Source organism: Micrococcus sp. HMSC067E09, from assembly GCF_001812555.1.
In the GTDB taxonomy this organism is placed as follows: domain Bacteria; phylum Actinomycetota; class Actinomycetes; order Actinomycetales; family Micrococcaceae; genus Micrococcus; species Micrococcus lylae.
Genome location: NZ_KV809417.1, coordinates 54,319 through 140,766, shown reverse-complemented (window position 1 = coordinate 140,766; position 86,448 = coordinate 54,319). Strand labels below are relative to the sequence as shown.

General features: G+C 71.9%; 80 protein-coding genes and 1 riboswitch (1 of these 81 only partly in view). Of the genes, 31 read left to right on the top strand and 49 right to left on the bottom strand.

The annotated features are described in order from the left end of the window. The coding region (locus HMPREF2863_RS02400) for an aminotransferase class I/II-fold pyridoxal phosphate-dependent enzyme (protein ID WP_141756347.1) at positions 1-635 on the bottom strand (635 nt) is incomplete at its 3' end. 1 nt (position 636) lies between these two features. Then, on the bottom strand, positions 637-1,986 hold the full coding sequence (locus HMPREF2863_RS02395) for an O-acetylhomoserine aminocarboxypropyltransferase/cysteine synthase family protein (protein ID WP_070637643.1): 1,350 nt from the start codon (positions 1,984-1,986) through the stop codon (positions 637-639). A 7-nt stretch (positions 1,987-1,993) separates the two neighbouring features. Then, positions 1,994-2,106: riboswitch (SAM riboswitch) on the bottom strand. A 287-nt stretch (positions 2,107-2,393) separates the two neighbouring features. Here HMPREF2863_RS02395 and HMPREF2863_RS02390 point away from each other — a divergent pair. Together HMPREF2863_RS02390 and HMPREF2863_RS12000 are read left to right on the top strand one after the other, a co-directional pair. After that, a complete protein-coding gene (locus HMPREF2863_RS02390) occupies positions 2,394-3,692 on the top strand; it encodes an acyl-CoA dehydrogenase family protein (protein WP_070637641.1) in 1,299 nt (432 codons plus the stop codon). Between the two features lie 64 nt (positions 3,693-3,756). After that, positions 3,757-3,903, top strand: a complete 147-nt coding sequence (locus HMPREF2863_RS12000) for a hypothetical protein (protein WP_168165749.1) — start codon at positions 3,757-3,759, stop codon at positions 3,901-3,903. Between the two features lie 47 nt (positions 3,904-3,950). Here HMPREF2863_RS12000 and galE (HMPREF2863_RS02385) read toward each other — a convergent pair whose 3' ends face one another. Beyond that, positions 3,951-5,000, bottom strand: coding sequence for a UDP-glucose 4-epimerase GalE (galE, locus tag HMPREF2863_RS02385; RefSeq protein ID WP_070637639.1), 1,050 nt, complete (start codon positions 4,998-5,000; stop codon positions 3,951-3,953). Between the two features lie 64 nt (positions 5,001-5,064). On the opposite strand from galE (HMPREF2863_RS02385), the gene HMPREF2863_RS02380 reads away from it, so the two are divergent. Continuing rightward, complete coding sequence (locus HMPREF2863_RS02380) at positions 5,065-5,208, top strand: ribbon-helix-helix domain-containing protein (RefSeq protein WP_067189397.1); 144 nt, start codon at positions 5,065-5,067, stop codon at positions 5,206-5,208. After that, positions 5,205-5,777: a hypothetical protein gene (locus tag HMPREF2863_RS02375; RefSeq protein WP_067189399.1), complete on the top strand. Its 573-nt coding sequence runs from the start codon at positions 5,205-5,207 to the stop codon at positions 5,775-5,777. Before HMPREF2863_RS02380 ends, HMPREF2863_RS02375 begins: the two co-directional genes overlap by 4 nt. A gap of 168 nt (positions 5,778-5,945) precedes the next feature. On the opposite strand, the gene HMPREF2863_RS02370 is transcribed toward HMPREF2863_RS02375, so the two are convergent. Together HMPREF2863_RS02370 and HMPREF2863_RS02365 are read right to left on the bottom strand one after the other, a co-directional pair. Next, a complete protein-coding gene (locus HMPREF2863_RS02370) occupies positions 5,946-6,830 on the bottom strand; it encodes a trypsin-like serine protease (protein ID WP_067189401.1) in 885 nt (294 codons plus the stop codon). After that, on the bottom strand, positions 6,811-7,698 hold the full coding sequence (locus HMPREF2863_RS02365) for a DUF418 domain-containing protein (RefSeq protein WP_067189415.1): 888 nt from the start codon (positions 7,696-7,698) through the stop codon (positions 6,811-6,813). The genes HMPREF2863_RS02370 and HMPREF2863_RS02365 overlap by 20 nt, the downstream gene beginning before the upstream one ends. 94 nt (positions 7,699-7,792) lie before the next feature. On the opposite strand from HMPREF2863_RS02365, the gene HMPREF2863_RS02360 reads away from it, so the two are divergent. Continuing rightward, positions 7,793-8,461 carry a response regulator transcription factor gene (locus HMPREF2863_RS02360; RefSeq protein ID WP_067189416.1) on the top strand — a complete coding sequence of 223 codons (669 nt, stop codon included), beginning with the start codon at positions 7,793-7,795 and terminating at the stop codon, positions 8,459-8,461. Continuing rightward, positions 8,458-9,519, top strand: coding sequence for a HAMP domain-containing sensor histidine kinase (locus tag HMPREF2863_RS02355; protein WP_067189403.1), 1,062 nt, complete (start codon positions 8,458-8,460; stop codon positions 9,517-9,519). The genes HMPREF2863_RS02360 and HMPREF2863_RS02355 overlap by 4 nt, the downstream gene beginning before the upstream one ends. Positions 9,520-9,835: 316 nt before the next feature. Here the strand turns inward: HMPREF2863_RS02355 and HMPREF2863_RS11380 are convergent, their stop codons facing one another. From HMPREF2863_RS11380 to ychF, 3 genes are read right to left on the bottom strand one after another with little or no spacing between them, the layout of a single operon-like run. Further along, on the bottom strand, positions 9,836-10,240 hold the full coding sequence (locus HMPREF2863_RS11380) for a type II toxin-antitoxin system VapC family toxin (protein WP_082739628.1): 405 nt from the start codon (positions 10,238-10,240) through the stop codon (positions 9,836-9,838). After that, complete coding sequence (locus HMPREF2863_RS11375) at positions 10,237-10,518, bottom strand: type II toxin-antitoxin system Phd/YefM family antitoxin (RefSeq protein WP_082739630.1); 282 nt, start codon at positions 10,516-10,518, stop codon at positions 10,237-10,239. The genes HMPREF2863_RS11380 and HMPREF2863_RS11375 overlap by 4 nt, the downstream gene beginning before the upstream one ends. A 21-nt stretch (positions 10,519-10,539) precedes the next feature. Beyond that, positions 10,540-11,625, bottom strand: a complete 1,086-nt coding sequence (gene ychF / locus HMPREF2863_RS02350) for a redox-regulated ATPase YchF (protein ID WP_067189405.1) — start codon at positions 11,623-11,625, stop codon at positions 10,540-10,542. A 45-nt stretch (positions 11,626-11,670) separates the two neighbouring features. On the opposite strand from ychF, the gene HMPREF2863_RS02345 reads away from it, so the two are divergent. The 7 genes from HMPREF2863_RS02345 to HMPREF2863_RS02315 all read left to right on the top strand — a co-directional run bounded on the left by HMPREF2863_RS02345 (position 11,671) and on the right by HMPREF2863_RS02315 (position 19,236). Continuing rightward, positions 11,671-12,174, top strand: a complete 504-nt coding sequence (locus tag HMPREF2863_RS02345; RefSeq protein WP_246828803.1) for a hypothetical protein — start codon at positions 11,671-11,673, stop codon at positions 12,172-12,174. Positions 12,175-12,284: 110 nt separating this feature from the next. Beyond that, positions 12,285-13,253, top strand: a complete 969-nt coding sequence (locus HMPREF2863_RS02340) for an ABC transporter ATP-binding protein (RefSeq protein ID WP_082739632.1) — start codon at positions 12,285-12,287, stop codon at positions 13,251-13,253. A gap of 32 nt (positions 13,254-13,285) precedes the next feature. Further along, the gene (locus HMPREF2863_RS02335; protein WP_246828802.1) at positions 13,286-14,101 is read left to right on the top strand and encodes an ABC transporter permease; all 816 of its coding nucleotides are present in this window, start codon (positions 13,286-13,288) and stop codon (positions 14,099-14,101) included. Next, positions 14,098-15,297, top strand: coding sequence for a histidine kinase (locus HMPREF2863_RS02330; RefSeq protein WP_083315167.1), 1,200 nt, complete (start codon positions 14,098-14,100; stop codon positions 15,295-15,297). The genes HMPREF2863_RS02335 and HMPREF2863_RS02330 overlap by 4 nt, the downstream gene beginning before the upstream one ends. Beyond that, positions 15,294-15,914, top strand: a complete 621-nt coding sequence (locus HMPREF2863_RS02325; RefSeq protein ID WP_067189409.1) for a response regulator transcription factor — start codon at positions 15,294-15,296, stop codon at positions 15,912-15,914. The genes HMPREF2863_RS02330 and HMPREF2863_RS02325 overlap by 4 nt, the downstream gene beginning before the upstream one ends. A 211-nt stretch (positions 15,915-16,125) precedes the next feature. Beyond that, positions 16,126-17,382 (top strand): DNA recombination protein RmuC, encoded by a 1,257-nt coding sequence (locus HMPREF2863_RS02320; protein ID WP_067189410.1) that lies wholly within the window; start codon positions 16,126-16,128, stop codon positions 17,380-17,382. A 156-nt stretch (positions 17,383-17,538) separates the two neighbouring features. Then, complete coding sequence (locus HMPREF2863_RS02315) at positions 17,539-19,236, top strand: SLC13 family permease (RefSeq protein ID WP_070637637.1); 1,698 nt, start codon at positions 17,539-17,541, stop codon at positions 19,234-19,236. A gap of 256 nt (positions 19,237-19,492) precedes the next feature. On the opposite strand, the gene HMPREF2863_RS02310 is transcribed toward HMPREF2863_RS02315, so the two are convergent. Next, positions 19,493-20,590 (bottom strand): 4-hydroxy-3-methylbut-2-enyl diphosphate reductase, encoded by a 1,098-nt coding sequence (locus HMPREF2863_RS02310; RefSeq protein ID WP_067191767.1) that lies wholly within the window; start codon positions 20,588-20,590, stop codon positions 19,493-19,495. Between the two features lie 54 nt (positions 20,591-20,644). Next, the gene (locus HMPREF2863_RS02305; RefSeq protein ID WP_070637635.1) at positions 20,645-21,685 is read right to left on the bottom strand and encodes a hypothetical protein; all 1,041 of its coding nucleotides are present in this window, start codon (positions 21,683-21,685) and stop codon (positions 20,645-20,647) included. A 102-nt stretch (positions 21,686-21,787) separates the two neighbouring features. Between HMPREF2863_RS02305 and xseA the strand changes: the two genes are divergently transcribed. Both xseA and HMPREF2863_RS02295 read left to right on the top strand, forming a co-directional pair. Then, complete coding sequence (gene xseA / locus HMPREF2863_RS02300; protein WP_070637632.1) at positions 21,788-23,089, top strand: exodeoxyribonuclease VII large subunit; 1,302 nt, start codon at positions 21,788-21,790, stop codon at positions 23,087-23,089. Continuing rightward, positions 23,086-23,373, top strand: a complete 288-nt coding sequence (locus HMPREF2863_RS02295; protein WP_067191757.1) for an exodeoxyribonuclease VII small subunit — start codon at positions 23,086-23,088, stop codon at positions 23,371-23,373. Before xseA ends, HMPREF2863_RS02295 begins: the two co-directional genes overlap by 4 nt. A 114-nt stretch (positions 23,374-23,487) precedes the next feature. On the opposite strand, the gene HMPREF2863_RS02290 is transcribed toward HMPREF2863_RS02295, so the two are convergent. From HMPREF2863_RS02290 to HMPREF2863_RS02270, 5 genes are all read right to left on the bottom strand, one after another. After that, positions 23,488-24,072: a type 1 glutamine amidotransferase domain-containing protein gene (locus tag HMPREF2863_RS02290; protein ID WP_067191755.1), complete on the bottom strand. Its 585-nt coding sequence runs from the start codon at positions 24,070-24,072 to the stop codon at positions 23,488-23,490. Positions 24,073-24,197: 125 nt separating this feature from the next. Further along, entirely contained in the window at positions 24,198-25,133 is a 936-nt protein-coding gene (locus HMPREF2863_RS02285; RefSeq protein WP_070637789.1) for a PPK2 family polyphosphate kinase, read from the bottom strand. Between the two features lie 16 nt (positions 25,134-25,149). Further along, positions 25,150-26,391: a pyridoxal phosphate-dependent aminotransferase gene (locus HMPREF2863_RS02280; protein ID WP_070637630.1), complete on the bottom strand. Its 1,242-nt coding sequence runs from the start codon at positions 26,389-26,391 to the stop codon at positions 25,150-25,152. Between the two features lie 80 nt (positions 26,392-26,471). Next, positions 26,472-27,719 carry a type 2 periplasmic-binding domain-containing protein gene (locus tag HMPREF2863_RS02275; RefSeq protein ID WP_070637627.1) on the bottom strand — a complete coding sequence of 416 codons (1,248 nt, stop codon included), beginning with the start codon at positions 27,717-27,719 and terminating at the stop codon, positions 26,472-26,474. After that, entirely contained in the window at positions 27,716-28,198 is a 483-nt protein-coding gene (locus HMPREF2863_RS02270; protein WP_070637625.1) for an NUDIX hydrolase, read from the bottom strand. The genes HMPREF2863_RS02275 and HMPREF2863_RS02270 overlap by 4 nt, the downstream gene beginning before the upstream one ends. A gap of 176 nt (positions 28,199-28,374) precedes the next feature. Between HMPREF2863_RS02270 and HMPREF2863_RS11725 the strand changes: the two genes are divergently transcribed. Genes HMPREF2863_RS11725 through HMPREF2863_RS02250 form a run of 4 tightly spaced genes read left to right on the top strand, consistent with a single transcriptional unit; the run spans position 28,375 to position 33,166 of the window. Then, positions 28,375-30,303: a hypothetical protein gene (locus HMPREF2863_RS11725; protein ID WP_070637623.1), complete on the top strand. Its 1,929-nt coding sequence runs from the start codon at positions 28,375-28,377 to the stop codon at positions 30,301-30,303. A 49-nt stretch (positions 30,304-30,352) separates the two neighbouring features. Next, complete coding sequence (locus HMPREF2863_RS11995; protein WP_070637621.1) at positions 30,353-31,012, top strand: hypothetical protein; 660 nt, start codon at positions 30,353-30,355, stop codon at positions 31,010-31,012. Beyond that, complete coding sequence (locus HMPREF2863_RS02255) at positions 30,987-32,471, top strand: sensor histidine kinase (RefSeq protein WP_083315164.1); 1,485 nt, start codon at positions 30,987-30,989, stop codon at positions 32,469-32,471. The genes HMPREF2863_RS11995 and HMPREF2863_RS02255 overlap by 26 nt, the downstream gene beginning before the upstream one ends. After that, positions 32,468-33,166, top strand: coding sequence for a response regulator transcription factor (locus HMPREF2863_RS02250; RefSeq protein ID WP_070637619.1), 699 nt, complete (start codon positions 32,468-32,470; stop codon positions 33,164-33,166). The genes HMPREF2863_RS02255 and HMPREF2863_RS02250 overlap by 4 nt, the downstream gene beginning before the upstream one ends. 116 nt (positions 33,167-33,282) lie before the next feature. Here the strand turns inward: HMPREF2863_RS02250 and HMPREF2863_RS02245 are convergent, their stop codons facing one another. Beyond that, the gene (locus HMPREF2863_RS02245; protein WP_070637617.1) at positions 33,283-34,302 is read right to left on the bottom strand and encodes a hypothetical protein; all 1,020 of its coding nucleotides are present in this window, start codon (positions 34,300-34,302) and stop codon (positions 33,283-33,285) included. A 91-nt stretch (positions 34,303-34,393) separates the two neighbouring features. Then, positions 34,394-35,032: a GNAT family N-acetyltransferase gene (locus HMPREF2863_RS02240; protein ID WP_070637615.1), complete on the bottom strand. Its 639-nt coding sequence runs from the start codon at positions 35,030-35,032 to the stop codon at positions 34,394-34,396. A 31-nt stretch (positions 35,033-35,063) separates the two neighbouring features. Between HMPREF2863_RS02240 and HMPREF2863_RS02235 the strand changes: the two genes are divergently transcribed. Then, entirely contained in the window at positions 35,064-35,741 is a 678-nt protein-coding gene (locus HMPREF2863_RS02235; protein ID WP_070637613.1) for a 5-formyltetrahydrofolate cyclo-ligase, read from the top strand. A 70-nt stretch (positions 35,742-35,811) separates the two neighbouring features. Then, entirely contained in the window at positions 35,812-36,141 is a 330-nt protein-coding gene (locus HMPREF2863_RS02230) for an FmdB family zinc ribbon protein (protein WP_070637610.1), read from the top strand. A 454-nt stretch (positions 36,142-36,595) separates the two neighbouring features. Here the strand turns inward: HMPREF2863_RS02230 and HMPREF2863_RS02220 are convergent, their stop codons facing one another. The 6 genes from HMPREF2863_RS02220 to guaB form a co-directional block, all read right to left on the bottom strand. Beyond that, positions 36,596-40,360 (bottom strand): hypothetical protein, encoded by a 3,765-nt coding sequence (locus HMPREF2863_RS02220; protein ID WP_070637608.1) that lies wholly within the window; start codon positions 40,358-40,360, stop codon positions 36,596-36,598. Between the two features lie 146 nt (positions 40,361-40,506). Continuing rightward, positions 40,507-42,075, bottom strand: a complete 1,569-nt coding sequence (gene guaA, locus HMPREF2863_RS02215; RefSeq protein ID WP_087134149.1) for a glutamine-hydrolyzing GMP synthase — start codon at positions 42,073-42,075, stop codon at positions 40,507-40,509. A gap of 171 nt (positions 42,076-42,246) precedes the next feature. After that, positions 42,247-42,804, bottom strand: coding sequence for a DUF3817 domain-containing protein (locus HMPREF2863_RS02210; protein ID WP_067191948.1), 558 nt, complete (start codon positions 42,802-42,804; stop codon positions 42,247-42,249). A gap of 2 nt (positions 42,805-42,806) precedes the next feature. Continuing rightward, complete coding sequence (locus HMPREF2863_RS02205; RefSeq protein WP_070637606.1) at positions 42,807-43,781, bottom strand: SURF1 family protein; 975 nt, start codon at positions 43,779-43,781, stop codon at positions 42,807-42,809. Positions 43,782-43,871: 90 nt separating this feature from the next. Further along, positions 43,872-45,008 (bottom strand): GuaB3 family IMP dehydrogenase-related protein, encoded by a 1,137-nt coding sequence (locus tag HMPREF2863_RS02200; protein WP_067191937.1) that lies wholly within the window; start codon positions 45,006-45,008, stop codon positions 43,872-43,874. 109 nt (positions 45,009-45,117) lie between these two features. Then, entirely contained in the window at positions 45,118-46,662 is a 1,545-nt protein-coding gene (guaB, locus tag HMPREF2863_RS02195) for an IMP dehydrogenase (protein WP_067191936.1), read from the bottom strand. A 230-nt stretch (positions 46,663-46,892) separates the two neighbouring features. On the opposite strand from guaB, the gene HMPREF2863_RS02190 reads away from it, so the two are divergent. Together HMPREF2863_RS02190 and HMPREF2863_RS11990 are read left to right on the top strand one after the other, a co-directional pair. After that, a complete protein-coding gene (locus HMPREF2863_RS02190; RefSeq protein ID WP_070637604.1) occupies positions 46,893-48,341 on the top strand; it encodes a dicarboxylate/amino acid:cation symporter in 1,449 nt (482 codons plus the stop codon). Between the two features lie 326 nt (positions 48,342-48,667). Next, a complete protein-coding gene (locus tag HMPREF2863_RS11990; protein ID WP_070637603.1) occupies positions 48,668-49,399 on the top strand; it encodes a hypothetical protein in 732 nt (243 codons plus the stop codon). A 208-nt stretch (positions 49,400-49,607) separates the two neighbouring features. Here HMPREF2863_RS11990 and groL read toward each other — a convergent pair whose 3' ends face one another. The 7 genes from groL to HMPREF2863_RS02150 all read right to left on the bottom strand — a co-directional run bounded on the left by groL (position 49,608) and on the right by HMPREF2863_RS02150 (position 57,430). Continuing rightward, positions 49,608-51,212: a chaperonin GroEL gene (gene groL, locus HMPREF2863_RS02180; RefSeq protein ID WP_070637601.1), complete on the bottom strand. Its 1,605-nt coding sequence runs from the start codon at positions 51,210-51,212 to the stop codon at positions 49,608-49,610. A 107-nt stretch (positions 51,213-51,319) separates the two neighbouring features. After that, a complete protein-coding gene (gene groES, locus HMPREF2863_RS02175; protein ID WP_067191682.1) occupies positions 51,320-51,616 on the bottom strand; it encodes a co-chaperone GroES in 297 nt (98 codons plus the stop codon). A gap of 293 nt (positions 51,617-51,909) precedes the next feature. After that, positions 51,910-52,665, bottom strand: a complete 756-nt coding sequence (locus HMPREF2863_RS02170; RefSeq protein ID WP_067191680.1) for an iron ABC transporter ATP-binding protein — start codon at positions 52,663-52,665, stop codon at positions 51,910-51,912. Continuing rightward, positions 52,662-53,735: an iron chelate uptake ABC transporter family permease subunit gene (locus tag HMPREF2863_RS02165; protein WP_246828800.1), complete on the bottom strand. Its 1,074-nt coding sequence runs from the start codon at positions 53,733-53,735 to the stop codon at positions 52,662-52,664. Before HMPREF2863_RS02165 ends, HMPREF2863_RS02170 begins: the two co-directional genes overlap by 4 nt. Further along, positions 53,728-54,816, bottom strand: coding sequence for an ABC transporter permease (locus HMPREF2863_RS02160; protein WP_083315162.1), 1,089 nt, complete (start codon positions 54,814-54,816; stop codon positions 53,728-53,730). Before HMPREF2863_RS02160 ends, HMPREF2863_RS02165 begins: the two co-directional genes overlap by 8 nt. Further along, positions 54,813-55,847: a siderophore ABC transporter substrate-binding protein gene (locus tag HMPREF2863_RS02155; RefSeq protein WP_070637597.1), complete on the bottom strand. Its 1,035-nt coding sequence runs from the start codon at positions 55,845-55,847 to the stop codon at positions 54,813-54,815. Before HMPREF2863_RS02155 ends, HMPREF2863_RS02160 begins: the two co-directional genes overlap by 4 nt. Before the next feature lie 221 nt (positions 55,848-56,068). Beyond that, positions 56,069-57,430: a class I SAM-dependent methyltransferase gene (locus HMPREF2863_RS02150; protein ID WP_070637595.1), complete on the bottom strand. Its 1,362-nt coding sequence runs from the start codon at positions 57,428-57,430 to the stop codon at positions 56,069-56,071. Between the two features lie 274 nt (positions 57,431-57,704). On the opposite strand from HMPREF2863_RS02150, the gene HMPREF2863_RS02145 reads away from it, so the two are divergent. Further along, on the top strand, positions 57,705-58,910 hold the full coding sequence (locus HMPREF2863_RS02145; RefSeq protein ID WP_070637593.1) for a glutamate--cysteine ligase: 1,206 nt from the start codon (positions 57,705-57,707) through the stop codon (positions 58,908-58,910). A gap of 3 nt (positions 58,911-58,913) precedes the next feature. Here HMPREF2863_RS02145 and tsaD read toward each other — a convergent pair whose 3' ends face one another. The 8 genes from tsaD to glgX all read right to left on the bottom strand — a co-directional run bounded on the left by tsaD (position 58,914) and on the right by glgX (position 67,751). Beyond that, positions 58,914-60,008: a tRNA (adenosine(37)-N6)-threonylcarbamoyltransferase complex transferase subunit TsaD gene (gene tsaD, locus HMPREF2863_RS02140; protein ID WP_070637591.1), complete on the bottom strand. Its 1,095-nt coding sequence runs from the start codon at positions 60,006-60,008 to the stop codon at positions 58,914-58,916. A gap of 5 nt (positions 60,009-60,013) precedes the next feature. Next, the gene (locus HMPREF2863_RS02135; protein ID WP_070637781.1) at positions 60,014-60,568 is read right to left on the bottom strand and encodes a GNAT family N-acetyltransferase; all 555 of its coding nucleotides are present in this window, start codon (positions 60,566-60,568) and stop codon (positions 60,014-60,016) included. Between the two features lie 134 nt (positions 60,569-60,702). After that, positions 60,703-61,374, bottom strand: a complete 672-nt coding sequence (gene tsaB / locus HMPREF2863_RS02130; RefSeq protein ID WP_067191670.1) for a tRNA (adenosine(37)-N6)-threonylcarbamoyltransferase complex dimerization subunit type 1 TsaB — start codon at positions 61,372-61,374, stop codon at positions 60,703-60,705. A 10-nt stretch (positions 61,375-61,384) separates the two neighbouring features. Beyond that, a complete protein-coding gene (gene tsaE, locus HMPREF2863_RS02125; protein WP_082740105.1) occupies positions 61,385-61,975 on the bottom strand; it encodes a tRNA (adenosine(37)-N6)-threonylcarbamoyltransferase complex ATPase subunit type 1 TsaE in 591 nt (196 codons plus the stop codon). 110 nt (positions 61,976-62,085) lie between these two features. Then, positions 62,086-63,363, bottom strand: coding sequence for an alanine racemase (gene alr, locus HMPREF2863_RS02120; RefSeq protein ID WP_083315178.1), 1,278 nt, complete (start codon positions 63,361-63,363; stop codon positions 62,086-62,088). 17 nt (positions 63,364-63,380) lie between these two features. After that, positions 63,381-65,105, bottom strand: coding sequence for an NAD(P)H-hydrate dehydratase (locus tag HMPREF2863_RS02115; protein WP_070637589.1), 1,725 nt, complete (start codon positions 65,103-65,105; stop codon positions 63,381-63,383). Then, positions 65,102-65,464, bottom strand: coding sequence for a holo-ACP synthase (locus HMPREF2863_RS02110; RefSeq protein ID WP_070637587.1), 363 nt, complete (start codon positions 65,462-65,464; stop codon positions 65,102-65,104). The genes HMPREF2863_RS02115 and HMPREF2863_RS02110 overlap by 4 nt, the downstream gene beginning before the upstream one ends. Before the next feature lie 151 nt (positions 65,465-65,615). Further along, positions 65,616-67,751 carry a glycogen debranching protein GlgX gene (gene glgX / locus HMPREF2863_RS02105; RefSeq protein WP_070637585.1) on the bottom strand — a complete coding sequence of 712 codons (2,136 nt, stop codon included), beginning with the start codon at positions 67,749-67,751 and terminating at the stop codon, positions 65,616-65,618. 325 nt (positions 67,752-68,076) lie between these two features. Between glgX and HMPREF2863_RS02100 the strand changes: the two genes are divergently transcribed. Continuing rightward, complete coding sequence (locus HMPREF2863_RS02100) at positions 68,077-69,453, top strand: UDP-glucose dehydrogenase family protein (RefSeq protein WP_070637583.1); 1,377 nt, start codon at positions 68,077-68,079, stop codon at positions 69,451-69,453. 147 nt (positions 69,454-69,600) lie between these two features. On the opposite strand, the gene HMPREF2863_RS02095 is transcribed toward HMPREF2863_RS02100, so the two are convergent. The 3 genes from HMPREF2863_RS02095 to glmS all read right to left on the bottom strand — a co-directional run bounded on the left by HMPREF2863_RS02095 (position 69,601) and on the right by glmS (position 74,050). Then, positions 69,601-70,896: a serine hydrolase domain-containing protein gene (locus HMPREF2863_RS02095; protein WP_070637581.1), complete on the bottom strand. Its 1,296-nt coding sequence runs from the start codon at positions 70,894-70,896 to the stop codon at positions 69,601-69,603. Between the two features lie 73 nt (positions 70,897-70,969). Then, positions 70,970-71,935 carry a UDP-glucose 4-epimerase GalE gene (galE, locus tag HMPREF2863_RS02090; protein ID WP_070637580.1) on the bottom strand — a complete coding sequence of 322 codons (966 nt, stop codon included), beginning with the start codon at positions 71,933-71,935 and terminating at the stop codon, positions 70,970-70,972. A gap of 243 nt (positions 71,936-72,178) precedes the next feature. Beyond that, the gene (glmS, locus tag HMPREF2863_RS02085; RefSeq protein ID WP_070637577.1) at positions 72,179-74,050 is read right to left on the bottom strand and encodes a glutamine--fructose-6-phosphate transaminase (isomerizing); all 1,872 of its coding nucleotides are present in this window, start codon (positions 74,048-74,050) and stop codon (positions 72,179-72,181) included. Between the two features lie 146 nt (positions 74,051-74,196). Here glmS and coaA point away from each other — a divergent pair, with 146 nt between their 5' ends. From coaA to mscL, 3 genes are all read left to right on the top strand, one after another. Beyond that, entirely contained in the window at positions 74,197-75,189 is a 993-nt protein-coding gene (coaA, locus tag HMPREF2863_RS02080; protein ID WP_070637575.1) for a type I pantothenate kinase, read from the top strand. 11 nt (positions 75,190-75,200) lie between these two features. Beyond that, positions 75,201-76,067, top strand: coding sequence for a M15 family metallopeptidase (locus tag HMPREF2863_RS02075; RefSeq protein ID WP_083315177.1), 867 nt, complete (start codon positions 75,201-75,203; stop codon positions 76,065-76,067). Between the two features lie 160 nt (positions 76,068-76,227). Further along, entirely contained in the window at positions 76,228-76,650 is a 423-nt protein-coding gene (gene mscL / locus HMPREF2863_RS02070) for a large conductance mechanosensitive channel protein MscL (protein WP_070637571.1), read from the top strand. A 167-nt stretch (positions 76,651-76,817) separates the two neighbouring features. Here the strand turns inward: mscL and HMPREF2863_RS02065 are convergent, their stop codons facing one another. Together HMPREF2863_RS02065 and glmM are read right to left on the bottom strand one after the other, a co-directional pair. Continuing rightward, on the bottom strand, positions 76,818-77,045 hold the full coding sequence (locus HMPREF2863_RS02065) for a hypothetical protein (RefSeq protein ID WP_067188367.1): 228 nt from the start codon (positions 77,043-77,045) through the stop codon (positions 76,818-76,820). A 1-nt stretch (position 77,046) separates the two neighbouring features. Then, complete coding sequence (gene glmM / locus HMPREF2863_RS02060; RefSeq protein WP_210386712.1) at positions 77,047-78,402, bottom strand: phosphoglucosamine mutase; 1,356 nt, start codon at positions 78,400-78,402, stop codon at positions 77,047-77,049. A gap of 250 nt (positions 78,403-78,652) precedes the next feature. On the opposite strand from glmM, the gene HMPREF2863_RS02055 reads away from it, so the two are divergent. Further along, positions 78,653-79,477, top strand: coding sequence for a peptidoglycan recognition protein family protein (locus HMPREF2863_RS02055; RefSeq protein WP_070637567.1), 825 nt, complete (start codon positions 78,653-78,655; stop codon positions 79,475-79,477). A 106-nt stretch (positions 79,478-79,583) separates the two neighbouring features. On the opposite strand, the gene ppk2 is transcribed toward HMPREF2863_RS02055, so the two are convergent. Continuing rightward, positions 79,584-80,525, bottom strand: a complete 942-nt coding sequence (gene ppk2, locus HMPREF2863_RS02050; RefSeq protein ID WP_087133616.1) for a polyphosphate kinase 2 — start codon at positions 80,523-80,525, stop codon at positions 79,584-79,586. Positions 80,526-80,854: 329 nt separating this feature from the next. Between ppk2 and HMPREF2863_RS02045 the strand changes: the two genes are divergently transcribed. After that, complete coding sequence (locus tag HMPREF2863_RS02045; protein ID WP_070637565.1) at positions 80,855-82,339, top strand: amino acid ABC transporter substrate-binding protein/permease; 1,485 nt, start codon at positions 80,855-80,857, stop codon at positions 82,337-82,339. Beyond that, positions 82,336-83,115 (top strand): amino acid ABC transporter ATP-binding protein, encoded by a 780-nt coding sequence (locus HMPREF2863_RS02040; RefSeq protein ID WP_280642902.1) that lies wholly within the window; start codon positions 82,336-82,338, stop codon positions 83,113-83,115. Before HMPREF2863_RS02045 ends, HMPREF2863_RS02040 begins: the two co-directional genes overlap by 4 nt. A 169-nt stretch (positions 83,116-83,284) precedes the next feature. On the opposite strand, the gene rpsI is transcribed toward HMPREF2863_RS02040, so the two are convergent. The 5 genes from rpsI to rplQ all read right to left on the bottom strand — a co-directional run. Continuing rightward, positions 83,285-83,773, bottom strand: a complete 489-nt coding sequence (rpsI, locus tag HMPREF2863_RS02035) for a 30S ribosomal protein S9 (RefSeq protein WP_067188383.1) — start codon at positions 83,771-83,773, stop codon at positions 83,285-83,287. A 38-nt stretch (positions 83,774-83,811) separates the two neighbouring features. After that, positions 83,812-84,255 carry a 50S ribosomal protein L13 gene (rplM, locus tag HMPREF2863_RS02030; RefSeq protein ID WP_067188578.1) on the bottom strand — a complete coding sequence of 148 codons (444 nt, stop codon included), beginning with the start codon at positions 84,253-84,255 and terminating at the stop codon, positions 83,812-83,814. A gap of 283 nt (positions 84,256-84,538) precedes the next feature. Continuing rightward, on the bottom strand, positions 84,539-85,447 hold the full coding sequence (gene truA, locus HMPREF2863_RS02025; protein ID WP_070637563.1) for a tRNA pseudouridine(38-40) synthase TruA: 909 nt from the start codon (positions 85,445-85,447) through the stop codon (positions 84,539-84,541). Continuing rightward, positions 85,447-86,244, bottom strand: a complete 798-nt coding sequence (locus HMPREF2863_RS02020; RefSeq protein WP_067188389.1) for a CPBP family glutamic-type intramembrane protease — start codon at positions 86,242-86,244, stop codon at positions 85,447-85,449. The genes truA and HMPREF2863_RS02020 overlap by 1 nt, the downstream gene beginning before the upstream one ends. A 140-nt stretch (positions 86,245-86,384) precedes the next feature. After that, on the bottom strand, positions 86,385-86,448 hold the end of the coding sequence (rplQ, locus tag HMPREF2863_RS02015) for a 50S ribosomal protein L17, sunset domain variant (protein WP_067188392.1). 674 nt of this gene lie beyond the right edge of the window; the window shows 64 of its 738 coding nt (coding positions 675-738); its start codon lies off the right edge, out of view; its stop codon occupies positions 86,385-86,387.

The following is an 86,448-nucleotide window of genomic DNA, read 5'->3' as shown; positions in this document are numbered from 1 at the left end:
GTGGAGTGCACCACCACGTCCGCGCCGAGGTCGAGGGGCCGCTGGAGGTAGGGCGAGGCGAACGTGTTGTCCACGACCAGCAGCGCGCCGGCGTCGTGGGCGATCTGCGCCCAGGCGGCCAGGTCCGCGATGCCGAGCAGCGGGTTGGACGGCGTCTCCACCCACAGCAGCGCGGTGCGGCCGGGGCGGACGGCGGCGGCGACCGCCGTGGGGTCGGTGATGTCCACGGGGGTGTTGGACACGCCCCACGGCTCGAGGACGGTGGTGATGAGGCGGTGGGTGCCGCCGTAGCCGTCGCCGCCCAGCACGATGTGGTCGCCGGGGCGCAGCACGGCCCGCAGGAGGGCGTCCTCGGCGGCGAGCCCGGAGGCGAACGCGAACGCCCGGTCGCCGTGCTCGAGGGCGGCGAGCTGGGTCTCGAAGCCGTTCCGGGTCGGGTTGGAGCCGCGGCTGTACTCGTGCCCGGCGCGCAGCACGTTGATGCCATCCTGCACGAAGGTGCTGGTCTGGTAGATCGGCGGCACCACGGCGCCGGTCAGCGGGTCGGGCTCCTGGCCGGCGTGCACGGCGGTGGTGGTGAAGCCGCGGACGGCGGGACGGGAGACGGAGCGGGTGGTGTGGTGGACGGCGGTCATCTCAGCGCACCTCCTGGGTGACGGCGGTGGCCTCGGGGACGGCGGGCGTGGTGGCGGGGACGGCCGGCCCGGCGGCGGACACCGCGGCCAGGGCACGGTCCAGGTCTGCGATCAGGTCGTCGGGACACTCCAGCCCGATGGAGAGCCGGACGGTGGTCTCGGCGATCCCGGCGGCCTCGCGCTGCTGCCGCGTCAGGCGACAGTGCGTCATGGTCGCCGGGTGGGAGACGAGGGACCGGGCGTCGCCGACGTTGACCACCAGTTGGAACAGCTCGAGCGCGTCGAGGAACGGAGCCACCGTCTCGGGGCCGCAGGCCAGGTCGAAGGAGAACACCGAGCCGACGCCGTCCGGGAAGTCGCGGGCGGCCAGCGCAGCGCTGGGATGCCCGGCCACGCCGGGGTGGTGCACCCGCGCGACGGCGGGGTGCCCGGCCAGGTGTTCGGCCACGGCCAGGGCGGTGGCGGTGTGGCGGGCCACACGCAGGTCGAGCGTCTCGAGCCCCTGGATGAACTGCGCCGCGCTCGCGGGGGCGAGGGTGGGGCCGAGGTCGTGCAGGAACTTGCTGCGGGCCAGCGTCAGGTAGGCGCCGCGTCCGTGCCGCTCGACCAGAGTCTGACCGCCGTAGCGGGCCTTGGGCCGGGCCAGCTGCGGCCACCGGTCGGGCGCCGCGCCGTAGTCGAACGTGCCGCCGTCCACGATCGCGCCGCCGAGCACCGCGCCGTGCCCGCCGAGGAACTTGGTGGCCGAGTGCACGACGACGTCGGCGCCGTGCTCCAGCGGCCGGTAGAGGGCCGGCGTCGCGAGGGTGCTGTCCACCACCACGGGCACGCCGGCCGCGTGGGCGAGGTCCCCGAGCGCGGGCAGGTCCGGGAGGGTGGCGAGCGGGTTGGTGATGGCCTCGAGGAAGAACGCGCGGGTGTCGGGCCGGACCGCGGCGGCCCACGCGGGCGGGTCCGCCGGGTCCGCGAAGGTGACCTCGATGCCGAAGTCCGCGAACGTGTCCGTCAGCAGGTCGACGGTGCCCCCGTACAGCCGGCTGGAGGCGACCAGGTGCTTGCCGCCCTGCAGCAGCGCCAGCAGGGACAGCGCGACGGCGGCCTGGCCGGTGGCCGTGGCGATCGCGCCGATGCCGCCCTCCAGCGCGGCGAGGCGGTTCTCGAACACCGCGACGGTCGGGTTGCCCGTACGGCTGTAGGTGAAGCCGGGGGTCTCGAGCCGGAACATCGATGCCGCCGTGGCGTGGTCCGGGAAACGGAACGCCGTGGTCTGGTGGATGGGCGGGACGACCGGCCGGTGGGGCGCGGCGGGCTCGTAGCCGGCGTGGACTTGTTGTGTGGCATGACGGGGCATCTGCTCTCCTCCATCGTTCCTGGCGGTAGCACCGGGCCTGCCGTTCCCGTGAGTCCGGGGTCGGCGGGCTGGTTGCTGCGGCGTCGTCGAGCCAGATCTCTCGGCCGCTCTGGATGGGTGGTGAGCCCATCCCACGCGGCGGGGCCGCCGCGAGTCCAGCGGAGGTCCGGTCAGCGCGTCACAAGGGCGGACCCGCCGCCATCCGGAACCTGCCGGTGCGCTCCGCAGGTGCGGCGAGGCCCGGGTGACCCGCTGTGACGGACCTGCCGCCGGTGCCCGTCATGCCGGCGGTGCCGACTCCGTCGGCCAGCGGCGGGAACCGGCGCGTGACGCCACCCGTCGGCGGGCTGGGACGGGCCCGGCCCGGATGCCTACGGTCGGCCCACCCACCCACGGAAGGACCGCCCATGACCACTCCCGTCCTCGACCGCACCGACACGACCACCCGTCCCGCCGACGCCGGGACCACCGACGCGGGGGTGCCGACCACCGCGCACCCGGCCGACCGGCCCCAGTTCCTCGCCGCCCGCGCACGGTTGGCGCCCGTGTTCGCCTGGCTCGCCGAGACCGCCGCCGAGCGGGACCGCGAACGCGTGACCGATCGCGAGGCCACGGACCGCCTCGCCGCCGCCGGCTTCCCGGGGCTGCGCGTGCCCGAGGACGCGGGCGGGGCCGGGCTGACGTTCCCGGAGGCCGCACGCCTGTACGTGGAGCTCGCCGAGGCCGACTCGAACGTGCTGCAGGCCCTGCGAGTGCACGTGGTGAACGTGGAGACGGTGCTCGGCTCGCCGGCCGGTGCCCGCCGCGAGCGGTGGCTGCACCGCTTCGTCACGGGTGAGACGGTCGCAAACGGGACCACGGAGATCGGCAACCGCACCGGCCACTACGAGACCCGCCTGACGACGCGTCCGGACGGCTCGGCGGTGGTCAACGGTCGCAAGGCCTATTCCACCGGGACGCTGTACGCGGACTGGACGATCGTCGTCGTCGAGGACGAGGACGGCGCCGAGCGCGCGGCGACCGTGCGCTCGGACGCCCCCGGAGTGACCCTGCACGACGACTGGGACGGATTCGGCCAGCGGCTGTCCGCCTCGGGAACCACGGAGTTCACCGACGTGGTGGTGGATCCGGACGAGCTCACGCCGGTGGGCCAGTCCCTGGACGACGGCTCGTCCATCTTCGCCTCGCAGGCGATCTTCCAGTTCGTCCACCTGGCGGGCCTGACGGGCATCGCCCGCGCCGTGGTGCGCGACGCGGCGGCCTATGTGGCCGGGCGCACGCGCGGCTTCTCCCACGGTGCAGCCCCGCGGCCCGGTGACGATCCGCAGGTGCTGCAGGTGGTGGGCGAGCTGGAGGCCGCCGCGTTCGGGGCGCAGGCGGCGCTCGACGCCGTCGTCGGGCCCCTGGACCGGGCGCTGCGGGCCGAGGCCGCGGGCGCGCCCCTGGCCGAGGCCGAGGTGGACGCGGTGTACACCGCCGTCTACGCGGCCCAGCAGGTGATCGCCCGGACCGCCCTCGACGCGGCGACCCGCCTGTTCGAGGTGGGCGGGGCCTCCGCGACGCTGCGCACGCGGGGGCTGGACCGGCACTGGCGCAATGCGCGGGTGCTCGCCAGCCACAACCCGCTGATCTACCGCGCCCGGCTGCTCGGCGACCGCGCCGTCAACGGCACGCCGCTCGAGCGCCACTACCGCCTGGGCGGCTGACACCCAGGACGTCGTGGCACCGGGTCCCGGGGACCCGGTGCCACGCCGAGGAAGACGGTCGCCGATGTGGTCGCACCGCTCCACCGACCCGGCGGACGCGGTGCAGTACCCCTACAAGCGGGGCCCAGAGGCCATGGCGACTGCCGCACGGCAGATCGATGCGGCGATGGACGTCATCGCGCCCGCGCTGGAGCACATGGCCCAGGACTGACGTTCCCCACAGCGAACGGCCGCGCGGCTCCGTGGGGCGTCTCTGCGTCAGTGAGAGTCCCCCGCGTAGCCCGATGGATTGGCCTGTTGCCATGCCCAGAGATCGCGCACCATGGCGTCGGTGTCACGGCAAGCCCGCCACCCCACGGTCTCAGCGATGGCATCCACAGACGCGCATGACGCAGCGATGTCACCGGGTCGGCGCTCGACGACCTGGAACGGCACCGGGCGACCGGTGACGCGTTCGAACGCCTGAATCATCTCGAAGACCGTCACCCCTTCGCCGCGGCCGATGTTCCAGACTCGCACCCCGACCTCTTCCCCGGGCCTGGCCACCATCCATTCAAGGGTGGCCACGTGGGCCTCGGCCAGGTCCATGACGTGGATGAAGTCCCGCACGGCGCTGCCGTCACGCGTGGCGAAGTCGGCGCCGAAGACGTTCAGTTTCTCGTATCGCCCGCCGGCGACTCGCGCCACGAACGGCATCAGGTTGGCGGGAACGCCCTGCGGGTCCTCCCCGAGACGACCGGAGGGATGCGCGCCGACGGGGTTGAAGTAGCGCAGCACTGCCACCCCCATACGACGCTCCGCCTCGTGCATGTCCCGGAGCACCTGCTCCGCCATGAGCTTGGAGTGCCCATAGGGCGTGACCGGCGCGACAGCGGCATCCTCCCCCACCGGCACCGGCGCTTCATCCCCGTACACCGTGGCGGAGGAGGAGAAGAGGAAGGCGCGCACACCTGCTGCATTAGCGACCTGGGCGACGGCGGCGGTACCGGCAACGTTCACCATGTAATACGACGCTGGATCGGCAAGTGACTCCGTAGGCGATTTCAGTCCGGCGAAGTGGACGACGGCATCCGGGCCGAATTCCAGCACGGCCTCCCTGTAGGACACGGGCTCACGTACGTCGGCTCTGTGAAACCTGAGGCGCGGTCCTCCGAACGTCACACCAGCCAGCTCCGCCACTCGCTCCAGGGGAACAATCGTGCTCGAGACCGGGCTGTCGAGCACGAGGACATCGTGACCGGCGTCGAGCAGGACACTGACGGTGTGGGAGCCAAGGAATCCGGCGCCACCGGTGACAAGTACGCGCATGGGGCAGATTCTATCGACTGGCCTGCGCGCCCACCCCATCACCTAGAGTGCTAGCATCCTACCCATGACCGAGAAGTCCCAGTTCAACGTCTATCTGCCGCGCGAGCTCGTCACCCGGGTGAAGCACCGCGCCGTGGATGAGAACACCAGCCTGTCCGCGCTCGTGGAGAAGGCGCTGACCCAGTACCTGGAGAAGGAGCAGTCATGATCGTGCACCCCGTCATCACCACCCCGAACCCGGAGCGGTGGATCGCCCTGCTGAAGGCGCTCGGCGCCTCGGTGTCCACGCACGACGACGGCACTCACCTGGCCGAGTTCGCCGGCGGTCGGCTCTCGGTCGCCTCCGGAGACTCCCCCGGCGTGGAGTTCGGCCTCGAGGAGGTCCGAGGCGAGCTGCCGGTGAAGAGCGGCGCCGTGCAGGTGGCCCCACTGCTGTGCACGCCGCAAGTCGAGAAGACCGCACAGATACTCGCGGGCCAGGGGCTGCAGAGGCGGCTCACCTCGGACAGCGGCGACTGGGCGGACCTGGTCGGCGACGGGATCGTGGGCGTCCACATCGGCCGAGAGGAGTCCACGGTGATGGCCTTTGAGGCCGCGGATGTGGGGTCCTTGAAGGAGCCGCTGGAGGGGGCCGGGTTCCGTGTGGCCCTGGTGGATGAGGCCTACGGCCGGACCCTGCGCGTGGAACACCCCGACGATCCCCGCCAGGAGGCTGAGATCTGGATCAACGAGACCCAGACCGACACCTACGGGTACACGCGACACGAGGAGGACTGAGCCGGCGATCCGCGACAGACCGTGAAGACCCACCTCCTTCCCGGCGAACGCCATCACCGGTGGCGCACAACGGCCGGCCCCGGAAGCGCTCCGGGGCCGGCCTGATCGTCCAACGACGGGCCTCCTTCGGCCCGGCCCCCACGTACCCAACCTCCGTGGTCAGAGCAGCTAGGCGGCGCGGCGGCGCAGCAGCAACCACACCCCGGCTGCTGCCAGGACGACCACGCCCGCACCAATGCCCACGGTGCCCCAGATCCCCGCAGAGCCTTCGGAGGGCGCCTCGGCCGCAGCATCGCCTTGTTCGGATGCCTCCCCGGTCTCCGTCGCATCAGTTCCGCCAATAACCCCGCGGATCCAGTCAAACTGATCGGCCACCGGCGCCACTGCGACAGCGGCATTGGAGGTCATCTCCTCCTCGGTCGGATTGTCCGGGTCTTCGAAGAGCCCGGCGGACATGATGGCGGCGACCTTGCCGTCGGCAAAGATCGCACCCCCGGAATCGCCCGGCTGAATGCGTGCGCCGCCCTTCAGTGCGACCTCAAGGGCCTTGGGTGCATCGAAGAGTGCAAGCGGCGACTCCCCACGGATCTCGGCACGGGCAGAGGGCAGCTTGGTGGAGCCACCCGAACCGTCGGAGGACCAGCCGTAAATATTCACATCCCCGGTGGGCACCTCGTCTGCCACCTCGGCGAATTGCTCCAGGGCCATCTCCTGCTCGGTGTGCAGCAGGGCGATATCCCCACGAGGGGCGATCTCGTGGCGATCGACCTGGTACACCTGCTGCTGATCCCCCTGGCCGATTCGCACGGAGCCCCCTGGCTTGGCCGCGGCATCAACGCAGTGGCGGGCGGTGATCACCCAGTGGGGATCAATCGCGGTTCCGGTGCACACTCCGTCATCCGGGTCGGAGTCATCGACACGCACGGAGACAACCGGCTTGGCTTCCTCGGTGTCCTCCGCGAAGGTTGTGCTCTGCAGTGCATAAGCAGGCCCAGCGCTGAGCGTGACTGCTGCGATCACTCCGGCGACGGAGCTAACGGCGAACTTCTTCATTCTCTTCCTTTCCAACGACCGCGATGATGCGGCGAAGCAGCGTTTCGACGGGGCCACGCGCAAACACCGCAAGCCAGACAAAAGAGATGACGATGGCGCCGGCCAGGCTGACCCAGATGCCGAACCATGTCGGCGCGAGCCAATCGGCTGTGAGCACATGGAGGCAGTACACGGTCAGTGGCATGCGACCCAGTGGCGCGAGCCAGCCGAACCAGCGCTGCAGCAGGCAGCACAGCGAGCACATACCCACCGACGCCCCGATGCTGCCCACGACATCGCCAAGGCCTCCGGTGTGGCCGTTGGCGTCAAAGAACCCCGGCAGCTGGATGTACCAGCGCAACGCAAGATTCACGACGAATAACCCCATCCCGACCACGAAGCCGAGAACGAGGCGCCTGGGGGCGACCATGTGCCTTTGGAACAGCATTCCGGCGACCATCAGCGTCGCCCACATCACTGGCGAGTAAGGCCAGAACGCGGCAATCAGCACCACTGATCCGGAGGCCAGCACCGCCGAGCCGAAGGCCAGGACACAGGCCAGCCACAGGAGCACCGGCGAGCTCCAGCGCGGTGCCCAGGCGAGCAACGCCATGCAGAGTCCGATGGTGCCGAGCACCACAAACACTTGCCCGGCGAACGGGGCGAGTGCGAAGTGCATGCCGATCAGGCACAGCCCGCGCACGATGAACTGGGCGGGGCGCGCCCGCATGTAGCCCATCGACACCCCGGAGATGAATGCGAAGAGCGCGGCCGGGAAGCCGTAGAGCACCTGTACGGCCAAGCCGTCAAGGAAGGTCAGGTGCGCGGTCATCATGCCGACGAGCGCCACGGCCCGCGCAACGTCGACACCAACGTTTCGGTTCTGCACGGCCAGGACGCTACGCACCCCGATGTTGCGAGAGCGTAAACGTACGAAGAGCCGTCGTCGCGACAGGCAGGCAGTTACGCTCGATGCCATGACGATCCGTGTTCTCGTCGTCGATGACGAAAGCTACCTGGCCGATGCCATCTGCACCGCGCTGAACGGCGCGAACATGGAAGCTGACGCGGCCTATGACGGTGCGGCTGCGCGCTCGCTCATCAACGAGATCCGCCCCGATGTCCTCGTGCTGGACCGGGACCTGCCGGGCATCCACGGCGACGACATCTGCCGCTGGGTCGTCGATACCCACCCGGCCACGAGGGTGATCATGTTGACCGCCTCGGGGACGCTCGACGACCGGCTGACGGGCTTCGACCTCGGCGCGGACGACTACCTTCCCAAGCCTTTCGAGCTCCCGGAGCTGATCGCGCGGGTTGCCGCGCTGGCCAAGCGCAACCTGCCGGTGCGCGGCGAGATCTACCGCTGCGGCAACGTACGACTGGACACCTCCCGCCGGGAGGTCACCCGAGGCGGTGCACACGTTTCACTCAGCCCGAAGGAGTTCGCGGTACTGGAAGTGCTCATGGGGGCAGCCGGCGCGGTGATCTCCACGGAGGACCTGCTCGCGGAGGCCTGGGATGAGAACGCCGACCCCTTCACGAACTCCCCGCGCGTGACGGTCTCACACCTGCGCAAGAAGCTGGGCGAACCGCGCATCGTGCACACCGTGGCAGGCTCTGGTTACTACGTGGCAGAGGTGCCGCGGTGAAACTGAGTCTGCGCGCGCGCATCACGGTGATGTTCGTGGCCACCACCCTGGGCGTGGGCCTGGCGCTGATCGGGCTGGTGTACGCCTATTTGAAGCTCACCCCGGTGCCGTTTCTGGCCCAGATCCCCACCCCGGATGACGGCCTGGTGATTGACGGGGCAGTGCCGATCACCGATGAGATTCTGCGCCGCGTGCTGCTGGCTTCCGCGGCTGCTCTGGCGCTGCTGACCGCAGTCGCCGGACTGATCGGTTGGTTCGTGGCCGGTCTGGTGATCAAACCGCTGCGGGAGATCGCACACGACGCTGCGACCGTGACCCGCGGTGACCTGAGCGCTCGGATCAGCCACGAGGGGCCCGCGGATGAGGTGGGTGAACTGGCGGCTGCGCTCAATGCGATGCTCGACGAGCTGGCGGATGCCCTCGAGCGGCAACGCCGTTTCGCGTCGAATGCCTCTCACGAGCTGAAGACGCCGATCGCGACGATTCAGACGATGGCAGATGTGGCGCTGGCCGGCGGCGACGACGTGCCGCTGCGGGAGACCTTGGGCCGGATTCGCGAGGTGAACGCGCGGGCCGCGGAGACCATAACCGCGTTGCTGCAGCTGGCGAACGTGGACGTCCGCGACAGACAGGAGATGAATTTGGCTGCGCTGTGCCGTGACATCACGCGCGGGCAGGGCGTGCCGGTGGCAGCCGAGCCGGTCACGGTCACTGCCTCCCCGGCCCTGGTGCGCCAGGCGGTGGAGAATTTGGTGCGCAATGGGATCACCCACGGTGAGGACGCGTCGTTGACCCTGACCAAGGTGGGCCAGCATGCGGAGATCGTCGTGGAATCCGGTGGCCCTGCCTTGGACACGGCCGAGATCCGTACCTGGGTCGAGCCTTTCGCCCGGTCCCAGCGGACCGCAGGTGCCGGCCACGGTCTGGGTCTGGCACTCGTCGACGCCATTGCGAAGGCCCACGGCGGTTCGTTGGAGCTCACGCCGCGCGATGGAGGTGGGCTCGCGGCGACGCTACGCCTACCTGCTTGGACGAGCTGTGACGCGGCGCACTTCTGACCCCTTACTCGTCTCCCTCGTCGAAAATCAGCTCGATCGGCTCCGTCTCCCGCAGTTCGTGGCCCCAGACGTCGAAGCCGTCATCGCCACATCAGAAGAATACGTCGAAATCTTGCGCTTCTATCGACACATTGGCCGTGTCAAGGTTAGGCGGCAGGCTTTGTCAAACGCCAGACCGCAGTGCACTGGCCCAGCAATATCCGAAGATGCAGTCGCATGTCCAGTGGCCGCACTGCCCCGAGGAATGCCGCATCTGCCTGCGGATAGTTCGCCGCAACGAATGAACGCGCGCGGACCACGAATCCGTTCACTCGGATCACCCAACGGCACCCGGGGAGATGACACCGAGCCCAGCCGTCTCCGCCGCTTCCCCAAGCCGACGGTCATAGGTCAAGACAGCATCAGCATCAAGGCGAATGGCAGCCTCCAGATGCAAGGCATCGAGAGCACGCAGATACTGCATCGGCAGGAAGCCTGCGGATCGATACGTTGCACGGTCGAGAGCCGCCAACGACACGCCCTCCAAGAGTGCGCTCACTTTCGACTGGCCCCGACCTTCCCGGACAGCCATGCGACGCAGTTCGGTCTCCAGAAGATCACTCGAGACAAGGCGCGCATCCTCGCGATCAAGCCAGTTCACTAGCTCTTGAGTCTCGGGCTGAGCAACAAGCAGTGCGCCGAGCGCGGACGTATCGACATACACCAGCGGAGCGGTACTCACACCCGATCGCCCCGCAGATCGTCGAGGATTCGGTTCATCGGCCGATCGCGGTCAGTCGGCTGAGGCTTCAGATCGGACCAACCACCGACTCGCTTGGCCGGTCGCGAGATGCGTAGCGCGGACGACGGGGCATCGAGCGGAACGATGCGCCCGACGGGGATACCGCGATTGGTCAGCACAAACGAATGCCCCTCGCTCACCTCACGCAGCACGCGCCCAGATTCGTTGCGCAACTCGCGCTGCGAGAGGCTCTCGCTGTGCGCTTCAGCCGTACTCATGCACCGATCGTAGCACCCGTGCTACACGTTGAACCGGAACTCCACCACGTCCCCATCCCGCATGACGTACTCCTTCCCCTCCATACGGACCTTGCCGGCAGCCTTCGCCTCCGCCATAGACCCCGCAGCGATCAGATCGTCGAAGCTCACGATCTCTGCCTTGATGAAGCCGCGCTGGAAGTCGGTGTGGATCACGCCGGCGGCCTCCGGAGCGGTCGCACCGACGGGGATGGTCCAGGCGCGCGTCTCCTTCGGCCCCGCGGTCAGGTAGGTCTGCAGGCCGAGGGTGGAGAAGCCCACGCGGGCCAGCTGGTCCAGGCCGGACTCCTCCTGTCCTGCCATCTCCAGCATCTCGGCGGCCTCCTCGGCGGAGAGGTCCACGAGCTCGGACTCGAGCTTGGCGTCCAGGAACACGGCCTGCGCCGGGGCCACGAGCTCCCGCAGCTCGGCCTGCCTGGCCTCGTCCCCCAGCACACCCTCGTCCGAGTTGAACACGTAGATGAAGGGCTTGGCGGTGAGCAGGTTGAGCTCGCGCAGGTGCTCCAGCTCCAGCCCGTCCTTCGTCACGCCGGTGAAGATGGTGTCCCCGCGCTCGAGGACGGCCTGGGCGGCCTTCAGCGCGTCCAGCTCGGCCTGGGTGCGCTTCTTGCCCTTGACCTCCTTCTCGATGCGCGGGATCGCCTTCTCCACAGTCTGCAGGTCCGCGATGATCAGCTCGGTGTTGATGGTCTCCATGTCCGAGGCCGGGTTCACCGTGCCGTCCACGTGCACCACGTCGCCGTCCTCGAAGGCGCGCACCACCTGGGCGATCGCGTGGGCCTCACGGATGTTCGCCAGGAACTGGTTGCCCAGCCCCTCGCCCTCGGAGGCGCCCTTCACGATGCCCGCGATGTCCACGAAGGACACCGTGGCCGGCAGGATCCGCTCGGAGCCGAAGATCTCGGCCAGCTGCGGCAGGCGCTCGTCCGGCAGGTTCACCACGCCCACGTTCGGCTCGATCGTCGCGAACGGGTAGTTCGCCGCGAGGACGCTCTGGCGGGTGAGTGCGTTGAACAGGGTCGACTTGCCCACATTGGGCAGTCCCACGAATCCGATAGTCAGTGCCACGGTGGACCATCCTACCGGCGCGCCGGGACGGGTAGCGTGGTCCCTGTGAACCCGAGCGCCTCCCCCACCGGCAGCCCGCTTCCCGACGACGGCACCCCGCCTTCCGACGGCACCCCGCCCTCCGAGGGCGTCCCGGCCGAGCAGGTGGTCGGCTTCTCCGCCGCGATGGCCCCGCTCATCGACCTGGCCGTGGAGCACGGCCTGGACCTGCTGGGCCGGGGACAGGACCTGCAGCCCACCGTCCTGGCCGTCACCGCGGAGGGCATGCGCGGCATGTGGACCGAGCCGGACCTGACGCCGGAGGACGCCGCAGGGTTCGTCGGACGGATCGAACCGCGTCCGGCACGCGCAGTGGCCGTCTTCGACGGCGGTGTCCAGACGGACGAAGGCCTCACGCCCGCCTACTTCGTGGAGTCGTTCGAGGCCGGGCAGGACGTGTCCGTGCGGCTGGTGGTCCCGCATGACGTGGGGCACGCCGAGGAGGGGATCGCACCGAAGGCCCTGGGCGAGCCGACTCTGGTGGCCAACGGGCCGAACCCGCTCGCGTGAGCCGCCGCCCGCCGGGCACCCATGACAGCCGGGCACCCATGACATCCGTCATGTCCACCTGCTGACACCCAGCAGTTCTCCTGGCACCCCTGGTGAATCAGGCTGGTGCCATGAGCAGCACACAGCAGACCACACAGCAGACCTCAGCCCCCGAGACCTCCGCCCCTGACACCGCAGGCTCCGATCTCGCCGTCTCCGCTGCGAACGTGCAGAAGCACTTCGGGAAGGTCCGCGCCGTGGACGGCGTCGACCTCACCGTCCCGCGCGGCGAGGTGATGGCCCTGCTCGGCCCGAACGGCGCCGGCAAGACCACCTTCCTGGACATGGTCCTGGGCTTCACCCGCCCGTCCTCCGGCGCCCTCGAGGTGTTCGGTGGCAGCCCGCGCCGTGCCGTCGCCGACGGCCGGGTCGGCGCCGTCCTCCAGACCGGAGCCCTCCTCGAGGACCTCACCGTCGCACAGACCCTGCGCTACGTCGCCGGCTGCCACCGCCGCCACCTCCCGGTCACGGACGTGATCGAGCGTGCCCAGCTCGGCCCGCTCGCCTCCCGCCCGGTGAAGAAGTGCTCCGGCGGCGAGAAACAGCGCCTGCGCTTCGGCCTCGCCCTGCTCACCGACCCGGAGCTGCTCGTCCTGGACGAGCCCACCGCCGGGATGGACGTCGGCGCCCGGGCCGAGTTCTGGGACGCCATGCACGCCGAGGCGGACCGTGGCCGCACAGTCGTCTTCGCCACCCACTACCTGCAGGAGGCCGCCGACTTCGCCGACCGCATCGTCCTGATGCGTCAGGGGCGCATCCACACCTCCGGCACCGTCCACGAGCTGACGGAGGGCGCGCCGCGCACCGTCTCCTGCCGGTGGGCCGGCTCCGGCTCCCCCGCCGAGGTCGCCGCCCGCCTGGGCATCGCCCTTCCCGACGACGGCCCCGCCGCTTCCGGTGACCGCGTCGCCTTCTCCGTCATCGACGGCCCGGAGGCCTCCGACCGCCTCGTCGCCGCCCTGCTCACCGAGGGCCTCGGCCACGACGTCGAGGTCGAGCGCGCCACCCTCGACCGCGTCTTCCTGGACCTCACCGCCTGAATCCGCCCGCACCGCACGGAAAGGATCTCCCCATGACCGCCGCCGCCGGCTCCGACGCCGCCCTGTCCTCACCCCGCGGACCAGGCGCCCGCCTGGCCTCCTTCGTCGGCCACGACCTGATCCGCCAGCTGAAGTTGGTTGAGTCCGTCTTCTTCATCGCCGTGCTTCCCACGGCCCTGTTCCTCATGTTCGGCGCGCTGGCCGAATGGGGGGACGCACAGGTCGGCAACGGCAACATGGTCGCCCACACGATGCTCTCGATGGCCCTGTACGGTGCCGTCACCGCCACCACCGCCATCGCCGGCTCGGCCGCAGTGGAACGCCAGCTCGGCTGGGGCCGCCAGCTGTCCCTGACGGCCCTGTCCGGCACCGCCTACATGCTCGGCAAGGCGATCGTCGCCGTCTGCGTCGCCGTGCTACCGGTGGCGCTGATCTACGCCGTCGGCGCCGCCACCGGCGCGGAGCTGGACGGGGCCTGGCGCTGGGCCGCCTCCGCCGGCCTGACCCTGCTGGCCGCCGTGCCGTTCGCCTTCTACGGCCTCGCCGCGGCCCTGCTGTTCCGCTCCGAAGCCGCCGTGGGCGCCGCCTCCGGCATGCTCGTGGTGTTCAGCTTCCTGGGCAACCTGTTCATGCCGCTCAACGGCCTGTTGCTGGACATCGGCCGCTTCACCCCGCTCTACGGCCCCGGCGTCCTGGCCCGGTGGCCCATGATGGAGGGCAAGGTCGTCGCCACAGACGGCAGCGTCACCACGGACCCCCTGTGGGCCGCCGTGCTCAGCGTCACGGTCTGGACGCTCGTCTTGCTGGGGATCTGCCTGCTCGCGAACCGGCGGAGGACCACCCGATGAACAACGGCCATCCCGACCCGGCGGACACCGTGGACGCTGTGCCCCGCTCCCGCGTCCTGCCGCGCGAGGAGTGGGGTGCCGTCCTCGGCTTCGCCGGCGTCTGGCTCGTCTTCCTGCTCATGGCGGTCGCCTCGGTGACGGTCGCGCGGATCCAGGCCGGGGACGCCGCCGGCGCCGCGGTCGCCGTCGGCTCCGGTGTCCTGTTCACCGCGGTGTACCTCGTCTCGTTCATCGTCCCGGACCCCGTCCCGTCCTGGCCCCGTCCGGCGAACACCGGCCTCTACACCCTGGCGCTCGTGCTCGTCACCGCCCTGTTCGCCACCACCGCCGGCTCGGCCGCGATCAACGTGGTCCCCTACTTCGCGGCCGTCTGGGTGTTCTCGCAGCGCCGCCGCACCGCACTGACGGCCGTCGCCGTCATCGCCGCAGCCGGCGTGGTGCTGGCCTTGCTGTTCACCGACGGTGAGCCGCGGATCTGGCTCACCGGCTCCATCCTGGTGGCCACCGCCGTGATCGTGGCGGTGCGCCTGGCCTCGGACAGCGAGGATGCCATGACGGCCGTCCGCCACGAACTGGACCTGTCCCGCCAGCGGGAAGAGCTCGCCCGGGACGTCCACGACGTCCTCGGCCACTCCCTCACCGCCGTCCATGTGAAGGCCCAGCTGGTCACCCGCCTGATCGACGTGGACCCGGCCCGGGCCAAGGCGGAGGCCGAGCAGATCGTCACGCTGACCCGCTCGGCGATCGGCGAGGTCCGCTCCACCGTGGACGGGCTGTCCGCCCCACAGCTGGCCACCGAGCTCGCCGGCGCCCGCCGCGTGCTCTCGGACGCGGGCATCCGCGCGGAGGTCCCCGGCATCGAAGCCGTCGCGCAGGTGCCCGCACAGGCCGCCGAACTGTTCGCCTGGACCCTGCGCGAGGCCGTCACCAACGCGGTCCGCCACTCCGGCGCCGCGCGCGTGCGCATCACCCTCGCCGCCGACCGTCTGACGGTGGTGGACGACGGCGTCGGACCGGACGGCCCCGTCCCGGTGAGCGGCCCCGGTGAGGCGAGCGAGCCGTCGTCGTCACGCCGCCGCGGCACCGGCCTGGCCGGGCTGCGGGCCCGGGCCCGGGCCGCCGGAGGCACACTGGAGGTGCGCCCGGAGCATCTGGGCACCGAGCGTCCCGGCACCCGAGTGGAGGTCACGCTGTGAACACCGACGCCCCGCTGCGCCTGCTGCTGGCGGACGACCAGTCCCTGGTCCGCGCCGGCCTCGCCGCGCTGCTGGACCTGGAGCCGGACATGGAGGTCGTCGCCCAGACCGACTCCGGCGCCGCGGTGGTGGACCTGGCCCGCGAACACGCAGCGGACGTGGCCCTGCTGGACGTCGAGATGCCGGGCGTGGACGGGATCGAGGCCGCCGCGGCGCTGAAGGCGTCCGGGCTCGCCTGCCGGGCGCTGATCGTCACCACGTTCGGCCGCCCCGGCTACCTCTCCCGCGCCCTGGAGGCCGGCGCGGACGGGTTCGTGGTGAAGGACGTGCCGGCAGAGGAGCTCGCCGACGCCGTCCGCCGCGTGTCCCGGGGGCAGCGCGTGGTGGACCCCTCGCTGGCGGCCGAGACCCTCTCCCTGGGCGGCAGCCCCCTCACCGGCCGCGAGCGGGACGTGCTCCGCGCCGCCCTGGACGGCTCGCCGGTGCGGGAGATCGCCGCCACCCTGCACCTGTCCCCCGGCACCGTGCGCAACCACCTCTCCAGCGCCATCGGCAAGACGCACACCTCCACCCGCGCCGAGGCCGCCGCCGTGGCACGAGACCGCGGCTGGCTCTGAGGTCCCGGGCCCGGGCCCGAAGGGGCGCGGAGGCCCGGGACCGGAGGGGCGCGGCGGCCGGGGGACGGAAGCCGGAGGGGCGCGGCGGCCCGAGGCCGGAGGGTCGCGGCGGCCCGGGGCCCGCTGCGCCGCCCGGGGCCCGAAGGGGCGCGGCGGCCCTGACCGGCGACGACGGCCTACCCTGTCCGCCACGGGTGGCACCCTGGGATGCATGGACGTCTTCTCCCTGATCCTGGGCCTCGGCCTGGGCCTGGTACTCGGCGCCGGGCTGGCCGCCTGGCTGCTCTCCTCCCGTGCCCGCCTGCGTGAGGAGGAGTTGCGCCGTCGCTCCGAGCGCGCCGCGGACGAGGCCGCGCAGGCCCGCGAACGGCTCGCCCGCGCGGAGACGTCCGTACGGATGCTCGAGCAGGGCCGGCAGGAACAGGAGGACGCCCGCCGGCGGGACGCGGACGTGCTCAAGGCCCTGGCGCCGATGGGCGAGCGCATGCGCCACCTCCAGGAACAGGTGGCCGTGCTGGAACGGGACCGCGTGGACCAGTTCGCCGCACTCGGGGAGCAGCTGCGCCAGGCGGCGCGGACGGACTCGGCGCTGATGCACCGGACCACCGAGCTGCTCTCCACCCTGCGGTCCACCACCGCACGCGGCCACTGGGGCGAGGTGCAGCTGCGCCGCGTGGTGGAGGCCGCGGGGATGGTGGCGCACACGGACTTCTCCGAGCAGGTCACGCTCTCAGGCGCCGACGGGCAGCGACTGCGCCCGGACCTGCTGGTGCACCTGCCCGGCGGAAAGGCCCTGGCCGTGGACGCCAAGGCCCCTGCCGCAGACGGCGTGGCCGCCCAGCACCTGGCGGACGAACACGACGACCAGGCCCGCGAACGCCGGGAACAGCTGCGAGCCAGCCACGCCGCGGCCGTGCGCCGCCACGTGGACGCGCTCGCCCAGAAGTCCTACTGGTCAGGGCTGGACGAGAGCCCGGAGCTGGTCCTGTGCTTCCTCCCTTCAGAGTCCCTGCTGGCCACCGCACTCGAGGAGGACCCCGGCCTGCTGGACCACGCCTTCTCCCGCGGGGTGGCCCTCGTGGCTCCGGTGTCCCTGCTGACGGCCCTGAAGTCCGTGGCGCACGCCTGGCGGCAGGAGCGCATCGCCGAGGACGCGCACGAGGTGGTGGCCGCCGCCCGGCAGCTCTACGACCGTCTCGGCACCCTCGCCGGCCACCTGACGAAACTGGGCTCCTCCCTCGGCAAGTCCGTGGAGCACTACAACCGCCTGCTCGGCACCCTGGAGAGCCGGGTGCTGCCGTCCGCACGGCGGATCCAGGAGCTGGACCCGCAGCTGGAGCCCCCGCTCTCCGGCGCCGCGCCGGTGGAACAGCTGCCCCGCCCGCTCTCCGCGCCCGAGCTCACCGCGCAGCAGGGCGAGCTCTGGCCGGACGGCACTGAGGGCCAGGAGTCCGACGGGCGGCGCTGACCCGCACGGGCTGGACAGGCAGGACCGAAACGCGTGACACAGAGCACATTCCCGGCTGTCGCGCTGTTACCTTGTGGGCAGGAACGTCACAGGAGGACCACATGCCCTCCGCCGACACCGCCAGGGCACCCCGCCTGACTGCACAAAGGAGTGGCCATGTCATCCTCGTCGCCACGGTCCACCGTCCACGGTGACCACCTCAAGAAATACGATCCCCATACCAGGGCCAAGGACTTCGCCCAGGAGCTCTCGCCCGGCATGCGCGCCGAGGCCGTCCCCGGGGGCACCGTCCGCAACCGCATCATCGGCCTCCTGCTCGGCCCCGCCCTCGGCCTGCTGCTCTTCTTCCTCATGCCGGCGGACATCGGCGTGTGGCCGCGCCTGATCGCCGGCACCGCCGTGCTCATGGCGATCTGGTGGATGACCGAGGCTATCCCGATCCCGGCCACCTCGCTGCTGCCGCTGGTGCTCTTCCCCGTGTTCGTCCCCGCCGCGGAGACCCCGGAGGGCGAAGGAGTGTCCGTCTCCGCCGTCGGTGCCTCCTACGGCGCGGACACGATCTTCCTCTTCATGGGCGGCTTCATGCTGGCCCTGGCCATGCAGCGCTGGAACCTGCACCGCCGCATCGCGCTGTCCGTGCTCGCCACCATGGGGTCGAAGACCGCGAACCTCATCGCCGGCTTCATGATCGCCACCGGCTTCCTCTCCATGTGGGTGTCCAACACCGCCACCGCCGTGATGATGCTCCCCATCGGCATCTCCGTGCTCATGCTGGTGCAGCGGTACGCCACCGGCGCCGAGGCCGAGGCCGTCGAGGCGGACCTCTCCGACGAGGAGCTCGAACAGGACCCGGCCGAGATGGACGACCAGCAGCTCCAGAAGCTGACCAAGTCCAACTTCGGCACCGCCCTGATGCTCGGCATCGCCTACGCCGCGTCCATCGGCTCCCTCGGCACGCTGATCGGCACCCCGCCGAACACCCTGCTCGCCGGCTTCATGCGCGAGACCCACGATGTGAACATCGGCTTCGCCCAGTGGATGCTCGTCGGCATGCCGGTGGCGATCCTGCTCATGGTCGCCTGCTGGTTCGTGCTCACCAAGCTCCTCTTCCGGCCGGAGATCGATCAGATCGAGGGAGGACAGGACCTCATCCGGGAGGAGAAGGCCAAGCTCGGCCCCATGTCCTCCGGCGAAAGGCGCGTGCTTGCCCTGTTCGTCCTCGCCGCCCTGGCCTGGGTGGCCGTGCCGCTGGTGTCCGAGTACGTCCTGGGCCTGGACTCCGCCCCGATCGCAGACGCCGGCATCGCCATCGCCGTCGGCATCCTGCTCTTCCTGCTGCCCGCCGGCGGCGACGCCCAGCGCGGCGTGCGCCTGCTGGACTGGGAGTCCGCCATCCAGCTGCCGTGGGGCGTGCTGCTCCTCTTCGGCGGCGGTCTGGCCCTGTCCAAGCAGTTCAGCGACTCCGGCCTGTCCGAGTGGATCGGCGAACAGGTGGCCGGCCTCGGCGGCATCCCGGTGATCGTCCTGGTGGCCGTCGCGGCCGTCGGCATCCTGCTCCTGACCGAGATGACCTCGAACACCGCCACCGCCGCGACGTTCCTCCCGGTCGCCTCCGGCGTGGCCATGGGCACCGGCATCGACCCGCTGATGCTGTGCGCCCCGGTGGCCCTCGCCGCCACCTGCGCGTTCATGCTCCCGGTCGCCACCCCGCCGAACGCCATCGCCTTCGGCTCCGGCTACGTGACCGTGGGCCAGATGGTGAAGGGCGGCGTCTGGATCAACCTGATCGCGACCGTGCTCATCATCGCCGCCTCCATGACCCTGCTCGTCTGGGTCTTCGGCCTCACCTACTGACGCCACCGTGCCCCGGGGCGGCGCTCCCCGGGGCACGAACGCGCCGGCGCCGAACTTACGAACCAGAAGAAACGGCGGCGCCGAACCAGAAGAACTGGCCACTTCACACCACGGCCAACCAGCCAAACCTTCTGGCTCGCCACCGAGGCACCGAACCAGAAGAACTGGTCACTTCAAGCCACCATCAACCAGCCAAACCTTCTGGCTCGCCGCTGGGACCGTGCCAAACCTTCTGGCTCGCCGATGGCGGCCCCGCTCAGTCGCGGCGGCGTCCTCCGAGGTTGCGGTCCTCGTCCCCGATCCGCTTCAACTCGGCGCGCAGCTCCTTGGGCAGGGAGAACATGATGTCCTCCTCCGCGGTGACCACCTCGTCCACGTCCGCGTAGCCGTAGTCCGCCAGGAGCGCCAGGACGTCCTGGACCAGCACCTCCGGCACGGACGCACCGGAGGTCAGGCCCACGGTGGCCACGCCCTCGAACCAGGACTCGTCCACCTGGTGTGCGAAGTCCACGCGCTCGGCGCGGGCGGCACCGTATTCGAGGGAGACCTCCTTCAGGCGCACCGAGTTGGAGGAGTTCGCCGAGCCGACCACGATCATCAGGTCCACCTCCGGGGAGATGACCTTCACCGCGGCCTGCCGGTTGGAGGTGGCGTAGCAGATGTCGTCCGACGGCGGGTCCTGGAGGTTCGGGAAGCGCTCGCGCAGCACGGAGACGATCTCCAGGGTCTCGTCCACGGACAGGGTGGTCTGGGATAGCCAGATCAGGTTGTCCGGGTCCTCGACCTGGACGGTGCGGGCCTCCTCCACGTCGTTGACGACGATGGTGTGCTCCGGGGCCTCGCCGTAGGTGCCCTCGACCTCCTCGTGGCCCTCGTGGCCGATCAGCAGGATCTGCTTGTCCTGCTTGGCGAAGCGCACGGCCTCGCGGTGCACCTTGGTCACCAGCGGGCAGGTGGCGTCGATGGTCTGCAGGTTCCGCTGCGCGGCGTCCGCCACCACGGCCGGGGACACGCCGTGGGCGGAGAAGACGGTGACGGCACCCTCGGGCACCTCGTCCAGCTCGGAGACGAACACCACGCCGCGCTCGGACAGCGAGTCCACCACATGGCGATTGTGCACGATCTCCTTGCGCACGTAGACCGGGGCGCCATGGACCTCGAGGGCCTTCTCCACGGCGATCACGGCACGGTCCACGCCGGCGCAGTAGCCGCGCGGGGCGGCGAGCAGGACACGCTTGTTGCCGGCGACGGGTGCGGCGGCCTCGATCTCCTCGCGGCTGCGGCGCACGCGAGGCACATGAGGCATGCCGAGGCCGACGGAGACGGGGGCGGATGCAGTGGTGGGGGTGGACATGCCCACCACTCTATCGGTCAGGTCCACCGGACGGGGCGGCCCCTGCCGTGGCCGTCAGGAACGCCGGCGCCGCTCGGCGAGCGCCGCCCACAGCAGACCCACGACGACGGCCGCTCCCCCTCCGAACAGCAGTCCCGTCGTGCTCGGGCCGAAGGAGTCGGCCACCGCGGACCGCACGACCCCGTCGACGGCCTCGGTGAGATCGGCCAGGGAGCGCGGGGCGTCCTCCGGGACGGAGAGGCGGACCAGATCCGGGGAGGCCACCGCCTCAGGGATCGCCAGTCCCCCGCCGACCAGCAGCAGACCGACCACGGCGATCGCGATGCCGCGCCACCGGCCGGGGCCGAGGATCACGGCGGCCAGGCCGAGCACCGCGGCGGCGACCGCGGCCCAGACCCAGTGGGCCGAGGCCCGCATCAGCGCGGGGGCATCGGCGAGGGACGAGGAGACCGAGACGAGGGCGTCGTCTCCGCCCACGTGGACGAGCACGGAGAGCCGGTCCTGCCCGGCGAACTCGCGGATCCCGTCCCGGGCGCGGTCGAACAGGACGGCCAGGTCCGTCTCCGGCATCTCCACACCGAACATGCTGCCTCCGGGGACGACGAGCGAGCCGTCGTCGTTGCCGAGCAGGTCGGCGGTGCCGTCGGCGAGGTCGTCCACCAGGCCGACGCCCACGTGGGAGACGACCGGGCCGAGCGGGACGGTCAGCGTGCCTGCATCGGAGTCGCTGCCGGACTGCACCTCGCCGGCGTCGAGCCGGTCCGCCCAGTCCGCACGGGCCTGCTCGGCGGACTCGAGCACTCCCGCACGGACGCGCTCGTCCTCCAGCGCGGCACCGGTGCTGTGGTCGGTGACCTCCCGGATCAGGTCGCCGGCCACCAGGGAGATCTCCCGCGGCAGGGCCGCCTCCACCAGGTCCAGCACGAAGCGGGGGGCGGCGTCCTCCACGTCCGGATCCTCCATGACGCGGTCCACGGCGGTGTGGGTCAGCTCGGGTTCGCGGATCGCCTGGTCGACGGCGGCACCGACGACGGCGAGTACGCCGGCGAGGCCGGCCAGGACAGCCAGCAGCAGGGACACGATACGACGGGCCACGCGGCTCCTCTTCGGGTTCGGCCGGGTGACCTCCACACCCGCGCTACCGTGTCCCAGGGTACTGATAGTCAGGACGAGACCCAACAGAGCGGAGGCAGACGCATGGAGCAGATCCCGGACCTCGCCGGCGACGGCCCGGCCGCCGTGCCCGAACGCGCCGCAGACACGTCCCCGGACAACCCCTGGCCGCTGGCCCGGCTCTCCAAGAACCTCAAGGCCCACATCGAGCGCGCCCCCGCCACGTGGATCGAGGGCCAGCTCATCGAGTTCAAGAACAACCGCGGCAACGTCTACATGACCATGCGGGACCTCGAGGAGGAGGTCTCCCTGCCGCTCACCGCTTGGCGGAACGTCGCCATGACCCTGGACGGGACCGTCCAGCAGGGCTCCCGGGTGGTGGCGCGCGTGAAACCGAGCTTCTGGCTCAAGGCGGGGCGCCTGTCCATGAACGTGCACGAGATGCGCCCGGTCGGCCTCGGCGATCTGCTGGCCCGCGTGGAGCTGCTGCGCCGGGTCCTCGCCGAGGAGGGGCTGACCTCCCCCGCGCGCAAACGGCCCCTGCCTCTGCTCCCCCACCGGATCGGGCTCATCACCGGCCGGGACTCAGACGCGAAGAAGGACGTGCTGCGCAACACCCTGCTGCGTTGGCCCGGCGCCGAGTTCGAGATCCGTGAGGTCACGGTGCAGGGTGCCGAGGCTCCTCGGCAGGTGGCCGCCGCGCTCGCCGAGCTCGACGCCGACCCGGCCGTGGACGTCATCGTCATCGCCCGCGGCGGCGGCGCGCTCGAGGAGGTCGTGCTCCCCTTCTCGGACGAGGCGCTGGTGCGCGCCGTGGCAGCGGCGCGCACGCCCGTCGTCTCGGCGATCGGCCACGAAGCGGACCGCCCGGTCCTCGACGACGTCGCCGACCTGCGCGCTTCCACGCCCACGGACGCGGCCAAGCGGATCGTCCCGGACGCAGCCCAGGAGGCCGCGGGACTCGCGGATGCGCGCCTGCGGCTGGCCGCGGCCGTCGAGCGACGCGTGCGCACCGAGGCCGAGGGGCTCTCGGCCCTGCGATCCCGGCCCGTGCTGGCCCGCCCGCACGTGATGGTGGACACCCGGCAGGAGGAGACGGACCGGTGGCGCGAGCGCGGCCGGTCCGCCCTGGGCCACCGGCTCGTCCGCGAGGAGGACGCCCTCACGCAGCTGCGCGCCCGCGTCCGCGCCCTGTCCCCGCAGCACACGCTGGACCGCGGCTACGCGGTGGTCCAGCACGCCGGGCATGTCGTGCGTGACGCGGACCAGGTCGCCTCGGACGACCGGCTCGACATCCTCGTGGCGGCCGGGCGGATCGCCGCAGACGTCGTCGCGACGCATCGGACCACCCCGACCCCATCCCAGGAGAGGAAACGACAGGCATGAGTGAGCAGGGCATGGAGCAGACGCAGGACGCGGGCCGCCCCAGCGGCGTGGAGGGCTTCACCTCCGCAGACGTCTCGGACGTGGCCCGGATGAGCTACGAGCAGGCGCGGGCCGAGCTGGTGGAGACCGTGGGGAGGCTGGAGGCCGGTGGCGCTGGCCTCGAGGAATCCCTGGCCCTGTGGGAGCGCGGGGAGGCGCTGGCCGACCGCTGCCAGGCCTGGCTCGACGGCGCCCGCGCCCGCCTCGACCAGGTGCGCGGCGAGGCCGACCCCGACGCCGACTGACCCCGCCCCCACTTTCGTTCGGGAAACGGCGGCCTCCGCGGCGCTATCGTTCGGGAAACGGCGGGGGCGGGGGCCATCGGCCCCCGCCCCCACGCGGCTCGCGCCCGACGTCGGTCAGGCGGTCTGGTCCTCGTGCTTGCCCTCGCCCAGCTCCTCCACGAGCTTGGCGTTGAAGGCGTCGAGGTCCTCCGGGCTGCGCGAAGTGGTCAGCCCGTTGTCCACGACGACCTCCTCGTCCACCCACTGGGCGCCCGCGTTCTTCAGGTCGGTCTCCAGGGACGCGTAGCTGGTCAGACGGCGGCCGTCCACGACGCCGGCCTCGATCAGGGTCCACGGGGCGTGGCAGATGGCCGCCACCGGCTTGTGCTGCTCGAAGAAGGCACGCACGAACGCCTGGGCGTCCTTGTCGATGCGCAGGGCGTCCGCGTTCAGGGTGCCGCCCGGCATCACGAGGCCGTGGAAGTCCTCGGCCTTGGCGTCCTTCACCGTCGTGTTCACCTCGAAGGACTCGCCGTGATCCCAGTCGGACTTCATCGCGGTGATGGTGCCGGACTTCGGGGAGACGAGCACGGGGGTCGCGCCGGCGGCGATCACGGCCTCCCACGGGGAGGTCAGCTCGACCTGCTCGACACCGTCGGTCGCGAGGAACGCGACGGTCTTGCCGGTCAGCGGGGCGTTCTGGGCAGCGTTCTCAGTCATGAGTCCACCTTTCGGATCGGGTCCGGCGCGCCTCTGCGGCGCCCGGTGTCTCCCCATCCACTCACCGCGACCCCGGGCTTGGCAAGGTCCGACCACCACGGCCCCGCCCACCGCGACGGCGGCGCTCAGCCCGCCAGCAGCCGACGGCGGGCCGCCGCGACGTCGAAGTCCGCCTCCGGCCAGTCCAGCCCCATCCCCTGCAGGGTCTCGATGATCAGCTGCTGCACCGCCAGCCGCGCGAACCACTTGCGGTCCGCCGGCACGATGAACCACGGTGCGTCCTCGGTGTCCGTCCGCTCGATCGCGATCCGGTACGCGTCCGTGTACTGGTCCCAGTACGCGCGGTCGTCGAGGTCGCCCTCGCTGAACTTCCAGTGCTTCGTGGGGTCGTCCAGGCGGGCCAGCAGGCGCTCGGCCTGCTCCTCCGGCGAGATCCGCAGCATCACCTTGACGATCCGCGTCCCGGCGGCACGCACGGCCGCCTCGAACTCGCGGATCGCCCCGTAGCGCTCCTCCACCTCGGCCAGCGGGGAGAGCCCGCGCACGCGGTGCACGAGCACGTCCTCGTAGTGGGAGCGGTCGAACACGGAGACCAGGCCGGGCCGCGGCAGGTGCGGTCGGATGCGCCACAGGAAGTCGTGGGCGCGCTCCTCCGGGGTCGGCGCCTTGAACGCGTGCAGGTGGAGGCCCTGCGGGTCCATCGCCCCGATCACGTGGCGCATGATCCCGCCCTTGCCGGCGGTGTCCATGCCCTGCAGGATCACCAGCAGGGACGGCACCTCCCCCACGGGCGCCTCGCGCACCGACTGGGCGAACAGCAGCTCCTGCAGGTCCGCGAGCGCCCCGCCGCGCGCGGCCAGGTCCTTCTTGCCCTTCGGCTTGTCCCCGCCGTAGCCGGGCGTCGCGGCGGCGTCGACGTCGGCCGGGCCCCGGACCTCGTCCCCGCGGCCGGCGGCGAACAGCTCCCTCGCGGGGGCGTCGAAGACGCCATGGCCGTCGGTGGCGCGGGCGGGTCGTCCCGCCTTGTCGTCCTTCTTCTTGCCCACGGTCTCTCCCTGCATCTCTCGGCCCGGGTGGTCACACGCGGCGCTCACGCCAGTCCGCGAGGAAGTCCTCGAGACGGCCCAGGGCGATGCCGAGGTCCTCCACGCTGGGCAGGGTGACCAGACGGAAGTGGTCGGTGTCCTCATAGTTGAAGGCGCGGCCGTGCGAGACGAGGATCTTCTTGGCCTTCAGCAGGTCCAGCACGAAGCCCTCGTCGTCCTCGATCCCGTAGACCTCCGGGTCCAGGCGCGGGAACAGGTACAGGGCGCCCATGGCCGGCTGGCAGCTCACGCCCTCGATGTCGTTCAGTCGCCGCTGAGCCAGGTTCCGCTGCTCCAGCAGGCGGCCTCCGGGCAGCACCAGGTCGTCGATGGTCTGGTAGCCGCCGAGGGCGACCTGCACGGCGTGCTGGGCCGGGACGTTGGCGCACATGCGCATGTTGGACAGCAGCGTCAGCCCGTCCAGGAAGTCCTTGGCGCGGTGCTTCGGGCCGGAGACGGCCACCCAGCCGGAGCGGTAGCCGGCCACGCGGTAGGCCTTGGACAGGCCGGAGAAGGTCAGGGTGAGCACGTCGTCGGACAGGCCGGCGGCGTTGAGGTGCTTGGCGCCGTCGTAGGTGATCTTCTCGTAGATCTCGTCCGCCATGAGCACTAGGTTGTGGCGGCGGCAGATCTCGACCATGCCCAGCAGGGTCTCGCGGGAGTACACGGCTCCCGTGGGGTTGTTCGGGTTGATCAGGACCAGGCCCTTGGTGCGCTCGGTGACCAGCGACTCGATGTGCTCGAGGTCCGGCTGCCAGCCCTCCTCCTCCACGCACCGGTAGTGCTTGGCGACGCCGCCGGCCAGGGTGGTCGCCCCCGTCCACAGCGGATAGTCCGGGGACGGGATCAGCACCTCGTCCCCGTCGTCCAGCAGCGCGGTGAGGACCATGGAGATCATCTCGGACACGCCGTTGCCGATGAACACGTCGTCCACGCCGATGCCCCGGATGCCGCGGGACTCGTAATACTGGGAGACCGCGGTGCGGGCCGAGTAGATGCCCTTGGAGTCCGAGTAGCCCTGTGCGTGCGGCAGGTGCTGGATCATGCCCTGCAGGATGGCGTCCGGGGCCTCGAAGCCGAACGGGGCGGGGTTGCCGATGTTCAGCTTCATGATGCGGTGGCCGGCGGCCTCCATCCGCTGGGCCTCCTCCAGGATGGGGCCGCGGACGTCATAGCGGACGTCCAGCAGCTTGGAGGACTGGCGGATCTGACGGGGGTCACCGGTGGAAGACATGCCCCCATCCTTCCACCGGCCGGGCCGTCCGCCCAGCACGTGTCATGCCCTGAACCCGAGTGCCGGCCATGGTTCCGGGGTCAGAACCATCCCGGCTGCGGCACGACCCAGTCCTCCGGGGCGTCCTCGAGGCCGCGGTCCACGAGCCAGTACTGGGCGGCGTCCTCGGGGCTGAGCGCGTCCGGGCCGGAGACCAGCTCCTGCAGGTCGGTGAGCCCCTCGGCGTCCATCCGGCCCATCACCTCGCGGATCGCCTCGCGGGTGGCCTTCGGGATGTGCTCGGCCTGACCCAGCACGGAGATGCGGCCCTCCGGAAGGACGCGGCCGGAGTCCTCCAGGGCCACGAGGGCGTCGTCCTCCACGGCCGGGTCGATCCCGTAGGCGAAGCCCAGCTGGGCGCGGTCGAAGACGAGGTCACCGGTCACCGCGGAGTACGCCGGACGCCATTGATCCGGCCGGCAGCCGGAGAGGCGGTCCAGGCGCTCGCGCAGCAGGCGCGTGGCCTCCGGGCGGGCCTCGCTGTTGACGTCCACGCGGGCGGCGGCGACGAGCGGCTCGCACCGCACGTTGAGGTCGTCGATGGTCTCCAGCTCCAGGCGGGACGCCGTGGACGCCGTGACCAGCGCGGTCAGGCGCAGGGTGCCTGCCGAGGGCGCGAACACGGTCACCTCATCCGAGGGCTCGGCGGAGGCCGAGGGCGTGCCGCCGGCCACGGCACCTGCGGAGCCGGCGTCCTCGGACGGCGTGGCAGAGCCCGCGGCGGCGCGGCGCCGCTCGGCCTCCGCCGCCAGGTGCTCCTCGATCAGCCGGTCCACCTTGTCCGCGCCCATGGCGGACTCGCCGTTCGGCAGCGGGGTGGGGGTGGGCGTCGGGCTCTCGGTGCTCGACGCCGCGGCGGACTCTGCGTCCCCGTCCGCGGACGGGGACGACGACGGCGAGCCGGTGCCGGAGGGCGACGGGTCCGTCGTCGTGCTCTGCGCCGCTGCGGACCCGGAGGCGCCGGGTGTGGGCTCAGGAGGCTCCGGCATGACCTGCTCCGGCGCCACCTGCAGGGCATAGGCCAGGGTGTCCACCACGGCGACGGTCGTCTGGTCCGTCCGCGCCCACGGCTGCGGCACAGGCTCGGACTCCGCGACCTCGTGGCCGCGGTTGCGCAGATGGCGTTCGACCACGGCGGCCACGGCCTCGGACACCACGGCATCCGTGTGGGCCACCGAGATCGGACCCTGCGGCGCGGGCGGCCCCGTCGGCTCGTCGTCCCCGGTGCAGGCGGTCAGGCCGAGGGCCAGCACGCAGGCGCCGGCCAAGGCGCGCAGGCGGCGGCTCATGCGACCTCCTCCGCCGGCAGGTGGCCGCCGAGCCGCAGGGCACTGGTCAGCCAGGAGGAGGTGAGGACAGAGTCCAGTTCGTCCAGGCCGAACCACCGGGCATCGTGGGACGAGCCGCCGACCTCCGGACGCAGGGTCCCGCCGGTGATCTCTCCGCGGTACAGCACCTGGACGGTCAGCAGGTCCACCGGCTCTCCGCGCAGGCGCTTCGCGGCGGGGATGTGGCCCGTGGTCACGCCGAGCAGGCCGACCAGACGGCAGTCGTGCCCGGTCTCCTCCCAGACCTCGCGCACACACGCCTGCTCCGGGCTCTCCCCCGGCTCGATGCCGCCGCCGGGCAGCGTCCAGTAGACGTCGTCGGACGGGCTGCGCCACGCCGAGAGCAGGACCGAGTCATCCTGCACGATCAGCGCATAGGCGCCGGCGCGCGTCTGGAACGGGACGGCCGCGGCGGGCACGGTGCCGGTGGGCTGGGACACGTCGGCTCTCCTGTGAGGGGCACGGGGTCGGACGGTCCCCCAGTCTACGGGCGCACCCGGTGGCCGTGGCGGTGGCCTGCGCACCGCGCCCCCGCAGCGGACTCCGGCCCTGGGATACTGGTCGGACCCGGCGGCAGCCGCCGCCTCGCCTCGTCCGGTTGGAAAGGAGTGTCCCCGTGCACCACCACGACGACGGCCCCGCATCCGGGTCCGACGACCTCGCCTCGGACGCGGCCTCCCCCGCGGCCGAGGCCGCCGCGGCCCCCGAGGTGCCGGCCGCCGGCCGGAACGAGCTGCGGCTCGTCGGTGCGCTGAAGACGGCGCGCTCGGCACAGCTGCCGGCCCCGGACCGCGCGGACGACGCCCTGGGCTGGCTGGATGTGGCCGTGGAGGCCGCCCTCGGCGACGACGGCGCCCGCGCCGCCGCCGCAGCGCACGCCGGCCTCGATGCCCCGGGCAGCGATGCACCGGACTGTGCGCTGGCCCTGTGGCGTGCCGCCGCTGTGGCCGCGGACATCGCGCAGGACGCGGACGCGCTCTCCACGGCGCTCGAGGCCCGCTCCGCGCTGCTGCGCCGGCTCGGCCGCCCCGTGCAGGCCCGGGTGGAGCTGCAGCTCGGCGCCGCCCTGCTGCACGAGCCGGATTCCTTCGAGGCGACGGTGCTTGCCGGCGTGGTGGAGGACGAGCGTGCCCGCCTCCGCGGTGCCGGGGCCACCGCCGACACGGTGCTCCCCGAGGCCCTCACGGCCCTGGCCGTGGCGCGCACCCAGGACGGCGACCACGCCGGCGCCCTGCAGCTTGTGGACGAGGCCATCGCTCACATGCGCCGCATCAAGGTGGCCGGCGACGTGCTGCCCTGGGGCTCGCTGGCCTCCGCCCAGCTGCTGCGCGGCCGCCTCTGCCTCTGGACCTCGGACCCGGACGGGGCACAGGACGCCGCCTGCGATGTGCTGGCCCGCCCCTGCGGCCGTGCTGTGCGGGCCTCCGCGCTGCTGGTCCGGGCCCTGGCCTGCCACGCCCTGCAGAGACTGGACGATGCCGCGGACTGGGGCATCGCGGCCCTGGAGCTGATGCAGCGGGCCGGACTGCGCCGCGGCGCCGCCTCCGCCGCGGCCCTGGTGGCCCGGGCGCTGGGGGCCTCCGCCGCCCCGAGCCGCGCGGCGCTGCTGGCATGGGAGATCGCCGCAGTGAACGCCGAGCGCGCCGAGTCCCCCGACGCCGCGACGCTGACCTACTGGTGGGGCCACCAGCTGATCATGCACGGCCGTGCCGAGGAGGCCGTGGACGTGCTGGACCCCGTGGTCCGCCGGGCCCGGACCACCGGATCTGCGGCAGACGAGGCGCGCGCCCTCGTGGACCTCGGCCACGCCCACCATGAGCTGGACCGCACCGACTCCGCCCTCGAGGCCTGGGGACGCGCCGCAGACCTGTTCGAGGACTGCGGCCGCGCCGACGACGCCGCCCGCACCCTGCTCGCCGCCGGCGCCCTGCTCAACCGCCAGGACGAGGCGCAGCGGCCCCGAGCACAGGCCCTGTTCGAGCGCGCCGTGCAGCTGGCCCGGCAGGTCCGGGAGGAGGACCCCACGGTCCTGCCGATCGCCCTGCACTCGCTGGGCTACGTCACCTGCGAGCTCGGAGACCCCTCCGGCCTGACGATGCTGGACGAGGCCCTCGCCCTGGTCCGCGAGTCGGCCGCCCGTTGGCAGGAGGCCGACTACCTGGACACCCGTGCCCGCTCTCTCTGGGCCCTGCGCCGCGGCGACGAGGCCGTCTCCACCGCCCTGCAGGCCGCCGACCTGTTCGTGGACGCCGACGACCCCGGCGGAGCGCGGCAGGCGGAGCTGTTCGCCGCCTTCGTGGCCGCCGAGGACGGTGCCCCGGACACCGGTGTCACGCTGTTCTCCCTGCTGGCCGACGACGCACAGGCCCCGCACCTGGTGCGCCTGGCCGCCCTGACCGGCCTCGAGCAGTGCCACGTGCGGCTCGGGGACGAGACCTCGGCCGCCCGCGTCCACGCGCGGCTGCTTCAGCTGCAGCAGGAGGCGGACGCCCCGGCCGGGCACCGGGCTGCCGGGAACCGGGCGGCGGAGGACGACGTCCCCTGAAGGTGAGGCCTCTCATCATGGCCTCATCCCGGACCCGAAGCATGGAGCCATGTTCACGAAGAGAGCCATCGGCGTCGGGCTGGCCGTGCTCATCGCCCTGATCACTGTCGTCGCCGCCGTCGCCATCGCGGTGCCGTCCCTGCGTCCGTCGGAGACGGAGCTGGGCCCTCAGATCCACCTCGGCACGCCGAGCCAGGACGCCTCGCACGCCCCGTCCGAGCGCGGGCGCGACGGCGACGACGATGCCCCGTCGGCAGCCGACGCCTCCCGATCGGCCGCCGTCGCCTCCTTCGCCGAGGAGGAGTCGCAGCGTGCCACCGCCTCGGCATCGGCCCAGGCCTCTGCCTCGTCCGAAGCATCGGCCTCCGGCTCGGCCGCCTCCTCGTCGGCCGCGCCCACGCCGCCCGCCTCGGCGACCGCGTCGTCGGCCGCCTCGAGCTCACGGGCAGCCGGGCGTCCCGACGCCCCGGCCGCCTCTGCGACGACCTCGTCCGCGCCAGGCCAGGAGTCGGCCTCCGCCTCGGCGCCGGCCCCGAGCCCGAAGCCGGTCACACCGCCGGCCCCGAGACCGGAGCCGGCCACGCCTTCGGCACCTTCTCCCACCTTCTCCCGCGTTCCGGCTGCTCCGCCGACCGTCCTCGACGACGATGATGACGACGACGAAGACGACGAGGACGACGACGATGACGACGACTGGGACGACGACTGACCGGTCGCCCCGCCGCCACTGGTGGTCCGGCGCGCCCGTCCGCGTCCGCCTGACCGTCCTGTTCGTCCTGATGACGATCGCGGCGCTCATCCTCTCCGGCGTCACCGCCTACCTGCTGCAGCGGGCCTCGGTGCACGAGCGCATCGAGAACGCCCTGGGCCGCACGGTCACGGAGCTGAACCTGCTGTCCCAGAACGGCGTCGTCCCGGACACCGGCAAGCCGATCTCCTCGGCGTCCGAGCTCATCGAGGTCGCCATGGTCCGCACCCTCCCCGTCCGCAACGAGGGCCTGCTCGGCCTGGAGAACGGCCGGGCCACCCTCGGCGCCGCGGACGCGGTCGAGCTGCGTCTCGAGGACGACCCCGAGCTCGTCGCCTGGGCCCTGGAGCGCGAGGACTCGGACGTCGTGCGCATCTCCACACTGACCACCCGTCAGACCACCTACCGGGCCGCCGTCGTCCCGGTGGGCGGCACCGCCGCCGAGGACCGCGGTGCACTGCTGGTGGCCTTCGACGTGGAGGCCGAGATCGACGAACTGCAGGAGACGTACTCCGGCTATGCGCTGGCCGCCCTGCTGTCCACCCTGGTGGTCGTCCTGCTGGCCTGGATCCTCCTGCGCCGGGTCTTCACCCCCCTGGACCAGCTCAGCGCCACGGTCCGCACGATCACCGAGCGCGACCTCTCCCGCCGTGTGCCGGTGACCGGACACGACGACGTCGCCAAGCTCAGCACGGGCTTCAACGAGATGCTGGAGCGACTCGAGGCGGCGTTCTCCTCGCAGCGCCAGCTCTTGGACGACGTGGGCCACGAACTGCGCACCCCCATCACCATCGTGCAGGGCAACCTCGAGGTGATGGACCCCGAGGACTCGGAGGACGTCCGCGAGTCCATGGACATCTCCCTGGACGAGCTGCAGCGCATGCGCCGGCTCGTCGACGACCTGGTCCTGCTCGCCAAGACCGCACGCCCGGACTTCGTGGCCCCCGAGGCCGTGGACGTGGCCGCCCTGACCTCCGCCGTGCTGGAGAAGGCCGCGCAGCTGGGCGAGCGGGAGTGGCTCCTCGAGTCGGCTGCCGAGACCACCGCGATGCTGGACGTGCAGCGCATCACCCAGGCGTGGCTCCAGCTCGCCTCCAACGCCGTCCGCTACTCGGAGGACGGGACCCGCGTGCAGCTCGGCACGGCCGTCGCCGGGGACACCCTGCGTCTGTGGGTCCGTGACCAGGGCATCGGCGTGGCGCAGGAGGACCGTGAGCGCATCTTCGAGCGCTTCGGACGCGGCGCCAGCACCCGGCAGGAGGGCTCCGGCCTGGGCCTGACCATCGTCTCCGCGATCGCCGCCGCGCACGGCGGTCACGTGAGCCTCGAGTCCGTGGAGGGCACCGGGTCGGTGTTCACCATGGAGATCCCCCTGCGCACTCCACCGAAGGACCGAGCCCCGGAGGCACCGACACCATGACGCCGATCCTGCTCATCGAAGACGAGGAGCGCATCGCCCGCTTCGTCACCAAGGGCCTGAAGGCGGAGGGCTTCTCCGTCACCGTCGCGGACACCGGTCAGGAGGGGCTCGGGCTCGCCCTGACGGGCTCGTTCGATCTCATCATCCTCGACCTGGGGCTGCCGGACATCGACGGCTTCGACGTCCTGCGGCGGCTGCGGGTGCATGACGAACACGTCCCCGTGATCATACTGACCGCCCGTTCCTCCGCCCAGGACACGGTCTCCGGACTCACCGGCGGCGCAGACGACTACATGCCGAAGCCCTTCCGCTTCGCCGAGCTGGTCGCCCGTGTCCGGCTGCGCCTGCGCGGCACCGGCGGCGGTGCTCCGGCGGCACCGGAGGACCCGGTCCTGCGCCACGCTGACCTCGAGCTCGACCCGGTGGCCCACGACGTGCGTATCGGCGGCAGGAGCGTGGACCTGTCCGCCCGCGAGTTCGCCCTGGCGGAGGAGTTCCTGCGCCATCCGGGCCAGGCCCTCAGCCGCGAGCAGCTGCTGGACAGCGTCTGGGGCTACGACTTCGACCCGGGCTCCAACGTGGTGGACGTGTACGTGCGCTACCTGCGCGGCAAGATCGGCGCCGACCGCATCGTCACCGTCCGCGGCGTCGGTTATCGCCTCGCCCATGAGGACGACTACCCGCCGGCCTCCTGACGGACAGGGCCCGGGCACAGACGCGGAACGGCCCGCTTCCTCGGCGATGAGGAGGCGGGCCGTTCTGCGTCAGGTGCGGTGACGGGTGCCGGAGGCCGTGAGCGGCCTGCGGACGATCAGGAGGCGCGGCGGCGGGCCAGCACCGAGTCGAGGTCGAGCGCCGGGGTGGCCTGGTCCCGCAGGCGACGACGCTGCAGCTCGGAGACGCCGTCGGCCAGGCGCACGTCGCCGGAGGGCACCTTCTCGGCGGTCTCGATGCGAGCAGGGGCTGAGCGCTGCATCTCCGGAGCGTCGAGGTAGGTCGGGCGGGGCACGGTCGGCAGCACCACGGTGCGGGGCTTCTGTGCTTCCTCCACCCGGACCGGCAGCGCCTGCTCCGCGGCCGAGGCCTCGGTCTGTGCCGCCTGCGCGGCGGCAGGACGGACGTCCACGGACGGGGCGGCCTTCTCCGCCGGCGCCGCAGCGACCGGGGCGGCGGTCTCGGTCCTCTCCACCGCCGGCTCGGCGGTGCGGGCGGCGGACCGGGCGACGTGCACGCCGCGGGCGATGTGGGCCGGCGCCCGGTGGGCCTCGGCCTCGGCCCGGGCCGCGCGGGCGGCACGACGGGCCTTCCGCTCACGGACGGCCAGGACGCGCAGGGTGGCGACCGCGGCAAGGGCTCCGAGCAGGGACCATCCCGCGACGGTCACGGTCTCCGCGCCGAAGGCGGCGGCGACACCGGTCACGAGGAAGGTCACGGCCAGCGCGACCGCGGCCAGGAACAGGGCCGTGCGGCCCCAGCGCACACGGAAGCCGCCGGCCGGAGCGGCGCGGCGGGTGGCGAAGGAGGGGCGGCGGACGGCGGGAAGGCGGAAGGTGCGGCGCTTGGGCGCCGGCGCGGACGCGCTGGTCATGGGTGTCCCCTCCTGAGGCGAGGTCGTCGAAGCGGAGTCTACGGCCGCGTCAGCGGCAGGGGAAGCAGCGGCCTCGGCGGCGTGTGCCTCACGGGCGTCGGCGCGTCTGCGCTCGGCCGTGACCACATTCCATCCGAGCCAGAGGATGAGGGCGAGGATCACCAGCGACGCGCTGACGCGCAGGTCGGAGAACACGCCGAGGACGGCGTTGAGCTCCGCCGCAAGGGTGTTGATCTCATCCATGCCTCCAGCGTAGCGGCTGGAATCACACGGTTGTCATTCACCGCGGCGTGTCGTCTCGAACACACCGGCAGTCGCCGGATTCAGGCCGCGGTCAGCCCCCGGCGGGTCCTCTCCGGCGGCTCTCCAGCCACCCCGCGAGCACCCCGTCCGGGACCTCTTCGACGGTGAGTGCGTAGCTGATGTGGTCGCACCACCGGCCCGCCACGTGCAGGTAGCGCTCACGCAGCCCCTCCCGACGGAAGCCGAGCTTCTCCGGCACGCGCAGGCTGCGGGCGTTCTCCGGGCGGACGTTGATCTCCACCCGGTGTAGGCCGAGCCCGTGGAAGGCCCAGTCCGTCACCATGGCCACGGCGGTGGGAGTCAGCCCGCGGCCGGCCTGGCGGCGGTCGATCCAGTAGCCGACCGCACCGGAGCGCACCGAACCGCCCTGGATGCCTCCGAGGCTGATCAGCCCCACCAGGCGGTCCCGGCCCGGAGCGTCCTCGTCCAGGGCCATCGCCCAGGTGTAGGACAGCCCCTGCCGCGCCGAGCGGCGGTACCACCGCACCATCTGCGCGAAGGTCGTCGGACCGCTCCCCGGCTCCGGGCTGGTGGCGTCCCAGGGGGTCAGCCACTCCGCGTTGGCACAGCGCTGCTCCTCCCAGTCCCGCCGGTCGCCGCGCACCAGGGGGCGCACGGTCAGGGTGTCGTGCCGCAGCACGGCGGGCCAGGGGTCGGTCAGCCAGGACATGCCCCCGATCCTAGGCGGCACAATGAGGGACATGGACACCCCTGAGACCTGCGCCGAGGCCAAGGCGCGGCTGCGCACTCAGGTGCGCAGCCGTCGTCGGGAACGGGACGACGCCGAGCGCGCCCGACTGTCCGAGGCGGCGGTGGGACACCTGTGGTCCTGGCTCGGCCCGCGGATCGCCGAGCGTGCCGCGGCCGGCGCGGACACCACGGTCGCGACCGTCCTGCCGATGCCCACGGAGCCGGACACCGCGTCCCTGCGCACCCGCCTCCACGCCGCCGACGCCCGGGTCCTCGTCCCCGTCACGGCCGAGGGGAGGCGGATGGACTGGACGGTGTGGACACCCGGCGTGGCCACAGCCCGGTCCGCCCACGCCCCGGTGGAGGAGCCGGTCGGCGAGCGCCTGCCGACGTCGGCGTTGCACACGGCCGCCGCGCTGATCATGCCCGGTCTCGCGGTGGACTCGGCGGGCATGCGGCTGGGCCAGGGCGGCGGCTACTACGACCGTGCCCTCGCCGCGCTGCCGGACCGGCTGCCCCGGGTCGCGCTCCTGTTCCCGGACGAGGTGCTGCCGGCCGGTCAGGTGCCGGCCGAGGCGACGGACCGGCCCGTGCACGGCGTCGCCACCGCGGACGGGCTCGTGTGGTTCGGCCCGCCTTTCGCCGACGCGGACCCCACCGGCGCAGGCCGTGCCGGGCAGCGGGACTAGGATTCTGCATCGAGCCGGGCCCGCACGGGCGCGACCGGCACCGACGCACCGCTCCCCCACGGAGGAACCCATGCCCACCTATGCCTACCGCTGCAAGGACTGCGACCACGCCTTCGACATCGTCCAGTCCTTCACCGACGACTCCCTCACCGAGTGCCCCGAGTGCGGCGGCACGCTGCGCAAGCAGTACGGCTCCGTGGGTGTGACGTTCAAGGGCGGCGGGTTCTACCGGACCGACTCGCGGAACTCGGGCGGGTCCTCCTCCTCGGAGCCCTCGCGCTCGGGCTCGGGTTCGGGCTCCTCGTCGTCGTCTTCTTCCTCGCACTCGGGCTCGGGCTCGGGCGCGGGTCCGCGCTCCTCGTCGTCGTCCTCGTCCTCGGGCTCGTCGTCGTCGGGCTGAGCCGAGGCATCCGGAAGCCCTCGTTCCGATCTAGAGCATGCCTCTCATGCTCCGGATCGGAACGAGGGCTTCGTCGTCGGGTGCCGACGCCCGGTCCGGCGCCCCGTTCAGCCCCAGCGGTGCCCCGTTCAGCCCCAGCGTCGCCCCGTTCAGCCCCAGTGGGGCGGGCGCTGGTCGAGGATCCACCGTCCGCGCGCATCGGTCGCGGCAGGCCTGCCCGTCTCCGGGACGACGGCGTCGCTCGGCTCCGCGTTGAGCCCCACGATGCGCGGCTCGGCACCGTCCGCTCCCGCCGGTCCCGTGCCGGGCACCGAGGCGCGGCGCGGGCCACGGCGACGACGAGGCACGGCCGGCTGCACCGCCGCAGGCCGCCGGTCCGCGCCGGTCTTCGCGCTGTCCCTCTCAGCGCCGACCGACCCCGACCGCTCCGGCCCCTCCGGCGCCGGGTCCCCGCTCACTGCTGTGCGTCCCCGTCCTCACCGGTCCAGCCCAGGTGCGCGGCCTCGGCGTCCACGCCGAGACGGTCGGCATAGCGGTCCGCCAGCGCCTCCGGGTCCGCGAACACGTCGATGGTCCACTGGGTGACCGGGTCCCAGCCGCGGGCCTCGAGGGCCTCCGGCAGCAGGCGGGACCGCTCGCGCACGGTCAGCGCCGTGTAGGTGTCCGCGCCGTCCGAGGCGAGTGCCAGCGGCGCGGACTCGCCCTGCGGGTCCCACACGGCCATGTCCATGACAGACCCGAACAGCGGCCACACCTTCGCCCCGTGCTCGCCGAGGCGGCGGATGAGGTCCTGGTTGAGCGGATTCGGCACGCCGGCCCCCGGCGCCTGCTGCTCCTGGCCGAAGTAGGCCTGGAGGATCCGGTAGAAGTCCAGGGCGCCACCGGAGAGGCGGTCCTCCTCGAGGTCCTCGGCGCGCAGGGCGGAGACCAGGTGCATGCGCTCCCGGGCGCGGGTGAAGGCGAGGGCCACCATGCGGGCGCCGTCCGGGTCGGAGAAGGCGCCGAAGTGGTGGACCACGCGGCCGTGCGGGGTGCGGCCGTAGCCGTGGGAGAACACGACCTCGTCGCGGACGATGCCTGCGGCGCGCACGACCGGGGCGATCACGAACGGCTCGCGGGCGTCGTCGTCTCCGCGGCCGCGGGACAGGAAGTCCAGGGCCCACTGGTTCTTCGCGGCGGTGGCGCGCACCGCGGCGGCGACCTTCCGGGCGTGCTGCTCGGAGACCGTGATGACGGCCAGGGACTTCTCCGGGCGGGTGCGGATGTGCTCGAACACCAGCTCGACCGTGCGAGTCACGTCCGCGACGGTGGACACGACGGCGTCGCCGCCGGTCAGCGGGATGCCGGTGCCGTCCTCGAGGTAGTGGGCCACCACGGGGCGGTCGCGGCCGGTGAGCTCGCCGGCGTGCGGGACGGCGTCCAGGGCGCCCTCATAGTCCGCGGCGGACAGGATGCGAACGAGAGTGCGCTCGAGGCCGCGGTGCATGGTGCGCAGCGGCACGCTCGGCAGGACCTGTTCGAGGGCGCTGTGCGCGGAGGTGAGCGGACGCAGCGGGCCGGCGGTGGCCGTGGGGTCCACGGAGACCTGGAACGGCTGCGGGCGGCCGAGCACCGGGTCTCCGAAGGCGATGACCTGCTTCGCACGGGTCAGGGCGCCCATGGCGGAGGCCAGCGAGGTCGACGCGGACTCGAGCAGGATCACCGCGTCCGCCTCCCACTCGTCGCCGAACTCCGTGAGGGCCATCGGCGAGGTGGTGACCACCGGCACCAGCGGCTGAAGCAGCTCGGGGGCGAGGGTGGTCAGCCCGGAGACGGTGACGCTGCCCTGCTTGAGCATAGTGCGCAGCACGGAGGCGTCGGCGCGGTAGCGGCCGAGGACCTCCTTCCACTGCGTGCCGAGGTGATGGCGCAGGCGGGCGGCGCCGGAGTCCAGGTGGGCCCGGTCCAGCTCGCGGTAACGGCGCTCGACGCCGGTGAGGGCCGGGCCGTCCATCATGGCCAGGAAGTCGTCGCCGGAGATCATCGCCTCGAGGGCGGACTGCCACCAGGCGAGCTCGAGCTCGCTGGTGAGGCCGGCCGTCGGCACCTCGCGACGGTGCAGGTCCTGGAGCAGCTCGTCCAGGCCGTGGTCCCGGAGCTGGTCCAGCACGAGGGTGCGCTCCGGCAGGGAGGCGAGGGTGTCGCGGTCTGCGACGAGGCCGTCCACCAGCGCGGCGAGCTCGTCCACGTCCCGGTCCACGAGCTGCACGTCCTCGGTCTGCTCGGCGGCGAGGACCTCCTGCAGGCGGTCGAGACGGTCCACGACGTCCGCGACGGCGTCCAGGGCGCGGTCGGTGATGCCCGGAGCGGTGGGGGTGGACGGACCTCCGGCGAAGCGGGCCCAGACGGCCTGCTGCTCCTCGACCTGGACGAGGGCGGCGTGCAGGTCCTCCGGGTGGACGCCCGGACGCACGACGTCCTTGGCGGCGCGGCGCAGGCGGGCGCGGGTCACCGAGGACATCTCCACCATGTGGCCGCGGCGCCACGAGCTCGAGGCGGTGGCGGCGACCATGGCGGGCACATCCTGCGCGTAGACCTCCGGGGTGAAGGTCTGCAGGGACCGGCGGACGGCGTGGTAGAGCTCGACCTGCTCGGCCCAGCCGGCCACGGTGTCCGCCGGGCGCAGGCCGGCCTCGCCGGCGGCGGACTCGACGGCGCGGCGGGCGATCGCCAGGCGCGCGGCCAGCTCCTCCGCCAGCTCGGTGGCCGCCTCGGTCTCCTGGACGTTGCGCACGCGCGCACCGAACCAGCGGGACTGCGTGGAGGCGGCGGAGAACGCGCCGAGCTCGCCGGCGCGGACCAGCTGTTCGGCCACGGCCTGGCGGTTCACGGTGGAGTCCAGCACGGAGCGGTTCAGGCGCACAGTGGTGGACGGGGAGGTCGGCAGGGAGGTCAGCGCGGCGAGGGCCTGCATGGCCTGGTACGGCGAGCAGCCCCACCGCGGACGCACGTGGTGCAGCGAGGAGACATGCTCGGACAGGCGGGCATGGTGCGCGGCGAGCTCCTGCTGGAGCGGGCCGGTCTCCGGGTCCGGCGCCCGCTCGGCACGCAGCACGGCCTGGACGAGCTGCCGACGCAGCGGCTCGGCCTCCGGGTGGGCAGGCACGTCCAGCACGATGTCCCGCAGCCCCACGGAGTCCAGGCGGTCCTGGAAGTCCTCGAGGGCCGCGGAGCGCTCGGCCACCACGAGCACGCGCTTGCCGTCCCACGCCAGCTGGGCGGCCAGGTTCGCGGCGGTCTGGGTCTGGCCGGTACCGGGGGCGGCCTGGACGAGGAACGACTCCCCCGCGAGCGCATGGTCCAGCACGCGCTGCTGGGACGGGTCCGCGTCCAGCACGTGGCGCTCGTCCGCGGCGCGGCGCTGGGCCACCGGGAGCAGGCCGGTGTCCTCGAGGCTCCGGCGGCGCGGGACCATGCCGGTGCCGGCGTCGTACAGTGCCTGCACCACGGGGCGGTGCTCCAGGGACTCGGGCACACGGGCCGTGTCCCCCAGGTCCGCGAACGTGGAGATGAGCAGGCGGTGCTCGACCTCGAAGTCGGTGAGGTGGCCGGCCTTCTCCTGCAGCAGGTGCAGCGCCGGGGCCGGCTCGAGGCGGGCCATGGCGTAGGCGGCGTGCCGGAACTGCTCCGGGTCCAGCTCGATGCCGTGGTGGCGGCGCAGATTGCGCACGAGCGCCGGGTTGAGCTCGGCGTGCTCGATGATCTGCACCTCCATCTCGTCCCGGCCACGGGCACCACGGCGCATGGCGGTGGCCACGCGGGCGAGCAGCACGGGGGCGGAGCGTCGCTCCCGGCGACCGTCCTCCACCGCGGTCCAGGACGCGAGGCCCACGGCGAGGGCGCCGACGTCGATGCCGCGCTCCTCGGACAGCTCCCGGACCTTGGCGCGCAGGGCCAGGGAGACGCTGCGGGCCTGCTCGCGCTCCTCCTCGGACCGCAGCAGCGTGGACAGGCGGGTGCGGCGGCCGAGCATCAGCTGGGACAGGCCGGAGCTGTTGCCCTGCGTGACGTCGATGCTGTTCTGCGCCGACGGGGCGAACCGCAGCATCGTGTCATTCTCGGCCCCGGAGCCCAGCGAGGAGACCCAGGTGGCCGGGTCCGGGCGCTGCTCGTCGCCCGCGGTCTCGCCGGAGGCGGCGGCGCGGGCCCGGTTCAGGCGCGGGAACTGGTGCTCGGTCACGGTCGGTGCGGTCCTTCCTGGTCCACGCGGGGGCGGTGCGCGGGATGCGAGGTCGTCGGGCGGTGTCGGACGGGGCGGGAACGGCGGCGCGACCGCCGCGGGCAGGGACCCTCAGGGCCCGAGCCCACGGCGGTCGCCCCGGCCGCTCACTCCCACTCGATGGTGCCCGGCGGCTTGCTGGTGATGTCGAGGACCACGCGGTTGACCCCGTCGACCTCGTTGGTGATGCGGTTGGAGATCCGGGCGAGCACGTCCTCGGGGATGCGCGCCCAGTCCGCGGTCATGGCGTCCTCGGAGGTGACCGGGCGCAGCACGATCGGATGGCCGTAGGTGCGGCCGTCGCCCTGGACGCCCACGGACCGGACATCTGCCAGGAGCACCACCGGGCACTGCCAGATGTGACGGTCCAGGCCGGCGGCGGTCATCTCGGCGCGCACGATCGCATCGGCGGCGCGCAGCAGGTCCAGGCGCTCGGCGGTGACCTCGCCGATGATGCGGATGCCCAGGCCCGGGCCCGGGAACGGCTGGCGCCAGACGATCTCGTCCGGCAGTCCCAGCTCGGAGCCGACGGCACGGACCTCGTCCTTGAACAGGGCGCGCAGCGGCTCGCAGAGCTCGAACTCGATGTCATCCGGCAGGCCGCCCACGTTGTGGTGCGACTTGATGTTCGCCGTGCCGTCGCCGCCTCCGGACTCGACGACGTCCGGATACAGGGTGCCCTGCACCAGGAACTTCACGTCCGGGGCGTGCGGGTCGTCCGCGGACTCCCGGACGATGTCCGCCTGGGCCTTCTCGAAGGTGCGGATGAACCGCTCGCCGATGATCTTGCGCTTCTGCTCGGGATCCGTGACGCCGGCGAGGGCGCTCAGGAAGTCCTCGCGGGCGTCGACCATGATCAGGCGGGCGCCGCCGGTGGACTCGCCGAAGGCCTTCTCGATCTGTGCGGACTCGTCCTGTCGCATGAGGCCGTGGTCCACGTAGACACAGGTCAGGCGGTCGCCGATGGCGCGCTGCACCAGGGCGGCGGCCACGGCGGAGTCCACGCCGCCGGAGAGGGCGCAGATCGCGCGGGCGTCGCCGATCTGCTCCTGGATCAGGGCGACCTGCTCGTCGATCACGTTCGTGGCGGTCCAGTCCGAGCCCAGGCCGGCGCCCTCGTGCAGGAAGCGGGAGATGACCTCCTGGCCGCGCGAGGAGTGGCCGACCTCCGGGTGCCACTGCACGCCGAAGATGCGGCGCTCGCGGTCCTCGAACGCCGCGACCGGCGCACCGGAGGTGGTGGCGGTGACGGCGAAGCCCTCCGGGGCCGCGGTGACGGCGTCGCCGTGGGACATCCAGACCACCTGGTCGTCGTCCTGGCCGGCGAAGAGCACGGAGTCGGACTCCACGGTCTCCAGGCGCGTCGAGCCGTACTCGCGGGTGCCGGTCTTCGCCACGGTGCCGCCCAGCGCATGCGCGATGGACTGGAAGCCGTAGCAGAGGCCGAGCACGGGCACGCCGGCCTCCAGCAGCGCCGGATCGAGCTGGGGGGCGCCCTCCTCGTAAACCGAGGACGGGCCGCCCGAGAGCACCAGCGCCGCAGGCTTGCGGGCCAGGATCTGCTCGGCGGGGGTCGAGGCCGGGACGACCTCGGAGTAGACGTTGGCCTCGCGTACGCGGCGGGCGATCAGCTGTGCATACTGTGCGCCGAAGTCCAGCACCAGGACGGTCGGCATCACCTCGGCCAGCTCGGTGGCGTTCTCCTCAAGGGGTGCGTTCTCAGTCACCCGTCCAGGATAGTCGAGCCACCGGAGGCGGGGGGACGACGACGGCCGCGCACCCGGCTCTGGTGAGCCGACGCCGTCGTGGGCAAGTCTCGGGCGCCCCGCCGGGGCGCCGGGGGCGGGTCAGTAGCGGAGGGCGGCGTCCGGGAAGCGGTGCAGCTCGGCCTCGACGTCCCGGTCGATCTTCTTCTCCACGATGAAGGACAGGAACGGGACCACGCCGCCGCCGGCCATGAGGAACAGCCGCAGCGGGTTCCAGCGCATGAAGTTCCACACGCGGAAGCCGGCGAACAGGTAGACCACGTACATCCAGCCGTGGGCGATGAGGATGGCGCTGGAGAGGTTCACTCCCCCGGTGACCGAGTCCTCCGGGTGGAAGCCGACGGTGTTCTCCACGCCGTCCGCGGTGACCCCGCCGGCGAAGATCTCGTTGCCGAAGCCGTACTTCGCGATCATCTCCGCCACGAGCAGCAGCAGCATGACGCCGGTGATCCACGCACAGACCTTGTAGAAGGTCTTGGCCCCACGGATCTGCTGGCGGGTGCCGGCGAAGCGGCGGCGCGTCTGGGGGCGGGCGGGGGCGGGGCCGAGGTCGTCCTCGGTGATGTCCTCCGGGTCCGGCAGGGTGTCCGGGTCGACCGGCTCGTGGCGGGGGTCCGGGGTCGGGTGGTCCTGGCTCATGCTCACTCCTGGGGTGCGTCGGGGCGTCCGGCCCCGGGGCTGCGGTCTGCGGGGGTCTGGTCTGCGGGGATCGCCGCGTCGAGGCCGTGGTAGGCGGCGTAGGCGCGGCGGGCCTCCTCCTTGGCCCGGGCCGCCTCGGCACGGCGTCGCTCGAGCTCCTCGGCGCGCCAGGTCCGTTCCCACTCGGCGTCGAGCTCGGCCTCGCGCAGTTCGCGGGCGTGGTCGTCACGGACGAAGCGCCACCACAGGTACAGGGCGAAGCCGGCGAAGATGATCCACTCGACGGCGTAGAAGACGTTGAGCCACACGATGGTGGTCTCGTCCGGCTGCGGCGCGACCCACACCGGCTCCAGGCCGCCCTCGGCGGCGCCGACGCCCACGTCCGCGCCGGCGGCGTCCACGACCTCGAAGGCCGCGACGAACGCGGCGTAGGAGGGCACGTCCCAGAAGTTCGTCAGCTGGGCCGCCGAGAGGCTGTCCACGAGGATGCGGCCGCCGGTGTCCGGCCCGTCCTTCACCCGCGGCAGCGGCCCCTCGGGCGGCAGCAGGCGGCCGGTGACGGTCACCTCGCCCTCCGGGGCGGGGTCGGCCGCGGCGGCGTCCGCGGACCAGCCGCGCACGACCGGCATGACGATGCCCTCGGGGGCGCCCTCCGGCGCCTCGTCCGGGCGGAAGGCGGAGACCACCCAGTAGCCGTCCTCTCCCCGCAGGAGGCGGTTGTCCACCACGACGTCCGTGTCCGGCAGGAAGGTGCCGGAGAACTCGAGCACCTGGTCCGCCTGGGAGGCCAGCAGCGGCTCGGCGGGGTTGATGTGGCCCACGAGCGGGACCGCGTTCTCCGTCTGCTCGCGCGGGGGCGGCGCAGCGGTCTCGGCGCTCTCGAACTGCCACTTGGACAGGTAGACGAACACGCCGGACACCACGATCGTCAGCACGAGCATCAGCAGCCAGAACGGCTTCAGGGCGGTGCGCAGCACGCGGTTCAGCTCCGAAGGGGGTCGGGGACGGTGGCGGGTGCCGGAGGGGCGGCTCCGGAGGCCCCTGCCGGGCAGGGGCCGGTGCGGGGCTCAGGCGCCGACGGCCGGGTTCACGATGACCTCGACCTTCTGGAAGTCCTTGAGCTCGGTGTAGCCGGAGGTCGCCATGGCCGCCTTGAGGGCGCCCATGAGGTTCGTGGTGCCGTCGGTCTGGCGCCCCGGGCCCCAGAGCAGCTCCTCGAGCGGAGCCGCCTGGCCGACGCGGGTGCGGTGGCCGCGCGGAAGCACCGGGTGGGCGGCCTCGCCGCCCCAGTGCCATCCGCCGCCCGGGGCGTCCGTAGCGCGGGCCAGGGTGGCGCCGAGCATGACGGCGTCGGCGCCCATGGCGATCGCCTTGACGATGTCGCCGGAGGTGCCCAGACCGCCGTCGGCGATCACGTGCACGTAGCGGCCGCCGGACTCGTCCATGTAGTCGCGGCGGGCCTCGGCGATGTCCGAGACGGCGGTGGCCATCGGCACGCGGATGCCCAGTGCGCGGCGGGTCGTGGAGGACGCGCCGCCGCCGAAGCCGACGAGCACGCCGGCCGCGCCGGTGCGCATCAGGTGCAGCGCCGGTGTGTAGCCGGCCGCGCCGCCGACGATCACCGGGACGTCGAGCTCGTAGATGAACTTCTTCAGATCCAGCGGCTCCTTGGCGGTCGAGACGTGCTCGGCCGAGACGGTGGTACCGCGGATGACGAACAGGTCGACGCCGGCCTCGACGACCGTGCGGTAGAACTCCTGCGTGCGCTGCGGGGTGAGCGAGCCGGCTACGACGACGCCGGACTCGCGGATCCGGTTCAGACGCTCGGTGATCAGCTCGGCACGGATCGGCGCGGAGTAGATCTCCTGGAGGCGGCGGGTGACCTCAGGGCTGCCCGGCTCGTCCGGCAGGGAGGCGATCTCCTCCAGCAGGGAGGTCGGGTCCTCGTGACGGGTCCACAGCCCCTCGAGGTTGAGGACGCCGAGGCCGCCGAGCCGGCCCAGGGCGATGGCCGTGTCCGGGGACATCACGGAGTCCATCGGGGCGCCGATCACCGGCATGTCGAACGTGAAGGCGTCGATCTGCCAGGACAGGTTCACGTCCTCGGGGTCACGCGTGCGACGCGCCGGGACCACCGACACGTCGTCCAGGGAGAAGGCCCGACGGCCACGCTTGCCACGTCCGATCTCGATCTCGTTGCTCACCCCTCCAGGGTAGTCGAGAGCCGCGCCGGTGCAGACATGCGACGAGGGGCGGGACCGGTGCGGTCCCACCCCTCGCGGCGGCGCTTTCGGCCGGTGCGGCCGGCCGGTGTCAGTGGCCTCGGTAGTTCGGCGCCTCGACGGTCATCATGATGTCGTGCGGGTGGGACTCCTTCAGCCCCGCCGCGGTGATGCGCACGAAGCGGCCCTGCTCCTTGAGCTGGGGCACGGTCTCCGAGCCGGTGTAGAACATGGTCTGGCGCAGGCCGCCCACCAGCTGGTGGACCACGGCGCCCACCGGGCCGCGGTAGGGAACCTGGCCCTCGATGCCCTCGGGGATCAGCTTGTCCTCGCTCGGCACGTCGGCCTGGAAGTAGCGGTCCTTGGAGAAGGAGCGCTGGCCGTTGCGGGTCTGCATGGCGCCCAGGGAGCCCATGCCGCGGTAGGCCTTGAACTGCTTGCCCTGGTAGAAGACCAGGTCGCCCGGGGACTCTGCGGTGCCGGCGAGCAGGGAGCCGAGCATCACGGAGTCGGCGCCGGCCACGAGGGCCTTGCCGATGTCCCCGGAGTGCTGCAGGCCGCCGTCGGCGATCAGCGGCACGCCGGCCGGGATCGCGGCCTTGGCGGCCTCGTAGATGGCGGTGATCTGCGGGACGCCGACGCCGGCGACCACGCGGGTGGTGCAGATGGAGCCCGGGCCCACGCCGACCTTCACGGCGTCCGCCCCGGCGTCCACGATGGCCTTGGCCCCGGCGTAGGTCGCGGCCTGGCCGCCGATGACGTCCACGTGCCGGGCGGACTTCTCCTTCTTCAGGCGGGCGATCATGTCCAGCACACCGTGGGTGTGGCCGTTCGCGGTGTCCACCACGAGCACGTCCACGCCCGCCTCGACGAGCGCCATGGCCCGCTCCCAGCCGTCGCCGAAGAAGCCGACGGCGCCGCCGACGCGCAAGCGGCCCTCCTCGTCCTTCGCGGCGTCCGGGTACTTCAATGCCTTGTCGAAGTCCTTGATGGTGATCAGGCCGGTGAGGCGGTCCTTGCGGTCCACCAGCGGCAGCTTCTCCACCCGGTTGTGCGAGAAGAGCTCGAGCACCTCCTCGCGGGAGATGCCCTCACGGGCCGTGACCAGCGGCATGCGGGTCATGGCGGTCTCGACCGTGCGGGTCTGCCACTCCTCCTGCGGGATGAAGCGGGTGTCCCGGTTGGTGATGATGCCCAGCAGGGTGCGGTCCTCGGCCACCACCGGCAGGCCGGAGACGCGGTACCGGGCGCACAGCTCGTCCAGCTCGGCGAGGGAGGCGTCCGGGCCGATGGTCACCGGGTCGGTGATCATGCCGGACTCGGAGCGCTTCACGCGGTCCACGTGGGAGGCCTGGTCCTCGATGGACAGGTTGCGGTGGATGATGCCCATGCCGCCCTGGCGGGCCATGGCGATGGCCAGCGGCGCCTCGGTCACGGTGTCCATCGCCGCAGAGATGATGGGGATGTTGAGGCTGATCCGCCGGGTCAGGCGCGTCGAGGTGTCGGCGTCGGCCGGGATGACGTCCGTGGCGTTCGGCAGCAGCAGGACGTCGTCGTAGGTGAGGCCGAAGAACCCGAACGGGTCGGCGGCGGTGGCGACGGGATCCGGCGACGGACCAGAGGACGTGACGTTCACGGGCGCAGAACCTTTCGAGCGGGAGACGGCATCAGGCACCGGCGCGCAGCACCGGTGCCTGACAGTCTACGACCGCGCACACACGGGGCGGCCGTGGGGTGGGGAAGCTCACCTGCCGCCGTCGGCCCGCCCGACGGCCCGAGCACGTCGCCTGGTGTCCACGATCACGACTGTTGCCCTGGATGACCCCCCGGCCGCTCCCTGCCCCGCACCCGGCCTATCGTCGCCCGATGACTTCGCAGAACGCCTCCCCCACGCCCCCGCGCTCGGACGCCCCCGAGCAGGCGGCCGCGCGTGCCTCCGACCGCCCCCGACCCTCCGCGTGGTACACGCGCTTCGGCCCGCAGATCCTCATCGCCTTGGTGGTGGGCCTGGCCCTGGGCCTGCTCGCCCGCGCCACCGGCCACACCGAGGACACCCCCACGTGGCTGGGCGAGGGCCTGGCCACCCTGGGCTCGTCCTACATCTCCCTGCTGCGCGCCACCGTGGTGCCGCTCGTGTTCTTCGCGGTGGTCGCCTCGATCGCCAACCTGGCGCAGGTGACCAACGCCGCCCGCCTGGCGGCGAAGACCCTGCTCTGGTTCGCCCTGACCTCGCTGGTCTCCGTGCTGATCGGCGTCGCCGTCGGCGCCGTGGTGCAGCCGGGCGTCGGCACCGGACAGCAGGCCCCCACCGACTACACCGCCCGCGAGGTCGGCTGGCTCGACTTCCTCAAGGGCCTGATCCCGGCGAACTTCCTCGGCCTGGAGGCCTCCGCGTCCGTGGCCGAGTCCGGTGCCGTCTCCGTCTCGCCGGACTTCAACGTGCTGCAGGTGCTGGTCGTCTCCATCGCCGTCGGCGTGGCAGCGCTCAAGGTCGGCGCGAAGGCCGAGCCGTTCCTGTCCTTCTCCCGCTCCGTGCTGGCCGTGATCCAGAAGGTCCTGTGGTGGATCATCCGTCTGGCCCCGTTGGGGACCGTGGGCCTGCTCGGCAACGCGGTGGCCTCCTACGGCTGGACCACCATGGGCACGCTGGTGAAGTTCGTGGTCGCGATCTACCTCGGCCTCGCCCTGGTGCTCTTCGTGCTCTACCCGGCCCTGGCGAAGCTGCACGGCCTCTCGGTGCGCCAGTACTTCTCCGGCGTGTGGCCCGCGGTGCAGCTCGGGTTCGTGTCCCGCTCCTCCATCGGCACCCTGCCGGTGACCCAGCGCGTGGCCGAGCGGAACTTCGGCGTCCCCACCGGCTACGCCTCCTTCGCCGTGCCGCTGGGCGCCACCACCAAGATGGACGGCTGCGCCTCGATCTACCCGGCGATCGCCGCCCTGTTCGTGGCGCAGTTCTTCGGCATCGACCTCTCGCTGGGCCAGTACGCGCTGATCGTCCTGGTCTCCGTCCTGGGCTCGGCCGCCACCGCGGGCACCACCGGCGCCACCGTGATGCTCACGCTGACCCTGTCCACCGCGGGGCTGCCGCTCGAGGGCATGGCCCTGCTGCTGGCCGTGGACCCGATCGTGGACATGGGCCGCACCGCCACCAACGTGGCCGGCCAGGCGCTCATCCCGGCACTCGTGGCCAAGCAGGAGCACATCCTCGACCTGGACCGCTACAACGCCGAGCGCGCAGACATCATGGAGGACGAGGAGGAGATCGTGGACGCCCGCCGCCACGATGATGCTCGCTCCCCCGTCTCCGCTCGCTGAGGCACGGCGGCGGCGACGGCGCCCGCGCGCCGTCGCCGGGCCGCCGTCGCCGGGCCGCCTGCGCGGACCGGCCCCGGCACCGCCCTTCCGGCCCGCCCGTCAACCGAGCCGCGCCTTCATAGCGAATTCATAGACCTTTTCGCTATGGGAGTGGGGTACATTGGGGGCGACGGCGTAAGCGTCAGATACATCCCTGATGGCCCGATCCGTCGGTTTCCCTGCCATTCCCGAAGGATTCCCATGACCGAGAACCTTTCCCGTCGTTCCGTCGCACAGGGCATCGCCTGGTCGGTGCCCCCGTCGCGGTCGCCGCCGCGGCCCCCGCCATGGCCGCCTCCCCCACCTGCACGGCCGAGAGCAAGACGATCATCGATCAGGCCTTCGCGGACGCCACCGCCGCACTGACGTGCAACGGAGCTCCGCTCAAGCTCGAGATCAACTTCTACCAGCCGCTCAACGCTGGCGATGGCTTCGCCACCGATGCCTACGTCAACATCAAGAACCTCTCCCGGTGCACCTACACGTTCACCAAGACGAACCCCCTCAAGGTGGCCATCGACGTGGTCCGCGTGAACGAGCTCTCCGTGACCAACGTGCGTGACATCACCGGGGTCCGCACCTCCTGGGGTTCGCGCACCTGGTCTCAGACCGAACGCGGCTCCTCGCCCGTCCCCGTCGGTGGCCGAGACGCGAAGATCCAGTGGACTTTCTCGGGCAAGCTTCCGGGTGCCGGCCTGGGCGACAACGAGGCGGACATCGCGATCGGCTTCGGTGACGGCGCCACCGGTCGGGGCCGTATCCATGATGCGCTCCTGGTGACCCCGAGCACCGGCTCAGATGCGCCCACGTTCGAGTCGCTCCTGGAAAAGGGCGTCTCGGCCGACTGCATCGACTACTACAACGAGAAGCTCAGCACGTGGACGAGCCCGGTCGTCTGGTCCTACACCGGCCCCAAGGGCTCCGGTCAGCTCGCCGCCGGTGCGACCCTCGACTCCCGGACGAGCGGAAACACCACTTCCGGAATCCAGTACGCCAACTCCACCAACGGCATCTGGTGATACGGCAAGCCTGAGCACCACGAAGGGTCCCAGCAAGGAATTGCTGGGACCCTTCGTCGTCTGCGTCTGTGGTCGAGCCGGCCGAGCCTCGCTCAAGGAGTAGCGGGGTATTGCGGGACCGGCAGGATGGTCGCCCCCGCGCCATCGATACGGATGGCACGGGGGCGACGTCGCGAGCGGACGCGGCTGCTGCAGGCCGTGACGGGCGTCAGTGCTGGTGGTCGTCCTCGTCGTCCTCCGGCTTGTCCGCCACGAGGGTCTCGGTGGTGAGCACCAGGGCGGCGATGGAGGCGGCGTTGGCCAGGGCCGAACGGGTCACCTTCACCGGGTCGACCACGCCGTCGGCGATCAGGTCTCCGTACACGCCGGTCTTGGCGTTGAAGCCCTGGTTGGGCTCCATCTCCGCAACCTTGGAGACGACCACGTAGCCGTCCTCCCCGGCGTTCTGGGCGATCCAGCGCAGCGGCTGCTTCAGGGCCTTGCGGACGATGTCCACACCCACGAGCGCGTCGTCGGTCAGCCCCTGGACGGCCTCGTCCTCGTCCAGGACGGCCAGGGCGTTGATGAGGGCGGTGCCGCCGCCGGCGACGATGCCCTCCTCCAGGGCCGCACGGGTGGAGGACACGGCGTCCTCGATGCGGTGCTTGCGCTCCTTGAGCTCCACCTCGGTGGCGGCGCCCACGCGGATCACGCCGACGCCGCCGGCGAGCTTGGCCAGGCGCTCCTGGAGCTTCTCCCTGTCCCAGTCAGAGTCGGTGGCGGCGGCCTCGGCCTTGATCTGGGCCACACGGGCCTCCACCTCGTCGGCGGCGCCGCCGCCGTCCACGATGGTGGTGGAGTCCTTGGTGACGGTGACGCGGCGGGCGGTGCCCAGCACGTCCAGGTCGGCCTGCTCCAGCTTCATGCCCAGGTCCGGGGAGACCACCTGGGCGCCGGTGAGGATCGCGATGTCCTGCATCATCGCCTTGCGGCGGTCGCCGAAGCCCGGAGCCTTCACGGCCACCACGTTCAGGGTGCCGCGGATCTTGTTGACCACCAGGGTGGAGAGGGCCTCGCCCTCGACGTCCTCGGCGATCACGAACAGCGGCTTGTTGGACTGCAGGACCTTCTCCAGCAGGGGCAGCAGCTCCTGCACGTTGGAGATCTTGCCGGAGTTGATGAGCACGTAGGCGTCCTCGAGGACGGCCTCCTGGCGCTCGGCGTCGGTCACCATGTACGGGGACAGGAAGCCCTTGTCGAACTGCATGCCCTCGGTCACGTCCAGCTCGGTGGAGGTCGTGGAGGACTCCTCGATGGTGATGACGCCGTCGGTGCCGACGGTGTCGAAGGCGCGGGCCAGCAGCTCGCCGACCTCGTCGTTCTGGGCGGAGATGGCGGCCACGTGGGCCACCTCCTTGCCCGCGACCGGGCGGGCGTTCTCGAGCAGGCGGCGCTCGACGGCGGCCACGGCGGTCGCGATGCCCTTCTTGACCTCGTTCGGGGCGGCACCGGCGGCCACCTGGCGCATGCCCTCGTTCACGAGGGCCTGGGCCAGGACGGTGGCGGTGGTGGTGCCGTCGCCGGCGATGTCGTTGGTCTTGGTGGCGACCTCCTTGGCGAGCTGGGCGCCCATGTTCTCGTAGGGGTCGTCCAGCTCCACCTCACGGGCGATGGTCACGCCGTCGTTGGTGATGGTGGGCGCGCCCCAGGCCTTGTCCAGGACGACGTTGCGGCCCTTGGGGCCGAGGGTGACCTTGACGGTGTCGGCGAGCTTGTCGATGCCGGCCTGGAGGGCGCGGCGTGCGTCGTCGTTGAAAGCCAGCTGCTTGGCCATGACGGACGCTCCTTTCATTCAGGGAGTCAGAGGGTGCGAAGACGCGAGGGGCCCGGGGCGCGCGCACCGGTGCGGTGCGCGCCGCTCGCCGGGCCCGTCGCGGCGGGTCACTTGGTGACGACAGCCAGCACGTCGCGGGCGGAGAGCACCAGGTACTCCTCGCCGTTCACCTTCACCTCGGTGCCGCCGTACTTGGAGTACAGGACGACGTCGCCCTCGGCGACGTCCACCGGCACGCGGTTGCCGTTCTCGGCGACGCGGCCCGGGCCGACGGCCACGACCTGGCCCTCCTGCGGCTTCTCCTTGGCGGTGTCCGGGATCACGAGGCCGGACGCGGTGGTCTGCTCGGCCTCGAGCGGGCGGACAACGATGCGGTCCTCGAGGGGCTTGATGGAGACAGACATGCTGCACACTCCTTCTTCTTCGACTCGTCACTGCCGAACCGTCGTCGCGGGTGCCGGATGGCAGAGGTGTTCTGGATTCTTGGCACCCGGAGGGCCCGAGTGCCAACACCCATGACTCTAGGAACCCGCCTGGCACTCGGTCAAGGCGAGTGCCAGCTGTCCGCTGAGGGCGTGCACGCGCGCCTGCCGGCGCCCTCGCCGGGGCACGACGACGCCCCCTCGCCTCCGTCCGTCCCCGCACCGGGGCGAGGAGGAAGGGACGGGGAGGGGGGCCGTCGTCGCCGACGCAGTGCTCAGTAGTAGACGGCGAGCGGGCCGGCCGGGCCGTCCACGACCTCGAAGGGGGTGTGGAAGATGCCCTGGAGCACGTCCGGGCGCATGATCTCGGCCGGGGTGCCGACCGTGGAGACCCGGCCGTCGTTCATGGCGACGATCTGGTCCGCATAGGCGGCGGCGAAGTTGATGTCGTGCATGACGATCACCACGGTGCGGCCGAGGACGTCCGCGGTGCGGCGCAGCTGCTTCATCATCTGCACCGAGTGCTGCATGTCCAGGTTGTTCAGCGGCTCGTCCAACAGCACGTAGTCCGTGTCCTGCGCCAACACCATGGCCACGTAGGCCCGCTGGCGCTGACCGCCGGAGAGCTGGTCCAGGTAGCGGTTCTCATACGCGGTGAGATTGAGGAAGTCGATGGCCTCGGAGATGTACTTCTCGTCCTCCACCGTGATGCGGCCCCTGGAGTACGGGTAGCGGCCGAAGCCCACCAGCTGGCGGACCGTGAGGCGGGTGATGAAGTGGTTCTCCTGACGCAGGATCGCCAGGGTCTTCGCCAGCTCCCGGGACGAGGTGCCGGTGATGTCCCTGCCGTTCACCGTGATGGTGCCGGAGTCCACCTCCTGGAGGCGGCCCATCATGGTGAGCACGGTGGACTTGCCGGCGCCGTTGGGGCCGACCAGGGCGGTCACGCCGCCGGCGGGGATCTCGAAGGACACCGGGCCGATGGTCGTCTCGGCGCCGTAGGTCTTGGAGACGTTCTCGAGGGTGATCACAGGCGGCCCTTCCGCATGATGACGAACAGGAAGACGAGTCCGCCCACGAGCTCGATGATCACCGTCACCGCGCCCTGGGCGTAGAAGACGTGCCGCAGCACGAAGTAGGCGGTGGAGAGGATCGCATAGCCGATGAGGAACGCGACCGGCAGCACCAGCCGATGGTCGTAGGTGTCCGTGGCCGAGTAGGCCAGGGTGGCCACGAGGAACCCGAGGAAGGTCATCGGGCCGATCAGTGAGGTGGTCATGGACATGAGCACGGACACCAGGAAGAGCGAGACCATGACCTCCCGCTTGTGGTTCAGCCCCAGGTTGTTGGTCACGTCTGCACCGAGCGCCACCAGGTTCATGCGGCGGGCCCGCAGCCAGATCACCAGGCCGGTCACCGCGACGATCGGGATGACGTACTTCAGGTTGGCCGTGTCCGCGTTGCCGATGTTGCCGAACAGGCGGGCGGTGAGCAGGTCGAACTCGTTGGGGTCCATGATGCGCTGCATGAAGGAGGACAGCGAGCCGAGGCCGCCGCCGATCACGACGCCCACCAGCAGCATGATGTGGATCGATCCGAGCCGGCCGGAGAGCAGCCACGTGTAGAGCGCCGTGGCGAACAGGACCATGGCGCCGGCCTGGAGGAAGAACTGCGCTCCCCCGGCGAAGAGCGTCAGGCCCGCGGCGCCCAGGAAGAAGACGGTGGCGGTCTGGATGACCGTGTACAGGGCTTCGAAGCCCATGATCGAGGGCGTGATGATCCGGTTGCCCGTGGCGGTCTGGAAGGAGACCGTGGCGAAGGCCTGGCAGAACGCGACGACGGCGATCACCACCAGCGCGTCCATGCGCATGCCGACGATCAGCTCGAAGGCCCGGGTGCCCGGGGCGGCCTTGTTGTCCCAGAGCAGGATGCCGAGGGTGGAGCCGGCCGAGACCAGCACGAGCGCCGCGACCAGCAGGATGTACCGGGTGCGGTGGCGGGAGTCGGTGAACGGCCCGGACTGGCGCGGCCTGTCCGCCGTGGAGGCGGGGGCCTGCACGGAGTCCGGTCCGGCGCTGGAGGTCTTGAGCACGTCAGGCACCGCGGCGCCTCCTCACGAGCAGGAACACGAAAACGCCGGCGCCGACGATGCCCAGGATGACGGACACGGGCACCTCGAACGGGGCGATGACCACGCGGGCGAGGATGTCGCAGACGCCCACGATCCACACGCCGACCATGCACACCCACGGCAGGTTCGACCGCAGGTCGTCGCCGCGGACCATGGACACCAGGTTCGGCACCACGAGCCCGAGGAACGGCAGGGAGCCGATGACCACGGTGGTCACGCCGGTCACCAGCGCCACCATGGTGACGCCGGTGAAGACCACCGCCGTGTAGTTGAGGCCGACGTTCGTGGCGATGTCCTTGCCGAGGCCCGCCACGGTGAAGCGGTCGGCGATCACGAACACGGCCACGAGGACCACGAGGGTGGCCCACATCGGCAGGTAGCGGCTGCCGACGACGGACGTGAAGGAGCCGTTGAACCACTGCCCCACCTGCTGGAGCATGTCCGTCTCCAGGGCCAGGAACGTGGAGGCCGCCCCCACGACGGCGCCGAGCATGATGCCCACGATCGGCACGATCAGCGAGGACTTCAGGGTCACCCGCCGCAGGAAGAGGAAGAACACGAGCGTGCCCACCAGCGCGAACACGATGGCCCCGACCATGCGGACCATCAGCGGGGCGCCCGGGAACAGGATCAGCGTGATGAGCAGGCCCAGGCCCGCCCACTCGGTGGTGCCCGTGGTGGTGGGCTCCACGAACCTGTTCTGCGTCATCAGCTGCATCACCAGGCCGGCCATCGCCATCGCGGATCCGGCGAGCACGAGGGAGACCGTGCGCGGGACGCGGGTGGTCTGGAACATCGCCCAGCCGCCCTCGGCGTTGACCACGTCGTAGACGCCCACGAAGAGGGACGTCACCACCACCGCCAGGGTGATCAGTCCACCGACCAGCAGGGGCCAGGTGCGCTGCCACCGGGTCTTGGGCCGCCGTGCCGGCACCGGGGGGACCCAGCAGAAGCGGTCGTCACCGTCCGCGGCGCGGGCCATGGGGTCACGGCGAAGCGCCGGGTCCGCTGCCGGACCCGGCGCCTGCGTGCTCGTGTGAGCGGAGGTCATGCCTTGCTCCCGAACGCGTCTGCGATCTCGTTCATGAGGGTCGTGTAGTTCTGGATGTCCTCAGTGAGGTAGAAGTTGTTCGGCAGGTAGATGATCTGATCCTCCTTCACCGCCGTGACGTCCTTCAGGACCGGGGACTGCTTGATGAGCTCCTCCGCGGTGGAGTAGTCCGCCTCCTTCGAGGCGCTCGTGGCCGCGTCGCGATCCATCACGATGATCCAGTCCGGGTTCGACTGCGCGATGGCCTCGACCGAGATGTCGTCTCCCATGTGGTTGGTCGAGCCGTCCTGCTCCAAGGACGGGGTCAGGCCGAGGATGTCGAACACCGGGCCGACCGCGCGGCCGGTGCTCGGGGCCGCGTAGGCGAGGTTGCCGCCGGAGGCGATCAGGCCCATCACGGTCTGGTCCTTGTCATAGGCGTCCTTGGCGCGCTCGATGGAGGCGTCGAAGTCCTCGATCAGCTTCTTCGCGTCGTCCTGGTGGCCGAAGACCTCGCCGAGCAGGGTGGTGTGCTGCTTCAGGGCCTCGTCCATCCGGAAGTCCTCGGCCTCGGTGTCGATGTTCGTGTCCACGAGGGCGGCCTCCGGGGCCAGGCCCTTGATGTCCTCCTTCATGCTGGAGAACCGCTGGCCGTTGATGATCAGGTCCGGCTCGGCGGTGACGAAGCCCTCCATGTCCGGCTCGCGATGGGAGCCGAGGTCGTAGACGTCGTCGTTCTCCTCATAGGAGACCCCCGTGCCGTTCATGAGCGCACGAGGCGCGGCGGAGAGCTCGATGCCCCAGTCGTCCAGGGTGCGGAAGGAGCGGTTGTCCGTGGCGATGACGCTCTTCGGGTCCTCGGGCAGCGTGACCTCGTCGCCGGCCATGTCCGTGACGGTGGCGGCGGGGGTGCCCTGCTCTGCCTGCGAGGCGGAGGCGGAGGAGCCGCTGCTCGTGGAGGCGGAGTCCCCTCCTGCGCAGGCGGACAGCGCCAGGAGGGCGGCGGCGGAGAGGGCGAGGGCGCCGGTGGCGCGCTGGCGGAAGAAGGCCATGGAAGTGGTCCCTTTTCGTGACGGGCCGGATTCAAGGTCCGGCGGTTGATGAGTGTGATGACGAGGCCCTTAGGTCAGGCATGCCTTACCTCGCCCGATTAGCGTACATGACTGTTTCGTATTGACCCAAACGAACTGCCGCAGGTCACATCAACCCCTTCTGACCTGGGCGTGTGCTGAAAAATCGGCGCCCGACGGGCGAGGGAGTCCACGCCGTGCCTCTACAGCGGCGTCACCTCGAGAGCCACCTTGGCCTCACCGACCCGGGCCAGCACCAGCGTCGCGTGCCGTCCCCCGGCCCGTCCCGACGACGGCCCCGCCGCCGCCTTGGACCTGGCCGCCTTCTTCTTCCCTCCGCCTCCCAGCAGCTGGGCTCGCAGCTGCTCCGGGGTGACCGAGACGCCGCGCTTCTTCACGTCCAGACGGGTCACTGCGGCCTCTCGGGCCCACCGCTTGAGGTGCTTGATGTTCAGCGGGTGGACGGCCTCGATGCGGTAGCCGTCGGCGAGGCCGGTCCGCAGCGCGTCGTCGGCGACGAGGTACGCGAGGTGGGCGTCGAGCATCCGGGGGCGGTGGCCGCCGTCGTGCCAGCGGGCACCGAGGTCGGAGACGAGCCCGGCGCGGATGACCGCACCGTCCGGTTCGTAGAGGACGGCACCGGGCAGGGCGGCCAGCCCCGCCTCGCCGACCTCGTCGAGCTCCGGCGAGCCGTCCCGGTCCACGGCGCTGACGATCTCCGCCGAGGCGCCGGCACGCTCGCCGCGCGTGCGCAGCACCAGGGCGGCCCGGCGGACACCGGGGCGCGCCAGGGAGCCGGTGTAGAGGCAGACCTCGGTGACCTCGCCGTCCGCGGAGACCCACTGCGCCTCCGCACCGGCGGGGACGGTTCCGTGCGGCAGGCCGGGGCCGAGCTTCACGGCCAGACGGTGACCGGCCTCCGCGAGCGCGAAGACGTCGGTCAGAGTCGGTGAGAACGCCTCCGGATCGAACACCCGGGAGGCGGATGCGGCGCCGGTGACCTGACGCCGGGCCGGGTCGAGCCAGAGGGCATCGACCTGCCCGGCATGGGCCGCCGCCCAGGCGATGCCGTCAGCGTGGAGGACCTCGGCGCGGGGACTGCCCGCGAGGTTCGCGGCGGCGGCCGCGGCCACCGTGGCGTCCCGCTCCACCGCGGTCACGCGCAGGCCTGCGCGGGCGAAGGCGAGGGCGTCCGCCCCGATGCCGCAGCCCAGGTCCGCCACATGCCGCACCCCTGCTGCGGCCAGGCGGGAGGCGTGGTGCTCTGCCACCACCAGGCGTGTGGCCTGCTCGAGCCCGTCACGGGTGAGCAGCAGCTCCCAGGCCTGCGGGCCCAACTTGGCGGCGGCCTTCGCCCGCAGAGACAGCTGGGTGAGCACGGCGGCCACCGTCTCGGCGGAGTGGCCGGCCGCCCGCAGGCGGGAGGAGGTCGCCAGCGGGTCCGCGGCGTCCTCGGCCCGCAGCGTGTCCAGCAGCGCCCGCCCCTCCGGGTCGAGGACGGGGGCGAGCACCGTGGCGTCCGGGACCGAGTCCGCGGCGGCGGGACGGGAGGTCGACACGCACATGGACCCCACTCTACGGACGCCTTCGGCCAGGGCCGACGTCTACGGACGCGTTCAGCCAGGACCGACGGCGGGCCGACCCCGGCGCACCGACGCCCCCGGACGCCGCCCGTGCGGCTGCCCTGCATGCACCTGCCCCGCCGTCCCCCAGGCCCTCTTGTCCTCCAGCCCCGCCGCCCCCAGGCCCCGCCGCCCCTGAGGTCACGGGGGTCCAGGTCACAGGGGATCCAGGTCACAGGCGCCACCAGGGCGGCCGGGCCGACCGTAGGATGTCCGCATGACTCTGGACTTCGCACACTCCGACCAGTCCACCCTCGGCATCGAGTGGGAACTGGCCCTCGTGGACGCGGCCACCGGAGACCTGCGCGCCGAAGCGCCGCAGGTGATCGAGGCCATGGCCCGGGCCGCCGGCCTCGAGGACGCGGAGGACAACCCGCACGTCACCGCCGAGCTGCTGGAGAACACGGTGGAGCTCGTGACCGGCGTACACCGCACCGTGGACTCGGCCGTCACCGAGCTCGGCGCGATCGCCGGAGACGTGCTGTCCGCCGCCGAGGCCCGCGGCCTGCACCTGTACTGCCAGGGCTCGCATCCTTTCGCCGAGCCCTACATGCAGAAGGTGACGGACAAGGAGCGCTACGGGCGCATGGTCGAGCTGACGCAGTACTGGGGCCGGCAGATGCTCATCTTCGGCGTGCACGTGCACGTCGGCCTGGACGACGTCTCCAAGGCCATGCCCGTCGTCAACGGCCTGGTGAACCGCTTCCCACACCTTCTGGCGCTGTCCGCCTCCTCCCCCTTCTGGGCCGGCCTGGACACCGGCTACCAGTCCCAGCGCACGCTGGTGTTCCAGCAGCTGCCCACCGCGGGCCTGCCGTTCCAGTTCGAGGAGTACGACGAGTTCGTCGCGTGCGTGGAGGACATGGTCTCCTCCGGGATGATCGAGGATGCCACGGAGTGCCGCTGGGACGTCCGCGCGGTGCCGCGCCTGGGCACGGTGGAGATGCGGGTGTGCGACGGCATGGCGGCCCTCGAGGAGATCGGTGCCGTCGCCGCCCTGACCCAGTGCCTGGTCCACGACCTCGCCGCCTCCCTGGAGCGGGGCGCCACCGTTCCGGTGCTCCCCCCGTGGTACTCGCAGGAGAACAAGTGGCGCGCCGCCCGGTACGGCATGGATGCGAAGGTCATCATCGCCCCGGACGGCACCAAGGCTCCGGTGGGCGAGCACCTGTCCGACGAGCTGGACCGCCTGGCCCCGGTGGCCCGTGAGCTCGGCTGCGAGGAGCAGCTGGCCCACGTGCACACCATGATGGCGGAGAACGCCGCACACCGGCAGCGCCGCATCGAGCAGGAGGCCTCCGCCGTCCCGCCGGCCGAGGGGCAGGACCAGGACGACCACGTCGCCCCGCTGCGCGCAGTGGTGCGCGACGCCGCGGCCCGCACCCGCCGGTCCCTGCACGCCGCGCAGGGACGGGCCGACTGAGTCTCAGACGCTGACGACCTGGACCGGAAGCCCCGGGTCCGCACCGAGCCCGGCCGGAGACGGTGCCACGCCGTCCATGACGAGGCGCGCGCCGAGCGCCGCGACCATCGCGCCGTTGTCCGTGCAGAGGGTCACCGGCGGGACGGTCAGCTCAATGCCGGCGGAGCGGCAGCGGTCCGCCAGCAGCCCGCGCAGACGGGAGTTCGCGGCCACGCCGCCGCCGAGCAGCAGGTGCCGGATCCCGTGCTCGCGGCAGGCGCGCACGGCCTTCGCGGTGATCACGTCCGCCACGGCCTCCTGGAAGGACGCGGCGATGTCCGCGGCGGGCACCTGCATGTCCCGGGCCTCGAACTGCTCCACTGCGCGGGAGACGGCGGTCTTCAGTCCGGAGAAGGACCAGTCGTGCCGGTGCTTCCCCGGCTCCTGTGCCGAGCCGACGAACTTGCCGGCGGTGAGTCCGCGCGGGAAGCGGAAGGACGTGGGGTCGCCCTCCTTCGCCATGCGGTCGATCACGGGGCCGCCGGGGTATCCGGCGCCGATGAGCCGGGCGACCTTGTCATAGGCCTCGCCGGCGGCATCGTCGATGGTGGAGCCCAGCAGGGTGACGTCCGTGCTGAGGGAGTCCACCTTGAGGATCTCGGTGTGGCCGCCGGAGACCAGCAGTGCGCCGAGGTCCTCGGGCAGGGCATCGCCCCACGCCTCGGGTCGGACGCCGTCGATCAGGCCGACGCCCACGTGCGCCACGAGGTGGTTGATGCCGTAGAGCGGCTTGCCGGCGGCGGCCGCCAGGGCCTTGGCACCGGAGACGCCGACCATGAGGGCGCCGGCCAGGCCCGGCCCGGCGGTCACGGCGATCGCGTCCAGCTCGTCCAGGGTGACGTCGGCGGCCTCGAGCGCACGGCGGATGGTCGGGATGAGCGCCTGCAGGTGCGCACGGGCCGCGATCTCCGGGATGACGCCGCCGAAGCGGACGTGCTCCTCCACCGAGGAGGCGACCTCATGGGCCAGCAGCCGCGTGCCGCGCACGATGCCCACGCCGGTCTCGTCGCAGGAGGTCTCGATGCCGAGCACGAGCGGGGAGCAGGAGGTGGTGGGCATGGCTGTCATCCTACGTCCGTCCCCTCTGCGGTCCTGTGCGCCTGCGCGGCCGTCGCCCGGTCCGCGGCGGTCAGCTCCCGGCGCAGGATCAGGGCGTCCTCGCCGCCGGGGTAGTACCGGCGGCGGGTGTGGATGTGGGCGAACCCGTGCCGCTCGTAGAGGCGGCGGGCCGGCTCGTTGGAGGCGCGGACCTCGAGCATCAGGGCCTCTGCGCCGCGGTGGGCGGCTTCGGCGACCATCCAGGCCAGCTGCGCGGCACCCAGGCCGCGGCCCTGGGCCTCGGGGACGGTGCCGATGGTCTGCACGTCCGCCATGTCCCCGGCGACCATGATGCCGCCGTAGCCGACGATGTCCCCCGGGTTCTGGCCGGCCGCGGCGTCCGCGGTCTCGTCCCGGACGACCACACGGTAGTCGCGGGTGGTGGGGCGCCCGGCCAGGTCCTCCGCCCCGTGGGGTCCGGACTGCGCGAGCTCGGCCTGATAGAACTCCGGCGGCCACGCGTCCAGCGGGAAGAGGACCTGCTCGTGCTGCAGCACCTCAGGGACGTCCCAGACGGTCATCGGGCGGATCAGGAAGCCGGAGGGGACAACGACGGCCGCCTCGCCGCGGTCGGTCGGCCCGCCAGGGTGCGCCGTCGCCGGGCGCCCGGGGCCCTGCCCGTCGGACGGCCCGCCTGCGTGCTGGCCCTCCCCCATCAGGCGGAGGCCCGCTTGCGGGGGCCGGGGACCTTCGCATCCGACTCGCGCAGGTAGAGCGGGGTGAGCGGGCGCAGGCCGCGGCCGCGGCGCAGGGCCAACGCGGCGACCTCGCCGACGGCGGCCGCCTCGGGGACGGCGTCCTCCCAGCCCGGGACGGCACGCACCTGGTCCGGGTAGAGGCCGGCCCCGGCGCCGTAGACGGGCAGGTCCGTGACCTCGGCGGCGCCGGTGACGAAGGGTCCGTGCAGGGTGGTGGCCTGGCCGCCGACCTGCACGTGGTGGGACCAGTAGACCTCGCGGCGGCGGGCGTCGATGGCCACCACGTACTCCTCCACTCCCACGGAGAAGGCGTGGACGGCCGCGCGGTGCGCCAGAGCGTCCAGGCTGCAGACGCCGTGGACGGGCACGTCCCAGCCGAAGCCGAGGGCCTCGGCCGTGGCCAGGCCGGCGCGCAGTCCGGTGAAGGGACCGGGCCCGACCCCCACGGCGATGCCGTCCAGGTCCTTGCCGTCCACGCCGGCCTCGGCGAGGACCTGCTGCACCGCCGGGGTCAGGGCCTCGGCGTGGGAGGTGGTGTCTGCCGCCGTCCAGCAGGAACGGGTCTGACCGTCGGCCACGAGGGCGACCGAGGCGGCGGCGGAGGTGTCCAGGGCGAGCAGGGTGGGCATGCCGGCCAGTCTATGCCGGTCCCCTGCCGCCGGCTCCGTCGGCCAGGGCGGCGAGGTCTGCGCCGGCCCAGCGGGGGCCGTAGGCGCGGAGCACCACGGTGCGCGTCTCGTCGTCCCCGTCGCCGTCCTCATCCGAGAAGTCGGTGACGATGCCGCCGGAGGCGAGCGGGCCGTCGTCGTGGTCCTCCTCCAGGTCCAAGCCGGTGGCGCGGAGAAGGTGCAGGTCCAGCCAGGAGGCGTCCGGGTCCGCGGGGAACCCGGCGAGGGACTCGGCCAGGCCGCGGCCCCACTCGACCACGGTGACCGAGTGCGGCACGGACTCCTCCAGGTCCAGGTCCGTCAGCTCGGCGGCCGAGCGCAGGCGGTAGGCGTCCACATGGACCAGATCCGGGCCCCCGTGCTCGGCCGGGTGGATGCGGGAGAGCACGAAGGTGGGCGAGATGATCCCCTCGCGCACGCCGAGTCCGCGGCCCAGGCCCTGGGTGAACGTCGTCTTGCCGGCCCCGAGGTCGCCGGTGAGGACGAGGACGTCTCCGGCACGCAGCAGGCCGGCCAGCGCGGCCGCCAGGTCCCGGGTGGCCTCCGCGCCGGGCAGCGGCAGCTCCACGGTCTGCACCGGCTCCGGGGCACCGCGCAGCAGCGAGTCCACCTCGGCCGAGGGGTGCGCCGGTGCCGGGTGGGAGGCGGCGGTGGGCTTGTGCGGGTGCTCGGTCACGGGCGGCCCTCCGTGACGGCGGGCAGGTCGGCGGCGAGGGCCGGCGTGCCGTGGACGTGGATGCGCGTCAGGCGGGCGCCGAGGCGGGTGACGAGCTCGTAGTTGATGGTGCCGGCGGCCGCGGCCCAGGCGTCGGCGGGGATGCCGGAGGCAGGGCCGAACAGCTCGACCGGGGTCCCGACGCGTTCACCGGTCCGGGAGGCGTCCGCCGCGGGGCCGAGGTCCACGACCATCTGGTCCATGGCCACGCGGCCGACGACCTCGAGGCGGCGTCCGCCCACCTGCACGGGGGCGTGCGTCGCCACGCGGGGGACGCCGTCCGCGTAGCCCAGCGGGATCAGGCCGAGGCGGGTGGGACCGGCGGTGCGGTAGAGGTAGCCGTAGGAGACGCCCTGGTCCGCGGGGACCTCCTTGAGGTTGGCCAGGGACGTGCGCACGGACATGGCCGGACGCAGGCCGAGCTGCTCGGCCGAGGTGCCCTCGAACGGGGAGAGCCCGTAGATCCCGAGGCCGATGCGGACCATGTCCAGGTGGACGTCGTCTCGGGTCAGCGCCGCCGGGGTGTTCGCCAGATGCCGGATCACGGGTCGGTCCCCTCCGAGGCCGGCCGCCTGCAGCCGCTGGAACCCGGCGTGGAAGGCGGCCAGCTGGGCGTCGGTCTCGGCGGCCCGTGCGGGCTCGTCCGCCACGGCCAGGTGGGAGAACATGCCCTCCACGGACAGCACGCCCTCGGCCTGCAGGGCGGCGGCCCTGTCCACGAGCTGCGGCCACTGCGCGGCGGTGGCGCCGTTGCGGCCCAGGCCGGTGTCCAGCTTCAGGTGCACGCGAGCGGTGCGGCCGACCGCGCGGGCGGCGTCTGCGACGGCCTCCAGGTCCCAGCCGGAGACGCCCAGGGTGACGTCCGCGGCCACGGCGGCGGCGAAGTCCGTGTGGACGGTGTGCAGCCAGGCGAGGATCTCGCCGTCCACCCCGGCGGCGCGCAGGGCCAGGGCCTCGGAGACGTGGGCGACGCCGAGCCGGTCCGCCCCGGCGGCGAGCGCGGCCCGGGCCACCGGGGTGGCGCCGTGGCCGTAGGCGTCGGCCTTCACCACGGCCGTGAGCAGGGCACGGGTGCCGTCCGGTCGGGTGAGGCGCTCGCGCAGGGTGCGCACGTTGTGGGCGATCGCGTCCAGGTCCACCAGCGCGGCGCGCTCGGCGGGCGGCCCGGCGGGGCCCTCCGCTGTGGGCGCGGTGACGGCGCCGACGGGGTCGGCGGCGGTGGGGTTCTCGCTCATGGAGGCCTTCCAGGTGGTCACGGGCGCAGCGCCGGCGGACGGCCGGGCCGCTGCGGGGCGGTGTCGCTGCGGGTCGATGTCGATTCAAACAGGCCGGCGGCGGGCGGCCCGGTGCGCCGCGCGGTGAGGGCCGGACGCCACATCCGGCCCAGGACTGCGGCGACGGCCTCGTGCAGCTGGCTGGCGCGCACCAGGGTCTGCTGCTGCAGGCCGGCGGCGCCGGCGGCGTGCAGCCAGGCACCGGCGGCGGCGAGGGCGGCGGCCCGGTCCCCGTCCACCGGGGCGGTGTCCGGCCCCGAGGCGCCCTGGCGGCTCGGCCCGGACGATGCCTCGGCGGCCCGTTCCGCCCGTGCCACGGCCGCCGCCAGCACGGCGCCGAGGATGCCGGAGAGCACGTCCCCGCTGCCGGCGACGGCCAGCTCCGGCCCGCCCTCGCGCACGCACCACAGCGCACCGGACGGGGAGGCCACCAGCGTCTGCGGACCCTTGAGCAGGACCACCGCGCCGGTGGCCTCGGCGAAGTCCCGCAGGTCCTGCCCCGGACCCCGACGACGGCCGCTCGCCTCCGCCTCGCAGGTCGCCTCGGTCTGCCGGCCCAGCCGGCTGCCCAGACGCGCCCATTCCCCCGCGTGCGGAGTCAGGACGGCCTGCACGCCGGCCGCACGCAGGCGGTGCAGGTCCTCGGCGGTGACGAGCTCGAGGGCGGAGGCGTCCAGGACCACGGCGCCCCCGCGGCGCTGCACGGCCGCCTCGAGGACCGCGTCGAGGCGCGAACCGGCGGCGGCGTCCGTGTCCAGGCCGGGGCCGACGACCCAGGCATGGGTGCGCTCGGCGGCCGAGGGCTCAGTCCCGCCGACGACCTCGGGCCAGACGGTGAGGCACGCGGCGCGGACGGCGTCCGGGGCGGCCAGGTGCACCATCCCGGCGCCGGCGGCCAGGGCGCCGCCGGCGCACAGCAGCGCGGCCCCCGGGTAGCGCGGGGAGCCTGCGGCCACGCAGGCCAGACCACGGCGGTACTTGTGGGCGTCCGCCGCCGGGGCCGGCACCAGGGCGGCGGCCTGCGGGGCGTCCATGAGCTCCAGCCGTTCGCGGGGCTCGGTGGGCAGGTGCGGGCCGAGGCCGATGTCCACGACGTGCACGTCCCCGGAGGCGGCGGCACCGGGCCCGACGAGCAGGCCGTTCTTCAGGGCGCCGAAGGTGACGGTGGAGGAGGCGGAGAGGACCTCGCCGGCCACGTCGCCGGTGTCCGCGTCCACCCCCGTGGGCACGTCGCAGGCGACGACGGCGGCGCCGGCCGGGACGGCGCGGGCCGGAGACGGAAGGACGACCTCGCCGGTGGCGCCGGTGCCGAGGATGCCGTCGACCACCACGTCCGCGTCGGCGGGCAGGGCGTCGGCGAACCGGCCGCCTGCCGCGCGCAGGGCCGCCGCACCGGCCGCGTGGAGCCTCGGGGTTCCGTGCTCGTCCCGGCTCGTGGGGACCGCCGTACAGGCCACCCCGCGGCGGCGCAGGAAGGCCAGGGCCCACAGGGCGTCGCCGCCGTTGTTGCCCGAGCCGACCAGGGCGGCGACCACTGTGCCGGCCACCCGCCCCGTACGCTCGCGCAGCACGTCGAGCACATGCCCGGCCAACGCCCAGGCGGCGCGGCGCATCAGCTCGTCGCCGTGGCCGGCGTCCAGCAGCGGGCGCTCGGCCGCGCGCACGGCGGCGCCGGAGACGGCGAAGGAGTCGAGAGCACTCATGGGCGGGCCTCGGCGATGCAGTAGGCGACGGCCACCGGACCGTCGTGGCTGAGGGTCAGGTGCCAATCGGTCACGCCGAGCCGGTCCGCGCACTCCTGCACGGTGCCGGACAGGCGCACCTCCGGGCGGCCGTCCCCATGTTTCGGGCGCGGGACCTCACAGTGCTGCCACTGCATCCCGGCGGGGGCGCCGAGGGCCTTGGCGATCGCCTCCTTGGCCGCGAAGCGCGCGGCGAGGGAGGCCGTCGGAAGGTCACGCTCGGCCGGGGTGAACAGGCGCTCGCGCAGGGCCGGGGTGCGCTCCAGCTGGCGCTCGAAGCGGGCCACGTCCACGACGTCCACGCCGATGCCCACGATCATCCGTCAGTCCTTCCGCGTCGCGACGCCCGGGACGGACGTCTGTGCCGCCCAGTCTGCCGGATCGACCGTCCTGGCCGCCGAAGACGACGCACCTGCACCCGGCGGCCGCGGCGTGCCGGCGCACCCCGTCCAGGTCCAGCGCGCCCATGAGTCAGACCTGGCGCAGGACCACGGTCGAGCGGGGCGGCAGGTCCAGGACCTGGCCTGCGGTCACCTGCGGGCCGTGCTCCGCGCCGCCGCGCAGGCCCTCCGGGTCGAAGGTGCCGGAGGTGTCCACCACGACTTCCCACCGCCCCGGGAAGAACGGTCCGGGCAGGGTGTACGGCACCGGCTCCCACCACGCGTTCATGAGGATGTAGAAGTCCTTCTCCGCCACGCTCGGCTCCTGGTCCGCCTCCGGCACGGCGTGGCCGTTGAGGTAGAACGCGATCGAGCGGGCGCCCTCCTCCCAGTCCTCCTCGGTCTTGGCGGCGGCATCCGGCTGCAGCCACACGATGTCCGGCAGCGGGGCGTGGACGTCGCGGGCGGCGGGACGGCCGTCGAAGTGGCGGTGGCGGCGGAACACCGTGTGGTCCTTGCGCAGGCGCACCACCGAGGCGGTGAAGTCCACCAGGTCCTCGTCCGCCTCGTCCCAGTGGATCCAGGACAGCTCCGAGTCCTGGCAGTAGACGTTGTTGTTGCCGCGCTGGGTGCGGCCGAGCTCGTCGCCGTGGGAGATCATCGGCACCCCCTGGGACACCATGAGCGTGGCCAGGAAGTTGCGCTGCTGGCGGGCACGCAGGGCGTTGACCTCCGCGTCGTCCGTCTCCCCCTCCACGCCGCAGTTCCAGGACCGGTTGTGGGAGTCGCCGTCGTTGTTGTCCTCACCGTTGGCGTGGTTGTGCTTCTCGTTGTAGGAGACCAGGTCCCGCAGCGTGAAGCCGTCGTGGGCGGTGACGAAGTTGACCGAGGCGCCCGGAGTGCGGCCGTCGCCCTCGTAGAGGTCCGCCGAGCCGGTCAGGCGGGTGGCGAACTCGGAGAGGGTGCCCGGCTCACCGCGCCAGAAGTCGCGCACGGTGTCCCGGTACATGCCGTTCCACTCGGACCAGATGCCCGGGAAGTTGCCGACCTGGTAACCGCCCCAGCCCACGTCCCACGGCTCGGCGATCAGCTTCACCGTGCGCAGCACCGGGTCCTGCCGGACCACGTCGAAGAAGCCGGAGAGCATGTCCGGCCCCTGTTCGCCCTCCACCCGGGTGAGCGTGGTGGCCAGGTCGAAGCGGAAGCCGTCCACGTGCATCTCGGTGACCCAGTGGCGCAGCGAGTCCATGACCAGCTGCAGGGCCTTCGGGGAGGACAGGTCCACCGAGTTCCCGGTGCCCGTGTAGTCCATGTAGTGGCGCTCGTCGCCCTCGACGAGGTGGTAGTAGCCCGGGTTGTCCACGCCGCGGAAGGACAGGGTCGGGCCCAGGTGGTTGCCCTCGGCGGTGTGGTTGTAGACCACGTCCAGGATGACCTCGAGGCCGGCGGCGTGCAGGTCCTTCACCATCTGCTTGAACTCACGGACCTGGCCGCCGAGCTCGTCGGTGGCGGCGTACGCGCGGTGCGGGGCGAAGTAGCCCAGCGTGTTGTAGCCCCAGTAGTTGGACAGGCCCTTGTCCTGGAGCGTGGAGTCGTTGACGAACTGGTGCACCGGCATCAGCTCGACGGCGGTCACGCCGAGGCGGTGGAAGTGCTCGATCACCCTCGGGTGCGCCATGCCGGCATAAGTGCCGCGCAGCTCCTCCGGCAGGTCCGGGTGCAGGGCGGTCATGCCCTTCACATGGGTCTCGTAGACGACCGTGTCCGACAGCTCGGTCTCCGGGCGCGCGTCGTCGCCCCAGTCGAAGTCGTCCTCCACCACCACGCCGAGCATGACGGCGCCCAGGCCGTCCGTGGTGTCCATGGTGTCCTCGTCCCCGAAGACGTAGGCGAACTGCTCCTGGCCCCAGCGGTGCTCGCCGTCCAGCGCCTGGGCATAGGGGTCCACGAGCAGCTTGTGCGGGTTGAACCAGTGGCCCTGCGCCGGCGCCCAGGGGCCGTGGACCCGGTAGCCGTACCGCTGGCCGTGGCCGACGCCGGGGACATAGGCGTGCCAGGTCGTGTCGTGGCGGTGGGTGACCTCGAGGCGTTCCTCGGAGCCGTCGTCGTGGACGAGGCACAGCTCGACCCGCTCGGCCTCACGGCCGACGGCGAGCGCGAAGTTGGTGCCCTGCTCGTCCGGGGTGGCGCCGAGGGGGTAGGGGCGGCCGGGCTCGATGGTGCGCATGGGTCTCCGTGGGGACGGTGGGCTGGGGTCTCGCGGACGGTCCGAGATCTGAGACGGACACGACCGGGTCCGGGCGCCTTGGCGCTCGGACGGGACTCATCGTAGTGCCCGCTGCCCGAGGTTCCCTGGACGGCGGGCGGCTGAGTCGCCCGGCGGCGGGCGGCAGGACGGACACACAGAGTTCAGGCGGCGTTGCCCCCTGGTCCACCTCCCATCACCGTCCTCTCATCCGGTGTTCCTAGCGTGGATGCCGTCGCCGGAGATCCCGGCGAGAAGCAGATGGACAGGACACTGCCGCCAGCAGGCAGAGGAAGGCGGAGGCATCGTGCGCATCTCCGTGATCGGCACCGGCTACCTGGGCGCCACGCACGCCGCGTGCATGGCCGAGCTCGGCTTCGAGGTGATCGGCGTGGACATCGATCCTGCCAAGATCGAGCGTCTGGCCCGCGGTGAGCTCCCCTTCCACGAGCCCGGCCTGGCGGAGCTGATCGTCAAGCACGTGGAGTCCGGTCGGCTGCACTTCACCACGGACTATGCGGAGGTCGGCGGCTGGGCGGACGTGCACTTCATCGGCGTCGGCACCCCGCAGCGCAGCGGCGAGCATGCCGCGGACATGCGCTACGTGGACGCGGCCCTGACCTCGCTGGCCGAGTCGATTTCGAAGGACGCCCTGATCGTGGGCAAGTCCACCGTGCCCGTGGGCACCGCGGACCGCCTCGCCGGGCTGCTGGCACAGCTGCGTGCGGCCAACGGCCTGCCCGGCACCGTGGAGCTGGCCTGGAATCCGGAGTTCCTGCGCGAGGGCTTCGCCGTGAAGGACACCCTGACCCCGGACCGGATCGTGGTGGGCGTGGCCTCCGAGCACGCCGAGCAGGTGCTGCGGGAGGTCTACGCCGCTCCCCTGGCGGCCGACACCCCGTGGATCGCCACCGACTTCCCCACCGCCGAGCTGGTGAAGGTCGCCGCCAACGCGTTCCTGGCCACGAAGATCAGCTTCATCAACGCGTTCTCCGAGATCACCGAGGCGGTGGGCGGCGACATCCGCACCCTCGCCGACGCCATCGGCCATGACGCCCGCATCGGCCGCCGCTTCCTCAACGCCGGCGTGGGCTTCGGCGGCGGCTGCCTGCCGAAGGACATCCGCGCCCTGCAGGCGCGGGCGGCCGAGCTGGGTCTGACCTCGACCATGCGCTTTCTGTCCGAGATGGACGCCATCAACCTGCGCCGCCGTGAGCGCGTGGTGGACCTCGCCGTGGACGTGCTCGCCGCGGACGCCGGCCACCGCAGGGCCGCCCCGGTCCAGGCGCTGCAGGGTGCCCGCATCGCGATCCTCGGCGTCGCCTTCAAGCCGGACTCGGACGACGTGCGCGACTCCCCCGCCCTGGACGTCGCCAACCGCCTCTACACGCTCGGCGCGGACACCGCTGTCTACGACCCTGAGGCCAATGCCAACGCCGCCGCCCGCTTCCCGCGCCTGGACTACGTGGACTCGGTCGAGGAGGCCCTGCGGGACGCCGACCTGGCGATCCTGCTCACCGAGTGGCGCGAGTTCCGGGAGCTGGACCCCGCCCGCGTGACCGAGCTCATGGCCACCCCTCGCCTGATCGACGGCCGCAACGTCCTCGATCGGGACGCCTGGGCGGCGGCCGGCGTCCCGGTCGTGGGCATGGGGCAGAAGGTGGTGCACGGCGCCCCCGCCTGAGCCTGACCGAAGCCCACGACGAGGGACCTTCCCGACGACGGCGGCCCGGGCGGCCGTCCCGCCGGACGCTGCCGCAGACAGCGCACAACGACGACGCCCCGCCCTGTCACCCGGATAGGGTGCCCTCGCACTGTGCCTGCGGTGCGTTCAGACGAGGCGGGCGCCGCGGGCACCGATCTCGGCCACGGCGCGGCGACCGGCCGCTGCGTTGCCGCGCACCAGGCGGTCGCGGGACGCCGGCGCCCCGGCGGCGTTGACGACGAACGCGGTGCGCATCAGGTCCAACTCCTTGGCGAACACCTGGTCCCAGCCGGCCTGCCAGTACGGGCGGCCGATGTAGGTGAACGCGAAGGCGCGCTCGCCGTCACGCGAACACAGTGCGAGGGAGACGGAGCCGAAGCCTGCGCCGTCGTGGCCGACGAGGACCTCGTCGGCGTACTCCGGGGCTGGGTCCGGCACGAGGAACAGCCCGTAGCCGTAGCCGGCCTGGACGGCCGGGCCGACGGGGGTGACCATGAGGTCCACGGTCTGCTGCGAGACCAGCTCGCCCCGCATGAGGGCCTGATAGAAGCGGGTGACGTCCGCGGCGGTGGTGTTCACCGCGGCGGCGGAGGCGAAGATCGACTGATCGATGGTCTCGAGGGCCTTGGCCTCGTGCGGACGCACGGCGGCGTCCTGCATCTCGGCGCCGCGGACGAGGGTGCCGTGCTCGAGGCGGGTGCGGTGCATGCCGGCCGGGCGGAAGACGCGGTCCCGGATGAGCTCAGGCATCCGGCGGCCGGTGACGGCCTCGACCATCATCTCCACCACCACGTAGCCCGTGTTGGAGTAGCCGTAGTCGGCGCCGGGCTCGAACCACCAGTCGGCCTGCTTCGCCAACTCGACGAGCTCACGCTGGCCGTAGTGGCGGGAGACGACCTCAGCGAGCTCGTCGAGATCCAGGTCGAAGAGGGACTGGCCGCGCATGATCACCCAGATGGCGTCCGGCATGCCGGAGGTGTGGTTCAGGAGCATCGAGAGGGTGACCTCATCCTCGTGCTCCGGCCACAGGCCGGGCAGGACCTCGCCGAGCGTGGAGTCCAGGGACAGGGTGCCGCGCTCGACCTCCTGCATGGCGACGGTGGCGACCATCCCCTTGGTGACCGAGGCGATGCGTGCCACCGAGTTCGCCCGCGCCGGGGCGTTGGCGTGCAGGCCGCGGGTGCCGGAGGCGGTGTCGAAGCGGCCCGCCGGACCCACCACGGAGCAGACGGCGCCGACGGCAGGCCACTGCACCACCGCGTCGAGGGCGTCCTGGATCGCCCGTTCATCCAGGCCGCGTCCGGAGTTCGGGTTCGGGCCCTTCGGAACGGCGGAGGCAGAGGAGGAAACGGTGGCAGGCAGCACCAGTCCGGCGAGGCCGGCCGTCATCCCCTGGGCGAACTGACGGCGGGTGGGGCTCATCGAGGCGTCCTTCCACGACATGTGATTTCGATCACTCTGGTGGGTCCGGTCACACTCTACCCCTGCCCTCCGTTCAGCCCGGAGCCGCGCTGTGCGCGGCCCACGCCGAGGACACCATCTGAGCGAGCGAGTGGCGCATGGCCCAGCCCAGGTCGGCCGCGGCCGCCGAGCCGTCCGCCACGATGCGCGCGGGGTCGCCGGGACGCCGCGGATGGACCTCCGGAAGCACGTCCGCACCGGTCTGGACCACGATCGCCTCGACGATCTGCCGCACGGAGGTGCCCGTGCCGGAGCCGAGGTTGTAGACGGGCCGCAGCCTTCGGCCCGCGGCCAGCCGACGTGCGGCCGTCACGTGGGCGGCGGCAAGGTCTGCCACGTGCACGTAGTCGCGCACGCACGTGCCGTCCTCGGTCGGGTAGTCGTCGCCGTTGATGCGCGGGACGCGACCCTCGGCGAGCGCGGTGAACACCAGCGGGAAGAGGTTGTGCGGGCTGGTGTCCGGCAGTTCGGGCGCACCGGAGCCCACGACGTTGAAGTAGCGCAGGGACGTGTGCCGGATGCCGCGGGCCCTGCCCTGGTCCGCGAGCAGCCACTCGCCGATGAGCTTGGACTCGCCGTAGGGCGACTCGGGTGCGGTGGGCGTGTCCTCGGTGACCGTGTCCACGTCCGGGGTGCCGTAGACCGCGGCCGAGGAGGAGAAGACGATCGCCTCCACCCCGGCGACCTCCATGGCCTGAAGCACCGCTGCGGTGCCCGCCACGTTGGTGCGGTAGGTCCGCAGCGGCTCGGAGACGGAGACCCCCGCATACTTGAATCCGGCCACATGGACCACGCCGGCCACGGACTGCTCGGCCATGAAGGCGGCGAGCGCCTCGACGTCGTTGACGTCGGCCTCCAGGAAGGGGACGCGCTCCGGGACGAACCTCCGGTGCCCGGTGGAGAGGTCGTCCACCACGGCGACGTCCATCCCCTCCGCCAGGAACGCGCGCACCACGTGCGCGCCGATGTAGCCGGCGCCTCCGGTGACGAGCCAGGTCATGGTTCCCTCCTCCCGTCCCGGCCTCGGTGCGGGAGCGGGCGCTCCCCGGCGGGACGACACCACCCTGCCTGCCGGGGATGAGGCCGCGGTGAGAGCGTCCGCGAGCTCGGCGCTCGGCGCGGCCGCGACGGCGGCGGGGAGCAGCCGACCCGGCGGTCACGAGCCCGTGGCACAGGCCCCGGAACGGCGACGGCGCCCGACCCCACGGAGGGGACGGACGCCGTCGTTCTCAGGCCGGGGGCGTCACTCGACGGTGACGGACTTGGCGAGATTGCGCGGCTGGTCCACGTCGTAGCCCTTGGCGGAGGAGAGCTCCAGCGCGAAGATCTGCAGCGGGACGGTGGTCAGCAGCGGCATGAGCATCGGCTGGGTCTCCGGGACCTCGAACACGTTCTCGGCGTAGGCCTCCACGGCGGTGTCGCCGCGCTCGGCCACCACGAAGGTGCGGGCGCCGCGGGCGCGGACCTCCTGGATGTTGGAGACGACCTTGGCGTGCAGCGAGTGGCGGTCCATCGGGGACGGCATCACCACGAAGACCGGCTGGCCCTCGTCGATCAGGGCGATCGGGCCGTGCTTCAGCTCGCCGGCCGCGAAGCCCTCGGCGTGGATGTAGGCGAGCTCCTTGAGCTTGAGCGCGCCCTCCATGGCCACCGGGTAGCCGACGTTGCGGCCGAGGAACAGCACCGAGGTGTCGTCCTTCATCGAGCGGGCCAGGTCCTTGATCTGCTGCTTGCGCTCGAGGATGTCCTCGATCTTCTTCGGGATCGCGGCCAGGTCCGCCAGGATGTCCTTGATCTGGCCGCTGAACAGCTTCTTGTTCAGCTGGGCCAGGTACAGGCCGAGCAGGTAGGCGGCGGTGATCTGCGCCAGGAACGCCTTGGTGGACGCCACGGCGATCTCCGGGCCGGCGTGCGTGTAGAGCACGGCGTCGGACTCGCGCGGGATCGTGGAGCCGTTGGTGTTGCAGATGGCGACCGTGCGGGCGCCCTGCTCCTTGGCGTAGCGGACCGCCATGAGCGTGTCCATGGTCTCGCCGGACTGGGAGATGGAGACGACCAGGGTGGTGGGGTCGATGATCGGGTCACGGTACCGGAACTCGTGGGAGAGCTCGACCTCGACCGGGATGCGGCACCAGTGCTCGATGGCGTACTTGGCGACCATGCCCGCGTAGGCGGAGGTGCCGCACGCCAGGACGATGATCTTGTTGACGGCCATGAGCTCCTCGGGCTCGATGCGCAGCTCGTCCAGGATGAGCTGGCCGGCGGCGTCGGTGCGGCCCAGCAGGGTGTCCGCGACAGCCTGGGGCTGGTCGTGGATCTCCTTCTCCATGAAGGTCTCGAAGCCGCCGTTCTCGGCCGCCGAGGCGTCCCAGTCGACGGTGAACTCCTTGCCCTGCGCCGGGTTGCCCTGGAAGTCGGTGATCTCGACGGCGTCCGCGGTGATGGTGACGACCTGGTCCTGGTCGAGCTCGATCGCCTGCTTGGTGAAGTCGATGAAGCCGGAGACGTCCGAGCCGAGGAAGTTCTCGCCCTCGCCCACACCCACCACGAGCGGGGAGTTGCGGCGGGAGGCGACCACCCGGTCCGGGGAGTCCACGTGCACGGCCAGCAGGGTGAAGGCGCCCTCGAAGCGGCGGGAGGCCAGCTGCATGGACGCGGTGAGGTCCCCGGCGCCCTCGTTGCGGTAGATGTCCCCGAGCACGGCGGCGGCCACCTCGGTGTCGGTCTCGGAGAGGAACTCGACGCCCTTGGCGAGCATCTCCTCCTTGAGCTCCGCGTAGTTCTCGATGATCCCGTTGTGGATCAGGGCGAGGCGGCCCTCGTCCGCCAGGTGCGGGTGGGCGTTCTGGTCGCTCGGGCCGCCGTGGGTGGCCCAACGGGTGTGGCCGATGCCCAGGCGGCTGGCCGGCACCGGGTGCTCCTCCAGCTCCTCAGCGAGGTTGGCCAGCTTGCCGGCCTTCTTGCAGTGGTACAGCTCACCGTCGGCGACGAGGGCCACGCCGGCCGAGTCGTAGCCGCGGTATTCCAGGCGACGCAGGCCCTCCATCAGGACGTCGAGAGCCGAGTGCTCACGTTCCGTCGAGGCGCTGCCGATGTATCCGACGATTCCACACATGGTCGGAACTCTACCGTGACTGCACCGTCCGTCACCCCTCCGCCGGGCGCGTCTGCATGCCGGGTGCCCAGGGTCACATGCGGTGCCGCGCACCCCGTCGCGGACGACGGGCCGTGACCGCACCGGCTCCGTGGCAGGATGGACAGGTGGACACCGACAACACCGACGACCATCCGGCGCCGCGCTCGTCGCGCCCGCAGGAGCATCACAGCTCCCCGTTCGTGGAGTTGGAACGTCAGACCTGGGCCCGCCTGGCCTCCGAGATGGCGCAGCCGTTCGACCAGGACGACGTCGAGCGCCTGCGCGGCCTCGGCGACGCCCTCTCCCTGAAGGAGGTCGCAGAGGTCTACCTCCCGCTGTCCCGCCTGCTGAGCATCAAGGTGGAGGCCGCCGCCTCCCTGCGCCGCGCCACGGACGAGTTCCTCGGCGAACACACCCGCCGCACCCCTTTCGTGATCGGTGTGGCCGGCTCGGTGGCCGTCGGCAAGTCCACCACAGCCCGCGTGCTGAAGGAGATGCTGCGCCGGTGGCCGAACACCCCGCGGGTGCAGCTGATCACCACGGACGGCTTCCTCTACCCCAACGCGGTGCTCCAGGAGCGGGGCCTCATGACGCGGAAGGGCTTTCCCGAGTCCTACGACCGCCGGGCACTGCTGCGCTTCGTGTCCGAGGTGAAGTCCGGCACCGAAGAGGTCACCGCGCCGGTGTACTCCCACTTCTCCTATGACATCGTCCCCGATCGCGTGGAGGTCGTCCGTCGGCCGGACGTGCTGATCGTGGAGGGGCTGAACGTGCTGGCGCCGCCGCGGGTGCGCGCCGACGGCACGACCGGCCTGTCCGTGTCCGACTTCTTCGACTTCTCCGTGTACGTGGACGCCCGCTCGGACTGGATCCGTGGCTGGTACCTCTCCCGGTTCCGGGACCTGCGCAAGGGCGCCTTCACGGACCCGCGCAGCTACTTCCACCGCTACGCGCAGATCCCGGAGGAGGAGGCGATGGGCATCGCGGAGAACCTCTGGGACACCATCAACGGCCCGAATCTGCAGCAGAACGTGTTGCCCACGCGCGGCCGCGCCGGGCTGGTGCTGACCAAGAACCGGGACCACCAGGTCTCCCGAGTGCTCCTGAGGAAGGTCTGAGCATGCCGCGGATGAGGACCACGACGGCGGCGCTCGTGCTGGCCGTGCTGCTCGCCGGGTGCTCCGGCCCGGAGGGCGCCCCGGCGCCCTCGTCGCCGCCCTCGTCCCGCCCGGCCTCCCCCAGGGCTGCCGGCGACTCCTCGCCGGCCCCGTCCCCCGAGTCGTCCTCGCCCGCGACGACGGCCCCCTCCGCTGCCGCATCGTCGCGCTCCTCCGGGTCGCCGACGCCTGCCCCGTCCTCGTCTGCAGCGCAGCGGTCGGAGCCCTCGGGGCCCTCGGAGCCGAGCCCCGCGGCACGGGACGTGGACAGCGCGGACTCGCCGACCGTCGTCGTGAACAAGGCCCGACCGCTCGATCCCGGGGACTACGCGCCGGGCTCCCTGGAATCCGTGGACGGGGTGCCGCTGCGCCCCGAGGCCGCAGCGGCGCTCGAGGACCTGCGGGCCGAGGCCGCAGCGGCCGGCCATCACCTCACCGTCCTCAGCGGCTACCGCTCCTACGGCAGGCAGCAGCAGGTCTACGCCGGCTGGGTCAGCCACCACGGCAGCGCTGAGGCCGCGGACCGGATCTCCGCGCGCCCGGGTCACTCCGAGCACCAGACCGGCCTCGCCGTGGACCTCGGCGACGCCGCCACACCCGACTGCGATCTCGACGCCTGCTTCGGCACGACGCCCGCAGGCCGCTGGGTCGCCGTCCACGCCCACGAACACGGCTTCGTCGTCCGCTATCCGGAGGGCGCGGAGCAGGTCACCGGCTTCTCCGCCGAACCCTGGCACCTGCGCTGGCTCGGGGCGGAGGCCGCCGCGCAGGTGCACGCCGGCGGCGGCGTCGTGGAGACCGTCTTCGGCCTGCCGGACGCCCCCGGCTACCGCGGCTGACGACCACGGCCACCGTCCTGATTCATCCCGGCCGGACCCGGGGAGATGCCGAACCCCGAGATCGGTGTGACGACCGTCAACACCCCCTGGGGCCGACTGTGTCCAGAACCACCTGTTTCCGCCTCCCTGCAAGGTCTGGTGGCGGCCTATGATTCTTCTCATGCTTCAGGGTTTCAAGGACTTCATCATGAAGGGCAACGTCATCGACCTTGCCGTGGCCGTCGTCATGGGCGGTGCCTTCGGCGCCGTCGTGAACGCTCTCGTCGAGGCGGTCCTCATGCCGCTCATCGCCGCGCTCGTCGGCTCCCCGAACTTCGACGACTTCGCCGTTCTCGACATCAACGGCGTGGCCGTCAAGTTCGGTGTGCTGCTCACCGCGATCGTCAACTTCCTGCTCATCGCCGCCGCCATCTACTTCGTCGTCGTCATGCCGATGAACAAGATGATCGAGCGCCGCAACCGCAGGCTGGGCATCGACCCGGAGGTCGAGGAGCTGACCCCGGACCAGGCTCTGCTGACCGAGATCCGCGACCTGCTGTCCACCCAGCGCGGCGGATCCATCAACGGCGAGCCGCGTCCCTGACTCATCCCCTTCCCCCCAGACCGCGGGGCCCGCTCGATCTGCACGGATCGGCCGGGCCCCTTTCTTCTCCGCTGTGACAGTGCGGAGCCTCCGACGCGCCGACGGCCGGTCATCTCCACACGGGAGGTGACCGGCCGTCGTCGGGGTCGTCCGCCCCTCAGGGACCGTCAGGGCGCCGAGTCCGGGTCCTTGCCGCGCGGCTGGTCGCCCCGGTCCAGGCAGGGCGCCCAGGAGATCCGCGGCGTCTCCCCGCACTGGGGCAGCTTCGTCACGGCGAAGGCCGCGACGAGCAGGGCGGCCACCAGCAGGGTGAGGCTGACCAGCAGAGCCCAGCGGTGCGGCGGCCCGTCCGGGACCACCGGCACCTGATCGTCGCGGAGCTGCTCCGAAGCCACGTCAGTGGTGCAGGGCGAGCTCGCGCTTGACGACCTCGGCCAGCTCCTCCGCCTCGCGGCGCGCGACGCCTTCGTCCGGGGCCTCCACCATCACGCGGACGACCGGCTCGGTGCCGGAGGGACGGAGCAGGACGCGGCCCTCGGAGCCGAGGCGCGCCATGGCGGTGGAGACGGCCGCCTGAACCTCCGGGTCCTCGGCCGTGCGGGACTTGTCCACGCCGGAGACGTTGATGAGCACCTGCGGCAGGTGCTCCATGACCGTGGCGAGCTCGGACAGACGCTTGCCGGTGCCCGCCACCCGGGCCGCGATCTGCAGGCCGGTCAGGACGCCGTCGCCGGTCGTGGCGTAGTCGGAGAAGATCACGTGGCCGGACTGCTCGCCGCCCAGGGAGTACGCTCCGTGCTTCATGCCCGCCAGCACGTAGCGGTCTCCCACGCGGGTCTCCACGACGCGCACGCCGGCCTCACGCATGGCCAGCTTCAGGCCGAGGTTGGACATGACGGTGACCACCAGGGTGTCGTCCTTGAGCGCACCGCGGTCCTTGAGCGCGAGCGCCATCATGCCCATGATCTGGTCGCCGTCGACAACCTCGCCGTTCTCGTCCACGGCCAGGCAGCGGTCTGCGTCGCCGTCGTGGGCGATGCCGAGGTCCGCGCCGTGCTCCTTCACGGCGGCCTGCAGGGATTCCAGGTGGGTGGAGCCGCAGCCGTCGTTGATGTTCACACCGTCCGGGTCTGCGCCGATCACGATCACCTCCGCACCGGCGCCCTTGAAGGCCTCCGGCGAACAGCCCGAGGCGGCACCGTGGGCGCAGTCGAGGACGACCTTCAGGCCCTCGAGGCGGTTCGGCAGCGAGGTGAGCAGGTGGAGGACGTAGCGGTCCTCCGCGTCGGAGAAGCGGCGCACACGGCCGACCTCGGCGCCGGTGGGACGGAGGGGCTCATCCTGCTCCAGCCGCTGCTGGATGGCGTCCTCCTCCTCGTCCGAGAGCTTCTCGCCGCCACGGGCCAGGAACTTGATGCCGTTGTCCGGGGCGGGGTTGTGGGAGGCGGAGATCATCACGCCGAAGTCCGCGTCCAGGTCCGCCACGAGGAAGGCCGCGGCCGGGGTCGGCAGCACGCCGGCGTCCCAGACGTCCACGCCCGAGGAGGCCAGGCCGGCGACGACGGCGGCGTTGATGAACTCACCGCTGATGCGGGGGTCGCGGGCCACGACGGCGGTGGGGCGCCGCCCGCCCTCGAAGGCGTCGCCGCCGAGCACGGGGGCTGCGGCCTGGGCCAGGCGCATGGACAGTTCCACAGTGAGGGTCTCGTTGGCCAGGCCACGGACGCCGTCGGTTCCGAACAATCTAGTCATGATGCACGTCAGTCTACGTCCCCCGTGCCCGCGCGGAAGGCCTGCGCGGCGCATCAGAACCTCCCGCCGCCCGCCTCCGGACCCGGCACCAGGACGTCGCACACCTCACGGTCCGGGTCCGCCTGGAACCACGGCGCCGCCGGAGCGGACGCGGTACCATGGGCGGTTGAACCATGCCGTCGGCGGCGGTGGGCTTGACCTTCCGTCCGCTTGCGGCCCGTCCCGATCCCCTTTCGGAAGGCACCGACACATGGCGGAGGACCGCGAGAGCACCACCGAGCGCCCCTGGCGACGGAGGACGGTGCTCGGCACCACCGGACTCGCCCTGGCCGGCACACTCGCCGCGTGCACCGACGGCGACACCGGCAGTGAGACCGGTGGCGAGGCACGGCCTGCCGGCGAGTCCGTCATGACGGACCCCACCGAGGAGCGTCGGAAGCTGCCGCAGCCGACCATCATCTCGACGGCGGAGTGGGGCGCCACCCAGCCGCGCTCCCACCTTCAGACCATCAACGAGCACCCCTCGTACCTGGTCATCCACCACACGACCACCCCGAACGTCACCGACGGCTCCCGCGAGGCCGCGATCGACCTCGCCCGCCGCGTGCAGAACGGCCACGTGGGCCAGGGGTGGGGTGACTCCGGCCAGCACTTCACGATGTCCCGCGGCGGCCATATCCTCGAGGCCCGCCACGGCTCGAAGAACGCCCTCGAGACCGGCGAGACCTTCATGCTCGGCATCCACGCCCTGGGCTTCAATGCCTATGCGCTCGGCATCGAGTGCGAGGGCATCTACATGGTGAACCCGCCGCCGCAGAGCCTGTACGAGGGCCTCGTCCACCTGTGCGCGTTCATCTGCCAGCAGTACGACCTGCCCCCGAAGCGCATCATCGGTCACCGCGACCTGGTGAAGACCAGCTGCTGCGGCGATGCCTTCTACGCGAAGCTGCCGATCCTGCGCGATGACGTCCGCCGGTCTCTCGAGGCCGGCGAGTACCACGTGTCCGAGGGCTTCGGCGCGGACAATCTCCTGGACGACACCCACGTCGACCAGGACTACCTCGACAGCCTCTGAGCCTGCCCCGGCAGGACGCACGACGGCGCCCCTCCCCCGCCGCCGCGGAGGGAGGGGCGCCGTCGTTGCTGCGCAACGCCTCCGGGACGTTCCGCCGGCGTTCAGCTCAGCGCACGCGCGGGAACGCGCCGTGACCGGTGTCCTCGTTCACCTCGGACAGCTCGGTGGCCGAGGCGCAGATCAGCGGATCCGGAGTCCGCACGATCGACTCGTCCTTGTTCGGGTACGGGAGGGTGTTGAGCACGTGGCGGATGGCCTCGAGGCGGGCCCGCTTCTTGTCGTTCGACTTCACGACCGTCCACGGCGCGTCGGCCGTGTGGGTGTAGAAGAACATGGCCTCCTTCGCCATGGTGTAGTCGTCCCACTTGTCCAGGGAGGCCAGGTCGGTCGGGGACAGCTTCCAGCGGCGGACCGGGTCGGTCTCACGGGTGGCGAAGCGGTTCAACTGCTCGTTGCGGGACACGGAGAACCAGAACTTGATGATGTGGATGCCGGAGTTCACCAGCATCCGCTCCAGCTCCGGGGTCTCCCGCATGAACTCCAGGTACTGCTGAGCGGTGCAGTAGCCCATCACCCGCTCCACTCCGGCGCGGTTGTACCAGGAGCGGTCCATCATGACGATCTCGCCGCCTGAGGGCAGGTGCTGGATGTAGCGCTGGAAGTACCACTGCGAGGCCTCCTCCTCCGTGGGCTTCTCCAGCGCCACCGTGCGCGCACCGCGCGGGTTGAGGTGCTCGTTGAAGCGCTTGATGGCACCGCCCTTGCCGGCGGCGTCGCGGCCCTCGAAGATGATCAGGACCTTCTGGCCGGTCTCCTTGACCCACAGCTGCATCTTCAGCAGCTCGATCTGGAGCTGACGCTTGCGCCTCTCATAGGTCTTGCGGTCGAGCTTCTTGTCATAGGGGTAGCCCTCGCGCCACGCGTTCTTGTCCAGCTGCGGCAGGGCGGCGCTCGGGTCGAGCTTGCGCCCGAGCTCGGCGAGCTCGTCGAGCTCGGCGGCGTAGTCCTCGGTGACGGCGAAGGCCTTCCGGTCCTGCCCGGACTCCATCTGGTGGCCGCCGGCGACGACGTCCTTGTTCTCGGCATCGCCCTTCTCGGACGACTTCGGGGTGGGCGTGCTGTTCTCGGCCACGGGCGGCTCCTCGGTGCTCCGGTCGGCAGGGCTCGCGTCGACTCCACGCACTGGCCTGTGCGGACGGTCCGGACGCGCTCATCCCGTCACGGCGCCTCTGCCGCGACGGCGGTCATTTTACTCCTCCTCGCCTGGACATGTGGGGTTTCTGTGTCCTCCACCACCAACCGGCTAGCATGGCACGACCGTCCTCCCCCGTGCCCACGCGGAGGTCGACGGCCATCGCACCCGACATGAGGAGACCCATGGTCACGCACCGTCAACGTCCATCCCCCCGGCGACGTCCTGCCGCGCCCCTCGTCCTGCTCGGCGTCCTCCTCGCCCTGTTCCTCTCGGCCTGCACCGCCGGCGGGGACACCGACTCCGGCGGAGCCGCGGACGGCCCCACCTACACGATCGGCACCGACTCCACCTTCGCACCCTTCGAGTTCCGAGGGCCGGACGGCGAGCTGACCGGCATCGACGTCGACCTCATGGAGGCGATCGCCGAGAAGCAGGGCTTCCAGGTCGAATGGGAGTCCATCGGGTTCAACGCCGCACTGCAGGCACTGTCCTCCGACCAGGTCGACGGCGTGATCGCCGGCATGGGCATCACCGATGAGCGTGCACAGGTCTACGACTTCTCCGACCCCTACTTCACGTCCGAGCTGCAGCTCGCCGTGCCGGAGGGCAACGACGAGATCACGTCGTGGGAGGACCTCGAGGGCAAGACCGTCGCGGTGAAGACCGGTTCCCTCTCCGAGGACGAGGCCAAGAAGAAGCAGGAGGAGATCGACTTCGAGCTCACCTCCCTGGACCAGAGCACCACGATGGTGCAGACCGTGAAGACCGGAAACGCGGACGCCCTCATGGACGACCGTCCCGTGCTGGCCTACGGGGTCACCCAGGGCTCCGGCCTGAAGCTGGTCGCCGAGCCCATCAACACGGGCAACTACGGATTCGCCGTCAACAAGGGCATGAACGAGCAGCTCCTCGCCGACTTCAACGCCGGTCTGGCCGAGCTGAAGGAGTCCGGCGAGTACGACGAGATCGTCGCCGAATACCTCGGCGACGCGGCCGGCGACGGCACCCCTGAGCCGCCGTCGTTCTTCGAGATGCTCACGCAGATCATGCCTGCCCTGCTCAAGGGCCTCCAGAACACCCTGCTGGTCACGGGCATCGCCTTCCTCGCCGCCATGGCCCTCGGCCTGCTCTTCGGCTTCATGAAGGTCTCCGGCAACGTCCTGCTGCGCGGCATCGCCAACATCTTCATCAACGTCTTCCGAGGCACGCCGCTGCTGGTGTGGGCCTTCTTCTTCTACTTCGGGCTCCCCGGCATCATCGGCGTCCCCGTGAACATCTGGGTCGCCGGCGTGCTGACACTCGCACTCAACGGAGCCGCCTACATCGCCGAGATCGTCCGCGGAGGAATCCAGTCCGTGGACGCGGGCCAGGCCGAGGCGGCGCGCTCCCTCGGCCTGGGATACGGCAAGACCATGCGCCGCGTGGTCCTCCCCCAGGCGTTCACCATCATGACGCCGTCCCTCATCAACCAGCTGATCATCATGCTGAAGGACTCCTCGCTGCTGCTGGCCATCGGCTTCGCCGAGCTGCTGTACCAGGCCCAGCAGGTGTACGCGTCCAACTTCCGTGTGACCGAGGTGCTGCTCATCGTGGCCGCGATCTACTTCGTGGCCATCTGGCTCCTCACACAGCTGGCGAACTTCGTGGAGAGGAAGATCAACAAGTGAAGGCTCCCGTGAACGACACCCGACCCCGCCCGGAGGCAGAGTCCGCCGCCCCCAAGATCGTGGTGGAGGACCTGCACAAGCACTTCGGCGACAACGAGGTCCTCAAGGGCATCGACGCGACCGTGGCGGAGGGAGAGGTCGTCTGTGTGATCGGCCCCTCGGGGTCCGGCAAGTCGACGTTCCTGCGCTGCCTGAACCGGCTGGAGGACCTCACCTCCGGGCGCGTGCTGATCGGGGACGACGACCTCTCGGACGCCTCCGTTGACATCGACGAGGTCCGTCGACGCATCGGCATGGTGTTCCAGCACTTCAACCTCTTCCCCCACCTCAGCGTCGAGGAGAACATCACGCTGGCCCCCGTCGAGCTCGGGCTGGCGACGAAGCAGGAGGCTCGCGCCACCGCTCAGCGGCTCCTGGAGCGCGTCGGGCTCGGGGACAAGGCCCAGGCACGCCCCCGATCACTCTCGGGCGGGCAGAAGCAGCGCGTCGCGATCGCCCGCGCACTGGCCATGAGCCCGGAGGTCATGCTCTTCGACGAGGCGACCTCCGCCCTCGACCCGGAGATGGTGGGCGAAGTGCTGCAGGTCATCCGTGACCTGGCCGACGAGGGCATGACGATGGTGCTGGTGACGCACGAGATGGGCTTCGCCCGCGAGGTCGCCGATCGCGTCATGTTCATGGCGGACGGACGGATCATGGAGCAGGACGTGCCCGAGCGCATCTTCGATGCGCCGCAGACCCCACGGCTCCAGGAGTTCCTCTCCAAGGTGCTCTGAAGGCACCCTGCGGCGGACGGCGGCGGCCCCCGTCGGGGGTCGCCGCCGCAGGCCCCGGACACGGCCGTGGCCGGCCACCCCAGACGGGGTGACCGGCCACGGTCTGCTGTGCCGGCGAAGCGGCCGGTCCGTCGCGGAGAGCCGGACCTGCCCCTCGCGGCGGCGAGGATCAGCGCTTCGAGTACTGCGGGGCCTTGCGGGCCTTCTTCAGGCCGGCCTTCTTGCGCTCGATGATGCGGGCGTCGCGGGTCAGGAAGCCGGCCTTCTTCAGGGCCGGGCGGTTGTGCTCGCGATCGATCTCGTTCAGCGCACGGGAGATGCCCAGGCGCAGCGCACCGGCCTGGCCGGAGGGGCCGCCGCCGTGGATGCGGGCGATGACGTCGTAGGCGCCCTCGAGCTCCAGCAGGGTGAAGGGGTCGTTGACCTCCTGCTGGTGCAGCTTGTTCGGGAAGTAGCTGTCCAGGGTGCGGCCGTTGATGGTCCACTGGCCGGAGCCCGGGACGACGCGGACGCGGGCCACGGCCTCCTTGCGGCGGCCCACGGCGGAGCCGGCGACGGTGAGGGCCGGGCGCTCGGTGGCGGCCGGGGCGTCGGAGGTCTGAGCGGACTCGGAGGTGTAGCTGGTCAGCTCCGCGCCCTCGTTCTCATTGATGGTCATGGGGTCTCCTTGAAGAGGTCTCGAAGGGCGGGCGCCGATTACTGGGCGACCTGGCCGATCTCGAAGGTCTTGGGTTGCTGGGCGGCGTGCGGATGCTCGGCACCGCGGTACACCTTCAGCTTGGACAGCTGCTGGGCGGCCAGGGAGTTCTTGGGGAGCATGCCCTTGACGGCCTTCTCCACGGCGCGCACCGGGTTCTTCTCCAGGAGCTCCTCGTAGGAGACGGACTTGAGGCCGCCCGGGTAGCCGGAGTGGCGGTAGGCGCGCTTCTTCTCGAGCTTGGCGCCGGTCAGGGCCACCTTCTCGGCGTTGATGATGATGACGTGATCGCCCATGTCCATGTGGGGGGCGAAAGTCGGCTTGTGCTTGCCGCGCAGCAGGATCGCGGTCTGGGAGGCCAGGCGGCCGAGCACCACATCGGTGGCGTCGATGACGTGCCACTGACGGTCGGCGTCACCGGGCTTGGGAGTGTACGTACGCACGTTGTCTGCCTTCATGGTCGGTAGTTCGGTCACAGCCGTGCCGGGCCGGGCGTGAGTCAGGCCTGACGCGGCTGTCAGTTCTCCGCGCGCGCCGGGCGCCAGGTGAGGACTGGCGAGCATCCGGGCCCTGAACATCCGATGGGCGCCGGCGAGAACACGGCCATGCAACTGAGCCTCTCGCGGCGCGCCTGAATCCGGATGCGGACATGCGCAACGACATCACATCATATCGGTTCGCCACCCCGATTGCCACCGGGGGCGCTGTCGCCCTCCGCACGCGCCCTCAGGCGTCCCCGTCGACCTGCGTGGCGTCGCGACGGGCCCGGGTGCCCTCCGCCCGGGAGGCGAGGGAGCCGTCGTCGGGGTATTCGACGTGGTCCAGGACCAGGGCATGCGGCGGGGCGAGACGGGACAGGGAGTCGCGGACCTGCGCCTGAAGACGCTCGGCCATCCACCCCGGCTCCTGACGCCTCTCCCCCACGGCCACGGCCGCGGCGACGAGGGCGCGCACCATGTGGTGACAGAAGGCGTCCGCGCGCAGGCGGCACTCGAGCACCCCGTCCGAGCCGCGCTCCACGGTGAAGGCCTGCAGCTCGCGGATGGTGGTCCCCTCCGGCCTCGGCCTGCAGTAGCTCAGGAAGTCGTGGAGCCCGACGACGGAACGCGCCTCCGCCTGCATCCTCGCCTCGTCCAGGGGCTCGCGATGCCAGTAGGTGTCCCGCCGGCGGAGGGGGTCACGGGTGTCTGGCCGGTCGCTGATGCGATAGCGATAGGAGCGCCACAGGGCCGAGAAGCGGGCGTCGAAGCCCTCGGGGGCGCGGACGGCCGAGCGGATGACGAGCGCGTCCGATGCTCGGCGGAGCACGCCGTGCAGACGCCGGACGAGGGTCTCCCCCGGCTCCAGGCCTGCGCGGCCGCGGACCAGGCCCTCCCACTCGGTCTCGGTGAGGTCGAGGTGGACGACCTGGTGGGCCGCATGGACGCCCGCGTCCGTGCGACCGGCCACGACGGTGCGCACCGGTCGGCGCAGGATGGTCTCCAACGCATCCTCGAGGGTGCCCTGCACGGTGCTCAGACCAGGCTGGGCGGCCCAGCCGCGGAAGTCGGTGCCGTCGTAGGCGAGGTCCAGGCGCACACGGACCAGACGCGGCTCCTCGCCGGTGGCCGACGCGGCGGCGGTGACGGCGGTCATCACACCAGCCCCGAGGTCAGCAGGAAGATCGCGCCGCCGTGAGCGATGGTCGAGCCGAGCACGCCGTGGCGGATCGCGATCGCAGCGCAGACGAGCCCCTCGACGAGGGTGAAGGCCAGGATCGGCCAGCCGACCTCGGTCACGGTGGAGGCTAGGAAGACGTGGCCGGCGGCGAAGAACGCCGCCGAGGCCAGGGCCGCGCGCGCCACGGTGGTGTGGTGCTCCAGCTCGGACTGCAGCAGACCGCGGAACAGGACCTCCACGAGCAGGCCGGCGCAGAAGGCGAACACCAGCAGCGGGACGAGGATGCCGGCCGCCACGGCACCGCCACGGACGTCGAGCGGGACGTCGCCGAGCCCGAGCGCCGCCGAGAGGGCGGGCACCGAGCCGTAGAGGACCGCGAAGGGAAGGACGATCACAGCGGCACCGAGGAGTCCGACCGGGCCGGAGAGCCAGGCGCGGTCCGCCGTCCACCGCATCCCACGGGAGCGCTGCCGGAAGGCCGCCACCAGGCCGGCGACCGCCGCCAGAGCGAGCACGGACAGGCTGATCAGCTGGATCGGGTCCGAGGTGAAGCGCAGCCACAGGACGGGCCGCTCCCCCGCCGTGCCGAACGTGAACAGACCGTGCCCCACCATGGCGTCCCGCAGCAGCACGACGCCGAGGATCGCCACGAGGACACGGGCGGCGACCATGCGCCCGGGCACGAGCGCCAGGGCTGCGACCACCAGCAGCAGGCCCGGGGCCACGTCGATCAGGTAGGCCGCCAGGCTGTCGAGAGAGGGGTCGCCGAACACTCTGGCAGTGTACCGAGCAGAGACGGCGGGACCGGCGACGCACCGAGCGGAGACGGCGGGCACGGCGAAGGGGCCGCCCCCTCCACAGCGGAGGGAACGACCCCTGGCACGGTGCCGGCGTCAGCGCACCGGCGCGAAGATCACTCGGAGACCTTCTGGGCGGCCTCGCCGCCGGCCGGGGCGTAGCCCGCGGCCTTGGCGTCC

What these genes read in the sequence shown, in the direction of transcription:
- HMPREF2863_RS02395 (WP_070637643.1), bottom strand. Translation starts at nt 1,986, where the DNA reads ATGCCCCGTCATGCCACACAACAAGTCCACGCCGGCTACGAGCCCGCC.
- HMPREF2863_RS02390 (WP_070637641.1), top strand. Translation starts at nt 2,394, where the DNA reads ATGACCACTCCCGTCCTCGACCGCACCGACACGACCACCCGTCCCGCC.
- HMPREF2863_RS12000 (WP_168165749.1), top strand. Translation starts at nt 3,757, where the DNA reads ATGTGGTCGCACCGCTCCACCGACCCGGCGGACGCGGTGCAGTACCCC.
- galE (WP_070637639.1), bottom strand. Translation starts at nt 5,000, where the DNA reads ATGCGCGTACTTGTCACCGGTGGCGCCGGATTCCTTGGCTCCCACACC.
- HMPREF2863_RS02380 (WP_067189397.1), top strand. Translation starts at nt 5,065, where the DNA reads ATGACCGAGAAGTCCCAGTTCAACGTCTATCTGCCGCGCGAGCTCGTC.
- HMPREF2863_RS02375 (WP_067189399.1), top strand. Translation starts at nt 5,205, where the DNA reads ATGATCGTGCACCCCGTCATCACCACCCCGAACCCGGAGCGGTGGATC.
- HMPREF2863_RS02370 (WP_067189401.1), bottom strand. Translation starts at nt 6,830, where the DNA reads ATGAAGAAGTTCGCCGTTAGCTCCGTCGCCGGAGTGATCGCAGCAGTC.
- HMPREF2863_RS11375 (WP_082739630.1), bottom strand. Translation starts at nt 10,518, where the DNA reads ATGAGTACGGCTGAAGCGCACAGCGAGAGCCTCTCGCAGCGCGAGTTG.
- HMPREF2863_RS02340 (WP_082739632.1), top strand. Translation starts at nt 12,285, where the DNA reads ATGAGCAGCACACAGCAGACCACACAGCAGACCTCAGCCCCCGAGACC.
- HMPREF2863_RS02335 (WP_246828802.1), top strand. Translation starts at nt 13,286, where the DNA reads ATGACCGCCGCCGCCGGCTCCGACGCCGCCCTGTCCTCACCCCGCGGA.
- HMPREF2863_RS02330 (WP_083315167.1), top strand. Translation starts at nt 14,098, where the DNA reads ATGAACAACGGCCATCCCGACCCGGCGGACACCGTGGACGCTGTGCCC.
- HMPREF2863_RS02320 (WP_067189410.1), top strand. Translation starts at nt 16,126, where the DNA reads ATGGACGTCTTCTCCCTGATCCTGGGCCTCGGCCTGGGCCTGGTACTC.
- HMPREF2863_RS02315 (WP_070637637.1), top strand. Translation starts at nt 17,539, where the DNA reads ATGTCATCCTCGTCGCCACGGTCCACCGTCCACGGTGACCACCTCAAG.
- HMPREF2863_RS02310 (WP_067191767.1), bottom strand. Translation starts at nt 20,590, where the DNA reads ATGTCCACCCCCACCACTGCATCCGCCCCCGTCTCCGTCGGCCTCGGC.
- xseA (WP_070637632.1), top strand. Translation starts at nt 21,788, where the DNA reads ATGGAGCAGATCCCGGACCTCGCCGGCGACGGCCCGGCCGCCGTGCCC.
- HMPREF2863_RS02295 (WP_067191757.1), top strand. Translation starts at nt 23,086, where the DNA reads ATGAGTGAGCAGGGCATGGAGCAGACGCAGGACGCGGGCCGCCCCAGC.
- HMPREF2863_RS02290 (WP_067191755.1), bottom strand. Translation starts at nt 24,072, where the DNA reads ATGACTGAGAACGCTGCCCAGAACGCCCCGCTGACCGGCAAGACCGTC.
- HMPREF2863_RS02285 (WP_070637789.1), bottom strand. Translation starts at nt 25,133, where the DNA reads ATGCAGGGAGAGACCGTGGGCAAGAAGAAGGACGACAAGGCGGGACGA.
- HMPREF2863_RS02280 (WP_070637630.1), bottom strand. Translation starts at nt 26,391, where the DNA reads ATGTCTTCCACCGGTGACCCCCGTCAGATCCGCCAGTCCTCCAAGCTG.
- HMPREF2863_RS02275 (WP_070637627.1), bottom strand. Translation starts at nt 27,719, where the DNA reads ATGAGCCGCCGCCTGCGCGCCTTGGCCGGCGCCTGCGTGCTGGCCCTC.
- HMPREF2863_RS11995 (WP_070637621.1), top strand. Translation starts at nt 30,353, where the DNA reads ATGTTCACGAAGAGAGCCATCGGCGTCGGGCTGGCCGTGCTCATCGCC.
- HMPREF2863_RS02255 (WP_083315164.1), top strand. Translation starts at nt 30,987, where the DNA reads ATGACGACGACTGGGACGACGACTGACCGGTCGCCCCGCCGCCACTGG.
- HMPREF2863_RS02250 (WP_070637619.1), top strand. Translation starts at nt 32,468, where the DNA reads ATGACGCCGATCCTGCTCATCGAAGACGAGGAGCGCATCGCCCGCTTC.
- HMPREF2863_RS02245 (WP_070637617.1), bottom strand. Translation starts at nt 34,302, where the DNA reads ATGGATGAGATCAACACCCTTGCGGCGGAGCTCAACGCCGTCCTCGGC.
- HMPREF2863_RS02240 (WP_070637615.1), bottom strand. Translation starts at nt 35,032, where the DNA reads ATGTCCTGGCTGACCGACCCCTGGCCCGCCGTGCTGCGGCACGACACC.
- HMPREF2863_RS02235 (WP_070637613.1), top strand. Translation starts at nt 35,064, where the DNA reads ATGGACACCCCTGAGACCTGCGCCGAGGCCAAGGCGCGGCTGCGCACT.
- HMPREF2863_RS02230 (WP_070637610.1), top strand. Translation starts at nt 35,812, where the DNA reads ATGCCCACCTATGCCTACCGCTGCAAGGACTGCGACCACGCCTTCGAC.
- guaA (WP_087134149.1), bottom strand. Translation starts at nt 42,075, where the DNA reads ATGCCGACCGTCCTGGTGCTGGACTTCGGCGCACAGTATGCACAGCTG.
- HMPREF2863_RS02210 (WP_067191948.1), bottom strand. Translation starts at nt 42,804, where the DNA reads ATGAGCCAGGACCACCCGACCCCGGACCCCCGCCACGAGCCGGTCGAC.
- HMPREF2863_RS02190 (WP_070637604.1), top strand. Translation starts at nt 46,893, where the DNA reads ATGACTTCGCAGAACGCCTCCCCCACGCCCCCGCGCTCGGACGCCCCC.
- HMPREF2863_RS11990 (WP_070637603.1), top strand. Translation starts at nt 48,668, where the DNA reads ATGGCCGCCTCCCCCACCTGCACGGCCGAGAGCAAGACGATCATCGAT.
- groL (WP_070637601.1), bottom strand. Translation starts at nt 51,212, where the DNA reads ATGGCCAAGCAGCTGGCTTTCAACGACGACGCACGCCGCGCCCTCCAG.
- groES (WP_067191682.1), bottom strand. Translation starts at nt 51,616, where the DNA reads ATGTCTGTCTCCATCAAGCCCCTCGAGGACCGCATCGTTGTCCGCCCG.
- HMPREF2863_RS02160 (WP_083315162.1), bottom strand. Translation starts at nt 54,816, where the DNA reads ATGACCTCCGCTCACACGAGCACGCAGGCGCCGGGTCCGGCAGCGGAC.
- HMPREF2863_RS02155 (WP_070637597.1), bottom strand. Translation starts at nt 55,847, where the DNA reads ATGGCCTTCTTCCGCCAGCGCGCCACCGGCGCCCTCGCCCTCTCCGCC.
- HMPREF2863_RS02150 (WP_070637595.1), bottom strand. Translation starts at nt 57,430, where the DNA reads ATGTGCGTGTCGACCTCCCGTCCCGCCGCCGCGGACTCGGTCCCGGAC.
- HMPREF2863_RS02145 (WP_070637593.1), top strand. Translation starts at nt 57,705, where the DNA reads ATGACTCTGGACTTCGCACACTCCGACCAGTCCACCCTCGGCATCGAG.
- tsaD (WP_070637591.1), bottom strand. Translation starts at nt 60,008, where the DNA reads ATGCCCACCACCTCCTGCTCCCCGCTCGTGCTCGGCATCGAGACCTCC.
- HMPREF2863_RS02135 (WP_070637781.1), bottom strand. Translation starts at nt 60,568, where the DNA reads ATGACCGTCTGGGACGTCCCTGAGGTGCTGCAGCACGAGCAGGTCCTC.
- tsaB (WP_067191670.1), bottom strand. Translation starts at nt 61,374, where the DNA reads ATGCCCACCCTGCTCGCCCTGGACACCTCCGCCGCCGCCTCGGTCGCC.
- alr (WP_083315178.1), bottom strand. Translation starts at nt 63,363, where the DNA reads ATGAGCGAGAACCCCACCGCCGCCGACCCCGTCGGCGCCGTCACCGCG.
- HMPREF2863_RS02115 (WP_070637589.1), bottom strand. Translation starts at nt 65,105, where the DNA reads ATGAGTGCTCTCGACTCCTTCGCCGTCTCCGGCGCCGCCGTGCGCGCG.
- HMPREF2863_RS02110 (WP_070637587.1), bottom strand. Translation starts at nt 65,464, where the DNA reads ATGATCGTGGGCATCGGCGTGGACGTCGTGGACGTGGCCCGCTTCGAG.
- glgX (WP_070637585.1), bottom strand. Translation starts at nt 67,751, where the DNA reads ATGCGCACCATCGAGCCCGGCCGCCCCTACCCCCTCGGCGCCACCCCG.
- HMPREF2863_RS02095 (WP_070637581.1), bottom strand. Translation starts at nt 70,896, where the DNA reads ATGAGCCCCACCCGCCGTCAGTTCGCCCAGGGGATGACGGCCGGCCTC.
- galE (WP_070637580.1), bottom strand. Translation starts at nt 71,935, where the DNA reads ATGACCTGGCTCGTCACCGGAGGCGCCGGCTACATCGGCGCGCACGTG.
- glmS (WP_070637577.1), bottom strand. Translation starts at nt 74,050, where the DNA reads ATGTGTGGAATCGTCGGATACATCGGCAGCGCCTCGACGGAACGTGAG.
- HMPREF2863_RS02075 (WP_083315177.1), top strand. Translation starts at nt 75,201, where the DNA reads ATGAGGACCACGACGGCGGCGCTCGTGCTGGCCGTGCTGCTCGCCGGG.
- mscL (WP_070637571.1), top strand. Translation starts at nt 76,228, where the DNA reads ATGCTTCAGGGTTTCAAGGACTTCATCATGAAGGGCAACGTCATCGAC.
- glmM (WP_210386712.1), bottom strand. Translation starts at nt 78,402, where the DNA reads ATGACTAGATTGTTCGGAACCGACGGCGTCCGTGGCCTGGCCAACGAG.
- HMPREF2863_RS02055 (WP_070637567.1), top strand. Translation starts at nt 78,653, where the DNA reads ATGGCGGAGGACCGCGAGAGCACCACCGAGCGCCCCTGGCGACGGAGG.
- ppk2 (WP_087133616.1), bottom strand. Translation starts at nt 80,525, where the DNA reads ATGGAGTCCGGGCAGGACCGGAAGGCCTTCGCCGTCACCGAGGACTAC.
- HMPREF2863_RS02045 (WP_070637565.1), top strand. Translation starts at nt 80,855, where the DNA reads ATGGTCACGCACCGTCAACGTCCATCCCCCCGGCGACGTCCTGCCGCG.
- rpsI (WP_067188383.1), bottom strand. Translation starts at nt 83,773, where the DNA reads ATGACCATCAATGAGAACGAGGGCGCGGAGCTGACCAGCTACACCTCC.
- truA (WP_070637563.1), bottom strand. Translation starts at nt 85,447, where the DNA reads ATGACCGCCGTCACCGCCGCCGCGTCGGCCACCGGCGAGGAGCCGCGT.